Source organism: Chryseobacterium sp. GW823-FHT05E08 (assembly GCF_058795655.1).
Genome location: NZ_JBXAHY010000002.1, coordinates 115,344 through 230,686, shown reverse-complemented (window position 1 = coordinate 230,686; position 115,343 = coordinate 115,344). Strand labels below are relative to the sequence as shown.

Sequence of the window (115,343 nt, the reverse complement as noted above, 5' to 3'; positions counted from 1 at the left end):
ATTGATGAGGTTGAAAATATTCAGCAAGAACCAATTTCTGAGGAAGTTCAGCAAGAAAATCCTGTTGAAGAAATAGCAGAATTTAATCCTGAAACGATCATTAATGAAGATAAAGTAGATTCAGAAGTTGAGGAAGAAAAAATTGATAATGAAGCTGATATTAGCTTCCATGAAATAGAACCTTCTTTAACTGAAAGTGAGCTTAAAGAAGATGATTTAGTTGAAGAAATAGCAGGATTTACTCCTGAAACGATCATTAATGAAGAAAAGGTTGATTCAGAAGCAGAGGAAGAAAAAATTGATAATGAAGCTGATATTAGCTTCCATGAAATAGAACCTTCTTTAACTGAAAATGAACCTAAAGAAGACGATTTAGTTGAAGAAATTAAGCCGCTTGTTGTTGAAAATGAAGAGCTTAATGAAGTTGAAGCTAAAATAGAATTTACTCCCGAAGAAATCATCAATGAAGAAGAAATTACTTCAGAAAGTGAAACTGAAAAGGTAAATAATGATGCTGAATTAAGTTTCCACGGAACAGATTCTTTCCTTCCTGATGTTAAAATTCAATCTAATACTGTTGAAGAAACTATAAGCGAAGAAATTCCTCAGCCAAACATCAACAAGCATGAGGATGAAATGAGACGTCTGATTGAAGAGGTTGAGAAAAAAATGAAAACGGTAAAAGTTTCTTCTGAACATAAAGAAACTGAACCTGAAATTTCAGGACATGAAATAAGTTTTGCAGAAACTCAAAGTTTTAATGTTGAAGAACCTGCAAAAGAAATTATTGAAGAAAAAACTGAGGAAGAGAAACCTGAATTAGTTGAAAATAAATCTGACGAGCTTGAAACAGTTGAAGAAACTGTAAACGAAGAACTTCCAGAAGAAAAACCTGTCGCAGAAGAACCACAAGAAGCAAAATCTGCATGGAAACCAATGAGTTTCGAGTCTCACGTTCCGGATTCTTTACTTAATAAATCAACAGAAACTCCTCAGCCAAAAGTTGAAGAGGTAAAAGAAGAATCTCCGAAACAGGAAGAGATAATTCCACAAGTAGAAGAAACAGAAGTTCCGAAAGAAGTTGAAACGATCGAAGAAGCTGTTATAGAAGAAAAAATTAACGAGCCCCAAACTGTAGAAGAAGACGAGGAAGAGGAAGAAGCTCCGGCATTGAATGTTTCTTTCTTTAATTCAGATATTATTTCAAGCTGGGCAGTTGATGCAAATAAAGCTAAGGAAGAACAGCAAAAAGAAAAAGAGGAGACTACAGAGACTTCTGCTGAAACGGTAAGCACAAATCCAATAGACAGCAATATTCCCGGATTTATCAATACATGGCAAAGCTGGCTAAAAATCGACAGACCATCTGATGAAACAGAAGAAACTGTAGAACATGTTGAGCCGATAGAAGAAGCAGAACCTGTAGATAAAGTAAAAACTGAAATTAAAAATAAGGTTATTGAATCTTTCATAGAAAATAATCCTAAAATTTCTCAGCTAAAAGATGAAGTTAATTTCGTTGTGAAAGAAAAAACGGATGATATTTCACATCTAATGACAGAAACTTTGGCGACTCTGTATTTCGAACAAAAATTGTATACAAAAGCGATTAAAGCTTTCAATATATTAATAACCAAACATCCTGAAAAGAAAGAATATTTTGAAGGAAAAATCCAAGAAATAAAGGATATTCGAGGGAAAAACTAAGATTTAAAAAAAGAAAATATAAAAAATGCTGAGTCCAAAAGATTCAGCATTTTTGTTTTATGTATTATTGACGACATTTTTCTTATTTCTCAATTTTCGCCATGCTTTTCGTCCGTAAACGACAACGAGAATAACTAAAATTATAGCAAAAATCCCAGCCAAAATAGGCATTGCCATTGCTAAAACAGTCATAATTCCCGCTCCGGCAGTTTCCGTAGTTCCAACAACTGAATTTCCCAGTCCGCCTGTCGTTGCTGTAGAAGCAGCTCGAAGTCCTGCAAAGCCGGAACTTATGGTTGCCGCTGTTCCTCCTCCCGCAATCAAAGCCAACGCCCATTGCGGAAAAGTTCCCAAATCTGCAAACTGACTTGCAAACAAAACAGAACCAGCCACAGTTGCCATTGGAACAGAGATCGTATCCAATAAATGATCAATGAACGGAATATAATAAGCGAGGATCTCAGCTACCGTAGCAATTCCGGTTGTGATAAGCGTCGGAAGGCCGGAAAGCCATTCAAAACTCTCATTCGTCGGAATCCAATGAAGATATGAAGCCAGACTTACCGCAAACATCGGCAGAAAAACTCTAAAACCTGTCGCGGCCGCCAGTCCGATGCCGATAAACGCACTCAGAACATAAGGTAAAAAGGGAACATGATCTAACATTTTAATTTTCAGATTAATTGTTTCCCATAAAGTTACAAAAAGTATGCAAAGATTTTAATGAATTTTAATTCTCAGCGAATCAGATTTAAGCACAAGAAAGTATCACACAATCATCTGTGCAAATCTGAGTAATCTGTGGTAGAAAAATAAATAATTATAATCACAGATTTTCACAAATCTTTACAGATGTTTACGCTTTATTTATTCTGGAAAAATAGAAAGATTAAGATTTTTTCTGAGGCTGATTAGACTGACAAAGCTTAATAAACTGCGCTTCCACATCCTGAAATTTAGCGGGCATTTCAGGCGAAACCCAAAACATCATCGCAATCGTTTTTTCACCAAAAGCTTGCCTGAAAATATCTTTATTTAAACGGTAACATTCTCGTAATAATCTCTTTACGCGATTTCTGTGAACTGCTTTTTTGAAATATCTTTTAGAAACAGAAACTCCAATTTTTAAAGCTTCTACAGGTAAAGTAGGTTTATCTTTTAGAATAATAATTCTCAAATTTCCACAGGTTCTCCATTTACCTTTTTCAAAAAGTAAAGTGATCTCATTGTCTTTTTTGAGTTTTTCGGCTCCGGGATATTTGAAATTTGTCATTTACAGGGTGTAAATATAGTCTTATTTTGAATTTTTCTCATAGATTTCACAAATTCTCACAGAGAAAAATAAAACATAAACATCCGTGTTGATCTGTGAAATCTGTGAGAAAATAAATTTTTAATCTTTTTTCAATAAATGGTTAATAACTTCTGAAGCTGTATACAACCCAAAAATCGCAGGCATATAACTTATCGTTCCGTAGAAAGATCTTTTAAAATTAGTTCCGTCTGTCATTTTCAGGCTTTCTTCATCTTGAATATCGTTAGAAAAAACGCAACGAACGCCTTTATCAATCTTCTCTTTTTTTAATCTTTTTCTTACCTGTCTTGCAAGATGGCAATGCTCAGTTTTGCTGATGTCTCTTACCATTACTTTACTAGGATCGGTCTTTCCTCCGGCTCCCATCGAGCTTACAATCTTTATTTTTCTTCTTTTTGCAGCGATGATTAAACAAAGTTTTGGCGTTACACTGTCGATACAATCTAAAACATAATCAAATTTCGCAGAATCCAGAACTTCATCCATTCTTTCCGGATTTAGAAACTCATTGATTTTGGTTAAATTAAGTTGAGGATTAATATCTAAAAGTCTTTCTGCAACAACCTCTACTTTATGCTTTCCGATTGTTGAATGTAAAGCAGGTAACTGTCTGTTAATGTTTGTGATATCTACCGTGTCGCCATCTACGATCGTCATGGTTCCGACTCCCGCTCTTGCCAGAAATTCTGCTGCGAAAGAGCCAACTCCGCCTAATCCGACAACCAAAACAGTTGCTTTATTCAATCTTTCCAAACCTTCTTCTTTGATGAGAAGTTCCGTTCTCTCCAACCAGTTTTTATCCATTTTTTATTGTCTCTAAATTTTCTACAATTTGTTCGTTCAGTTTTTCTAAAGAAATTCCCTTTATCTCTGAAGTTTTTTGATATAAATCTTCAATATTAAAATCTTCATTATCAGTTTCTAAAAAGATTTTGTCTAAAGGGGTGATTTTCAAAATATTTTGCAAAGATAAATTATACAAAACCGCTTTTCCAAAACTCAAATAAAAATTATTTTTAAGCAGGTCTTCGGCGATGCTTTGTTTTTTATTAAAACCATGAATGATCATCGCCTGTTCAGCTCTTTTTTTGAAGGAAATCACTTCGTAAAATTTTCTTACACAATGAATAATTAAAGGCTTTTTTACTTCATTTGAAATTTTTATCTGTCTTAAAAAAACGTCTTCCTGAATTTTTTGATCAATTTCAACAAAAGAATCCAGCCCGCATTCTCCGATCGTAAAACAGTTTTCATTAATGTTTGATTGTAACCAATCGATTTGATTATCAATTGATTCAATATTAATGTCCTGAGGGTGAATCCCAATCGAATACAGCGAATCGGGCGGAATATTATTTAAGTCTAAATTATAAATTCCGTAAGTCACATTTTTCTTATGATGATGAAAATCAAAAAAATCCATGTACAAAAATACTAACTATTTAGAATTAATATAAAATTCTTAAACAAACGTTTATAAATATGTTAAAAATTTCTTAACTTTACTCAAACTACACTTCATGAAGAAAAAATTTACGGAAAAACAAATCCATATTTTAGACATCGCCGAAGAGCTGATTGCGAAAAAAGGATACGAAGGAACATCGGTAAGGGATATCTGTTCCAAAGCCAATATTAATGTCGCAATGATCTCTTATTATTTCGGTTCTAAAGAAAAAATGATGTCTTATCTCTATCAATACAGGGTTTTAAAGACAAGGGAAAATTTTTCAGAATTTGCGGACACGATCAAGGATGGGAAACCGGAGATGCAGATGAAAGAAATTATTAAATATATTGTTTCTCAGTTATTTAAATATAATTATTTCCACGGATTTGTCACTCAGGAACTTCGCCACACAGAAAATTTAAAAGATGAACTTCTCGATTTTTATCAACTATTCGTTAAAAAACTGGATGAAGTCATAAAAAAAGGAGTTACGTCGGGAGTTTTTACATTTACACCAAAACCCGAGGATGTTTTGACCACAATTATTGGTTCTACATTATTTGTAATTCGTAATAAAAACTTTTATGAGCTTTATGTTCCAAGTAAAAACGAAGAAGCTTACGGTAAAGAAGCCGAAAAAAAGGTAAGAATGAATCTTTTGATGAGCGTTTTTGCAATTTTGGGATACGCTGCAGACTAAAATTACGTTAAATATTCATAAAAAAAAATCTATTGACAAAAAAGTTATATTTTTGCAAATTAATAGATCGGTCATATAATCCGAAAACTGTTGAATTTTTTATATGAAAAAATATATTTTAGGTCTTTTTGCTGTAGCTGTGGTATCTTCATGTGTGAGTCAGCAAGATAAAGCGATGAAAAGTGCTGATAAAAACTACATCTTAAAGGTTGCAAATGAGAACTTTGCAAAAAAGAAGTGGAAAAATTCACTGGCTCTTTATGACAGGTTGGCTAATTTGGTTGCAGGTACGGATGATTTCCCTAATGTGGGTTTCAATACGGCGTATGCAAACTATTATGATAAAAACTATAAGTTGGCTGGGCATCAGTTCAAAAACTTTGCAGTAAGTTTTCCGAAGGATCCTAGAGCAGAAGAGGCGGCATATATGTCGGCTTTATGTTACTATGAAGGTTCAATGGATTATAATTTGGATCAGTCTAGTACAGAATTGGCGATTAATGAGTTACAGGATTTCTTAAATAATTATCCAAACTCTGAAAGATCTAAAAACATCACAACGCTTATTGATGAGCTGTCTTACAAGTTAGAATTCAAATCTTACGAAAACGCAAGACAATACTTCAATATGGGGGATTATAAAGCTGCAAACACGGCTTTAGAAAACGTATTGGAAGATTTCCCAAGTACAAAACTTCGTCCGAAAATCTATGATTATATGATGAAGTCACGTTACTTATTGGCTCAAAAATCGATCTATGATCTTAAAGACGAGCGTATTGAAAGTGCATTGTCATTTACAAAACTTGTTGAAAAAGAACTTCCGAATACAGAATATTCTAAAACTGCATTGGATCTTAGAGAGAAATTAGAGAAAGAAAAGAAAGATTTCGCAGTTGTAAAAAAACAAACGGAAGCTAGAATTGCAACATTAACGGCAAGACAGAAAAAAGAAGTAGAAAAGCTGGCTGAAAAGAATAAAACTGAAGATCAGATTAAAAATCAGATCGATGCTGAGAAGAAAGCAATGCAGATCCAGAGGGACAGTGCGAAGCTTCAGACACCTCCACCGGCAGCGACTTTCAAAATCCAAAGATAATTCGTAAATTTGCCACCTTATAAATAAATTAATTTTCTCAAAATGAGTGTAAAAGATACAAAAGCAGAAGTAAATACTATTACTTACGATAAAGACAAGATTGAAGATAAAGTAGGTTCAATCTATGAAGCTATTGTTATCATGGGAAAGAGAGCAGAGCAGATCAACGCAGAAATTCGTACAGAATTGCATAACAAATTAGACGAATTTGCTGTTCACAACTCTACATTGGAAGAAGTTTTCGAAAACAGAGAGCAAATTGAGATCTCTAAACATTACGAAAAACTTCCAAAACCAACTTCTATCGCGATCGAAGAATGGTTAAACGAAGATATTTACTTCAGAAAAACTGAAGAAAGAAAATAAAAACCGTTTGGTTTTTAATAGATGAAGGTCATAAAGGAACTATTTCTTTTATGACCTTTGTTGTTTAAATGGTTTGTGAGAAAAAATAAGTATTTTAGTGTTTTAAAAAATTAAAACTAAATGAGTATTTCCGGGAAAAAGATTCTTATTGCCGTTTCTGGAGGAATTGCAGCCTATAAAATTCATTTTCTGATAAGAGAGTTTATAAAGAAAAACGCAGAAGTTCAGGTAATTATGACTCCTGATGCTGAGCATTTTGTGACGAAGCTTAGCTTATCTACGTTGTCGAAAAAACCTGTATACACAGATTTCTATAACGAAAACGGAACATGGAACAGTCATGTGGAAATGGCGTTGTGGGCAGATGTAATGATCGTTGCTCCTTGTACAGCAAATACTTTGGCTAAAATGACGCACGGAATGTGTGATAATTTGGTCATTGCAACTTATATGTCAGCGAAATGTCCTGTTTTTATAGCTCCTGCAATGGATTTGGATATGTATGCACATCCTTCCACAAAGCAGAATTTAGAATTGGCTGAAGATTTCGGTCATTTTATTATTCCTGCGGAAAATGGTGAGTTGGCAAGTGGACTGATTGGGCAGGGAAGAATGGCGGAACCGGAAACGATTGCTAAAGCGGTTGAAGAATTTTTTAATTCAAATCATAAAAAAACTTTAGAAGGAAAAACTGTTTTAATTACAGCCGGACCAACTTATGAAGCTCTTGATCCTGTAAGATTTATAGGAAATCATTCTTCGGGTAAAATGGGGTTCTCTTTGGCTGAAGAAGCTTCAAAAAGAGGTGCAAAAGTTATTTTGATCTCAGGGCCGACTTCTCAGGTAATGAATGATAAAAGTGTTGACGTTCATAAAGTTACTTCGGCGAAAGAAATGTTGGCGAAAGTATTTGAATTTTATGAAACTATCGACATCGGTATTGCAAGTGCAGCCGTTGCGGACTATGCTCCAAAGGAAGTTGCGAAGGAAAAGATCAAAAAAAATGATGACAGTCTAACGATTGAATTAATTAAAAATCCGGATATCCTGAGAACAATGGGTGAAAAGAAAACCCATCAATTCCTGGTTGGTTTTGCATTAGAAACTCAGAATGAAGAAGAAAATGCCAAAGGAAAACTGGAAAAGAAAAATCTTGATATGATTGTTTTAAATTCTCTTCGTGACGAAGGCGCAGGATTTAAAAATGATACCAATAAAATAAAAATATTCACCAAAACGGAGAAAAAAGAGTTTGAACTAAAATCTAAGGACGATGTTGCAAAAGACATTCTTAATTTTGTTGAAGCTCAGATATTGAAATAATTTTAATAAATTTCCGTTCTCAATTTTTAATAGATAATGAAAAAATACATAAGTTTATTTTTACTGCTTTTCATATTTAATTTTAGCTTTTCTCAGGAGTTGCTGGCTACCGTTCAGGTAAATTATCAAGCATTGGGAGGAAGTAACCAGCAAGCGTATAAAGCTTTGGAAAAAAGTCTTAGAGATTTTATCAATAATACAAGCTGGACGGGGAAAAAGCTTCAGAATTTTGAAAAGGTAAAATGTAATTTTTATATAGTCCTAAGGGAAAGCCCTGGTAATAATAAATACAAAGGGGAAGTTTTAGTTCAAGCAGTGCGTCCGGTTTATAATACTAATTATGAATCTTCATTATTGAATATTCAGGATCAAAGATTTTCTTTTGAATATATTGAAAATGAGAATCTTATTTTTAATGAAAGACAGTTTTCCGGGAAAAATTTAATTGATGTAATTAGTTTTTATGTTTATACAATTTTGGGTTATGATGCAGACAGTTTCCAGTCTTCAGGCGGAACTCCATGGTTTCAAAAAGCACAGCAAATTGCCCAAAACGGAGAGTCCCAGAATACCTATGAAGGATGGAAGCAGATTAATGAGCCTAGAAACCGTTCTCAGCTGATCAAAGAAATTATGAGCCCTAATATGGTACAGTTGAGATCACTCTTTTATACCTATCACAGAGCAGGGTTAGATAATTTATTCAATCAGGATCAGATACCGGCAAAGAAAGTTATTTTTGATGGTTTGTTACAGTTGAAAACCTATGAAAGTAATTTTACTCAGAACTATTATCTAGATGTTTTTCTTACAACTAAGGGTAGTGAGATTTTTAATATTTTCAATTCTAATAATAATGGAGGAATTGCATTGAATGAACTGAAACAATTATTGATTCTCATGAATCCGAAAAAAACAGACGAATTTTGGAGCAAGTGGAAATAAAAAGCTTGCTGTTTTTCAGTCTTGAATTCTGAATTTTAAAGTTCTATATTTGCATTACCTAAAGTAACGCTACATCAATGCTTTCGAGAATTTACATTAAAAATTTTGCTTTAATTGATACGCTTGATGTATCATTACACAACGGTTTACAAGTGATAACCGGGGAAACTGGTGCCGGTAAATCTATTATTTTAGGTGCTCTTAGACTTATTTTAGGAGAGAGGGCGGACGTGAAATCCATTTCAAATGCAGCAGAAAAAAGCATTGTAGAAACGGAATTTGAATTAAATAATCAGTTCAAAAAATTCTTTATTGAAAATGATCTCGATTATGAGCATCAAACGATTATCCGCAGAGAAATTTCTCCTGCAGGAAAATCCAGAGCGTTTATTAATGACGTTCCGGTTACGTTGGATGTTTTAAGAGAGCTTTCTTCGCAACTTATTGATATTCATTCACAGTTTGAGACTTCAAACCTTTTTACCTCAGAATATCAGTTTAAAATCATTGATGGACTTTCAGAAAATAAAAAAATCGTTGAAGAATATCAGCATGAATTTTTAGAATTTCAAAGCTTAAAAACTCAGCTGAAAAAATTACAGACTCAACTTTCAGAAAGCAATAAAGAAAGTGATTACAAGCAGTTTTTATTGAATGAACTGGAAGAATTGAATCTAGATGATGTTGATTATGAAGAATTAAAAAATCTACTTTCTGTTCAGGAAAATGCAGGAATGATTTCTGAAAATCTGGCTCAGGTTTTATCTAGATTTCATCAGGAAGAAATTGGTATTTTATCTTTCTTTAATGAAGCTAAAAATAAATTATCAAAAATTTCTGAGGTTTCAAACAGCTTTTCTGAGCTTGACCAAAGATTAGAAATCTCTTTTGTAGAATTAAAAGACATCATTTCCGAACTGGAAAATGAGTCTGAAAAAATTGAAATCAATCCTGAAAATCTTGCCTCACTTTCTGAACTGAATAATAAATTGAATGCTCTATTTATTAAGCATAATGTTTCTGACGTTACTGAATTAAAAGAAATCAGAGATCAGTTAGCAGGAGAACAACAAGGTGCATCAGAATTAGAATCAAATATTATTGAAATTGAAGAAAATATTTCTAAAAAGGAAAAATCTCTTCAATCTCTTTCCGAAAAACTTTCTAAAAATAGAAAGAAAAGTATTCCTGTTTTCATTAAAAAAGCAGAAAGCTTACTTAAAAAACTAGGTCTTGAAAAAGCTAAAGTTGATATTGAGCTTCAGGATACTTCAGAATTTAACCAATTCGGGAAAGAAAATATTCAGTTGTTGTTTCAGGCGAATTCTGGGTTTCCTTTAAAACCCATTCAAACAGCTATTTCCGGCGGTGAAAGGTCACGGGTGATGTTGGCTGTCAAAAAAATTATTGCTGAAAGTGACGAGCTTCCAACGCTTATTTTAGACGAGATCGACAGTGGAGTTTCAGGAAAAGTAGCCGAAGAAATCGGAAATCTAATGCGTGAAATGTCTCAGGATATGCAGTTGATCGTTATTTCTCACTTGGCACAAGTTGCCGCAAAAGGAAATAATAATTACAAAGTGGTAAAACAGGATGTTTCCGGAAAAACGCAGTCTACAATTGTTCCTTTAAGTGATGACGAAAAATTGAACGAAATTGCCCAATTACTTTCCGGAAGTAAAATTACTGAGGCGGCCTTGGCGCAGGCAAAAGAGCTTATTGGATAATAATTAATTAGAACTTACTTCAACATTTAGTATTATAAATGTCATCCGGAGCTTAGCCTGTAGAGAGCTTGTCGAACTATCGAAGGCGCTATTATTTTTCTAATTCTTCAATTCTCTTTTTTAGAGCAATTATTTCAGCATCTTTTTGTTGGATTTCTTTTTTCAGCATTTCCATTAGTTCTCTTTGACTTTCTAGTAGAAAATCAGGAATATTACAGTAAAAAGTTCCTCCTATATTTCCAAATGAACTACTTGTTACAGTATTTTCAAAATAATTGTTTGTATTTTTAGTATCATCTTCTTTTATCTCTTCAACATTTGTCTCTAATAATTTTGAAATTCTGTCCCATTCTTCCTCAGAAATCTCTACTTCACCTTTTTCTTTTCGGCTATATTGAGTTTGGCTGATGTTAAGATATTCTGCCAGATCTTTCTGTGTGAAATCTTTTTCGTTTCTTCTTTTTATTAATTTTTCCTTTACCATAAAGCATTTTTTACAAATGTAGAAATTATTCGAATATAACCGAATACAGTCGAATAAAAAATATGATGTTTATATTTAAAAAATCTTTTTCTTTGCAGAAGTAATTTAAAAATTCACAAACAAATGAAAAAAAACAACTATCTGATGCTGTTAGCATTAGTCTTACTCCTTTTTAACTGTGGAACAGAATTAGAGACTACTCATCAGTCTGATGAAAGCAACCATTCAGAAAGGATTCATCAAAAAATCAATAGTAATGATTTCAAGAAAGAAACACAATTGCAATCAATCAGTGATTTCTCCCAAGTAAATCTTTTACTCAAGAATAATAAGGCAGATTCTGATTTTCTTAGGAGATTCAGAATAAGTGAATCTTCCATCTACAAAATGGATGTCAATAATGTAGAAACCTATTCTCTTCGTGCATATAATATTTTTGAAAGAGCTGATAATGTTTACAATTTAGTATATCGTAAAAAAGACGATAAAACAGAATTTTCTATTGTAAAGATATTATCTGATGAAATTATTCCGGTTTATGATTCTGAAAAAGGAATTTTAACCAAAGTTAGCAGCCATTCGACTTCAAAAACTTGTACAGATTTTTATTCAGTTGAGATCTGGCATTGTAAAGAAGGAGTATCTTGGTCTCAATGCGATAAATGTGATCAATGTCTTTATTACAGCTCGGGCTATACTTCATATGAATGTGGAGGCGCAGGCGGAGGAACAGGCGGAGGTGGCGGATCTAATCCAGGCGGAAATACAGATCCTGGAGGTGGAGGTGGAGGAACGGGAGTCTATGACCCAAGTGGATATACTTTTGATCCTAACATCCCTCCTACATTTGATAAAGACTACATAAGAGCAGTAAGAGCCTCTGCTTTTTTTAATCAGTTGGATTTTTATGGCGCTCAAGTTTGGCCGAGTCAGCATCCCGAAATTTACTGTGCAATACTGGAGTATTATCTAGATCAACTTCCAGCGCTAGCCGCACCACAGAATACGAATGCATTGAATTTCGCAAATTGGTCTGTGAATTTTTTTGTAGAAAATCCTACAGTTTCTTGGGAGCAATATGAAAAATGGTTTTTGAATCCCAATGTAGATAGTAGTATTTCTAACGAAGTAAGAAGTTATCTTTCAGAAACCAGTCTTATATTACCAATATTTACAGTAAATGATTTTCCTGGTAAAGATGAAGGGATGCCATTTGAGTGGTGGAAGGATAATGATTGGATGAAAAATAATATTAGGGTAAATGGCTTACAACCTAATGAACAACCTAATTCAACTGAGATAATGTTATTCGGATTATACCCTACTCAAGCAAGTTTTCATATAAAAAATTCAAACAATGCACTAAACACGGCTAACCAGTTAGTATCAAATGGAAAATACTCACACATACATAATGGAAAGGCTGATGCTTTTAGACATACTTTTTGGAATGCTTTAGATTCGGCAGATTTTGGAAAAAAAATAACTTTGCTTTTTACTAAGGCACATGAGGTCGGATCTTCAAATCATCCTCTTGAAACACAAATGGATTTGCACAACAATCAACAAGGAGCGGACTTAGGAGCAAATTATGGTATATTTACATCAGCTACTACAATTAAAGATGCAGTAATTAATATTATGGATTATACTTCAAATATTTGGTATTTGTTACCTCTTGCTAATCATGATGGGAATAATATTTTACCAAATACACAAATAAAACCTATCAATCAATAATATAAATATTATGAAAAAAATATTTTTTTTACTTCCTATTTTACTTATTATTTCATGTAAAGAATATAAAGAGATTGTTATTAAAGACGCTTCTAAAGATACTTTAATTGAAATTCAAAGTAATAGCGAAACTCCTGCTGCCTTAGTTTTTAATGTAAATGGTACTATAGATGATACATGTAAAATTATGGGTGTATCAATAAACAAAAACGACTTTGGAAAAGATATTTTTGTAGATGCATATAGTAAAAAATTATCATTAGATTATAAAGCATTTAAAGTGAAAAAAGGCAGTATTATAATTAAATACAAATATTAAATTACAATATGAGTATCAATTATTATGTGAGAAATAGAAATGTTTAAAAATCGGGTTTTATTTATTTGCCAACTTATATCTATAGTAATTTTGTGTTTTATTATAAAATATAGAATTTTAGCATTTGATGCAGTCGAACACGCAGATGATCTTCCGGATTATTATATCCCTTTAAAAGAAGCTATTGGCGAGTATGTTTATATACCCCATAAAATTCCGGAATTCGGAAGAGATGATTATAGATATCTTGATTTAAGAAAAGGAGATACTTTAAAATTAGAAATCAGGAGCGATTCTTCATTTACGTTTAATTATTTTTATCACGATAAAGCTATTAAAATAAAGAGTTTCACAGATAAATTTACGGTATCTCCTGTACATAAAGATATATTAATATTGAGAAAATATCCTGATGGATCAGATTATCACGGAGGCACCAGTGGATTTAAAAAAGGAGAAAAAACTTATTTCTATCTACGCTTACGTAGTCCCAACGATCCAACGGAATATGAATATAATTTGTATTATCAAAAAGTAAAATAATTTAATAACCGCTGAGCATCGTGCGGTTTATATAAAAAATGTTAATGAAAAAAATAATAATACTTACACTTCTATTTCTATTCTTTTTTAGTTGCAAGCCTTTGCAAAAACCAATACTAGGAACATGGAAACTGTCAAGTATAGTAAATAGTGAGGATATTTATGCTTCTCGCTCGTCATTAATTTCACAAAATGTTGAAAGTAATATGACTTTAACTATAAAAAATGATGGGACATTTATTTCAAATGGAAATTTATGTACAGGAGATTGGCTAAAAACTAAAGAAAATTATTCAAAAGGAAGATTTTATATGCCTCAATATATGAAAATAGAAAAAGCCTTTCGATTAGAGTCTACCGAATGCCCTGGAATAGGTGGTGATCATCGTCTTAAATTAAATAATGGAAAATTAGAATTATATTATCCTTCTGTTACAGGATATAGAATCCAAATATTTGAAAAAATGATAAATAAATAAAATATAAACCGTAGAAAACTCTGCGGTTTTATTTTTGATTTCTACATAGATTCCTTGAAAATCTGTAACATATTCTGCATTCCACTTACTAATGTAAAAAAGTAAGCTATGTTTGTAAAGTTCTTAAGGCTAGAAATAAAAAGTTTTTTTCGCGGTACTTCTGTTGGGGTAAATTTGGCCATGAAGATCTTACGGTTTATGGGGATTCTTTATTTTATGGCATGTTTGGTGGGAGGCGCTTTTGCTGCTTTCTACCTTGTTCAGGAGAAAATGAATGCTGATCCTTTAAAAGTAGTTTCAAAATTCATGATTATTGTCTGGGTGGTAGATTTAATTGTCAAATACATGTGGCAAGAGATGTCTACACAAAACATCAAACCTTTTCTTACACTGAATATTTCTAAGAAAACATTGGTCAATTACATGTTGATCAAAACATTTTTATCGGTTTTCAGTTGGATAAATTCTTTATTTTTCATCACGTTTTCTATTATTGCGCTATTCAACGGATACGGATTTGTAGAAGTTTTGTCGTGGTTTATTGGAGTTTCTTTACTTTTCTACCTTAATAATTTCATCAATATACTTTTCAATAATAAAGAAACGATTGCTATCGTAATTGGCTCTATATTCTTAGGATTAGGACTTTTGACGTATTATAATATCATCCCTCTTCTGTCTTATTCTGAAACCTTCTTCTATGGTTTTTATACAAAACCTTATTTAATTTTAATACCAATTGTTTTGTTTTCAGGACTTTGGTGGATTTGTTTTAAACATGTTTATCAGGAATTTTACTTGGATCAGGGATTAGAAGCAAAAAAAGCGATCGGAAGAACAGAAAATATTGCTTTTTTAAATAAATACGGCGTACTCGGAACGTTTATTAACAATGATATCAAGTTATTAAGACGTAATAAAGTGGCCAAAGGAATCATTTTAGGGAGTTTTCTGTTTATATTCTATGGATTGCTCATGTTCAGTTCCTCAGTCTATAAAACGCCTTACATGATGATGCTTATGGGACTTTTTGTGACGGGTGGTTTCCAGTTTTTATTTGGGCAGAGAGTTCCTGCTTTCGACAGCTCTTATTATCCTTTGATGATGACTTTAAATGTTCCTTATAAAGAATATTTGAAAGCAAAATGGTGGTTAATGAATATTGTTACAGGAGTTTCAATGATCATTGCTGTATTTTATGCTTATTGGGGTTGGGAAATCTACATTACTTTCTTCGCTGCTGGATTATATAATATTGGGGTTAATTCTCAGTTTACATTGTGGTCTGGAGCATTTAATAAAACTCAAATCGATCTTAATTCCAGAGAAAAAAGGATTGGACAAAAAAATAGTTTCAATATGAAAGCTTTGCTGTTACTAATTCCAAAAATGCTTTTACCGATGGCTGTTTTCGGAGTTTCAAAATATTTCTTCGGAATGACTGTCGGAGTGGTAAGCATTGCCATTTTAGGATTAATTGGATTTTTATTGAGAGAAAAAATATTCGATACCATCGTAAGACATTATAAAAAAGAGAAATACAGTACGTTAGACGCATTCAAAAACAAAGATTAATATGATTACTATAAATAATTTATCTAAAACATACGGAACTGCGACTGTTCTGAATATCGAAAATATTGAAATTCCCAACGGAGAAACTTTCGGTCTTGTCGGAAATAACGGAGCGGGAAAAACAACTTTATTCAGCTTAATGTTAGATCTGATTCAGGCTACAACAGGTTCTGTAAGCATTGACGGAATTAAAGTAAGCGAATCCGAAGCCTGGAAAAGCAAAGTTTCAGCTTTCGTGGATGATACTTTTTTAATTGGTTATCTGACTCCGGAAGAATATTTCTATTTCATTGGTGAATTGAGAGGGCAGAATAAAGCTTCTGTAGATGAGTTTTTAAAACAATTTCACGATTTGTTTAATGGAGAAATTTTAAATTCAGGAAAATACGTTCGTGATCTTTCAAAGGGAAATCAGAAGAAAGTTGGAATTGTAGGCGCAATTATCGGAAATCCTGAAATTATTATTCTGGATGAGCCTTTTGCTAATTTAGACCCTTCCACACAGATTAAACTGAAGAATTTAATTAAAGAATTATCAAAACAAGATGGGGTAACATTCCTTATTTCAAGTCATGATCTTTCGCATACAACAGAAGTTTGTAACAGAATTGTTGTTGTAAATAAAGGTCAGTTGGTGAAAGATATTCAAACCAATCCTGAAACTTTGAAAGAATTGGAGCAGTATTTTGCAGATCAGGTTTCCACTCCGGCTGAGGCTATTTAATTCAAATTTTTAAGTCTAATATTGATTGAATTCATGAGCATAGAATCACAAAACGTTACCGATTATCCCAATAGCAATACCATTTTTATGGTTTGGAAGCTGAATGATGATCCTAAGTTAAAAGATGTCTTTCAACAATTATGTGCATTAGTTTTAAACTTAAATAATTCTGTGTTTAACAGGTTTCCAGACAGCCGGGCTAGTTGTGTGATGGGAATTAGTTACGAAGCTTGGAAAAAATTAGACCTTCCAACACCAATGCCTAAGGAATTAGCCACTTTTGAAGAAATTAAGGGTATAAAACATACCGCTGTTTCTACTCCCGGAGATCTCCATTTTCATTTAAGAGCAGATAATAAAAGCATTATTTTTGATATGGCGATCGAGATTTCAAAATTGCTGAGTCCTTTTGCTGAAAGTATTCTTGAGATTAATGGATTTAAATATTGGGATGCCCGCTCGATCTTAGGTTTTGTTGACGGAACGGAAAATCCACACGGAGAAGACAGAGATCATTTCGCAAAAATTGGTGATGAAGATCAAGATTTTAAAGGCGGAAGTTATCTTTTTGTTCAAAAATATCTTCACAATATGGATGCCTGGAAAGGTCTTTCAACAGAAGAACAGGAAAAAGTGATCGGGAGATCAAAAGAAAATGACATTGAGATGTCAGACGATGTCAAGCCTTCAAACTCACACATCGCTTTGGCGAATATTGAAGGGGAAAATGGTGAAGAACTAAAAATCGTAAGAGATAATATGCCTTTTGGAAGTCCTTCAACAAATGAGTTCGGGACGTACTTTATTGCGTATTCAAGCACATTTGCAACGACTAAAAAAATGTTGACCAATATGTTTATCGGAGATCCGGTTGGCAACTACGACCGGATTTTGGATTTCAGCACAGCAGTTACGGGAACGCTTTTCTTTGTTCCGACGAGAAATATGTTGGATGAATTTTCAGGATAAAGAAATTAAATAATATATAAAAGGTCAGAACATGTTTCTGGCCTTTTTGTTTTTTATAATCATTTGGTTTGTAGATTATTGTATTTGCTTGTTGAATAGAGAAAAATATTAATTCAAAATCTTTTTTAATAAAAATATATTTTTGTGTAACCTTTTTAGGTTTTCGTTGTCTTTACAATAGAAACAGTTTTAAGAATGAAAATTTTGTTCGGAAATAAAAAAGAAGATTTACTGAGCCGTCTTAAGAAACAAGATCCGGCTGCTCAGAAGATTTTCTATGAGCAGAACGTTAAGAAGTTCCTGAGCGTGGGCAAAAGCTACATCACAGACCTGTATCAGGCGGAAGATTGTATCATCAAAGCTTTCTGTAAAATTTTTAAACATATTGAAAGTTTTCGTGGTGATGGTAATCTCGAAGGATGGGCAAGAAGAATTGTAGTGAATGAATGTCTTAATTTTATCAAAAGCCACAAAACGGTTTTTTACATAGACGATATCAACCCATCTTTTTTGGTAGAAGTTCTGGATGATGAAATTACCATTGATTTCGATGCCCAAGAACTTTTGAATCAGCTTCCGGATGCTTACAGAATGGTTTTCAACTTGTATGTTCTGGAGGGTTTCTCGCATCAGGAAATTTCCGAGACATTACAGATTTCTCTGGCGGTAAGCAAGACACAGCTGTTTCGAGCTAAAGAGAAGTTAAGAGTACTTTATCTTCAACAACAAAAAACAATGAGAAATGAGCACGCACAAAGATAATTTAGAACATCAGATAAAAAAACAGATAGAAGAAAGAGAAATTGCTCCTTCAAGAGATCTGTGGTCTGAAATTGAATTACAGAAAGAGCAGAAAAAATCTGGATCTTATATGACTTGGGTTTGGGCTGCGGCAAGTATTGTTCTGGCTTTTGGTTTGGGTTTCGTTCTTTTTTCAAATCATTCAGGGAAAGAAAAAATTCAACATACAGAAATTTCAGAAATAAAAAATATGCCCGCTCAGGAAAAATCTTTTGAAGATGTAAATAAAGATACAGAGCCGGCTTATGCAGATAAAAATACAGCTCCCGAAAATAAAGATATTTCAACTAAAATCATCGATGAAGTTCAACCTTCAAAAGTTTTAGCAGAAAAGAAATTGATACTTCCGCAAAAAGAAGGTACACAAATAATTGTTCCACAACTTCCTAAAATTAAAACTGAACAAATTATGGCTCAGGCAGATTCTTCAAAGATTCCTGCGAAAAGAAAAAAATATGTAGACCCTTCCACATTGCTTTTTTCTGTTGAGCATAAAGATGTGATTGAAAAAACTAAAGAAAGCAACGTGGCAAGCGTTGATCTGAACGGAAAATAAAACTCATTTTAACTATAAAAAATTAATAATATGATCAAGAAAATTATCATGATGGGATTCCTATGCGTATTATCCACATCAATGTATTCACAGAGAAAATCATTATCAGTAAACCTTCAGTCAAAAAATGATACCGAGGTAAGCCCTATTGTAAAGGAAAAAGTAGATGAATATGCCAAAAAAATAGATACTATCATTCAGGAAGAGAAAAAGCTGATGGAAGCAGAATTACTTACGCTCCAATCAAAAAACCTCGACAAAACAGAGTTTGATAAACAAAAATCACTCATTGCCGATCGTTTTTCTGAAAAAATTGATACAAGAATTGAAGAATTGGGCTTTGATCTTGACAATGTGATTCAAAAACAGGTAAGATATTCACTTCTTAACTCTGATGTTACTTCTAATGAAGAGTTAAAAGCACAATTGATGAAAAAATTCAGACCAACGAAAAGTCTTACAGGATATTTTTCTTACGGAATCATGAATCTTACGAATTCTAAAGTTGATAACGACTTAGATAAAAACTTAGGTTACGCCGGAAATTTTGAATTTGGACTAAAACTTAATTATCAGTTTGGAAGAACAAGCTCATGGGGATTGATTTCAGGAATTGGTTTTTCTTGGAGAACTTTAAATATTGATAACAATATGTTTTTCATGAAAGATCTTAATGCCAATCCTGTGCTGGCTCATTATGATAAAGGATTAAGCAAAAGTAAACTGAGAACGGGATATATCATGGTTCCGCTCGGGATTCAGTATAATTTTTCGAAGATCAAAAATGCAGGATTGGATGTTCAGTACAGAGATTATAATAAAGGTTTCAAATTGGGAGCGAATGTTTACGGTGGGGTAAAAATGGCTACCAATAATATTATAAAAGGAGATGGAATCAGTGACAGAGATAGAAGTAATTATCAGGTGAGTCCTTTTATTTATGGAGGACAATTCACGGTTTCTTACGATGATTTCAGCATTTTTGTGAAAAAAGATTTTGGTAATTTCTTCAAAAATGGAAATTTTGAAAATGATAAAGCTTTAGTTTTTGGGGTAGGACTTTGGTGGTAGAAAGACACGTAACCATTCATATATAAAAAAACGCTGGGAAAAATTTCTCAGCGTTTTTACAATATAATAATTAAATCTAATTTTTTATTTTAAACTTCCCACCATATCTTCCGGCTTTACCCACTCATCAAATTGTTCAGCAGTTAAAAATCCAAGATTTACCGCTTCTTCTTTCAACGTTGTTCCGTTTTTGTGAGCTGTTTTTGCAATTTTTGCTGCATTTTCATAACCGATGTGTGTATTCAAAGCAGTAACCAACATCAGAGATTTGTCAACCAATTCTTTAATTCTTTCATTGTTAGGTTCAATTCCAACAGCACAATGATCATTAAATGAAATACATGCATCAGCAATTAACTGTGCAGATTGCAAGAAATTATAAGCCATTACGGGTTTGAAAACATTCAATTCATAATTTCCCTGAGTCCCTGCGAATGAAATTGTTGTATCATTTCCTAAAACCTGTGCACAAACCATTGTTAATGCTTCATTTTGGGTAGGGTTTACTTTTCCAGGCATAATGGATGAACCCGGTTCATTTTCAGGAATATGAATTTCACCAATTCCTGAACGCGGGCCAGAAGCCATTAACCTGATATCCTGTGCAATTTTAAATAAAGAAACTGCCAGTTGTTTTAAAGCTCCGTGAGATTCAACAATAGCATCATGAGCCGCCAAAGCTTCAAATTTATTTTCAGCGGTTACGAAAGGAAGATTGGTGAATTTTGCGATATATTCCGCCACTTTTACATCATAACCTTGTGGTGTATTTAAACCTGTTCCTACTGCAGTTCCACCTAAAGCAAGCTCAGAAAGGTGAGGTAATGTGTTTTTTAATGCTTTTAAACCGTAATTTAACTGAGCCACATATCCTGAAAACTCTTGTCCTAAAGTTAACGGAGTAGCATCCATTAAATGCGTTCTTCCAATCTTTACAATATCTTTAAAAGCAGCAGATTTTTCCGATAAAGTATCTCTTAGTTTTTCAACCGCAGGAATTGTTACTTCAACAACCTTTTTATAAGCTGCAATGTGCATTGCTGTTGGATAAGTATCGTTGGATGATTGTGATTTATTCACGTCATCATTGGCATGAATTTCAGATTTATCACCTAGATTTCCTCCATTATTAACGTGAGCTCTGTTAGAAATAACCTCATTCACATTCATGTTAGATTGCGTTCCTGAGCCAGTTTGCCAGATTACTAACGGGAATTGATCGTTTAATTTTCCTTCTAAGATTTCTTCGCAAACTTTAGCGATCATATCTCTTTTTTCAGCAGGAAGAACTCCCAGATCAGTATTGGTGAAGGCAGCTGCTTTTTTTAAATAAGCAAAAGCTTCGATAATTTCGTGGGGCATTGAACCTTCAGGACCAATCTTAAAATTGTTTCTTGAACGTTCCGTCTGTGCTCCCCAAAATTTATCAGCAGGCACTTGAACCTCACCCATGGTGTCTTTTTCTATTCTGTAATTCATTGTGATTGAAATTTTTTAATTTTAATTTAACCACAAAAGACACAAAAGATTTAGTTTAAATTTTATAATAAAAATCTTTAAAGTTCACAAAAATGAGAATCATAGATTTTCAAAAACTAATGTGTTCTTTTAAAACACTATTTAATTAAACTTAAATTATACTAATATGTTTAAAAACTTTTGTGCCTTTTATGGCTAAAAATAAGTTTCTATAAAATTAATCATAAACTAAGAATCCCGCAATTTATAATCATTATAAATATCAATTCAAGTCACTGATTTTACTCATGTTTTTTTAGGTAAGCCGTATTTTTGCACCAAGAAAAAATTGAAATGGAATTTAGATATCAGGATCCGTACCCGATTCAAAAGGACGATACGGTTTATAAAAAGTTGACTTCAGAGTATGTGAAAGTTGAAAAACTAGGAGACAGAGAGATCTTAACAATCGATCCAAAAGGATTGGAGTTATTGGCTGAAGAAGCTATGGCAGATGTTTCTTTTATGCTTCGTTCGTCTCACTTAGAAAGTTTGAAAAGAATTATTGATGATCCTGAAGCTACTGATAATGACAGATTCGTTGCCTATAACTTATTACAGAATGCTGCTGTAGCAGTGGAAGGAGCATTGCCTTCTTGCCAGGATACAGGAACTGCTATCGTGATGGGTAAAAAAGGAGAGAACGTTTACACAGGCGTTGATGACGGTGAATATTTAAGTAAAGGAATTTACAATACATACCAAAAAAGAAACTTAAGATATTCTCAGGTAGTTCCTTTGAATATGTTTGATGAGAAAAATTCTGGTTCAAATCTTCCTGCACAAATTGATTTGTATGCTAAAAAAGGAGATTCTTATGAGTTTTTATTCTTAACAAAAGGTGGTGGTTCTGCTAACAAAACTTTCTTATATCAAAAAACAAAGTCTTTGTTGAACGAAAAATCTTTGGAAGCTTTTGTAAAAGAAAGAATTTCAGATTTAGGAACAGCTGCGTGTCCGCCTTACCACTTAGCTTTGGTTATTGGTGGAACTTCTGCTGAAGCGAATTTAGCTACGGTAAAGAAAGCATCTGCAAAATATTACGATAACCTTCCTACAGAAGGAAATGAAGCGGGTCAGGCTTTCAGAGATCTGGAATGGGAAGCTAAAGTTCAGAAAATCTGTCAGGAAAGTGCAATTGGTGCTCAGTTTGGTGGGAAATATTTAACTCACGATGTTCGAGTAATCAGACTTCCTCGTCACGCGGCTTCTTGCCCGGTTGGAATGGGAGTTTCTTGTTCGGCTGATAGAAATATTAAAGGAAAAATCAATAAAGATGGTATTTTCTTGGAGCAATTGGAAGAAGATCCGAAAAGATTCTTGCCTGCAACACCTCCACACTTAGAGGAAGCGGTTGAGATCAATTTGAATAAACCAATGCCTGAAATTTTAGCAGAGCTTTCAAAATATCCAATCAAAACAAGATTAAAATTAAATGGGACATTGATTGTTGCAAGAGATATTGCTCACGCAAAGATCAAAGAATTGTTGGATGCAGGAAAACCAATGCCTGAATATTTCAAAAATCACCCGATTTATTACGCGGGACCTGCAAAAACTCCGGAAGGAATGGCTTCAGGAAGTTTCGGGCCAACAACAGCGGGTAGAATGGATGTTTATGTAGACGAATTCCAAAGTCATGGCGGAAGCATGGTGATGCTTGCAAAAGGAAACAGAACAGCTGATGTTACTAACGCTTGTCATAAATACGGAGGATTCTATATTGGCTCAATTGGTGGACCTGCGGCAATCTTAGCAAAAGATAATATTTTGTCTGTTGAGGTGGTTGATTTCCCTGAATTAGGAATGGAAGCGGTGAGAAAAATTGAGGTGAAAGATTTCCCAGCATTCATCATTACCGATGATAAAGGAAATGATTTCTTCGCAAATCTTGCCCATTAAATAAGCAGACGTCAATGATATTAATTATAGAAATCCTGACCAAAGCTATAAGTCTAATTTCTAACATCTAATATCTAACTTCTCTCTAAATTAGTTTAAAATAAAAATAAATAATGAAAATAGGGCGCTGATCTTTTGTTTAAAAAAGAAAAAAGTTCTATTTTTGCCTAAAATATATAAGAAAAATGATGTTATCAGCATTTTGGCCGTTTTATCAGTTCCTTTGGACAATCTACTTTGTTACAATGTTCCTTGTAGGATTCTGGTGTATCTTTATGTTTTTTGGATTGGTAATCCCAATGTGGTTAAGTGAAGGTTTGATGGAATACTTCGGTAAAGTAAAACCTTTTGATCCGGAAGATATCAGAAGAAAAGAACTGAATGAGCAGAAGGGAGTAGAAGTGATCTTCAGCAACCCTAAAGGAAACGGACCTTTCTTACACGATAGTCACGGACATCATTAATTGATTGTCATTGCTTTTTCACATGAATTCTGAAAAAGTAATATCAAAGCAAAACAACATATATAAACCACTTAATTTATTAGGTGGTTTTTCTGTTTTTATCCGTTTCTTAAAGTTTCAGGAGAAACTCCGTATTTCTTTTTGAATGCTCTTGTAAAGTTTTGAACGTATTCGTAACCGCATTCAATGGCGATTTCTTTGATCATGATTTCTTTGTCGATGATCATTTTTTTAGCTTTAAGCATTCTTAATTCAGATAGATAATCTGTTACCGTGATGTGATATTGGGCTTTAAATTCTTTTCTTATTTTATTCTGATTAATTCCTATCAACTTTCCTATTTCTTCAACTTTTATATTCTTGTGAAAATTTTCATCAACGAATTTTTTAATAATTGATGGTGTTTTTGGTGAAGTTTCAATCGTGTTTTTTTCATTAAACTGTTCAAAAATTAAAATCAAAAGCTTAATAATCTTCGCTTCAATGAATAATTTCTGCATCACGCCTCTTTTAGAATAGCTTACAATTTCCCTTAAAATGATATGCATTTCTACAGTCATATTCGGAGGAGTTTCTTTGTGAAGAAAAATATAATTGTTTTCGATCATATTTTCCAAAATCTCTGCGCTTTCTCGATTAGATTCAGGATTAATCAGATTAAATATATATTGATAATTGATCTGAATTTGAAGATATTTTAAAACTTCCTGATTTTCTGTCCAAAGTTCAGCCGTACTTTCTTGGGGCGAATAATGAAGAATGTATTGATTTTTCTTGAATTTAAAGTGCGTACCACAATCCTGAGCTTCCAAATTAATATTCGGGCTCAATAAAAAAATAAGATTAAAACTCGATTTACCCTCGATCATATTCGATCTTGAAAACTTGTCAGGGTACGAGTCTTCCTGCATTACGATTTTAATGTCTTCGGATCTGAACAATAATCCATTTTTAGATTGATTCTTCATACGACAGGTTTTTACGGGCATGGTACAATTTAAAACGAAAGCCGGACATCAGATAACAAAAAGTTTGGAAATGATAACTCAAGGTTAAAGATGTCAACTAATTTTGCGCAAAATTAAATTAAATTTAGAATAAATAAAAATAATATTCATTATGTTCGGAAATTTATATTTTGCGATGAAAAAAATTGGGGTGGGGTTAAGATTGCTTACTATCGCAGGAAGTTACTCATACGCACAGCAATGGGAGAATGTTGGATCGGTGCAACCGATTTCGGCAGCAGGAACGAGCCACAATAATTTGGTGGTAGACAATTCGGGAAATTATTTTATTTCTTATTATGATTCATCAGTAACAAAAGGTTCTGTACAGAAATTCAACGGAACTTCTTGGTCTTATGCCGGAGGAAGTGCCGGAATTACATCAGGAATAGCGTTGTACAACTCTTTATCTGTGGATGGTTCAGGTAATATTTATTATACAAATCAGGGAACGGGATTAGAAGTTCGTCAGTTTAACGGAACTGCTTGGTCTCAATTACCAAGTGCAACAACAAGTACGGTTAATTATCATGCTTCAGCAGTATCTCCATCGAATGTATTATTCACTTTTGGTACTCATAATTCAGGAACGGTTCAGCGTTATGTAAACGGAGCTTGGGAGCAAGTAGGAAATACTGGATTCTCTAGTGGAGCTTCATTTGCAGAAATGGTGATCGGAACGAATAACAAAGTGTATACCTGCAACGTAGCAAGTGGAGTAAGAGTATATGAAAATACAACGACTGCAACCACTTCTGACAACTGGGTATTGACGGGCGGAAGTATTGTGGATGCTTCATCTTCAGGAGAAAGTTATACATCAGATATAGCAATTGATGCTAATAATAATCTTTACGTTGCTTATGTTTCAAACGCTGCAAACTCAAGAAAAGTGAATGTTAAGAAATTTGACGGAACTTCTTGGGTACAGTTAGGAAATGCCTATTTTTCTTCAGGAGGTGTTCAGCATGTTGCCATTGCAGTAACTTCTGCTGGCGAGCCTTACGTGGTAGCAAGCCGTTGGGAAAATGATGATTTGCTAAGAAATACAGTTTACAAATTAGATAATGCTACTCAAACTTGGGGAACTTTAGGAGGAAATTTCCTTTCTGACGGACAGGCAACTTACAATGATCTTGCGATCGATAAAGCAAATAATTATCTTGTTTTAGCCTATACAGATGGAGGTTTAAAAGTAAAAAGAATTTCTTTAGGCAGCGCAGCTCAGCTTTGTAATAATACAGATCCGGGAACTAATATTGGTGATTTAGGTTGTGTTACTTTTACCTATAAAGGACAGCCTGTAACGTATACAACGGTAAGAGGATCAGACGGAAAAATTTGGCTTCAGCAAAATTTAGGAAGTGCACAGGTGGCAACTTCTCAGGCTGATGCAGATTCTTATGGAGATCTTTTCCAATGGGGAAGATGGGATGATGGCCATCAGGCAAGAAACTCGGCTACTGTTACTGCTCCTTCAACTAATAATCCAAGTGCATTGGTGGGAGTTAATTCATTTATTATTGGTTCCAGTGCAAGCTCATGGTGGGGTGGAAACGCTTCAAGTGACCAATGGACAGCGAATAACGCTTCAGCAGTAAATCAGGCAATCGGAGCAGATCCTTGTAAAGCAATCGGGCAGGGCTGGAAAATGCCTTCTCAGGCAGATTGGACATCGGCTGTAAACGCAGCATCGATCAGCAATCCAACTTCAGCTTTTAACAGTAAATTAAAATTGCCGGCAGGTGGTTATAGAGGTAGTACAGATGGCGGATTTACCTTTGTAGGACAAAGAGGGTATTTCTGGAGTTCAGATGTAGCAAGCACAGGTGGAAAATATCTTTATGTAGGAACTACCATCGCCAATCCATCTTCTGGGGCTCCAAGAGGTCAGGGTGCTTCTGTAAGATGTATTAAAGATTTTACAGGCTTAAGTACTTCAGATATTAAACTTAATACACTAGGAATTTATCCCAACCCAACCAACGGAATTCTCTATATTAAAGCAGATTCAGCGATTGAAAATATAAATGTAATGAATGTTGTAGGGCAGAAAATTAATGTTAGATTCTCTAATGATCAGATCGATTTGCAGGGACTTCCAAAAGGAATTTACATTGTAGAATTGAAATTGAAGAACGGACAGACTTTCTCAAAAAAAATCAGCAAAAACTAAAGTCCATAGATATTTGATTGATGAACAAAAGGCTTTTTTAAGGCCTTTTGTTTTACATATTAGTTCATTATTAAATTGCAGAAACCCGTTGTGTATGATAAAAATGCACAGCGGGTTTTGCTTAAATAATTGGAATTAAGCTTTAAATAATATTAATTTCTACATTAATATTTCCTCTTGACATTTTTGAATACGGACATGTCTGGTGCGCTTCTTCGGTCAATAATTTTGCGGTTTTGGCATCTATTCCCGGAAGACTTACATTCAGGCGAGCCTGTAAAAAATAAGCATCATCACTCATACAAAGGTCAACTTCTGCATCTACAGCTGTCTCGGCAGAAAGTCTGATTTTTCTCCTTCTCGCTGCAATTCCAAGAGCTCCGATAAAACAAGCTGACCATCCCGCTGCAAAAAGCTGTTCCGGATTTGTTCCTGCTTCATTTCCACCCGGAGTTGACAATTTTATGTTGAGGTTTCCGTCAGAACTTTTAGAAAACCCTTCGCGACCACCTGTAGTGTGAGTTTTTCCTGTGTATAATACGTTTTCTGTTTGTAAAGTTTGATTGTTTTCCATTTTGAAAATATTTAATTGTTATTAATTAGTTTTAAAATTATAGGTCAAAATTAGTTGAGTTTAAAATTGTATGAAATCATAAAATAAGTGAAACAGACAATTTGAAGTGTAAAAAAGACATTCTAAAAAGTGAAGTTATTTTGAATAACCATCAACTTCAATAATTGCATCTGCAAAAGACTTCGGATCTTCCTGCGGAACATTGTGCCCGATTCCTTTTAAGATTTTATGTGAATATTTTCCTGTAAATTGATTTTCGTAAGCCTTTCCGTCAATCGCAGCACCGTCAAAATCACTGCTGATTGTAATGGTAGGAACGCTGATTTTAGGTCTTGACTGAAGTTTTTGCTCCAATTCATCATATTTTGTTTCTCCTTTTACTAAAGACAATCTCCAACGGTAATTATGAATAACAATCGCAACATGATCCGGATTGTTGAAAGATTGTGCCGTTTGATCGTATGTTTCTTTACTGAAATTCCATAATGGTGAAGCGGTTTTCCAAATTAATTTATTGAATTCATACGTATTGTCTTTATATCCTTTTTCACCACGCTCGGTTGAAAAATAATATTGATACCACCAACCCAATTCCGCATTTGGAGAAAGAGGTTTTTTATTCGCTTCAAGATTGGTAATTAAATATCCGCTCACGGAAACCAAACCTTTTATTCTTTCCGGATAAAGTACAGCCATCACGTCCGCAGTTCTCGCCCCCCAGTCAAATCCGCCAATAATCGCTTTGTCGATTTTTAAAGCATCCATTAAAGCAATAATATCATTCGCAACCGCTGTTTGTTGCCCATTTCTCATGGTTTTATCAGAAAGAAAACGAGTTGTCCCGAAACCTCTTAAATAGGGAGTAATTACTCTGTAACCTTTCGCTGTTAATAAAGGAACAACTTCTTCATAGCTATGAATGTCATATGGCCATCCGTGAAGCAAAATTACTGGAGTTCCATTGGGTGAGCCAGCTTCTGTATAACCAATATTCAGGACACCTGCGTTGATTTGCTTTAAAGTTCCCAGAGAACTTTTCGTTTCCTGTGCATTTAACCCTATAGTAAACAGTAAAATAAGGATAGCGCTGATCAAATATTTTTTAATGAAATAATGATGCTTAGGTATTGAAATGTGGAACATATTATTTAAATTTTTAATTAACATTGATTTGATTTTCTGTTATTTACGGAATGATTTAAAAGCAGCTCTCATTTCCTCAGAGAAAAGTTGAGGTTCTTCCCATGCTGCAAAATGACCACCTTTTTTCACCTCATTGAAGTAAATAAGATTTTTATAACTGCGCTCTGTCCAGCTTTTCGGAGCCTGATAAATCTCTCCCGGAAAAACGGTTACCGCAACAGGAATTTTAATTTCGGATGTTTTTTGCTCTACAACATTGAAATTATTGGTATTGTTTTCCCAATACAACTGCGCAGAAGAAGTAGCTGTATTGGTTAGCCAGTACAATGTAATATCATCCAACATTTCATCTTTGGTAAGAGATTTTTCGGCATTTCCTCCACTGTACGTCCATTCATTGAATTTATCTAAGAAAAAAGAAGCCAGTGCGGTTGGAGAATCTGTGAGTCCATAGCCAAGAGTTTGCGGACGGGTAACCATCATTCCTGCATAACCGCCGCCTTTTGTATACAATTTATTTAATGAAATAAAAGCTGCTTTTTCTTTATCTGATAATCCTGAGGGAGCAGAACCGCCTTCTTTTAAAATATTAGCAATTTCTGCCGGTACGGTTGCGGGCATATTCACATGTATTGCTAGCAGACCTTTTGGAGCCTGACGAGCCATCGCATCTGCAATCACAGAACCCCAATCTCCTCCTTGTGAAACATAATTTTTGTATCCGAGACGCTTCATCAAAATATCCCATGCATTTCCGATTTTTTCCGGTCCCCATCCTGTAGATTTTGGTTTTTCTGAAAATCCATAACCGGGCATTGACGGGATAACAAGATCAAAAGCATCTTCTGCTTTTCCGCCATAAGCGGTGGGATCTGTAAGTGGACCGACTATTTTTAAAAGTTCAAATACAGAACCCGGCCATCCGTGAGTGATAATTAAAGGAAGTGCATTTTTATGCTTTGATTTAATATGAACAAATTGAATATCAAGTCCGTCAATATTAGTTACAAATTGTGGAAGAGCGTTTAGTTTTGCTTCGGCTTTACGCCAGTCGTAGTCTGTTCCCCAATAATTAGCTAAATTTTTGATCTGATCTAATTTTACACCCTGAGACTGATCGATTACCGTTTCTTTATTCGGCCATCTCGTTGTATTGATACGTTGACGAAGTTCACTAAGAGCATTGTCTGAAACATGAATATGAAAAGGACGAATTTCCTCCGAATTTTTATTATTTCCTGTTGCAATCTGTTGTGCAAAACCTGATGTTGAAATAAATAGAAAAGCTGTTGCAGCTATTGTCTGAAAATTTCTTTTATGAGTCTGATTTATTTTCATTGCTATAATTGTTTTAAATTAAAATTATTTTGATTTCTTTAAAATTTCTGGAGCAAAAGTAAAGCGCAGATTTACTCAAAACTATGGCAAAGAATATGAACTGGACAAAGTCAGTTGTGAATTAGACAATCATTCAACTTAAAAAATATCGGATGCATAAAATACTCGTCAATGCATAATGTTTAAATCGTTAAAATGCATGTTTTTGGATCAAAATATAAATAATTCTCAAAAATTAAATTACATTCGTATCGTACTAACTAAAAAAAACAAACTTTTATGAGGAAATTTTATTCGAGTGTATTGTTGTTTATAACCGTCCTTATTTTTGGGCAGATAAGCTATACAGTTACACCAAATCCGTTCAATGAGACGGATCAGATTACATTAACGGTACCCGGAAGTCAGATCGATGAATCTGCATGGGGAGTTGCCAATAATGCTGTTTATATGTGGACGTGGTCTTTAGATACGAATTACAGTAATAGTCAGGATTGCCCTACCAATGGGAGTTGGGGAGATTCTAATGACTTAAATAAATTAAGCTATAATTCAACAGCAGATACGTATTCTATAACTTTTACTCCGACATCATTTTATAACAGAACAGGAATCGGAAGATTCGGGTTTTTGCTGAAAGATAAGACGGGAAGTCACCAGACGGTAGATAGTTTTGTAAATGTTGGTGTTTTAAATTTAAACTTAACCAATCCTTTAGCGAACAGTTTGACATCGGTTCCGGTGGGAAATTCTATTAATGTGACGGCTACAACCAATGTTAATTCAACATTTCAGTTGAAAGCCAATGGAACTGTTGTAAATTCTACTTCAACGCCTTCTACTTCATATTCTTACAGTTATACCGTAACTGCAGATGCAAATATGGAATTAATTGCAACAGATGCCAATTCAAACACAAAAAATGCAACGTTCATTTTTCAAACACCGAGAAATGTTGTTTCTGAAGCAATTCCGACATGGATAAAACAAGGAATCAACTATCATCCGACAGATAATACCAGAGTTGGACTTGCTTTGTATGCTCCGTTTAAAAATTTCGTTCATGTGATCGGAAGTTTCAATAACTGGGCTGTGAATGATGCTTATTTAATGAAAAGAGATACCACAAATCCTGATCTTTATTGGATCGAATTAACGGGTATCACGCCTTCTCAACTATATACTTTCCAATACAGAACCAACGATCTTAGAAAAGTAGCAGATCCTTTTTCTCCACAAATATTGTCTTCTTATGATGATCAGTGGATCTCGGCTACAACTTACCCGAATTTACCTCTGTTTCCTGCAGGACAGGGCTTTGAGGTTTCTATGTTTAAAACAGGACAGACTCCTTACAACTGGCAGACTACAAGTTACCAGAGACCCAACAAAGAGGATCTTGTTGTTTATGAATTGTTATTGAGAGACTTTACACAGGAAAAAAACTGGCAGTCATTAATCAATAAAATTACTTATCTAAAAAATTTAAAGATCAATGCGATTGAATTGATGCCAATTATGGAGTTTGAGGGCAATCTTTCTTGGGGATACAATACGTCATTCCATTATGCATTAGATAAAGCGTACGGAACACCGGAAAAATTCAAAGAATTTGTTGATTTGTGCCATTACAACGGGATTGCTGTGATTTTGGATGTAGCTTTAAATCATGCAACAGGACGTTCTCCGTTGGTAAGACTTTGGAATATTGATCCTGATGGAGACGGTTACGGTGATGTAGCTCCAAATAACCCATATTTTAATACAGTTCCGAAACATTCGTACAATGTTTTCAATGATTTTAACCATACAAGTCCGTCAACTAAATATTACGTTGAAAGAACGCTTCAACAATGGTTAACAGAATATCATATCGATGGTTTCCGTTGGGATCTTACAAAAGGTTTCACGCAAAGCTGTTCTGAAAATGATGAAACCTGTACCAATGCTTATCAGCAGGACAGGGTAGACATCATGAAATATTATGCTGATAAACAGTGGGCAATTGATCCAAATTCTTATATGATTTTCGAACATTTAGGAACTGATGCAGAAGAACAGCAATGGGCAAATTACAGAGTTGCAGAAGGAAAGGGTGTAATGCTTTGGAATAATCAAAATGGCGCGTACAATCAAAATACGATGGGCTACAAAGAAAACAGCAACTTTGACAGAATGAATCACACGCTTCATGGTTTCACCAATATGCACGCAGTTGGGTATGGAGAAAGCCATGATGAAGAAAGATTAATGTTTAAAAATATTTCTTACGGAGCTGTAAACGGAGCGTACGATGTTAAAAATCTAAACACAGCGTTGAATAGAATGAAAACTTTCGGAGCAACATTCTTCACAATTCCCGGCCCGAAAATGATCTGGCAATTTGGTGAATTGGGTTATGAATTCAGCATCAACAGATGTGGAGACGGATCTATCAACAATGGTTGCCGAACAGATGAGAAGCCAATTGCTTTTTCTTTAGGATATGACACTAATGCGAACAGAAAGGCAGTTTATGATACTTGGGCTCAGATCATTAATCTTAGAAGTTTGTATCCGGTATTTAAATCAAAAACATATTCTGTAGAATCAAATAATCTTACCAATGATCCTAATGGATTAATTACCAGAATTTACGTGTACGATAATACGGCAAGTACTGTTCAGAATGTTGTCGTTATAGCCAATTACGATACCTCTGCAAAAGATGTTGTGCCTTACTTCCCGTACGCAGGACAGTGGAAAAATTTACTGGATAACACAGTATCAGTAGTTTCTTCTACAACGGCTCCAATTAATCTTCAGCCGGGAGAATTTAGAATTTTCGGAAACTACACAGGAACTTTATCTACAATTGATGCTAACGCTGAAAATAAATTATCACTTCAAATTGCGGACAATCCTGTTAAAAACGGTTTAGCGAAATTAATTTATCATAAAGCCAAAAACGGCGAAATTATAATTTATGACATGAGCGGTAAAAAAATGGATTCCATTAAGCTTAAAAATGAGTCAGGAACTTATGAATTAAAAGCTAATTATCCTGCCGGAACCTATCTGGTTCATTTAAAATCTGAAACCGGAGTTGCTATCCAGAAGATGATTATTAAATAAGACAAACATAATGTATAATTAAACAAAGAGAGGTAATGAAAATTGCCTCTCTTTTTCATTTACACTAAAATTCACTTTTGACCCTTCACCTTTAAAAATTCACAATTTTTGCCAATTAAAATTATTAGTCTACCTTTGCAGTAGATTTATCAAGAAAGGTGGAGGGATTTGGCCCTGTGAAACCTTAGCAACCGGCACGTTTTCAATGTGTAAAGGTGCTAATTCCAACCCGATTGGGGGAAGATAAGTGAAGTCAATATTCTCAATATTCATTCCATTTCTTGACAATCTTTGTTGGCGGATTTTTGTCCGTCCGGGTTTATTATTAATTTTGCAAAAAACAAAAGATGAAGAAACTAAGCATATCTGTATTATTGCTTGGAGCGGTTTTCGTATCGGCTCAGGAACTTGAAAAAGAAAAACAAATCGAAGACGTAATAATCGTCGGAAACCGAAATGCTAAAAGAACAAAATTGGAAACACCTGTTCCGGTAGATGTTATCAATATTGAAAAAATACAAAAATCTGCACCTCAAACAACGGTTCAGGATCTATTAAATTATGTAATTCCCTCTTTTAATGCGGTGAGACAGTCTGCTTCTGATGGAACAGAACATATTGATCCTATGACATTAAGAGGAATGGGACCCGATCAGGTTCTAGTTTTAGTGAATGGAAAAAGAAGACACACAACATCATTAGTTAACTATCAAAATACAGTCGGAAACGGCTCTGTTGGGACAGATTTAAGCACAATTCCTGTGATTGCGATCGACAGAATTGAGGTTTTAAGAGACGGAGCAGCAGCACAATATGGTTCTGATGCCATTGCAGGCGTTATTAATATTATTCTTAAAAAAGATATAGGTGCTTCTGCAAGTTTAAACTACGGATTATCAGGTAGAAATGATGGTGAAACCTATCAGGGAGCAGTCAATTACGGAACTTCTTTAGGAAAAGATAAAAGTTATATCAATTTGTCGTTACAGCTAAGTCAAAGAGGAAAAACGACGAGAACACAGAATCATAAATTAGATATTTTTGGAGATAATTTTGCATATGAATTTGCTCCAAACCCAATTATTGCAGAACAAAATGATGATGCGGAGATTAGTAAAAGAGGCTTAACCAGAGATGATTTCAATTTCCAAATCGGTGATGCTCAAATAAAACAGGCTCAGTTATTTTTCAATGCAGAATATCCTTTTAATGACCATTTTAAACTCTATACTTTTGGAGGATTCAGTTTAAAAGAAGGTGAAGGTTTTGGTTTTAGAAGACTTCCGAGCGAAACTTCAAATATTGTTTCTTCAATTTATCCGAATGGTTTTCAGGCTAATCTGAAATCTCAGGTGTACGATCTTTCTTATGCTGTAGGAACGAAATACAATGTAAACGATTGGCTTTTTGATCTGAGTAATACTTTCGGAAGCAATACATTCAATTATAATGTTAACAACACTAATAATGCTTCTTTAGGTGCGAAATCTCCGACAAGTTTTTATGCAGGAGCGCATAGCTTTCTCCAAAATACCATTAACCTTGATGTTTCTAAGAACTTAAACAATTTCAATGTTGCTTTCGGAGGAGAATTCAGGTTTGAGCAATATCAAATCAAGGCCGGAGATGAGGCATCTTACGCAACCTATGATATTAATGGAAATATTGCAACGCCGGGATCTACAGTAGTTGGAAATGGTGGATCACAGTCTTTTATGGGCTTTTCTCCTGATAATGCATTGAAAAAATCAAGACATTCTACGGCTGTTTATGCAGATGTTTCTTATGATTTAGATAAAAAATTAAATATCGATGCTGCCGCAAGATTTGAAAATTATTCTGACTTCGGAAATACTTTGAATGGAAAATTGGCTGTGAGATATGAATTTGTAAAAAATTACGCGATTCGTGGAGCGGTGGGAACGGGTTTTAGAGCGCCATCTTTGCAACAACAATATTTTAATAACTCGTATGCAGATATTTCAACTTCCGGAATCGGAATTGTAAGAAAAGGAATATTCACGACAGACAGTAAAGCGGCTGAGGTTCTTGGTTTTGATAAATTAAAACAGGAAACTTCTGTCAATGCAAGTCTTGGGTTTACTTTAAAACCTGCCAAAGGACTTTTCATCACATTGGACGGATATTGGATTGGAGTAAAAGACAGAATTGTTATCACGAGCAACATCACGGACGAAAGATTGTCAGATCCTGAATTGGTCGGCGAAAATAATATCGCAGAAAGCGGAAGATTCTTCGCCAACGCAATTGATACCGAAACAAAAGGGGTTGATTTGGTTGTTTCTTACGACTGGAAATTAGCAGGTGGGAATTTAAACATCAATTTAGCAGGAAATTACACAGAAACAAAGATCACAGACTTTCATTTCCCTCAGAATTTAGGAACGCCTCAAAACGAATTTTTTGGACCGGATCAAATCAATATTATTGAAACCCTTTCTCCCAAAGCAAAAGCGACACTAGGTTTGAATTATGGGATTGGTAAATTCAATTTCTTAGTGAGAAATACGTATTTTGGTAAGGTCATCAGAGACGGTTATCCTTTCGGTGGTGTTCAGGAATTTGCTCCTAAAATTGTTACAGACGTAAGCGTTGGCTATGATATAACTAAAAATGTAAACCTTACGATTGGAGCCAACAATTTATTAGATGTTTTCCCTGATCTGCAGATCTACGAGAATTCTTATTACGGAGTTTTCAAATACGCGCCGGTTCAAATGGGAACATTGGGAAGTTATTTCTTCGGAAGAGTTAACTTTAATTTTTAATTGAATAAATTTAAGATCTAATTTTAACCACAAAAGCTTCTTGACACTTTAGAGCACTTTAGTTTAAAAAAGCTTATTACTTCGAAAATAAAAAGTTCACATAAGAAGAAAATCAAAGATTTTCAAAAACTAATGTGTTCTTCTTTGTAATAAAATTTTAACTTCAAATAACTTAAGTGCTTAATTCTTTTGTGGTTAAATTTTTAATTAGTTTAAACTGCCCAATTATTTAAATATAAAATCTAGCATATATATAAAAATGAGCACTACTTCACATCAAATAGGCTGGAAAACAGCAGTCGCCATCGTTGTATCCAATATGATTGGGACGGGGATTTTCACAACCTTAGGGTTTCAGCTGGTAGATGTTACTAATACCTACAGCATTTTTCTGCTTTGGATGATTGGTGGAGTTTTGGCTCTATTTGGAGCATTTTGTTATGCCGAATTGGGTTCTCATTTTAAAGGAAACGGAGGTGATTTCATTTATCTGAAAGAAATTTATCATCCGCTTTTGGGTTATTTAGTAAGCTGGATTTCTTTGATTATCGGGTTTTCTTCACCCGTTGCACTAGCGGCTTTGGCGATGTCGCAATATCTTTCTGCTTTTGATTTCACTTTTGGAACTTGGTTTTCGATTGTTGTCATCTTTTTGGTGGCGTTGTCTTTATCATTTAGTTTAAAAGCTTCGAGCAGATTTCACAATTTTTTTACATTTATTAAAGTCGCTTTTATCGTTGTCCTGATTATTTTGGGTGTTGTCCTTTCAGAACCTCAAATTGGAAATAGTCTAAGTTTCACCGACAGTTGGAAAGACGAAATGATGCTTCCCGCATTCGCAACCTCGTTGGTTTTTGTAACCTATTCTTACACAGGCTGGAACTCTGCATCTTACATTGCAGGAGAAATTAAAAATGTTCAAAAAAATCTTCCCAAAGCATTGATTGTAGGAACCGTTTTCGTGACGGTTTGCTATATTTTGATCAATTATATTATGCTGAAACATGCGCCGATCCATCAATTGGCAGGAAAAGAAGATGTAATGAGGGAGGCTGCCAATAATATGCTCGGTCATTCTTTTGGAAAAATAGTGAATGTCTTTATTGCTTTACAATTGGTCGCAACAATCAGTGGATATTTGTGGGTTGGTTCCAGATTAACACAGGCTTTTGCTAAAGAAAATAAGTTATGGAAATCTTTATCGGTTAATAATAAAAAAGGAATTCCGGTTCGAGCTATTTTTGCGCATGCGGTTATCGCCACTTTGATTATTCTGACAGGAAGTTTTAAAGAAATTTTTGTGTACACCTCATTTATTCTTCAACTGTTTGCAACGTTGGCTATTTCTACGGTTTTCTTTCTTAAAAAAAGTCAGCGAAAAATATTTAAATCTAATATTTTTTATGTCTTTCCAACTGTTTTCATGTTGTTCAGTGTCTATATTTTATATTTTACGTTTGTTCATAACCCTAAAGAAAGTCTCATCGGATTAGGAATTGTAGCGTTGGGAATTATTTTGTATTTGATTGATAAAAAGCTTTCTAAGAGTATTCCTGAATAAGGTTTAAAGGTTTAAATCGACCTAGGAAAATGGAGCGTTAAAAAAATAAAACCTGTGAACGTTAAGAAAATTCTACTGTTTGAGTGCGGGACAAATACTGAAATAAAACAACAAGAGTAAATCCGCACGAGTTTTAGAATTTTTAGAGAACAGAATTTATTTTTAGCGGAAGTTTCCAGTCTTGAACTTTTCGTTCTTTTGTTTCAAGACAAAAGGACTTAAATAAAAATCTAGATCTTATTTTAAAATCAAATCGATATAATATTAATTGATAGACAAAATAATACATATCAAATAGTTACAGTTTATCCAAAGACTATTGAGTATTGAATTAATAATTCTTATCTTTGCATCCACAAAATTTCTACAATGTCTAAGTCGTTAATTCCAAAACTAGAAGCTATAAAACAAAGATATAATGAGGTAGCAGACCTTATTATACAGCCTGATGTAATTTCAGATCAAAAAAAATATTCTTCATTAAATAAAGAATACAGCGATTTAGGAAAAATTGTAAGAGTTTACGATCAGTACAAAGGCGCTTTAGATAATATCGCAGAATCTGAGGAAATCATCGCTGATGGTTCAGACAGAGACTTGGTCGATATGGCTAAAGAAGAAAAAGTTGAAGCTCAGGGTAAACTTCCAGGTTTGGAAGAAGAACTGAAGGTGCTTTTAATTCCTAAAGATCCAACAGACGATAAAAACGTAATCGTAGAACTTCGTGCCGGAACCGGTGGAGATGAAGCTGCTATTTTCGTGGAAGACGTTTACAGAGCGTATGCAATGTTCTTTAAGACTAAAGGTTGGAAGCACGAAATAACAGATTCTAGCGAAGCTGCAAAAGGTTATAAAGAACTTATTTTAAAGATTGAAGGAGACGGTGTTTATGGAGTCATGAAGTTTGAATCCGGTGTTCACCGTGTACAGCGTGTTCCTGAAACAGAATCTCAAGGTAGAGTGCATACTTCAGCAATTACCGTTGCTGTTTTACCGGAAGCTGAGGAAATCGATTTTGAATTAAATCCTGCCGATATCGAAATGCAGACTTCACGTTCAGGTGGAGCGGGTGGACAAAACGTAAACAAGGTTGAAACTAAAGTACAGTTAACACATAAACCTTCAGGAATGGTGGTTGTTTGTCAGCAGGCACGTTCTCAGTTGGCTAACAGAGAATTGGCGATGGAAATGCTTCGTACCAAATTATATGATATCGAAGTACAGAAATCTGTCGGAGATATTGCTGCACAACGTAAATCTATGGTTTCTACAGGTGACCGTTCTGCAAAGATCAAAACCTACAACTATCCTCAAGGAAGGGTTACCGATCACAGAATCAACAAATCGATGTATAATCTTGATGCTTACATGAATGGTGATATATCTGAAATGATCGACGCCGTAATCATGGCAGAAAACGCCGAGAAGATGAAAGGTGAAGAAGAAAATTACTAATACGTAAATAAAATAAATCAAGCTCTTGTGAATCAAGAGCTTTTTTTGGCCATAAAAACTATGAAAATTTCAAAATAACTAATAAACACTATGGGACGAATTAAAGGTATGCTGTTTTTAATGCTAATTTTTTGTGTCAAAAACCTAAGCGCGCAATCAACTGTTTTAAAACCTGATAAAGTGTTCGGATTATACTTTGATACTTTTGTGAAGCATGACGAAAATGCTTTAAACAACCTCAATACTTATCTTAAAGGTTTTGTGGGCGAAGATGGGATCTATAAAAATAATACAGAAACTGCCTATCAGGAAGAAATAAAAGGGTTAACAAATCTTTTTCTTTCAGGATTTTCCGAAAATATTCGTGAAGAATGCAGCCAGGATGCTAAAAATTATTTTATTGCTTTGTTTGACAGGTACAAAACAGCCACCTTCACCATAAAAAATATGGAAACGATGAGAAATGACTATTCTCAAAGTCAGGATATTTCGGAAGTTTTTTATGATGTAACGATTAAAGTTCCTACCAAGGTTACCATCATAGATCTTAAAAAGATAAAAAAGATCAGTGCTAAGGAATTAAAAGGATATCTTAAAAGTTTAACGAGTGAATTGGTGAATGCAGATAAAGAAATTTCGCTTTCAGAGAAGTTTAATTTATATCAAATCTATAAAGGAAGTGACGTTTTTTACTGGAACGGAGGCCCTCAGGAACTCTTATGGAAGCTGAATAATTTCTATTTTAAAAATATTAATTCTGGGAAATAATCATTCAAATTATATTACAAAAGCAGTCGGTTTCGGCTGCTTTTTTTGTTGAGATAAATTTCCAAAACCTGTCACATGTATGTTTGTAACCTTCGACGGACTGCAGAAGTTAAAAACAACATTGCGGGAAACAAAATACATTTTACAAAGGTTACAAACAGACTTGTTTTAAACTTCTGTAGATCTTCGGAGGTGTCCTGCAACTTGCGGGAAACCTTCGCACAACGTATTTTGTTTCCCGCAAGTTGATTGAAACGAAACAACTTTTTTATTTAAACCAGATTGTGTATTTTTGAGAAAATCGTTCGAAATGAATTTTAAACCTATCTTATTAACGGCTGGAGTTTTGTTTTCAGCAACATTTTATTCTCAAAAAATGAATTATCCTAAAGCATTAAAAGGTAATCAGACAGATACTTATTTCGGAACTGCGGTGGCAGATCCTTTCAGAGATTTAGAAAATGATTCTGAAGCTACCAAAAAATGGGTCGATGAAGAGGTGAATTTTACTCAAAACTATCTTTCAAAAATCCCTTTCAGAGATCAGATCAAAAATCAATTGAAAGAGGTTTGGAATTACGAAAAAATTTCTGCGCCATTCAAAGAAGGTGATTACACATATTATTCTAAAAATGACGGTCTACAGGCTCAGTCAGTTTACTACCGAACAAATAATAAAACTAAGGCAACGGAAGTTTTCTTAGATCCGAATAAATTTTCAGAGAAAGGAACAACTTCTTTAGCTCAATTATCATTCAATAAAAAAGGAACTTTAGCGGGATATTCTATTTCTGAAGGCGGAAGCGACTGGAACAAGATTATCATCATTGATGCGATTACGAAAAAACAGATCGATGAGACTTTAGTTGATGTAAAATTCAGCGGAATTTCTTGGCTGGGCGATGACGGTTTCTATTATTCAAGCTATGATAAGCCGAAAGAAGGAACTGTACTTTCCGGAATGACGGATAAGCATAAAGTATTTTACCATAAATTAGGAACAAAACAGTCGGAAGATCAATTGATTTTTGGAGGTGAAAAAACGCCTAGAAGATATTTGGGAGCGTATGTGACGGAAGACCAAAGATATTTGGTTATTTCAGCAGCAAATGCAACCAACGGGAATGAATTATACATAAAAGATTTAAAAAATGGCGGGGATTTTGTTCAAATTAATAAAGGGTTTGACATCAATGCCAATATTGTTGATACGGACGGTGATGATATTTTTATTTCTACGGATAAAGATGCTCCCAACATGCGTTTGGTGAAAACAACTATTAAAAATCCAGCTCCTGAAACTTGGAAAAATGTAATTCCTGAAACAGAAAATGTTCTTGGAGTTAATTCTGCAGGCGGATATTTCTTCGCGACGTATATGATCGATGCCATTGATCAGGTGAAGCAATATGACAAAACAGGAAAACTGATCAGAGAAATCGCTCTTCCGGGAAAAGGAACTGTCGGTGGTTTTGGCGGAAAGAAAACGGAGAAAGAATTGTATTTCTCATTCGGAAATTATATCACGCCGGGAACCATTTATAAATTCAATGCAGATTCCGGAAAATCGGAAGTATACCAGAAGCCAAAAGTGAAATTTAATCCTGAAGATTATGTTTCAGAGCAAGTTTTCTATACTTCAAAAGATGGAACAAAAGTTCCAATGATGATTAATTATAAAAAAGGAACAAAATTAAATGGTAAAAATCCTACCATCCTTTATGCTTACGGAGGTTTCAATGTAAGTTTACAGCCAGGTTTCTCTGTTTCAAATGCAATCTGGATGGAAAATGGAGGTGTTTACGCTGTTCCAAACATCCGTGGAGGTGGAGAATACGGAAAAAAATGGCATGACGCAGGAACAAAGCTTCAAAAGAAAAATGTTTTTGATGATTTCATTGCGGCAGGAGAATATCTGCAAAGTAAAGGCTATACTTCTAAAGAATACATGGCTATTTCCGGAGGTTCAAACGGAGGATTGCTTGTAGGAGCTACAATGACAATTCGTCCAGACTTAGCAAGAGTTGCATTTCCGGCAGTTGGAGTATTAGATATGTTGAGGTACAATAAATTTACAGCCGGTGCAGGTTGGTCTTATGACTACGGAACGGCAGAAGACAGCAAAGAAATGTTTGAATATCTAAAATCATACTCACCTTTACATAATGTGAAAAAAGTTTGTTATCCGTCAACAATGGTAACAACGAGTGATCATGATGACAGGGTAGTCCCTGCCCATTCATTTAAATTCGGAGCAGAATTACAGGAAAAACAAAGCTGTGATAATCCTGTTTTATTAAGAATTGAAAAGAATGCAGGTCACGGTGCAGGAAGGTCTACAGAACAGATTATTGGTGAAAGTGCAGATAAATTGTCTTTCGCTTTGTATGAGATGGGAATTAAAACTTTAAAGTAAAAAGTAATAAGTCAGCCTATTATATTTGATAAAATCCGGATACACATCCGGATTTTTCTTTTGTTAAGTATCAGATAAACTTAAGGTTAATGTAAGTTTCATGTTTCATGCAAAAAAATTAACTTTACGGAGATAAAATTAGTGGAATGCGAAAGATAATTTCTGTAAAAAAACCGGACTTCAGTGTATTGCCTCAGGAAAGAGAAGTATATAGTTTCGAAAAAGATGGATTAGAATTAAAATCATCTTATACAAAAGACGATGTTAAAAATGAAGCTTTAACAGAGACTTCTCCGGGAATTGCACCTTATCTGAGAGGTCCTTATTCTACGATGTATGTTCAAAAACCTTGGACGGTTCGTCAGTACGCAGGTTTTTCTACGGCAGAAGAGTCTAATGCATTTTACAGAAGAAACTTAGCAGCAGGTCAAAAAGGACTTTCCGTAGCTTTCGATTTGGCGACGCACAGAGGGTATGATTCAGATCATGCAAGAGTTGTTGGTGATGTTGGGAAGGCAGGTGTTGCCATCGATTCTGTTGAAGATATGAAGATCTTGTTTAATGAAATTCCATTAGATCAGATTTCGGTTTCTATGACGATGAATGGAGCAGTATTGCCGATTTTATCTTTCTATATCGTTGCAGCTGAAGAACAGGGTGTAAAGCAAGAACTTCTTTCAGGAACCATTCAGAATGATATTTTGAAGGAGTTTATGGTGAGAAATACCTACATTTATCCACCTGCGCCTTCCATGAAAATTATCGCAGATATTTTCGAATATACGGCACAAAACATTCCGAAATTCAACTCAATTTCAATTTCAGGCTATCACATGCAGGAAGCTGGAGCTACTCCGGTTTTGGAGATGGCTTATACCTTAGCAGATGGACTGGAATATGTAAGAACAGGGATAAAAGCAGGAATGAATGTCGACGAGTTCGCGCCAAGATTATCTTTTTTCTGGGCAATCGGAATGAATCACTTCATGGAAATCGCTAAAATGCGTGCAGCAAGATATATCTGGGCTGAATTATTGAAGCAATTCAATCCTCAAAATCCAAAATCGTTAGCATTAAGAACCCATTCCCAAACTTCTGGTTGGTCTTTAACAGAGCAAGAACCTTTTAATAATATCACAAGAACGGCGATTGAAGCATTGTCTTCAGCGTTAGGAGGAACTCAGTCTTTACATACGAATGCTTTGGATGAAGCAATTGCTCTTCCAACAGATTATTCAGCTAAAATTGCCAGAAATACACAAATCATCCTTCAACAGGAAAGTGGAATTTGCGATGTCGTAGATCCGATGGGAGGAAGTAATTTAGTGGAAAGCTTAACCCAGCAAATGATCGAGGAAGCGATGAAATACATCGATGAGGTTGAGAAAGAAGGCGGAATGACAAAAGCCATCGAAGCGGGAATTCCAAAAATGAGAATTGAAGAAGCCGCAGCCAAAAAACAGGCTAAAATTGATAGTGGGGAAGAATTTATCATTGGTGTAAATTCGTTCAGATCATCATTAAAACAAACTCAAATTGAGATTTTAGATATTGATAATACGGAAGTTCGTAGAAAGCAGATCGAAAGATTAGAATCAATAAAAAAAGATAGAAATACCGAAGCGGTTGAACAGATTTTAAATGAAATCAGAGAATCTGCAAAAACAGGAAAAGGAAATCTTTTGGCATTGTGTATCGAGGCAGCTCGCAGAAGAGTAACGCTTGGCGAAATGAGCGATGCCATGGAAGAAAGTTTCGGCAGATATAAAGCGAATATTAGAACAATTTCTGGAGTATATGCCATGAATGCAGGAAAAAATGAATATTTCGGACAAGCCCTTGCTCTCACTCAAAAATTTGAAGAAGAAGAAGGACGTCGTCCAAGATTGATGGTCGCTAAAATGGGTCAGGACGGTCACGACAGAGGTGCAAAAGTTGTCGCAACAGCATTTGCCGACATGGGATTTGACGTTGATGTTGCTCCATTATTCCAAACTCCGGAAGAGGTGGCAAAACAGGCGGTGGAAAATGATATTCATATTTTAGGAGTATCTTCTCTGGCGGCCGGTCACAAAACTTTGGTTCCACAAGTTGTTGAAGAATTGAAAAAGCTTGGAGCTGATGATATCACGATCGTTGTTGGCGGAGTAATTCCGCAACAGGATTATGAATTTTTGTATGCCAACGGAGCCGATTTTATCTTTGGTCCTGGAACAAACCTTCCGAAGTGCGCTGTTGATATTTTAGAGAGATTTTTGAATTAAATTAACTTTTATAAAGTATAAGTTGCATAACATTTGTATTGTAGACCATAACCAAAACAAAACATTATGGCTTATACAGTAATTTCAGTATTTCCTTCAACTGTAAACACAGAGGAAATTAAAAAAGATTTAAGAGATCAGGGTTTTGATGATGCTAATGTTATTGTTTCAACATCCAAATTAGAAAATGAATCATCACACCATGATTATCAGGAAGATGTGAAAACAAGAAACTTTTGGGACTATGTTTTTGCTCAGGATGTAGAGTTATTGGATGCTTACAGCAAACATAGCGTAGGAAAAAATAATGTTGTTGTCTATGCTGATAATCTCGAAGAAGCTCACAAAGCGAAGGCAATTCTCAATGCAAAAGGCGCAGTTGAAGTTCATGAAAATGAACCTGAATCTCAAGCACCTGAGGGAATGGCTCAAGAAAAATACAATGGGATCATTGCAAAGGCAAAACATGATGTTTATTTCCTTGATCCTGAAAGAATTTACCGACCAAGCAGCAGAGGAATGGATGACACGATGGATGATCTTGGCTCAAAAGATTAAATGACCACCATATAAATGAATCTTAAAAACATATTAAAACCTACGAAGAGAAAAATCATTCTTTTCGTGGGTTTATTTTTTATAGGAATTTTTCTTTTTAATTCTTTTAAAAGGAGTCAAATAGAGGAAAAATCACCTGTTCCGGCTGATATAAATTTGGTTAAAGAACATTTAACCGCACTTACGAAAACGCCACAATTCAGAAACTATAAAAATCTGGATCAGCTCAATACAATTGCAGAATATATTCATCAAAACTTTAATAAATATAGCGATAGTACAAGCTTCCAAGAGTACAAAGTCGGAGAAGAAACCTATAAAAATGTGATCTGCTCTTTCGGGACTGAAAATAAAAAAAGAATCATTATTGGGGCTCATTATGATGTGTGTGGAGATCAACAGGGAGCAGATGATAATGCAACCGGAGTTACAGCATTGCTGGAACTGGCGAGAATGCTTAAAGGTCAAAAACTCAATTATAGGATAGATTTAGTTGCTTATACTTTAGAAGAACCACCGTATTTCAGAACAGAAAATATGGGAAGCTACATTCATGCAAAATATCTGAAAGACAACAATATCGATGTGTACGGAATGGCAAGTGTAGAAATGATCGGATATTTTAAAGATGAAAAAAATTCTCAGGATTATCCTTTGGGAATTCTTTCTTGGGTGTATGGAAATAAAGGAAATTATATTACTTTGGTTAGAAAAATTGGAGCAGGAAATTTTGTGAAAAATTTTATTGAAAAATTTAAAGATTCCAATCAAGTCAAAACGAAAACCTTTTCTGCTCCAAAATTTGTGACTGGAATCGATTATTCCGATCATTTAAACTATTGGAAGTTTGGCTATTCCGCGATGATGATTACTGATACTTCTTTTTTCAGAAATAAAAATTATCATCAACCAACAGACACATTGGAAACATTGGATTTAAAGAGAATGACAAAAGTAATTGATGGTATTTTCCTCAGCTTAATTCATTTGGAGTAAAGAAAAATGACTACCAAAAATTGATAGCCATTTGTTTATTTTATATTTTCCATGAACGGAGTAACCATCGATAAATCAGTTCTTTTACAAAGAAATAAACCAATATCGGGATAATAATAATCGCTGTCCAAAGCCATGGATTAATATAGATTGATAACAATCCGTTCGATACACTGGATTTCGCCAGAAAATACTGCCCGGAAGCTATTAAAATTAAACTTAAAGCTAAGACAATCATTAAGTTAATGCTGAAACGTCTGCTGATATCACTCACCATTTTTTTCGGTGAATATCCCAAACTGTTTTTAATAGAAACTTCTTCCTGTTTTTCTAAAAACTGAATTTTAATAAAGCTTACAATAATATAAAGGCACAAAGCAAAAATGAAAATACCTAATACGGCAATCGCTTTTAATACAAGGAAAAGTTTAGACTTTATCTTGGCAGAACGCAGGCTTTCCTGATTAGATTCATAATTGTTTTCCTTCATTTTTGAGATCAAACCTTCATCTCCCGAATCTTTCACCTGAACCAAAACTCTGTTGTAGATTTTAGGTTGATTCGCAAGTTGAGGTTTTTCTGCCAAATTCAAAGAATCAAGAAATTTTTTCGGAATCAAAACGGAATGGATTCGGTCTGAAAGTCCAACCATTCTTCCTTTATACGTCTTGTTTTGTTTGTTGACGACAATATTAATATTGATCTCAATTTTCTTGGCAAAATCTTCTGAAATTTGTGGAAGACCTTGATTTAAAGCAAATCCATAATTATAAAGATTAAGATATTCCCTTGAAATAATAATCGGAATGACGTCTCCTTTCACCTGAAATTCTTCATCTGTTAACGGAACATCAATTGCTTTTAAATCTAAACCTTCAAAATAAAGATCCGTATAAAAAGGAATAAAATCTCCGCCATTTGCAGAAGCTTTAAATTCATTCGCAGAAAATGGATAAACGGTCTTTATTTCAGACCATTTTTTCAGGTTTGTAATATCATTTTCATTAAAACCGAGAAGTTCTTTTCTTCCGATATTATCTGGCGTTAATTTTTTACTGAACGTCAGCCAGTAATTGCTGTCACTGCTTTTGCTTCCGAAAAGTCTGTTGGCATTTTCGTACAGTTGCAGACACGAAATCACAAGAATGAATGCAATAAACAATCCTGCGTACAATATGATTGAGTTAAAAATTTTCTTCATAAGCTTATAAATGAAGAATTTGGTAATCATGCTCAAAAGGGAATTCATTCAGTTCAAAAAATAAAACTGAACTTCCGCTTTTTCGAGACACTTCATTAATTAATGAAAAAGCAATCTTTTTGTTCTCCATATCCAAGTGACTGAAACATTCGTCGTAGATCAGAAAATCGGTTGGATTTACTAAACTTCTCACGATCGCGCTTCTTTGTCTTTCTCCATAAGAGCAGTTTTCTGCTTTCTTGTTTAATAAACTTTCTACGCCTAATTTTGATGCATATTCTTCCATAATCGGAATGAATTTTTTTCGATCCTGATTAAAAACACGCAGCAAAATATTCTCAGAAATGGTAAGATCTTTAATCAATCTCACGTCCTGAAATAATAAACTTAAACCGTCTTTTCTATTTTCTACAATTTTCTCAAGATGAAGGTTTTTTACAATCTGCTGATCGTATTTTATATTACCTTCATACTGAAAATGGGTTCCGAGAATAGCAGTCGCCAACGTAGATTTTCCACTCCCAGAGGGCGCAACAATCAGGAATTTCTTCCCTTTCTGGAAAGTGATGTTCTTTTTCCAGATCTGTGACTGTTCCAAATCTTTGGGAGTGAAATATTTAGGAGAAATATTTTCTAAAACAATATTATCCATTCATTATCAAATAATACAATGCGTTTTCGTCTTTTTTGTCTAAAGTAAATACCGTTTTAGAAACCATGTTTCCGGCGTCTTCTTTAGTTTCGTTCACCATATCAATGATCTTCACCGCAGGTTTTTCTTTCGTATTGTACTCTTTTCCATCAGACCAAGAATAAGCTGTAACACCTGATTTTTTGTCAAGTTTAGCATTCTTCCCGGCTTTTTTATTTTGGAGCTGATAAATTGCGTTGTTGTCTTCAGAGAAAATTACCTGATTATCAGTGATCATATACTTTTTGCTTTGACCAAGAGGACCAGCCAATAAAGAAGTAAGATCAGCCTTTTTCTTAGGATTAAAGCCTAATACAACTGCGTTATTTGATCTGTAATAATCCATAGAATCAGATGGAAGAGATTTGAAATCTACAAATGCATAATCTCCCGTGAAAGTAGAAGTAATGTCTTCCAAAGTTTTGTCGGTTGAAGATAAATAATGATTGATAGTAGCTTCAAAGCCAGCTTCTTTAATCAGATATTTCATAAAATCTAAACTGAAAAATCCGATAGAGAAAGATTTAGCATTATCAAGCTCTACATTTTTTACTAAATCGTAATTGATGTTGTTTTTACTGTAATATTTTTCAACAATTTTCTTCATATCTGCGTTGAAGAAAGTTTTGGTATCCATTTCAGATTTTCCTTTGTCAAAATTAAAATCGAAACCAATTCCTGAATCTTTTATTAATTTATTTACAGCAAGTGTTTCGATATAACCTTTTGATGCATAGCTCGCAATAGCGGCAAGATTTACCCATCCGCTAACGTCTTTATCACCAACCAAAGATTGATCTACCTGATCTTTTATCGCAGAATTTGAAGTTCCTTTACGGCTCCAGAAATCTGTGAAATATTTCTCATTAAGTTTAGAAGAAGTGTCAATTCCTGGCGTATTCATAGAGTCATAACCGCCTGCATAAGGACTATAGCTCTTATCGGTTGTTACGATGGCCATATCACCTTTTATGCTTCCGCTCAATTTACCGTCTACATAGATGTAATCTTTTTTGTCTACGGTTACTTTGCTTTTAGTAAGATCAGACATGCTTTTTTGGAATTTCGCCTTGTCATCAACCCAGAAAAAAGCTTTTACATCCGGATCGTAGGTTGATTTTCCCTGATCAACGATAAAATAAAGAGGTTTGTCAATATTAATCCCTGATTCTTTAGGTTTGCTGACCAATTGCAAGAAAAATTTCTCCTCCTCTTTCAGGTCTTTCTTTTCCTTTAGTATCTTTTCAACAGGAATTTTGTCCGAAATTGTTTTAAGATTTACTCTTGACAATCCTAATGTTGCATCTGTGGTATAATTCAGAATGTCACTGTTTTTGTTAGAATTACAGGAGAATAGGATCGCGACCGCGAAGACGTAAAATAACGTTCTCAATAAAGTGTTTTTCATAGTTTTTATTATAAGAAAACAAATATACTCTTTTGTGGGTAATGAGAATGAAATTTCATCTCAAAGAGACTTATTTACAGCTAAATATCAAAAAAATAAAAATAAAATCTTGATTTTCAAGAATTTTTATATATTTGCACCAGAAAATAAAGTTTAACCAATAAAAAAACAACGAAGCAATGTTCAAATTAGATCATAATTCTCCTTTCGGTTTGCCACTTATGGTGGTGAGGCTTCGTGGTTTGGTACACTCTTAGAATAACAGTACAATGATATATCAAAACCCGAAGTCGTAAGATTTCGGGTTTTTTATTGCGCAATAATTCAAACTTCAAGTTTTCCCGAAATCATTTTTAATACAATTTAGGAGCTATTTCCCGCTTTCCGCTATATCTTTTTTGCCTTTGCTTTTTTCAAGCCATCGCAAAAAAAGGATGTCGCTGCAATCGGGGCTAATGATAACGCTCTGCCAATAAACCTCATAGGTTTCAAAAACCTATGAGGTTTGAAGAACTCATCAACTAAAGTATTAGTTGGACAAGATTTAATGTGACGTATTGACGAAAAACCACCATACCTCACCTCTAATATCTATAATTAATGGAAAATGATAACCTTCTGTTTTCAAGATTAAGAAGTCTGAGAAGCAGAAAAAGAATAATAAAAAAAGATGTAGAAAAGCAGATCAGAAAAAAGTATAAACGTAGTAATGAGCTTTGGAAATTAAGAAGAAAAATTCCATTAGTTCCATTGGAAAAACCTTATCAGAAGGGATTTGTAAGATTCTTTGTTGTAAGAGACGATGTGAAAAGAACTAAAGATGGAGAATTTTTTGAAGGAATTCTTATGAAGATCAACACCTACATGTATTCTGAAACCCGAAAATTTTTAAAAAAGAAAAGAAAATTCGGAAGAAAAATATATGTACCAAGAGATCAGAAGCTAGGTCGTCTTTTACCCTACCAATGGAATGATCCAAAATTGGGATTAACAATCAGAGAAAAACAATACTTTCAGAAAAGAGAAGAATACAATCCGTTCAGAAAAAGATACAACGTTTATTACGAATTCATTGAGCCATGGAGATTTACCTTACAAGTAAAACCGTATATGATCACTCATTACAAACCTTTAAACTCTGATTTAGAAAAAGAAATAGATGAACTAGATTCTTATTTAAATCAACATAAAATTAAAGGAATTATTTGTAAAAAAATAAATGGGGGATTAGGCAAATTAAGATATGAAGATGAAAAAATTGATCTTATCGAAAGTAGAAAATACTTTCACTACAAAAAAATATCCGCAACAGAGTTTGCAGATTATTTTATGGACGAATGAGTCCAATAAATGTTTAAAACAAAAACAATGGGAAATTTAAAACTTAAAGGAAAAGATATATTAAAAATAGGCTATCCAAACAATCAAAGCGTAAATATCGCTCTGGAAGTCATGAAAAGAAATTTTGCAACGAAAAATATTCATCATGTGAAATCTCTATTAAAGGAAATTCTTACTAATCCGGAAGATTTCGAAAAAGATTTAACCTTCGGACAAATTGCAGAAGCCCTGCTTTCATCCAAGAAAACAGAAAAAAGAATGTTGAATGCCAACCGTACTTCTTTTCAGATTTTCGGAAACAATATTTCGGATGAAGCAAAAAATCAATTATACACAGGATTGAAACTTCCGATTGCATTACAAGGCGCTTTGATGCCCGATGCCCACAGCGGTTACGGACTTCCAATAGGTGGAGTTCTCGCAGTAGAAAATGCAGTAATTCCTTACGGAGTCGGGATGGATATTGGCTGCAGAATGAGCCTCAGTATTTTGGATACTCCTATTTCATATCTGGACGGAGCAAGAGATAAATATGAAAAAGCTCTTGCCGAACATACCAAATTCGGGATGTATGAAACGCATAAATCTCACGTTGATCACGAAATTTTCGACAGAGATACTTTCGATATGATCCCGATTTTGAAAAGATTAAAAGGAAAAGCCATCAAACAAATGGGTAGTTCCGGCGGTGGAAACCACTTTGTAGAATTCGGGGAAGTTGAAATCACAGAAGAAGATGAGCAAATCGGACTTCCAAAAGGAAAATATCTCGGAATTCTTTCTCACAGCGGTTCGCGTGGATTGGGTGCTGAGATTGCTCAATACTATTCAAGAGTTGCAACAGAACAATGTCCATTGCCAAAAGAAGCGCAAAACTTTGCCTGGCTGGATTTGAACACGCATCTCGGTTTAGAATATTGGACGGCGATGAACTTGGCGGGAGATTATGCTTCAGCCTGTCACGACGATATTCACAGAAGATTGGTGAAAGCGGTTGGAGGCAGAGTAAAAGCTAAAATCGAAAATCATCACAATTTTGCTTGGAAAGAAATTCACAACGGAAGAGAAATGATTGTCCATAGAAAAGGTGCAACTCCAGCCAATGAAAATGAATTGGGTATGATTCCCGGATCGATGACTGCAAAAGGTTTCATCGTTCGTGGAAAAGGAAATCCAGATTCGTTGAATTCGGCTTCCCATGGAGCGGGAAGAGCTTTTTCAAGAGGAGAATGCAGAAACCTTTTCACTCAAAATGACATCAAAAAAGAATTAAAACTCAAAAATGTCACTTTGATGGGTGGAAATACCGAAGAAGCACCAATGGCATACAAAGACATCAACGAAGTCATGAACGCCCAAAGCGAATTGGTAGATATCCTCGGAACTTTTCAGCCTAGAATTGTGAGAATGGATAGATAATTTTTGTTGCTGGTTGTTAGTTGGCGGTTGATTGTTTTGAACCGTTGACTATCAACATGCAATATGCAACGATCAACAAAAATCAACAAAAATGGGAGCACCACATAACATAAAAAGATACGGTGAAGTTTGGCCGGAATTTAGAATTCAACACGGACTGGAAATTTTAGAAAAATTAAAAAATAAAGTCATTTTATCAGGAGGATGGGGGTGGCATTTTATGTCTGAAATTGGGCATACAGAATATAAACACGTTCATGACCATAAGGATATTGATGTTTTTGTAAATAAGGAAAATGTAGCTGAAGTCGTTATGATTCTTCAGCAGGAAGGTTTTCAGAAAGTATGGACGCGTTACGATCATTTGCCAAGCGAAGAAAACTTCCGCAGGTATGAGAAAACAATCGAATTGGAAAACGAAAAGTTCCACAGAATAACAATTGATTTCTTTGAAAGAAACGATTTAGAAACTGTAGAAACTAATGGATTTACGGTGGTGAAACCTGATGTTTTACTTTCATTTTATAGAAATATTCATTCCAGTGATAAATGTTGGGCTGTCATGGCTGCAAAAGATTTATTGGAAAAAGGAATTGATCCTGTTGGTCATCCAAGATTAAGTGAAATGCCAAAATAACAATGGACAAATTAATACAAATAACCTCAGGAAGAGGACCTTTAGAATGCCAATGGGTAGTTGCCAAAGTTCTGAAGGTTTTCCTTGAGGAAGCAAAACATAATACGATAGACTACGAAATCATACACCGAGAAAATGGTGATGCAAATCTGACATTGAAATCCGTAACCCTACTTTTAAAAGCAAAAGATTTAAATGAATTTTTAAAAACTTGGCTAGGAAGCATTTGCTGGACAGGGAAAAAGTACATTCCGTAAACTGCACAAAAGAAGCAATTGGTTCATCGGTGTTTTTGAATTGGAAGGTTTGGAGAAAATAAATTTTAATGAAAAAGATATTCAATTCCAGACAACAAGAAGTCAGGGAAGTGGGGGACAAAACGTGAATAAAGTAAACACCGCAGTTCGTGCAACACATGTACCTACAGGACAAAGTGTTTTCGCACAAGATACGCGTTCACAATTGGAGAATAAAAAACTGTCTATCATAAGATTAAAGGAGAAAGTTTTGGAACAGAATATTATTCAGCTTCAAAAAAGAATGCAGGAAACATGGAACAATCATTTGCAGGTGCAAAGAGGAAGTCCGATTCGTACATTTTCCGGGACAGATTTTAAAAAGAATTATCAGGAAAAATCTTTCAAAAAACAAAGAAACGTCCTGAAAAATGAATTAAAAAACTACAAAAATGACCTTAACTAAAAGTAAATATTACTTCGAGGCTCTAGATAATTATCCTTACAGCTTACCAGATTGTCTGGAAGCACTGAATTATGCGCTGTCCTACGATCCAGAAGATGCAGACAGCCTATGTTTGATGGGAAGAATCTACAGCGAAATGTTAATCGATTACGAAAAAGCAAAGCTCTATTTTGAAGAAGCGATGCTGTGCGATGTGACGAACTTAAATGTTCCACAATATTATATCAAATGTCTTTTGGATAACGAAGATTTCCATGAAGCAGAAAAACTGATTCGATATTCTTTGAAAATTAAAGGGATTGATAAATCAGCCATTTGGCTTCATCGATCTTTGCTTTCCGAAAAAAGAGGAAGCTTAACAAATGCTTTGAAATTTTTAAATGAAGCCGAAAAGTATTGTTTCACATCCTGCAGTCTTGATTCAATAAAAGATCGCAAAAAATTTGTGAAATCTAAAATGCCGAAGAAAAAGCGAATTAAAAAAGAGAAGGAGACGAAATAAGTCTCCTTTTTTTGTAAATTTAATATATGAAACACTATATTTTTCTGTTCTTGCTAATAATTATTTCGTGTAAAAAGAATGATCCAAAGACTAGAATTACTCCAAAAGATGAAAATTTAGATTTGAGATATGAAGTTTTGAATCAATTGATCATTGACGAACAAAAAGGAGATAGTTTGATGCTGGCTAATGAGAATTTCGGACATGATTATGTTTACAATATTTCGTGTAAAAAGATTTATTTAGAGACAAAAATTACTAATACTGACGAACCACCCCCACCTCCTGGACTTGGAATTAATTTAGAATATGATTCGATTTTTTTACAAAAAGATTCTGCTTATTATAAGAAAGAAGAAAAAATATTATCTCATTTTAAATTTAATAAAAACAAGATAAAGATAAATCTACAGTACACGACTGATGAAGAACTTTATAAAATAAGAGAAATCAAGCCTAATGATTTCTGGACTGAATTAGATAAAAGATATAAGAATAAGTGTATAAAAACTTTTTCTGTGCCATTTTTCAATAAAGATAAAAATATTTGTATCATTCAAAACTCTATGTCTTGTGGACCACTATATGGAGGAGGGGCTATTGCCATTTATCAAAAAATTAATGGTAAATGGAAAATTATAAATTCATTTGATCATTGGGTAAGTTAAAATATGAAGATAAATTTCACAATAAAAGAATTGCTGTTAAAAGAAACATTCTCAATCGCTTACGGAAATTACGATAAAAGAGAAGCATTATTGATGGAATTGTCTCATCAAAACAGCAAAGGTTACGGAGAATGCGTTGCGATTGATTACTATCAAATCGATCTTCAAAGTTTTGTTTTAAAATTAAAGGAAATTCATTCTCACATTGAAGCTCAGAAAATTATTCATCCAAAAGAATTTTTCAAAATTTTATTCAGTTTAAATCTCCATCCGTTTTTACTTTCTGCGTTGGATTGCGCGTATTGGGATCTTTTCGGCAAACTGGAAAACAAAAGTTTTATTGAATTAAATCAGCTTCCTTCTGAAAATTTAGTTGAAAGCTCAATCACAATTTCTGTTGGAGATATCAATAAACAGATTCAAAAAATTGAGAAAAGCAGTTGGAACAAATTCAAAGTAAAATGTAAAGGTTTAAATAAAATTCATATTGAAAAACTTTTAGAATTAAATAGAAATATCGCCTTAGATTCCAATGCAAGTTTTACCGATGAAGACTGCGTTTGGCTTCAGGAAAATGCTGAGGTTCAGAATTTTTCCTATTTAGAACAGCCAAGACCAATTGATAAATATAGAGTATTGAACAAAAATGGTTTTGCGAATTGGATGGCAGATGAAGACTGTCAAAATTTAGATTCTTTGGACGAATTAATTCCTTATTATAAAAGTATCAATATCAAATTAATGAAATCTGGCGGTTTGACTCCTGCTTTAGAAATGATCAAAAAAGCCCGAGAATTAAACTATAAAATTATGATAGGTTGTATGACAGAATCTACCATCGGTATTTCTGCTGGTTGTGTTTTGGCAGGACTTGTGGATTATGCAGATTTAGATGGAGCTAATCTAATTTCAAATGATTATGCCACCGGAAATTTAGTAGAAAACGGTAAAATAGTTTTGTCTGGAAAACCGGGATTGGGAATCGAGTTAAAATAAAAAAAGCCTTCAAATGAAGACTTTATATTTATTTAATTTCTAAAAATTACTTTTTTACAGAAACAATATAATCGTAAACCCACTGATGTTGTTCATCTGTTAACTTCGCTTTTGGAGCCATAGAATTCATAATTCCAACCCATTGAACAGATGTGTGTGCTGTAGGATCTGGTAATTTATGACATCTTGTGCATGAGTTTTCAAAGATTGTTTTTCCTTGAGCGATCTGCTCTGCCGTAGAAGTTGAAGCCATCGGAGCGGTTGCTGTCGTTGCTTTTGGCGTACAAGATGCTAATAAAACAGCAGTGAATGATGCTATGGCGAATATTTTTTTCATGTTTAAACTATTTGATTGAAACAAATGTAGGAAATTCCCTTTTTCATTAATGATGCAACGCTTAATTTAGAAGAAATACAAATTAGGGAATGTGAATGGTGAATTCGTTTCACTCGTCAATGGTGAATTTTTAATGCTAAATCATAAAGTATAATTTAAGTAAGATTAAAAAATTCACAAGCAAAGCAAATTCACTATTGACCATTCACCGTTTAATCCTTATTTTTGAACTAATGAAATTTTCTACACAAGATCTTATAGAAGGAATACGGTCGGGCAATAAACGTTTGATCGCAAAAGCTATTACTTTGGTTGAAAGCAAAAAAGGCGAACACAGAATTCAGGCCGAGGATTTATTAAAGCAAATCATGCCTTTCACCGGAAAATCTGTTCGTGTAGGAATTACAGGCGTTCCTGGAGCTGGAAAATCAACTTTTATAGAAAATTTCGGAAGACTCGTGATTTCTCATGGTAAAAAAGTAGCTGTTTTGGCGATAGATCCAAGTTCAGCTATTAATAAAGGAAGTATTTTGGGTGATAAAACCCGAATGGAAGAGCTTTCCAAAGAAGAAAATGCATTTATCCGACCTTCCCCAAGTTCAGGTTTTTTGGGCGGTGTTGCCAACACAACTTTTGAAACGATGATGATCTGCGAAGCGGCGGGCTACGATTATATTTTAATTGAAACCGTTGGAGTGGGACAGTCTGAAGTTTTGGTTGCCGATATTACCGATGTGTTTTTATTTTTAAAAATTATTGGTGGTGGCGATGAACTTCAAGGGATAAAAAGAGGAATCATGGAAATGGTCGACTTAATTTTCATTAATAAAGTAGATCAAGATAATCTTCAAAAAGCAAAAAATACGAGGCTTGAATTAAAAAGGGCACTTGATTTTATTCCGCCTAAAGAAAGAGACTGGAAAATCCCTGTTTTGCTGGGTTCTGCGCTAAATAACGAAGGTTTAGGAGAAATTTATGCTAAAATTGATGAATTTATCGATTTAAAAAAGAAAACTGAACGTTTTGAAACCGTAAGAACTCAACAAGCCGAAAAGCGCTTTGAATATTGGGTTCAGGAATATATTTTAGCGATGATGAAGAAAAGTGATTCCGTAGAAGAGGCTTACCTTGACCATAAAAAAAATGCTTCGACAATGGTTTCAAATCCAAGTACCGAAGCAAAATTATTTGTTGAAAAATTTCTTTCTAAAGATTAATTAAGGTTGATCTTTCACCTCTTCATTTTTTGAAATAAATCCATCGTAAGAAATCGGCTGTCTGTCGTTGCTTCTCATTGAAGTAAATGCTTTTCCGTTTTTATAAACTTCTATGATGATTTCATCTACATTATTTACGTCATTAGGTTTGATCTTGATGACCCATTTTCCTTTTTTGTTCTGAGATTTATTCACGGTAAAATCTTTTGAAGTAAATCTGTAACTGTTATCTCCACTATAATTTGCTTTAAATGATCTTCCGAAATAAGGAAGTACAACATCCAAAACATTATTTTTTATTTCAACGGTGTAGTTTCCGTTTAGATCCAAAATTCTCGTTGCGGTAGAATTCGGCATAGAATTCATCACTCGGATAACATCATAGTTGGTAGGGTTGGCTCTTTCTGCATGGAAGGTAAACTCCTGAGAATTTACCAATGCATCGACTGTTTTGGAATCTGTATCCTGCGCAGAAAAACTCTGGAAGAAAAACAAAAATCCAAAAACGAATATGATTGAAATATACTTTTTCATGATAGTAAAATAATTATTAAATTTATATAGCAAAATGTATGCAAATATATTGTTAAAATATATTTTGGAATAGAAATTGTTAGGCTTGAATTAATAACACTCGAATATATGAAAATAACACATCTATTAGGAATCGGAGCTGTTGCTCTATCGGTTTCAGCTTGTACAACAAACCCTATTACGGGAAGGTCTTCTTTGCAGATCGCAAATAATTCAGAAATTTTAACAATGTCTGCTCAGGAATATAAAACGACATTGTCTAAAGGTAAAGTAATCAGCGGGACAACAGATGCTAAAAGAGTGGTAAGTGTAGGAAGCAGAATTAAAAGTGCTGCAGAAAGATATTACCAAACCATTGGTAGATCTGCAGATCTTGCGAATTACAGTTGGGAATTTAATCTTTTACAAAGCAGCGAACTAAATGCATGGTGTATGCCGGGCGGAAAAGTAGCCGTTTATACAGGGATTTTACCTATAACTAAAAATGATAACGGTCTTGCTGTTGTAATGGGACACGAGGTTTCTCATGCATTAGCTGGTCATGGAAATGAAAGAATTTCTCAGGCAATGGTAGCTCAATATGGAGGTTCTATTTTAGGTGGAACAATTTCTAACTCTCAATGGGCTGGAATCTTTGAAAAGGTTTATCCAATTGGTTCTCAGGTTGCTTTATTGAAGTATGGAAGAAATCAGGAATCTGAAGCGGATGAAATGGGACTATATCTAATGTCGATGGCAGGATATGACCCAAGAGAAGCCGTTCCTTTCTGGAATAGAATGGAATCTGCATCTACTGGAGGCAGACAGCCAGAGTTTTTATCAACTCACCCAAATCCTGAAACAAGAATTTCAGATATTAATAAAGATCTGCCAAAAGCTTTAGAATATTATAAGGCTGCGGGAGGAAAAATTTAATTAAGATAGAATTTTAATCTTGAATAAGGCCTTATTAAATTTTTAGTAAATTTGATAAGGCTTTTTAATTTAATCACTTAAACACAATATTATGAAGAGTTTATCAATTACAGGACTTATACTTTTGGCAGTCTCCACATTGCTATTTTATCTTACAACCGATTTTACTGTTGAAAAAATAGGACTTCCACACATTATGGGAGTGATGGCAGGAGTTGGTATTGGTTTAATAATTGGCGGAATGGTGGGATATGTAAGTAAAGGAAGTGCCATTAAAGCTGATCAAAAGAAAAAAGAATTCAAACAACTACAAAAAGATAAAGAAGATCTTGAAAAACAGGCTGCAGAAATTGCAAAACGTGAAGCGGAACTTCAGGCTCAAAATAATAATCCTCAAATTTAAAATTTGAGGATTATTTATAATTGTTATTTTCGAATCAATTAAAATTTATAACCTACACCAACCATAAATAAGTTGGGTCTGTTATCATATCTGATCTCTTCACCAGATACTTTATTGATGAAGTTTCTGCTATCCTTACCGAATGCACCTTCATATTTAGCGTTTACAATCAATTTCTTGATTTCAAGCTGAGCTCCGAATTGGTAACCAACCGTGAAATTATCTCTCGCATTTTCTGAGAAATCATTGTAAGTATCTTCTTTGCTCAAGTTATAGCTTGCAACAGGCCCGATAAATACACCCAACATATCTCCAACTACTTTGTGGCCTACAAGAACCGGTAAATCGATACGGTTGTTTTTAATATCAAAAGTTGTATTAGAAACAGGATCTGTAAATTCGTTTTTAAAAGTGGTGTAATATAATTCTGGCATTAGGAAAAATGACATTGGAAGACTTGCTTTCAATGAAAGTCCGATATTAAATCCTACATTATTTTTACCTGTATTTTCTATTGCAGCGCTTGCTGTGTTAGAAATGTTTTTCCAAGAAGGCGAACCCGTTGGAAAAATTAAATTTGCCTTACCTGCAAGCGAAATCTGTGCAGTTGCAAACATAGAAAACCCTATTAAGGCTATACTAAATACCTTTTTCATTATCGTCTAGTTTAGTTATTGTATTCTCAATAGTTTTATGATTTTCGAGTAAATACTCTCTCAATTCTTTAAATAGTTCTGATGAATAAACGAAGTCAATAAGGTTTTTATTGCCCGCTGTGATCAGCACGTCTTTATTTCCTTCCCATTCTTTGATCCCTAATCTCAGATAAACGATCTTTTCACCAATCGTCATTACAGAGTTCATATCGTGGGTGTTGATAATTGTCGTTGTGTTATATTCTTTGGTGATTTCAAGCAAAAGATCATCAATTACATTAGATGTATAAGGATCTAATCCTGAGTTGGGTTCGTCACAGAATAAATATTTCGGGTGATTTACAATTGCTCTTGCAATCGCAACCCTTTTTTGCATCCCTCCAGAAATTTCAGATGGAAATTTTCTGTTGGCTTTATCTAAATGTACCCTTCCGATTACCTCAAAAACCCTTCTTTTTTTCTCTCTGAAAGTTAAGTTCGTGAACATATCTAAAGGAAACATAATGTTTTCTTCTACAGTTAAAGAGTCAAATAAAGCACTTCCCTGGAACAAAGTTCCGATTTCAGAACGTAAATGCTGTTTTTCTTCTCTGTTCATCACATTAATGTCTCTTCCGTCAAAAAGGATTTCTCCTGATGAAGGCTGATAAACATTCAATAAACTTTTAAGGAAAACTGTTTTTCCGGAACCACTCTGTCCAATAATTAAGTTGACTTTTCCTTTATCAAAAGTGGTTGTAATACCTTTAAGTACTTCAACTTCTTCAAAACTTTTCTTAAGATTTTTTACCTCAATCATTAGCTTAATACTAATTGGGTTAATACTAATTCTGAAAGGATAATGAAAACCATCGTCCAAACCACGGCCTGCGTACTTGCTCTACCTACTTCCAATGAACCTCCTTTTACGTTATATCCGAAATAAGAAGGAACTGTTGCAATGATAAAAGCAAAAACAATTGTTTTTAAAAATGCATAGAAGATAAATAAATTAGGCATAAACATTTGTATACCAGTTATATAATCGGCTTTTGTCCAGTTTCCGGTTAAAACTCCTGCAAGATATCCTCCGCCAATACCAAAAACGATACTGATGGCAATAAGGAGTGGATTAAAAATAACGCAAGCAAGTATTTTAGGAAGTATCAAAAAGTTAGGTGAATTTACTCCCATAATATCTAATGCATCGATTTGTTCGGAAACTCTCATTGTCCCAATACTGGAAGCAATATATGAGCCAACTTTTCCTGCCAGAATCAGACTGATAATGGTAGGTGAAAATTCTAAAACCAATACAGCTTTCGTTGCATATCCTACAAATGCAGGTGGAATTGGGAAAGATGAAGAGTGGAAGTTATTATACATCTGAATGGCAACTACCGCCCCAACGAATATAGATGTGAAGATAACCAACCCAAAAGAGTTGACTCCTAAATCATTAATTTCCCTCATGAACAGCTTCCAGAAAACCCTCATTTTCTGAGGCTTCTGCACGGATTTACCCATGAGGATGATGTATTCTCCTATCGCTGAAAAAAACTTTTTTAACATTCTGCTAAATTAGACTTTTTTATTTAATTAGATTAAGGTTGAAGTTAAGTCTAAAGCTCTGTTTAATGTTAAAATTAAAACTATTTTAGCTCCATATTAGCCTTAACCTAAATCTTTATTTTGCATTTTTATCTCCTGTGATCACCAATAAAACGGTTTTTAAAATGATGACCATATCTAAGACAAAACTCCAGTTTCTAACGTAAAAGGCATCTGCCAGAATACGTTTATTCATTTCTACTTCTTTATCACCCGAATCACCGCGTAAGCCGTTTACCTGTGCAAGACCTGTAATTCCGGGACTTACCATGCTTCTTAAACTGTATCTTCCGATCTTCGGTTTATAATAATTATCTACAGCAAGCATGTGTGGTCTTGGCCCTACGATTGACATTTCACCTTTCAATACATTGATGAACTGTGGCATTTCGTCAAGACTTGTTTTTCTTAAAAATTTACCGATTTTCGTAATTCTGGAATCATTTTCCTCCGTTGTTTTAGTGGAAGATTCCTCATTCACTATCATGGTTCGGAATTTAATACAATTAAAAACCTCTTCATGAAAGCCATATCGTTTCTGCAAAAATAAGACCGGACCTTTAGAGGTACTCTTTATTAATATAGCAATGATGGGAAATAGCCACGAACAGATGAAAATTAATATAAAAAACGAAAAAGTAATATCAAAAATTCTTTTCAGTAAATGATTTGAATAATAATCTAAAGGATATCTTGCCTGATTTAAAACGGGCTGAGTTTGAATATACGCCAAATCATAAAGGAAAAAATCATTTTGTGTGATACTCGGAACCAATGAAATGTGAACTTTATTAGCTTCTGCCAATCGGAAAATTTCATCTTCCGTTTTTTCATCAAAAGAGTTTTCTGATGGGAAAAATAAAGTATGTATTCCATGATTTTTCCAAAATTCTACCAACTCAAAAGAATTGATTTCAGATTTATCGTATTCAAAAATTTTATAACCGTAATCTTTTCTTTCGCTGAATATATTTTTTAATATTTCTGTAGAACTGTTTTCATTGAGGAACATTATATTTCTGTAATTAATACCCAAACTACGGAAATACTTGATTCCGAAATAGATAAGGGATTTAGCGAGAAATATAAAGAAAAACAGATAAAAAGAAAGCCAGTAAATATCAGAATTAAAAAATACGTTGTAGCTTACCTTTCCTATCAATAGAACACCAAGAATAAACAGTAAAAAGTGAATTAAGAGCCGTTCAAGAAATAAAGTATACGTTAAGTTTCTCGGAATATTATAAATTTTTGTTCTGCCACTTAAAAGCATCCAGAACATAAATAATAAGGCCAGAGAAAAAATGTTTTGATACCAGGTTTCCTGATTGTACTTTAAATTTTCATTTCTGCTGACAAAAAAGAATACGAAAACAGACGCTATAACCAAAAGGTCTAGCAAGATAATTATCGATTTTAAATATCTAGAATATCGAATTCTTTGCATCTATCGGCTTTTATAACGGATACGAAGAGCTAAATTACGCTTTTTTTATGGTATATTAAGATATTTATGAGTCTGAACTGACGCCTGCCATTCCGGATGCTCTAAAATAAAATCTGTAATTTTAGGATACATCTCATCGCGCTTGCTCCATTCGCTTTGAAGATATAATCTACAGTTTGCTGAAACTTTTGCAGCCTGTTCTTCTGCAAATTTAAGATCATTGTTATTGAAAACGATTACTTTAAGTTCACTTGCCCTTTCATAAATTTCCTCCTTTGGAAGTCCTGTTTTCTTTGGTGAAAGCGTGATCCAGTCGATATGTCCGCTCATAGGATAGGCTCCCGAAGTTTCGATATGAATCGTGCATCCCAATTCTTTCAATTTAGATGTTAAAATATCAAGATTCCACATTAATGGCTCGCCACCTGTTAAAACAACTGTTTTACAATGTTTGGCAGCTGTTTCTGCAATTTCTTCTGCATTCATCAGCGGATGCAAGGTCGGATCCCAACTTTCTTTTACATCACACCAATGACACCCGACATCGCAACCACCCAATCTAATGAAGTATGATGCTTTTCCCGTGTGTGCTCCTTCTCCCTGAAGAGTGTAAAAATGCTCCATCACAGGGAGCATTTTACCTTCTTTTAATAAAATATCTTCTTCTTTATTCATTTTAAAATTAGTCGTTATAGACCGAAGTCTTATAAGCAATGATGGTATTTTTCATCAACATCGCTCTTGTCATAGGTCCAACTCCTCCCGGAACCGGCGTAATCCAGCTTGCTTTTTCTGCGCAGCTGTCAAAATCTACATCACCAGCCAAATAATATCCTTTTGGAGAATCATTATCTACTCTTGTGATCCCTACGTCAACAATTACCGCTCCGTCTTTGATCATTTCACCTTTTAAGAAGTGAGGATCACCTAAAGCTGTAATTACGATGTCTGCTTTTTTAGTATATTCTTCAATGTCTTTTGTATAAGAGTGTGTAAGCGTAACCGTTGAATTTCCAGGGAAATCTTTTCTTCCCATCAAAATACTCATTGGTCTTCCTACGATTTTACTTCTTCCGATGATGACACAGTCTTTTCCTTTTGTTTCGATATTGTATCTTTCTAATAAAGTTAAAATCCCGAATGGAGTAGCTGGTAAGAACGTATCCATTTCCAATGCCATTTTTCCGAAATTGGTAGGGTGGAAACCGTCAACATCTTTCCTTGGATCGATTGCGTTAATGATTTTCTCCTGATCAACCTGATCTGGTAAAGGCAACTGAACGATAAATCCGTCTACAGATTTATCTTTATTAAGTTCCTCGATTTTTTCCAATAATTCAGATTCAGAAACCGTACTTGGAAATTTAACTAAGCTAGATTGAAAACCAACTTCTTCACAGTCTTTCACTTTAGCATTTACATAAGCTTTGCTCGCGCCGTTGTTTCCAACAAGAATTGCTACCAAATGCGGGGCTCTTCTTTTGCTTGCAATGATTTTATCAACTTCAACCTTGATTTCTGCTTTTATTTCTTTGGATACTTTTAATCCGTCAAGAATTTGTGCCATTTTACTTTTTATTACTTTATTAGATTTTTAAGGATATTTCTCTGGATTCTGATGAGTGCAGAATACGGATAGTATGTAAATTATTTTTTCTTCTTCACTAATTTCATAAAATATGATATAAGGAAACTTCTTTACAGGAAGAGCTCTTACATTTTTAAATCTTTTTTGAAAATAAGGGCTGCTTACAATTCTGCTTATCGAAAGATCTAGCTGTTTATTAAAATTCTTTAGAACTTTCAATGAAATATTAGCATAATAATCTGTTGCTTCTTCAATATTTTCTTCTGCAATAGGTAAGAATTTAAAACTAAAGTCCATATTTAGATCTGATTCTTTTCAAAGATTCTTTTCCATCTACTGCTTTTGATTTATCTTGCCTCAAAGCGACTTCTATAGCTTCAACCATTTCATCGGTCATTTGAAAATCATCCTCATTTTTTTCAAAGCTGATCTTCATTTTTTTCAAAAAAGTTTCCACAAAGGTCTCTTCTTCCTTATTGCTTAGGTTAATGATAATCTGTGTCATATTTTTTATTTTTTATTAAAATTAATGAAAATCTACAACAGTTATTTGTTTGATTTATAATAATTAATCAACCCGTTTGTTGAGCTGTCGTGAGAGCTAATTGTCTCATTACTTTCAAGTTCCGGCAAGATTTTGTTTGCTAAAACTTTTCCTAATTCCACTCCAAATTGGTCAAAACTGAAAATATTCCAAATAGCTCCCTGAACAAATATTTTATGCTCGTACAATGCAATTAATTGTCCTAATGCAAATGGAGTTAATTCATTGAAAATAATTGAGTTAGTAGGGGTGTTTCCTTGGAAGACTTTATAATTTAACAAGAAATCAATTTCTTCATCAGATTTTCCTGCGTTTTTTAATTCTTCTTCAACTTCTTCTTCAGTTTTTCCGAAAGCAAGTGCCTCAGTCTGAGCGAAAAAGTTGGCTAATAATTTATCCTGATGATCCGAAACTTTGTTTGGACTTTTCGCATAAGCGATAAAATCTGCAGGAATTAATTCTGTTCCCTGGTGAATCAATTGATAAAAAGCATGTTGTCCGTTTGTTCCAGGCTCACCCCAAATGATTGGCCCTGTTTCGTATTCTACGAATTCACCATTTCTGTCAACACATTTTCCGTTACTTTCCATATCTCCCTGTTGAAGATATGCTGCAAATCTGTCTAAATATTGAGAGTAAGGAAGAATTGCATACGTTGTTGCCGCATAGAAATTACGATACCAAATTCCCATTAATCCCATCAAAACAGGAATGTTTTCAGCAAAATCTGCTGTCTGGAAATGTTGATCTGTGTCAGAAGCTCCTTTTAATAATTGTTCGAAGTTTTCATATCCAACTGAAAGAACGATACTTAAACCGATCGCACTCCAAAGTGAATATCTTCCGCCAACCCAATCCCAGAATTCGAAGATGTTTTCTTCTGCAATTCCGAAGTCTTTAACTGCCTGAACGTTAGTTGATAAAGCGACAAAGTGTTTTGCTACATCTTCCTGTTTTCCAGCTTTTAAGAACCAATCTTTTGCTGAATTGGCATTCGTCATTGTCTCCTGAGTCGTGAACGTTTTAGAAGCAATGATGAATAAAGTTGTTTCAGGATCTAAGTTCTTTACAACTTCTGCAATATGATTTCCATCTACGTTTGAAACGAAATGAACGTCTAATCTTGTTTTAAAATGTTTCAAAGCTGAAACCACCATCACAGGCCCCAAATCTGAACCTCCGATTCCGATATTCACAACATCAGTGATTTCTTTTCCGCTGAAACCTTTGTGTGATCCTGAAATAATGCTTTCAGAGAACGTTTTCATATGGTCAAGAACTCTTTTGATCTGTGGTTTGATATTTTCGCCGTCAACCAAAATTTCTTTATCAGAAAAATCCCTCAAAGCTGTATGTAAAACTGCTCTTCCTTCTGTTTCGTTGATTTTATCTCCCGAAAACATTTTAGAAATAGCATCTTTTAACTGACATTCTTCTGCTAAATTTAATAAAAGTTCTTTCGTTCTTGAATCAATTAAGTTTTTAGAATAATCAAAAAGAAAATTGTCTCTTTTTAATGAAAACTCTTCAAAACGGTTCGGATTGTATTGAAAAAGGCTTCTTAATTCGAAATCATTTCCTGCAAAGTGTTCGTCAAGAGCTTTCCAGCTGTTTGTTTGTGTAGGATTTATTTTTGATAACATATATTTCTTAGGGATTTAGATTATTAATTCTAGAAATTAATTTTTTGAATAAAAATTTCTAAAAAATTTGGTGTTGTTAAATTTCTAATTTGCAAATTTAAGGAAAAATAAAACCTCAGATAAATTTGAGCGTTATAAATAACAATTTTTTAAAAAACAAACCCCAGATCAAGTCTGAGGTTTTATGGTTGGTGTTTTTTTGAAAGATGAATTGTAAAATTATTTGTCTATTTCGTTCAGTATATTTTCGAGTTGTTGGGCACTTTTTCCGTAGAAATATTTTGTCCATAAAACAATGCTTGCTACAATCGCGATAGTTCCTATGAGAACGCTCAGTATCAAAACCTGCTGATAATGGCTTGACATATTTTCTAAAGACTCTCCTTTTTTCTCCAACATATTATAAAGCACCAGTCCTAATGTGATCATAAAATGGGGAAGAAGGAGAAAGCCGAAAGATTGGTATCTTTCCATGTTTAGTTTCAATTCATGATATATTTTCCAGAGGCTGTTTTGGGTATTTCCGGTATACAGTTCGGTCTGTTTATAAAATTTATAAAATCCGAAAAAGTAATAAGAAGATATTACCACCAGCATGACGTAAGAGGTATAATAAATAACATGTTGTGAAGCAGGGAAATCTAATTGTTGTGGAAAGAATCCGAGAAGGATGATGGCAATAATCTGAAATGGAAATTCCATTTTCATACTTTTTTGGATCTTTTCAATTGGATGTTTGCTCTTTTTTAAATGTTCTATATTATTGGGAATGTTGACGTTGTTGGCGTCTTCATTATTCCATTGTTCTTTTAATTGATCAAAATTCATAGCCTGATTTTTTTATGATTTGCTGTATTTTTTCTTTTGTTCTGTTCAATTTTACACGGGCATTGCCTTCACTAAGTCCTAAATTGTCCCCGATTTCTTTATGCGATATACCTTCCATAAAGTAAAATATAATAGCTTTTTCTAAAGGTTTAAGTTCTTGAACCGCAGCGTAAAAGACTTCCAATTGTTTGTCTTTTGCAGGATTGTAATCTTCGTTTTGGACTTCAAAGTGGTCGGGCACATCCGTGTGATTGTTTGTCCGCTTTTTCTCTTTTTTTAAATAAGTAATGGCGGTGTTAATGGCTACGCGGTACATCCAGGTTGAAAATTCACTATTCCCCTTGAAGTTCTGATACGATTTCCAAAGCTGAATAAGAATTTCCTGCTGCAGATCTTCTCGGTCTTCCAAAGAATCTGCATAGATGCGTGAGGCCTTATACAAAATGCCTTTGTGCTTGTTGACGAGATTTAAGAAAGCGGTTTCAGTTGGATTGCTCACGATGATTTCATGGTGTTGGTTATGGGTTAAAGGCTTGGTACAGGTTTCAAGGTATATCCTTTAGATTTTAAAAGCTGGATAACTCCGTTTTTACCCATAAGATGAGCACCTCCCACTGCAAAGAACGAACTTTCTTTTTTCATAATTTCCGGCATTTTTTCTGCCCAGTTATTATTTCTGTTCGTAAGCATGGCTTTTTCCTGTTTGGCATTCATTATTTTGTCATTCTTAAAGAGGGTGTAAAGGGATTTTACATCTTCATTTTTAAATGCAACGACCATTTTCTTAAGAAGGATTTCATATTCCTTTCCCATTTTTAGTTGCTCAATGACCGCTTTCAAATCATAAGCTTTATTGATGGATGTAAGCTGTTCTTCTACTTTTTCAAGCCCGTAGACTTTCTTTTTACTTTTAATAGCATTTTTAAGAAGTTCTATTTCATAAAATTTCATTTCAGTTTGAGGACAAGGTGTAGATTTCAATGCAATAAGTGAATACAAACCTTGCGAGCTTGAATTATCCATTTTCTTTAAATCTGTTCCATAATCGTTGAGGATCTTGTCTAATTCCTTTGCCTCCGCAGGAGTAAGCTGATCTGATAGTTTCTTATCCGTCTGATACATTTTCTGCATGGCTGTCATCTCAGCAGGATCTGTATAATTGATCTCCATGACAAAATTATCAGATTTTTCAAGAGCTTTCGTAACTTTCAATTTTATCTCAAAATCCGAACTACACATTGTATGAAACGTTCCTGCAATATAAGAAGGTTTTGTGAGTCCATTCCCTGAAACTTCCCAAAGTGTACTGTTTTCCGGGTTGCTGTTTTGCGCTTTTGCTGTTGTGAAGGTTGCTGATAATAATACTGCGAACCCAAGTTTTACTAAATTTTTCATATGATTAAGTTTTAATTATTTACTCTTTAAACAGTAGGTAAGGGCAGTATTATAATCGTTACAGTTTTTTTGAAAAAAATAAAAAACCTCCTGAAATGGATGTTTGTAAAATCTAAAATTATGTTGATAACCATAATGGTTAGGATAGTTTTAATTAAATCTGATCAGGTTTTTTTAAATATTTTCTTTTTCTCAACAAATAAATAATAGCTGCTGCGATCAATAAAATGGGCCAAATGGTAATTAATCTCACCGCAATTCTTTGAATTAAATAAAAACCTTCCACAAAAGCATTTTTTGCATCGTAAATAAAATTGAATTTATATTTATTATCAATGTTTTGTGTGTTGGTAACGGCGATTTCTGCAATTCTAAGTTTGGGTTCTTTAATATAGATGTCAACGGTGCTGTATTTCAAATTATCTGCAACGTCCATATTTGCCAATTGCTGTTGATTATTTTCAGACATATTATCGTCATCTAAGTTCACTTTGTCTTTATTGGCTTTTAATTGAGAAATATTTTCACTGCTTTTCTTTATTCTTTTTCCTTCCAATTCTGCGTATTTGATTCCGGCAGTTACATCTTCTGCATTGATAATTCTTGAGTTTAAGAACAATTTTTTATCATTAATTAAAGTCAAAAGTTCGCCCAATTTATCAGTCGGAACACGAACCTGCATTGTATTTTCAGTCTGAAATTTTTTAACCAACATCGCATCATTGCTTGAAGTATTATAAGTATCTTCTGAAACTACATTACTCTGTAAATTGCTTTTTGTAACAAATCCGCCAAGCTGCTGAATAGATTTTTCAATGGAAATTGTTGCTTCATAGACGTCTTTCACTTCCATATTAACCTCTGCGGTTTTGATGAATTGTTTGTCCTTCACTTTCATAGTTGCAACAGACGAAACGCTGTCTGAAACCACAACTGCTGCGGAATCTGCTGTACTTTCAAGTTCGTATTTACTTGCTGTGGCTTCTCCTTTTTTGCATGAATAAATTCCTAATAAAAGAACTGTTGCTAGTGATAATTTGATGTAAGTAGTTTTCATATGTAGATGTTTTAATGTTTTTGCTTATCCCAAAGTTGAGACTGAATCGTTTGTAATGTTTGAAAATCGCGAGTAAAAAATTTGTAAAGCGAGAAGTTGATTTAATGAATTAAAAATCAATATTTTGTAAAATAAATAAAGGAGAATGAACTATTTTTCGGATTGATTTTTGCATATTTTTTACAAATCAAAACCACACGATAACTATGTCTAATACTTTTTCCAAAATCAGAAACACGATAGAATTATTCAGATCAATAGATTTTGATCAGTTAAGTGCAATTTCTCAAAAGGTTGATCTCCCGAAATTGATGCAAAGCTTCTCAAAATTAGATGATAAACAATTGGGAGGATTGATGAAAATGCTCGATCCAAACAAGAAAAAGAAAGAACTTCCGCCAATTGATGGAGATTTCTACGATATTTATCATACGCTGACTCCCGAGCAGAGAGAAATTCAGCTTAAAGTTAGGGCTTTCATGGAAAAAGAAGTGAAGCCTTTGGTGAATCATTATTGGCTGAGAGACGAATTTCCTCATGAATTAATTCCAAAATTTCAAAAACTAAATATTTGCGGTGTAACCTACGAAGGTTATGGATGTCCCGGAATGCCATTTTTGATGGAAGGAGTTATTGCCATGGAAATGGCGAGAATTGATGCTTCTATTGCTACGTTTTTTGGAGTTCAGTCAGGCTTGGCAATGGGATCTATTTATATTTGTGGATCTGAAGAGCAAAAACAAAAATGGCTTCCTCAAATGCAGAAATTTGAAAAAATCGGAGCGTTTGGTTTAACTGAACCTGAAGTCGGTTCCGGAGCAGCTGGTGGACTAACCGTAACCTGCAAAAAAACTTCGGAAGGCTGGATTTTAAATGGTCAAAAAAAATGGATCGGGAATGCAACATTTGCAGATTTAATTATTATTTGGGCAAGAGATTTAGACGATGGTGAAGTGAAAGGTTTTATCGTTGAAAAAGACAATCCAGGTTATGCTGTTGAGAAAATTAAAGGAAAAATGGCACTGAGAATTGTTCAAAACGGATTAATTACGCTGACAAATTGTTTAGTAACCGAAGAAAATAGATTGCAAAATGCGAATTCATTTAAAGATACAGGAAAAGTGTTGAGAATGACAAGAGCAGGAGTGGCGTGGATGGCTACAGGTTGCGCGCGAGGAGCGTATGAAAGCGCTTTGGCCTATACAAGAACGAGAGAACAATTCGGAAAACCGATTGCTTCTTTTCAAATGATTCAAGGGCATTTGGTAGAAATGCTTTCTAATCTTACGGCAATGCAAACGATGGTTTTCAGGTTGTCTGAAATGCAGGATGAAGGTATTTTAAAGGATGAACACGCTTCTTTAGCCAAAGTTTTCTGTACGCTGAGAACAAGAGATATCGTTTCCAGAGCAAGAGAAGTTCTTGGCGGAAATGGTATTTTGCTTGAATATGATGTTGCTAGATTTGTCGCTGATGCAGAAGCAATTTATTCTTATGAAGGAACAAAAGAGATCAATTCACTGATTGTCGGAAGATCGATTACGGGTTTCAGTGCATTCGTTTAATTTCAATAGTCAATGGTGAATTTTGCTATGCAAGTGAATTTTTAAAATTGACAAGCAAAGCGAATTCACCATTGATTATTCACTGTTACTTTCAGCTTACTAAAGCTTTATATTTTTCTTTGTTATCAATAATGATCCAAAGATTGATTAAAAATAAAACGGCAGAAATTCCGATTCCCACTGAAGAAGGTGCTCTGCAAACGTTGTGTAAAAGTATTCCGACCATTACAGGTAAAATTACGATGGCACCTAAAGCTCTTGTTTTTGGAAAAATAAATAATAATCCTCCAATAACTTCTACGGCACCAACTAAAGGCATCAGCCATCCGATTTCTCCGAATGCTGCAAAAAGTTTTGTCTGATCAGCTGTAAGGGGTGGCATTGGCATGTGGTGTAAAAACTTGTCGAGACCGGCATTAATAAACATAAGTCCGAAAAGTAGACATAGAATAAATTTTACAATTTTCATAATTGATGATTTTTATCAAAAATAAATAAAAATGGAATCACTTGATAAAAAATGAAATGAATTTTAATCAAATATTTAATTATTCAATATTAATTCCCTGTTAATCATAAATTAATCCATTTCTTTTAGCGTAATATTCTTCGATATTTTATAGCTTTTCTTCTTTTTATTAGGCTTTTCTTCTTCACCTAATAATTTTCCCCAAGGTTTTAATCCATCGACTCTTTCAAATATAATTTTAATAATGGCAATTGCCGGAATGCAAAGAAACATCCCCGCAATACCCCAAAGATGTTCTCCCAGAAGAATTCCGAGAAAAGAAAACAACGCATTGATTTTCACTTTTGAGCCTACGACAAACGGTAAAATAATATTTCCGTCAACAATATGTACGGCAACATAACCTATTAAAACGTATATACAAGTAGATGGAGTAGAAGTTGCAAAAGCTATAAAACAAGAGATTAATAGTGAAATACATACTCCCAAATAAGGAATAACATTTAATAATCCGGTTAATACTCCCAAAAGAATAGCATATTTTACCCCTAAAATAGTAAGAAGGATTGAAGTAAGGATGGATACAATAAATACCTGCAGACAAAGCCCGATAATGTATTTCTTTGTCATAACACGTACTTCGTTCACCACTTCCTGCACGCTTGCTTTATGTTTTTCATTAAAAACTGTAACGATGAAATTGTTTAAAATTCTTCTATAATTTAATATAAAAATGAAGAAAAGAATAAAAAACACAATAAAGCCAAGTCCAGTTGAAAATATTCCGAAAGTAAAGCCTAAAATAACGCCCGATGATGATAAAAGTTTGCTTAAACCTTGATTGATATAATCTAACTGCTCATCAATTTTAACATGAAAAGTATCTGAAACCCAGTTTTGAAGACTATTAAAAACAGTATTAAACTGCATTCTTAAATGCGGAAGATCTTTGCTGAAACTTGATAATTGTGATCCGAAAAAGTAAATAAGCCCTGTTAAAATCGTTAACATGATCATTACAGAAGCCATTGTTGATACGGTTCTTGGAAATCTCAATTTTGTTTCCATTAAGTTCGCGATTGGCAAAAAGAGCATCGCCATCAAAAACGCTAAAAAGAAAGGAGCTAAAATGCTCTGACCTAATGCCAAAAGATATCCAAGTCCAATGATTGAAATAACAACCAAAGTAAGCTTAACAAGGAAAGGGAGTTTAAGAAAATTCATAATTCAAGATCTGTAGCATAAAAATACTAAAACCCTCCGACTTGATGGCCTTTTTTCACTTAATTAACTAAATTTCTATTTGAAAATGGCGAAAATAAAACACGTCCCAAAGATTTGAGACGTGTTTTTTATGTATTGAGAAGTTGATTGTGAAATTTTACTTTTCAAGTGCAATTTCTACCACTTCCTCCATTCTGTTTACGTAATGTACGTTCAGGTTTTTAAGATAATCTTTCTTGATTTCCTCAACATCTTTTCTGTTGGCTTCGCAAAGAATAACATCTTTAATTCCTGCTCTGGTTGCGGCAAGAAGTTTTTCTTTGATTCCGCCTACAGGAAGAACTTTTCCTCTAAGCGTAATTTCTCCTGTCATCGCAAGATGTGGTTTTACCTTTTTATTTTTAAAAGATGAAACCATTGAAGTCAACATTGCGATTCCAGCAGAAGGTCCATCTTTTGGAGTAGCTCCCTCAGGAACGTGAACGTGGATGTTTTTCTTCTCGATATCTTCCTGAGAAATTCCTAATTCATCGTGTTTTGCTTTAATATATTCCAAAGCAATGGTTGCGGATTCTTTCATTACCGTTCCCAAGTTACCCGTCATGGTTAAAGCACCTTTTCCATTGCTTAAAATGCTTTCAATGAATAATATATCACCTCCAACACTTGTCCAGGCAAGACCAGTTACAACTCCCGGAACGTCAGTTAGTTCAGATAAGCTTTTCGGTCTTGGAACACCTAATATTTCATCTACTTTTTCAAGAGAAATTTTAGAGTCATATTCTTTCACCAAAGCTGTTTGCAAAGCTACCCAACGGGCAATGGAAGCAAGTCTTTTCTCTAAAGATCTTACGCCGCTTTCAGAAGTATGTGCTTCAACAATATGTTTTAATTCAGGATTTCCAAGTTTGAAAGATTTTGCCGTCAAACCGTTTTCTTCCTGTTGTTTTTTAATTAAATGTCTCTTAGCGATCTCAATTTTCTCCTCCAAAGTATAACCTGCAATCTGGATGATCTCCATTCTATCCAACAACGGAGTTTGAATGGTTGATAATGAGTTGGCTGTTGCAATAAACATTACTTTAGACAAATCGTAACCCATTTCTAAGAAATTATCGTAGAAAGCTTTATTTTGCTCAGGATCAAGAACTTCAAGAAGTGCCGAGCTTGGATCTCCATGAATTCCTTTTCCAACTTTATCAATCTCGTCTAGAACAATCACAGGATTTGATGTTCCTGCTTTTTTGATGGATTGAAGAATTCTTCCCGCCATCGCTCCGATGTACGTTTTTCTGTGTCCACGGATTTCGCTTTCGTCATGAAGTCCACCCAAAGAAACACGAACGTATTTTCTTCCCAAAGCATCAGCAACAGACTTTCCTAGTGAAGTTTTACCAACTCCGGGAGGCCCTACCAATAATAAAATTGGAGATTTCATGTTGTTTTTCAATTTTAAAACAGCCATGTGCTCTAAAATTCTTTTCTTGATATCCTCAAGTCCGAAATGAGCTTTATCTAAGATCTTTTCAGCTTTTTCAATATCAAAAGTATCTTTGGTAAAGGTATCCCAAGGCAAGTCTGTAAAGAAATCTAAATAATTTCTCTGAACATTATAATCCGGCGAATTTGGGTTTTGTCTTTGTAATCGGTTGATTTCCTTTTGGAAATGCTCTTCAACTTCGGCATTCCATTTCTTCGTGCTTGCTTTTGCAATCAAATCTTCAACATCACTTTCCGGTCCACCGCCCAACTCTTCCTGAATTGTTCTAATTTGTTGATTTAGAAAGTATTCCTTCTGTTGTTTGTCAAGATCTTTTGATGTTTTTTGATGAATCTGATTTCTTAATTCTAATTTTCTGAAATCTTCATGCATCATTTCATAACACTTGTTGGCTCTTTCCATTAAGTTTTTCTCTTCAAGCAGACTTTGCTTTGCACTTGATGGAAAATTAGCGTTGGTGCAGATGAAATTTAAAAGATCATCATTATTATTGATGTTTTTTATGGCGAAGTTGGCTGCATTAGGAATATTCGGGTCAAGCTCGATTATTTTTAATGCTAAATCTTTAACATTTTCTAATAAAGCTTCATATTCTTCCTTATTCTTGGCTTTTCCGTCCTTTAATTTTGAAATTTCAGCCTTGAAATAGGGTTGAGTTTCAAGAATTTTTTTAATCTTAAATCTGTGGAAACCCTTAGTAATAGCCGTAATATTACCTTCAGGAAGTTTTATTATTTTAATAATTTTTGCTAAAGTTCCTGTGTGATACAGATCTTTTTCTGTAGGTTGCTCAATATCTGAATTTTTCTGACTTACAATGCCAATGAAATCTCCGTTTATTTGTGCTTCTTCAAGAAGTTGTATTGATGCTTTTCTTCCTGCAGTAATAGGAATTACCACATTAGGGAACATCACCATATTTCTTACAGGAAGGATAGGGAATATCTTTTGTTCTGAATTTTTTTCAGTCTCCGCAAGATCAGAAAGATTGATTTCCTCGGCTACAATATCAAATCCGTCACTTATCATTTCCTCTAAACTTATATCTTCAAATTCTGTCATAGTTAATCGAATGACAAATTGTCATTTCCGTTTTAAATCGTTAAAGTAGATTTTCATAATATGCTTTGAAAATGCGCGACATATTATATTGTTCTAAAATGCACAATACCTATGCCATTTGTTTTTTGCTAAAAAATACGGTCAAAATTTCCTTTTTTGAATAAATAAAATTTTAAAAACTAAAATAAAGAACTAGGATTTCCGTAATTTCTTAAAAATGTGTATTTTCGCAAACTGATAAAAAACTATAATTTATAAAATGGCAATTTTAGGACAGATTAGGAGTAAGCCTTGGCTTTTGATGGGAGTAATTGCACTGGCGCTTTTGGCGTTCCTGGTGAATCCCGATAGTATTGATAAGGTTTTTGGTAAAAATCCTGATGTTTTAGGAAAAGTAAATGGTGAAAAAATTACCCGTGAGGAGTATAATGATCAGCTTTTCGTTCTACAACAGCAGGCTGAGCAGCAAAATCAACCGAAAAATGGTCTTGAAGAACAGGCTTGGCAGTTATTGGTGCAATCCAAACTGATTAAGCAGCAATTCGAGAAAATGGGGTTTGAAATGACGGAAGATTACTTCTGGAATCAGATCCAGTATGATCAAATGTTTGCTCAACAAAAACAGTTCTTTGACGAAAAAGGAAACTTTAAGACTCAGGAGCTTAAAAAACAGATCGAAGAAATGAAGGCTTCAAGTCCGGAAGGTTACAACCAGTGGTTGAAAACCAGAAAATCTGTTGAATACAGACTAATGGCGAGACAGGTCTTTGCAAATATTTCTACAGGTGTTACAACAGGTAAGAAAGAAGCGGAAGAATTAATGAGACAAAGAGATCAGTTAGCTGATATCGATTTTGTGAAAGTTGATTACACTGCTTATCTTCAAAAAACTAAAATCAACGTTAAGACTGAAGATCTTGCGAACTATATTAAGCAACACCCTGTGATGTTTAAAACAGAAGCGAGCAGAAATATCGGTGTAGTTTATTTCCCTTCTCAGCCAAGTGCAGCTGATGATGCAGCAGCTCAGAAAGAGATCACGAAATTGTTCTCTGGAGGTACTGATGCAAGTGGAGGAAAAGAAAACTTCCAGAATACAACAAACGATTCTATGTTTGTAACGGCTAATTCTGATATGCCTTTTAACAATCAGTATTTAAAGCCAAACCAATTGCCACAAGCTATGCAAGCGCAGATTGCTACTGCAGCGGTTGGACAGATTTTTGGACCTTACAAAGAGCAAAACTTCTATGTAGTTTCTAAATTAGTTGGTAAAAAGACTTCGGATTCTACATTGTCTAGACATATTCTTATTGCATTCAAAGGAAGTCCTGCAGGAGAAGGCGTTACAAGGTCTAAAGAACAAGCTAAGAAATTAGCAGATTCTATCGGAGCTATCGTAAAAGCAACTCCGGCTAAATTCACTGAATTTCTTAAGTTATCTAACGATCCAAACTCTGCTGCTCAAGGTGGTAGCCTAGGATGGACAACTCCTGAAACTCCTTTTGTTCCTGAATTCTTGACGTATTTGGCGAACAATCCTAAAGGTGCAACTGGTGTTGTAGAAACTCAATTCGGATATCATATCATCAATATTGAAGATAAGAAAGCGGGATCAATGGGTTATAAAGTAGCTAACTTAGTGAAAGCTATCAAGCCTTCTGATGCTACTGAAGCTGATACAGATAAGAAAGCAAGAAGATTTATCCAACAAGTTCAAGGGAAATCTTTCAACGATTTTGTAAATATTGCTAAAAAATCAAACTATCAATTCTCAAATCCTAAACAGGCTAAGAGATTTGACGGACAGATTCAAGGTCTAGGAACAGACAAAGATGCTGAAATCCTAGGTTGGGCTTTTGATAAGAAAAGAGAGAAAGGTGATACAGAATTCTTTACTGTAGAAGGAACGGGAGATAAAATTATAGTTTACCTAAACGGAAAACAAGAAAAAGGTCTTGCAGATCCTGAATCTGTAAGAGATCAAATTGAAACAATCGTTAAAAATAAATTAGCTGCAAAACAAATTTCTGATAAAATTGCTGCTGCTAAAGCGACAAGTTTAGATCAAATTGCTAAATTATTTGCAACCACAAAACAATCTGCACAGGTTAATTTATTAAACCCATCAGTTGCAGGTTCTATGGAGCCTAAAGTAGCTGGTGCTGCATTTGGTGTTGCAAAAGGTAAAGTTTCTAATCCGGTTGAAGGTGGAACGGGAGTTTATGTTTTAATCAAAAAGAACGAAACGACTAACAAACAACCTGGAGATCTTAAGCAGTTCACAGAGTCTGTTACTCAGAGAAACTCAGGAATGTTCGGTCAGGCTTGGTTAAAGAGCTTACAAGACAATTCTGATATCGATGACTACAGAATCGAGATCTGGAATAAAGTAGGAGCTCAACAACAATAAGAAATTTAATTTCATTCATATAAAATGCGGCAAAGTTTTTGCCGCATTTTTTGTATTTAACGCAGAGCAATAAAAGAAAACATTAATTTAAAATGTGTTATATTTGCTCATAGAAAAAATTTAGCAAGTGAAGTTCAGTAAAGAATTAAAAGCTGGTGTAATAGCAATTTTAGCCATTGTTGGCTTTGTGATATTATTCCAATTTATGAAAGGCAGAAGCCTTTTTACTACCGATAATATATTTTACGCAAAATATGATAACGTTGAGGGATTAGCACAATCTTCCCCTGTTTCGATCAATGGATTGAAAGTTGGGCAGGTTGACAAAATTGTTCCTCAAAGAACAAAAGATGGAAAGATTCATTTTATCGTAAAAGTTACTGTTGATAATAATTTTGAATTCTCAAAACAATCAACTCTTGAAATTTTTGAACCTGGATTAATGTCTGGTAAAGAAATGAGAGTTAATTTGTCGTATGGTGGAGCCTCTGCAAAAGATGGCGATACTTTACAGGGAGCCTTCAAATTGGGTACTTTGGGAAGTCTTTCTTCTCAGGTAGGGCCTGTTAAAGATCAATTACAAACTGTTTTATACAGAGTAGACTCTTTAATGTCTAGTGCCAACCAGGTTGTCAACGCACAAAACAGAGAAGAGATCAGATTATTGCTTGCGAATCTTAACAAAACTGTTGGAGCGTTACAAACTACGGCAGGAAGTGTAAATACTTTGGTTGGTAATAATGATCCGAAACTTCAAAAAGTATTGGATGACGCAAGTGTAACCATGCAGACAGGTAAAGTGACTTTAGATAAATACGGAAACTTAGCAGAAAGCATTGATACTAAAAAATTGAATGCGACTATTGCCAATCTAGATGCTACTGTTGGTAAACTAAATGATGTTGTTGCGGGAATCAATAATGGACAAGGAAGTTTAGGGAAACTGATGAAGGATGAGCAGCTTTACAACAATCTGAACTCAGCATCTACCAACCTGAACTCGTTAATTGAAGATATGAAAGCCAATCCTAAGAGATACATTAATTTCTCAGTTTTTGGTAAGAACAATAAAGACTAATATACCTTATGCAATATATCGATAATATTATTTTTCTGATTTTATTAGTTGCAGGGTTTGGACTATTTGCAAAAAGTCTGCAAAAGATATATAGAAATATCAGACTAGGAAGAGAGATCAACCGAAGTGATAATAAACCGGAACGCTGGGAAACCATGGCACGAGTTGCGATGGGACAAAGCAAAATGTCAGCACGTCCTGTTGCAGGAATTTTACACCTTTTCGTGTACGTTGGTTTTGTTATCATTAATATTGAATTAATAGAAATCATCGTTGACGGAATTTTCGGGACACATAGATTCTTAGCAACAATTTTTGGAGATACTTTTTACGGTTTCTTTACCGCAACATTAGAAATTTTAGCCCTTTTAGTGGTAATCGGAGTTGTTACTTTCTTTATTCGTAGAAATTTTTACGGAGTGAAAAGACTAACGATGAAAGAACTTTTCGGATGGCCAAAGAATGATGCCAACTGGATTTTGATCATTGAATTTGCCTTGATGATGGCTTTCTTTAAAATGAATGCCTCAGATCTTATTCTACAAACAAGAGGTGTGGAAGGGTTTCATCATCTTGGATCTTTCCCGATCAGTGAAATGATTTTTGTTCCGTTTTTGGAAATTTTCAGTTTCGACAACGGATTTTTGATATTCACAGAAAAGGCAGCTTGGTGGTTTCACTTTGTGGGAATCCTTTTCTTCATGAATTATCTTTACTATTCAAAGCATTTACACATAATTTTAGCATTCCCAAGTACTTGGTTTGCCAATTTAGATAAGAAAGGAAAATTCAACAATTTAGATTCTGTAACTAAAGAAATTAAATTGATGATGGATCCAAATGCAGATCCTTACGCTGCTCCGGCAGAAGGTGCGGAAGCTGATGTTCCGTCTAAATTTGGTGCTGAAGATATTTTTGATTTAAATCAGGTTCAGTTATTAAATGCATATTCTTGTACAGAATGCGGAAGGTGTACTTCTGTTTGTCCTGCAAATATTACAGGTAAAAAACTTTCTCCGAGATTGATCTTGATGAAAACAAGAGACAGATTGGAAGAAGTCGGAAGAAATATCGATAAAAATGGATCATTCGTTGATGATGGTAAAAAGTTGCTGAATGATTATGTTACTAAAGAAGAACTTTGGGCATGTACTACTTGTAACGCTTGTACAGAAGCCTGTCCTATATTGTTAGATCCGCTTTCTATCATTTTTGAAATGAGAAGATTCTTGGTAATGGAACAGTCCGCTGCTCCACAGGAATTAAATCTAATGATGACGAATGTGGAAAACAACGCTGCACCTTGGCAATACAATCAGGCTGACCGTTTGAATTGGGCGAATGATTAAATTTCAGGTTAAAAATTTTAGATCAATAAATAATTGAACTTTAAAATTTTAAATACACTTTACATTAATATAAAATACATTTTACAATAAATGGATTTACATATAAAAACAATGGCAGAATACGCTGCCGAAGGAAAATCACCTGAAGTTTTATTTTGGGTTGGCTGTGCAGGAAGTTTTGACGACCGTGCAAAAAAAATTACGAAAGCATTTTGCAAAATACTTAATAAAATAGGTGTTGAATTTGCTGTTCTCGGACAGGAAGAAAGCTGTACTGGAGACCCTGCAAAACGTGCCGGAAACGAATTCGTTTTCCAGATGATGGCTTTAACGAATATTGAAGTTCTGAATGCTTATGATGTAAAAAAAATCGTAACGGCTTGTCCACACTGTTTCAATACACTTAAAAACGAATATCCGAGCTTAGGAGGGAATTTTGAAGTGATACATCATACTCAATTCCTTAGAAAGCTAATGGAAGAAGGTAGATTGAAAATTGAAGGTGGAGCTTTCAGAGGTAAGAAAATCACTTTCCACGATCCTTGTTATTTAGGAAGAGCAAATAACGAGTACGAAGCTCCAAGAATGTTGCTTGAAAAGTTAGATGCCGAGCTTGTGGAAATGAAGCGTTGCAAGACAAATGGTCTATGTTGTGGAGCAGGAGGTGCACAGATGTTTAAAGAGCCTGAAAAAGGCAAAAAGGACATTAATATCGAAAGAACAGAGGAAGCTCTAGCTTTGGAACCTAAAGTAATTGCTACAGGTTGCCCATTCTGTAACACAATGATGACGGATGGAGTAAAGCACTTTAACAAGAATGAAGAAGTTGTTGTGAAAGATATTGTTGAGCTTTTGGCTGAAGCGGAAGATTTATAAGAAAATAATTATTTTATATAGTATTAAAACTCAGGAGTGATCTTGAGTTTTTTGTTTTTAATTCAAAATGGAGTACTTTATTAATAATATGAAGGTGTATGTGAAATTTTTTTATTGATTTTTTTAACGAAAGAGATTTTATTTTTATTGATATCTTACCTAAATAGAATGATGTGTAACATGTTGAATTAAAATATTTTAAAAATAAATCCTTATTTGTGGAAAATAATATTAGCTTTGCAAAAATATTTAAAAAACACAATTATGAAAAAATCATTATTGATTGGGATTATTTTAGTTACCAATTTATTACTTTCTCAACAGGCAACATATACTATGACAAGTGATGTTCCTATTTCAATGACTTCTATAGGAACGGACACGTATAATAATACTATTTTTTATCATAATTTAGATAGAGGCTTGACAATTGATCTGGCTAAAAAAACAAATGATATTGCTGCAACCCCTATTGATTTTAATATTAATGCAAGAGGTGGGCTCAATCCTTTTCTTACGATAAAAGGAAATACTGGAGATATGGGAATAGGTACTAATGATCCTCAGCATAAACTAGATGTTGTTGGAAATGCTCAATTTCAAGATATAATAAGTGGAGGAACAAATGCTTGGATGTTCCATACACCTGATGATGGAAGAAAAACATTATATATTGCTTATAGAAGTCCTCAAGGTTGGGATTGGGGTAAATCTTTTCTTATTAATGGGGAAAGTGGAGATGCAGCTATTCAAGGAAAATTAGAGGCTAAAGAAGTTAAGGTTACTTCAACACCTACAGCAGATTTTGTATTTGCCGACGATTATAAGTTACCAAAATTAGAAGACGTTGAAAAGCATATTAAGGAAAGAAAACATCTTCCAGAGATAGCATCAGCAAAACAAATGGAAAAGGAGGGGGTAAATATAGGTGAATTCCAGATTAAATTGTTGCAAAAGATTGAAGAGCTTACTTTGTACTCTATTGAACAGAATAAACAACTTCAGGAAGATAGAAAGAATTTAAAATCTCAATCCGAAGAAATTAAAGAATTAAAAAAACTGGTTCAACAATTTCTTTCTACAAAATAACACAAATACTAAAAATGAAAACAAAATTACTTTCTATAATTTCATTGTTTATAGGCTTCTTAGGTTTTTCTCAAACCGAAGTTTATTTTAAATATGATGAAGCAGGAAACCAACGATATAGAGGGCCGAATGTTAATGGTAAAAACACGGAGGAGTCGAAAAAAGCAGAATCTAAAGTAATACCTTTGGTTCAATCTCAAACAGTAATTGATGAAAAAGCTTTCTTGAAGCAGATTAGGTTATATCCTGTTCCTGTCAATGATTTTCTTACAATAGATTGGACTGAAGAGGTAGATAGTTTAATTGAATCTGTTTCTCTTTACCAACATAGTACAGTTCACTGGAAATTCCAGCAACAAAATATTCCAAACCTTAACAGACAATTGAAGATTAATATGTCTGGCTACGAGTGGGGAGTGTATGTTGTACGCTTTACCTTAAAAGACGGAAGAATTTTCAGTAAGAACATTACAAAACGATAGGATTCATTCCTATTTATAATTCATTAATTTAAGCACAAAGAATATGAAAATTTTCTATTCATTCATTATATCTTGTATCTCAGTATTAGGATATTCACAAACGATATTATATCAATCCGAAAGTACTTCGAGAACTGTTCAGGATCCACAGAGTGTAATTTTAACCCAAGGATTTCATGCTAAGTCGGATGTATCTAATCCTTTTATTGCTAAAATAGGACCTTCGACAGAAAATCCGGGTGGTGGGCCTATAGATTCCGGAGCTGGTATAGGTAACCCATCTGGGACTACAGTACCGCAGGGAAAATATTTTCATGATACCAAAGGAAGTATAGAGGTTACTGGAGCAGGGCAATTACAGTTTACTTTACCGCTCTCTCTCTACCGTTAGGAGTTAAAAATGTTGCACCTAATATTAGTTTAATTTATTTAAGCAATTCTGGAAATGGAATTGCAGGTTATAGTTGGGCGCTTTCAGGAGTAACGACGATTTCAAGAACGGGCAAAGTTATTGAGAAAGATGGAGAGCTAAACGGGATAAAGCTAGATTATTCAGATTATTATAGTTTTAATGGACAAAGGTTAATTTTAAAGTCTGGTGAATATGGTAAAGACGGAGCTGAATATGTAACTGAAAAATATTCTAATGTTAAAATTAAATCTGTTGGTGCAACTACAGGTCAGCTATGGCAAGGTCCTGAATATTGGCAGGTTACTTTTGAAGACGGTTCTCAGGCTTGGTATGGAGGTGTAGCTTCTGGAAACAGTACTTCTAGAACTCCTTTAGAATATAATATTGTTAAATGGAAAGATGGCCAAGGGAACCATATTAACTATAATTATACACAGACAGCTTCTAGTAATATTGCTGTAATATCAAGCATAGAATGGGGTGGAAATGAAGTATTAGGTAAGGCACATTATAATAGTATTGTTTTCAATTATAATACTATTACGACAAGGAGCTTAAAAGAAGTTTCTTATGTGAATGGAGTTGCTATGCTTCAGGATAAATTATTGAATGATATAGTTATAAAAACTAATGGAAATCAATTTAAAAGATATGGCATTGAATATAGCAGTAATGGAACAAGCTATCAATTTGCTAATAAAATTACAGAATATAATTCGGAAGATAAGCCAACTACTCCAGTTACATTTACATATCCAAATCTAGTTTCATCAGAAGTAGATTATTCAGGTGTTTTACCTTATAATAGCGATTCTTTTGATGATATAAAGTTTACAGGGGATTTTAATGGAGATTCTTATCTAGATTTCGTTATGAATAATGGTCTTGTTAAGCTTGGTGCTTTTAATGATTCTTTTACAGAAGTTTCTACCAATAAAACTTTTAATGCTGAAGCTAAAATTGTCAATACTTTATTAGACGAAGAGGGGCAAGTATATAATGGAAATGGAATTGTTCAATATGAAGATGGTAAAATTGTAGGATATATTTTTAGAAATAATACTTTTGTAAAAGTCTTTGAAAAATTACTTCCAGAAACATGTACATCATGTACACATCAGGTTAACATGATGAATGAGGGAGATATAAATGGTGATGGAATATCTGATATATTTCTTGCGACAACGAGTGGAGGGTTTTCATATAAATATATTATAGACCTAAAAAATTCAAATAATCCTGTTTCTACTTATTCTACTAATTTTGGTTTTAATGAAAGTGCATACACAAATCAAAAATATTTGGATATTGATGGCGACGGAAAGATAGAAATTATCGATGTCTCAAATACAGCTTATACCGTATTTGAATTTATAAAAACATCACCTACTCAATATTTGAAAAAGATCAAATATTCGAGTAACTTGGCAGAAACAAAAGATCCTGATTTCCCGATATTATTTGGAGACTTCAATGGAGATGGAAATTTAGATTTTACAATTCCCACTACAGCTAGTCAGGATGCAGATAATTGGAGATTTTATATTGGAACAGAAAATGGATTTCAAAATACCTTAAAACAAAATTTTCTTAAATATAGAAATCCATCTCAACCAGCAAATTTATCATTGTTTGATCATCATTTTTATTCTATTTCGGATATTAATAAAGATGGAAAGTCTGATATTGTTTTCATCTATTCTAAGAATAAAGTTGGAGCTATAGATAATAGTGGAAATGCAATGTGGAGAAGTGTGCAGTATGAGGTTAAAACACTTCAAGGAAATGGAGGCACAGATTTTATATCGGGTTTAAGCAGTACAAGTCCTTCTTATTTAGTACCAGGAGCAGATTATGGGTTATTTCAACCATTAACAAACCCTATTAAATCTAACAATAATTACTACGATATTTTTGTATTTAAGAAAACAAGAGTACATAAATACAAAGCTCAAACTTCTTTGTCTGAATTATCAAGAATAAGTTCAATAACTCAAGGGGAAATTACTACTTCAGTTAACTATTTGGAAGTAATAGCTAATAATGCAGCTCAACCTAATTTTTATCAAAAAGTAAAAAAAGAAATTTATCCTTATTTTTCTTTAAGCAGGGTTGATCAATCTTTTGCAGTATCACAGCTTCTACAGGCAGGCAGAAAACAAGATTTTAGATATAGAGGAATGACAGGGCATTTGCAAGGTAAAGGAGTAATTGGTTATCTTCAATTGGCTCGCTCTTCATGGTATGCTGATGGCTTTGAAAACACTAAGATTTGGTCGGGAGCTGAAATTGATCCCGTTAACGATGGTATTCCGGTAAAAGAATGGTCAATTAGGACCAATGATGAATCTAAAATTTTTCCAACAGATATTTCTGAGAACAATACACAGCTTTTGAGCTTTAAATCGACTAATTATCAGATTGATAGATTATTGAATGGACAGGTGGTTACTACAGTTGCAGATACAGATAGAGCAAAGATTATTACAGTAACGCTTCCAAAAAACACCAGAACCAAAGATTTTTTAACAGGAGCACTTATAACAGGGGATATTACCTATGGAAGATACTATCTTCCTACACAAAGTATATCTAATGTTAACAATGGATATGCCATAACTACTTCAACATTTGGATATATTCATAATCCTATAGGTATAGGCTCGGATTATTATATTGGTCGTCCGAATACTAAAAGTGATGTAATACAAGCATATGGTGATACTAAATCTGCCAAAGAAGAATATTCTTATGACAATAATTTATTAAAGACTTTAAAAACATGGAACAGGGATAATACGGGGTACTTAGAAGAAACTTATGATTATGACGGATTCGGAAATATAATCCAGAAAACGATCAGTAACAATCTTGATTCCCAAACCCAAAATACAGCAGCCGAATATGATACGAAAGGAAGGTTTGTCATTAAAAAAACAGATAATTTAGGACTACAAACCAATATAACGTATAATGATTCGGGACAAATGTTAACCCAAACGGATCTTTTAGGGAATATTCTTATCAATACTTATGATGCATGGGGTAAGCTCATGACATCTAAAACTAATTTAGGAGGAACTGCGACTTACACCTATGAAAAAGATATTAACACTAATATCATTATCACACAGTATGATCCTGATGGGGATGTGTCAAAAAAATACACCAACAAATTAGGACAGAATTATAAAACATCTACTAAATCCTTCGGACAAGGACAATTTGTATCTCAGGAAGTTCAATATGATATTTTAGGAAGGAAAACGAAAGAGAGTGAACATTATTTTGAAGGTGGAAACGTAAGCAAATGGAATGTTATAGCCTATAATGACACTTTTTACCCAGCAAAGATTACAGCAACCGCATTAGCATCATTGAATAGTACAGGAGAAATATCTTCATTCCTTGGCAAACAAATAGAAACTGTTGTTTCTGGAAATACTACTTCTGTAAGAGAAATTAACGGATATGCAAGGATAAATAGTAAAACTACTGATGCAATAGGGAATGTAACTTCAACAAGCGATAAAGGAGGGACAATTCAATTTACGTATAATGCAGCGGGAGAACAAATAAAGGCGCAATACGCCGAAAATATTGTCACTACAAAATATGACTCTTGGGGTAGGAAGTCTGAGTTTAATGATCCTTCTAATGGATTATACAAATATGAGTATGACGGATTCGGACAAGCTAAGAAAATTATCAGCCCGAAAGGAACCAAGGAATACACTTATAATAACCTGGGTCAGCTTATTTCTCATACAGAAATCTCCACGACAGATGGAGGGCAGGCAACTAATAAAACAATTTCTTATTCATATGACAATAAAGGAAGGGTAATTTCAAAAGGCGGAACTTCTAAAGGGAAATTGTATAGTTCAACCGTGATTTATGATCCTCAAGGAAGAGTATTGTCTTCGTCAGAAAGTAGTAATGGAAAATATTTTATTCAAAAAGGTATTACCTATGATGATAAAGCAAGGGTGATTTCATATGAAAAACAATTGTATTCTTCAGGTACACTTACCAAAGTACAGGTAGAAAATATATACAGTGCATGGAATGGTGAATTATATCAGGTAAAAGATAAAGGTACGGGAAAAGTTCTATGGGAGCTTCAAGAAGTTAATACAAAAGGTAAAGTACTTCATGCCAAATTAGGTGCAGCTAATGTTACTAATGCTTATGATGATAGTGGTTTCTTAACTAGCGTTAATCATTCTTCTCAGGTGAAGCCAAGCATTTTGCAGCTTACTTATAATTTTGACGGAATTAAAAATGAATTAAAAAGTAGAGTGACTGGGGGTGATTTTAATATTTCAGAACTTTTCGATTATGATGATAATAACAGACTGATAAGTTGGACAGACCCTGTAACCGGTTCTAAGCCGCTAAACCGAAACGTTTACGATGTTAAAGGAAGAATCATGGAAAATGATCAGGTGGGAACTATGAAATATGAAAATTCTACCAAGATCTACCAACCTACAGGAATGACACTAAATGCTGCAGGAACTCAGAACTATAATAATGATCTCATTCAAAGCATTGCTTATAATGAAAATAATGATCCTGTTTTTATTGATGGAGAAAAAGGAGATGTTGCTTTTCAATACGGCTTAACCAGTATGAGACAAAGGGTAACTTACGGAGGGAATTTTAATATCGATGGAGATGGCAAATTCACTAAATTTTATAGTGAAGACGGTAGCTTTGAAATTGTAAAAGATAATACTACAGGGAAAGAAAAACATATTTTGTATATCGGAGGAACTCCTTATGAAAGCAATGTGATTTATCTTAAAAATTATGATGAAGCCAATGGATCTTATAAATTTTTACATAAAGATTATATAGGAAGTATTTTAGCAATCAGCGATGAAGCCGGAAATAAACTAGAACAAAGACATTTTGATGCATGGGGTAATTTTACACACCTTCAAATAGGAAATGGACAAATTATTACAGATAAAAATATAATTGAAACTACTTCGTTATTAGTAGAGAGAGGATACACAAGTCATGAGCATTTTGCGGAAGTTAGCATCATCCACATGAACGGAAGATTGTATGATCCGCTGTTAAGAAGATTCTTAAATGCTGATGAAAATATACAGGATCCTACCAATACCCAGAATTACAATAAATATGGGTATGTGATGAATAACCCGCTGATGTTTAATGACCCGAGTGGGGAGTTTCTTTTCTTTCTTGCACCGGTTATAGGATGGTTGGTAGCAAATGCAGCTGTAATTGGAACAGGGGCATTGATAGGAACATTAATAAGTGTTGGAATGTATACTCTTCAGGCAACATTGAATAACAATTGGTCATTAGGAGGTTTTGGAAAAGCCATTTTAATGGGAGCTGTTACCGGTGCCGTCTCAGCAGGTGCAGGACAAATATTTAGTGCTGCCGGTTTTTGGGCAACAGTTGGTAATGGAGCAATAGCAGGTGGTGCATCGGGTGGTGTCGCTGCATTAATTAATGGGGATAATTTTTTGAAAGGACTGGTTACAGGAGCGGTGATTGGTGGTGCTGTTGCGGGGGTAAGTTTTACAATAAACTATTATGTGAAGGGCTATAATAAATCAAAATTTACAACAACAGATGATATACAAGTGAATACTGATTCTACTGTAGAACCGGATCTGCTAGCAATGAATAAAAATATTAAAGATGCTAGAACTACTTTACCAGATGTTGATACATTTAAGATTGAGAGTGAAGGTATTGGATTAAGTAATTCTAAAGGACTTATGATGAACGATAATGGGAATTTCAATGTTTTAGGGAGAACAGATTTTCATTTTGGTTCAGGAAAATCAAGTATTTTATATTCTACAAAAGCGGCTTCAAATCTAAAGCTATTAGGAAGGATTATGTCACATGAAACATCTCATGCTTGGTCTTATGCAATAGGTTTGCCAAATATGGATATAGGAGTAGATAGCAGATTTGATAATGCTTTAGATAGTATTGAACATCTTGCGATTAGGAACCTTGAACACATATATGCGCAAAAGAATGGAATATTAGAATTTGGAAATCTTGTTCCAAAAGATATGATTAAATTTCAAATTAATGCACTAAATCCTTCTCAAAAGATGCTCTACAATTTTTTATATAATAAATTTTCACCTATTTTTAATGTAACATATAAATTTCCTTAAAATGAAATGCTTTTTGAATTTATTGTTTGTCTTAGTATTTATTAGTTGTACCACAATTAATAAATATAGTCCGGACTTTGTATTTACGTCAAATTATTATGAAAAAAAAAAAAATAATCAAAGTGAATTTTTTTATGATAGTGAAACTGGAATTTTTAGAAATAATAGGCCTGAAAAAATAATGGTTAAATTAGATAATAAAGAGAAACAAGAGATTTATAATTTTTACAAAAAACTTGAATTAAAAAGCAATTCCTGTTGGATTCAATTTGATGACAAAACGAGCTCTAGATCTAATTTCATTTTAAAAGTTCCAAATTTTAAAATGAATAGTTGCGATAGTATAAATAAAGAAGAGGTTGATAAGCATATTAGTCTATATGTCAAAATTCGGAAAATTTTAAAATCAAAAAAAGAGTATCAAAAGGCTTTTCCTGAAGAGTTTGAAGTTTATTAATAAAATTATTATAACCATAGGATTTTTTGTGTAATAGTTATGAAGTTGTTATTATGAAAATTATACTCATACTACTTTTGATTTCAGGTAACTTACTATCTTCCCAAAATATCGAATTTAAATATCGTGTTGAGGTATGTTATGAATCAAAATTATTAGAAGAATATATATATGATAGTAAATCGAGTATTTATGAAGAGGTGAATTATGATAGAAATAGCTTTATTGACACTACAAATATTTATAAAGAAAGTTTTAAAGCATATATTCCCTTGGATTCTATTCAAAGAAAAAAAATTATTTCTAAGTTTTACAATTTGAAGATTAATAAAAATATTCTTTTTGATGCTAATTTTCAACAAACTGATTATCGTAAAACTTCATTATTCTTTTATAAAGATGGGAAATTAATAAATAATGATAATGAATACTTGATACAAAAAAATAATGTAGGAAATTTCACGAATCTAGTCGATGAAATATTATCATTTATAAAATTAAGTGCAGAATATAAAAAAGTTTTCTACTGGTATGGTGAGAAACGTTAAATGTAATAAATACAAATAACGGTTATATTGAACAAATAAACATATAACAGGGATCCTTATGATTGTCCTCCACTGTACAAATTTTGTTGTTTTTAACCATCACATAGAAAGAACCGTTAAAATATTATAACGGTTCTTTTATATGCCATAAAAATAAAATGAACATTTAAGAAAATACGAATCAACAAAAGAAATCCTTGAGTTTTTTGTTTTTAATTCAAAATTGTATCTTGCAAAAACATAGAAAACCAATATGAGAAGTATTCTGGCTTCATTTTTAGATTTATTTTAAGCTTTAATTTTTTCAGGCAGAAATATTTTGCATTCCATAAATATATTTTTAAGCCTTATCATCTTTTTCGAAATGTAAAAAAGACAATCGTTTATAGAGATTATATTAAACTCAATATTAATCTTGATGATTGGATTCAACAACAAATTTACTTCTTGGGAGAATATGAAAAAGATGAAATTGATTATTTATATAAAACGTTAAAAGAAGGCGATACATTTGTTGATATTGGAGGAAATATTGGCTTATTTTCACTTAATGCATCTAAAATTGTTAGAGAAAAAGGCAATATTTATTCATTTGAAGCTTTTCTACCGAATTATGAGCAATTTAAAAATCATATTAAAATAAATGACTTTAAAAATATTACTTTAGAGCATCTGGCAATTTCTGATCAGAAGGGATTTATCGAGATTCTTTATAACGAAACTTATGATAATGTTGGAATGGCATCTTCTTACCTTCAGGAATACACTTCAAAAGAAAAAGTTGAAAGTGTTAGCCTAGATGATTATGTAAGAGAAAATGGAATTTCGCATATAGATTTAATTAAAATAGACATCGAAGGTGCCGAATATTCTGCTTTAAAAGGAATGGAAAAGGTATTAACCGACATCAGACCGAAAATCATAATAGAAATAAACAATATCGCCCTCAAAAGCTCCAACCGCAGCGAAAAAGAATTAATCCAATTACTTACAGAAAAAGGCTACACCAAAATAAAAATACTCAGCCAAAACGAAAATTCTTATAATGCTGTTTTTAAGTTTATTTAATAATTCAGATATATTGCAATAAGTCACAACTCTTAGTAATTGAAGAAAAAATCGTAATTTTATACTTTAAAAATCATCTAAAATGAAGATTGAAGAATCAAGTATCGTAGAAGCTAACGACTACAGAGTCATTATATATCCTGCATCAAGACCTTTCACAACGAAGGAAGCAAAGACAGTTACTGAAAAATTGTATGATTTTCTGGCAACTTGGGCTGCACATGGGAAACCGCTTTCATCATCTTTTAAGATCGAGAAAAATCAGTTTATCGTGGTTTGTGTGGATGAAGAGAAGGAAATGGCTTCCGGATGTAGTATCGATGCGCTAGGCAAGATCATGAGAGAGATTGATGAAGAATATCAATTAGGTTTATTCGACAGAATGAAGGCGAGTTTCGTAGAAAATGGTGAAATTAAAACCTTAAAATTGATCGATTTTAAAACAAAATTGAGAAACGGAGAATTATCAAGAGACATCGAGGTTTTCGATTTTTCAAAAAACACGTATCTTGATTTCCTAGGCCATTTTCTTTTACCAATCGATAAAAGCTGGGCTGCTTCTATAAAATAATCTCCCTTGAAAATACTTTTTATTTCCTCATGGTTTCCGAACAAACTGGAGCCTACAAACGGTAATTTTGTGCAGCGCCATGCGGAAGCGACTGCATTGTTACATGATGTGGAAATATTACATACAATTGGAGATATCAGCCAAAAAGAGGAATTTATTTTTGATGATAAAATAATAAATGGAATTAGAACATTGATTATTTATTACAAAAATTCCAACAATCCGGCTCTGAATTTTTTCAGGAGAATGAAATCCTACAAAATGGGATTTGCCAAGATGCAAAAGCCAGACTTAGTTCATGCCAGCGTTCTTCATAACAATATGCTTTTTGCAGTGTATTTGAAGAAAAAATATAAAATTCCATTTGTTGTTACAGAGCATTGGACAGCTTTACAGGAGCAAAATCTTGACAAAACTTCCAATAATATTAAACGAATTGCCAAATTTATCGCTAAAAATGCGGGTTATATTTTGCCGGTAAGTTATAATTTAAAAGATAGCTTAAAGCAATTAGGAATTACGACTCCAATGAAAATAATTTCAAATGTTGTTGATACTGAGCTTTTTACTGTTAAACCTAAAACTGAGCAATCAGAAATCAAATTTCTTCATGTATCAAGCTTAATTCCTCGTAAAAGACCGAAAGATATCATTAATGCTGTCAATTTATTACATCAAAATGGATTTCAAGTCAGTTTGGAAATTGGGGGCGACGGTGAGACAAAATCTTTGATTAGTTTGGTTAAGGATTTACGTGCTGAAAATTATATAAAAGTTTTTGATGCAATAAGTTACGCCGAGGTTGCCGGAAAAATGCAGAACTCAGATTATTTCATTCTATTCAGTGAAAATGAGACTCAAGGTTGTGTAATTTTGGAATCTTATGCGTGTGGAAAACCTGTAATCTCAACAAAAGTTGGCGGTGCTGCAGAATTTATTATTGATGGTCTGGGAGTAGGAATTGAAAAAAACAATACAGATCAGCTTTATAATGTTTTAGAAAAAATCTGTAAAAAGGAATATTCTTTTAAAAATGAAGCTAAAATCAGACAATTCTGTGTAAACGGCTATTCAAGAGAGTCAATTGCAAAACAATTTACAGAAATCTATAATGAAGTTATTGCTAAAAACAAACTATCGTGAAAAGTCTGAAAGATTTTTTAAGAAGTTTTTTTAATAATAGTGGACATTACGTTTTCTTATCTTTTCTGATAGCCAAAATCTGTGGTTTCATCGGTTCTTTATTGATTATCAGATTACTTCCTGAAAATGAATTCGGAGTATTGAGTATCGTTCTATCGGTTTTGACGATTTTTTTACCATTTACAGGTTTTGGAAGCGGTCAGAGTTTAATGAGATTCGGTTCTATTTCTTCTGATGAAGACGAAAAACTCAAAATATCATCTTATTTTTTTTTCAAAGGAATTTTATTTGAAATTATATTAATTATCCTGTTTTTGGGAGCTTCAATATTTTATTTCAATAAGTATGAAGATATTTTGATCATTTTTATTTTTTGTGCAATAAGGCTTGGAGGATATTATTTTGTCAATCATATTCAGGCTTTTTACCGAATTACAGGGAAAAATCAAACGTTTGCAAGAATTAATAATGTTGTCAATATTGGAGGATTATTATTAATTTTTATCTGTACCTACTTTTTTAAATTCTACGGATATCTTATTGCGATTGCGATAACACCATATTTAGCTTTGTTATGGCTTAAAAAAGATATTTATTTATCCCGAAAATTTATCCCGGAGAATTATAAAGAAATGTGGCGTTATGGAGCATTTACCGCTGCAACCTCACTTATTTCTGAGACGTTGTTTTCTTTAGACATTCTGCTGCTTGGATTTTTAATGAACGAAACTGCCGTTGCCAATTACAGAGTGGCGATTTTAATACCTTCAAATATTACATTTTTAGCGGTAAGCTTTTTACAGAGCGATTTTCCGATACTTTCAAAAAATTATAAGAATAAGGAATTTCTCCGTTCATATATTGTCAATTTTCACAAAATATTTTTACCGATTTGTGCCGGAATATTTGTTTTCTTTTTCTTTTTTGATGAATATATTTTGCAGTTTTTTTTCGGAAAAACCTATGTTGAGAACGGAACATTGTTAATGATCTTATTGATAGGTTTTAATGTTGGAATGTTGACCAGAAATCTTTACGGAAATTTATTGCCTGCAGTCGGAAAAATAGAAATCAATACATGGATTAGCATTGCTTCACTTCTTATTTTATACGGGATATCATCTCTTTTAATTCCGACATATGGAGTTGTTGGGATGGGAATTGCGATGACTTCTACCTTACTTATTTCAGGATTTTCTTACATGGTTTTTTTCTTATTATACCTGCGGAAACTTTCTTAATTATAAATCTTTGTTATCTTTGTTGGAATGAAAAATGTTATTTTCGGAATATTGGTCGTATTTTTTGCACTTCTAAGCTGTAGAGGTGACGAAGATGATATTCAAAAAATAGATCAGATATTAAATATTTACATGAAAAATAGTTCTGGGAGGGACTTATTTCATAAAAAGAAAGACAGCACTTTCTATACCTATTCGCTGAATGATGATCTTGCGGATACAGATATTGCTTCCGTAACCAGTTCATTAAAAGCGACTTCCGATTCTCTTTTTTATATTGAATATATTGCAGGCGCAAAAAGAATAGGACTGGACACTTTGGATCCAGATAATAAAACCTATCATTCGGTTATTACTGTTTCGCTAAGAAAAGCGATAAATAATGTACCAATAGATACGATTCAGGAAAAATTGGAGATTCAGTACCGCCGAACTCCCACAGTTTTTGAAGTATCCAAAGTATATTATAATGACACCTTAAGGTTTACAAAACAACCTGGAGGGCCAAACGTAGTTACAATCGTAAAATAATTTTTAAATTTGCACAACTGTTAGATAATTTATGTCTAACATTCTAATAACTAACATCTAAATACAATGTTACAAGTCAATTTTTTGCGCGACAATAAAGAACGCGTTTTAGAAGGTCTGAAAAAAAGACAATTCAAAAATCTTGAGTTGGTAGATGATGCTATTGCTACTGACGACGAAAGAAAAAAAATCCAATTTGAATTAGATTCTCAACTTTCCGAAATCAACAAGATCTCCAAGGAGATTGGACTGTTGATGAAAGAAGGTAAAAAAGAAGAAGCAGAATCTGCAAAATCTAAAACAGCACAATACAAAGAGTCGAGCTCAGAATTGAAATCTCAGTTAGAAATCAAAGAAAAAGCTTTATTAGATATTTTATACCAGCTTCCGAACATTCCGAATGAATTAGTAAAAAGTGGAGCATCTGCGGACGATAACGAAATTATTTATCAGTCTCATGATGTAGAAGGTCTTGGTGAAGGAGCAATTCCTCACTGGGAACTGGCTAAAAAATATAATTTGATTGATTTTGAATTAGGAGTAAAAATTGCTGGTGCCGGTTTCCCTGTTTATTTAGGAAAAGGAGCGAGATTGCAGAGAGCTTTGGTTCAATATTTCTTAGATAAAAATGTTGAGAAAGGATATATGGAAGTAAACCCTCCTCACGTTGTGAACGAAGCTTCAGGATATGGAACAGGTCAGTTGCCGGATAAGGAAGGGCAGATGTATTATATTCAAGCAGATGATTTATATTTAATTCCAACGGCGGAGGTTCCGGTTACGAATTTATATCGTGATGTTTTGTTGGAGGAAAAAGATCTTCCGATTAAAAATACGGCATTTTCTCAATGTTACAGAAGAGAAGCGGGAAGTTATGGAGCTCACGTAAGAGGGTTAAACCGTCTTCACCAATTCGAAAAAGTAGAAATTGTAAGACTTGAAAAACCTGAAAATTCTTACGCTGTTTTGGAAGAAATGGTTGAGCATATCAAAGAGATCTTAACTGATCTTGAACTTCCTTACAGAGTTTTGAGACTTTGTGGTGGAGATACAGGTTTTGCTTCTGCAATGACTTACGATTTCGAAGTTTGGAGTGCTGCTCAGGAAATGTGGTTAGAAGTAAGTTCAGTTTCTAACTTTGAAACTTTCCAGGCAAATCGTTTGAAGTGCCGTTACAAAACGGATGGTAAATCTCAATTGGTTCATACTTTAAACGGTTCTGCAATGGCTTTACCAAGAATTATGGCTGCTTTGCTTGAGAATAACCAGACAGAAGATGGAATTAAGCTTCCTAAAAAGGTTGCTGAATATGCAAGATTTGATGTAATTAATTAAGCTGAAAAAAGTTTAAACTAAAATAAAAAACCACCGAAATTTTCGGTGGTTTTGTTTTATTCGGTAACGATGATTATTTTTTTGTCTGCATTTTTAAGTGTTGCATCTTTATCAAACATCGATTTTATATCATATTCTATTTTCACAGAATGGTCGTCAACTTGTTTTAGCCAATCGTGTTTTCCGGTTATGGATTTTATTTTGCCTTCAAATTTTAATGCAGTTTCAATTTTTTTGAAAAACATCATCATCATTCCTTCGGTTTTTCCATCGTCTCCGGCTTCAGATTGTCCGTCGGGAGATTGTTTTGATAAGGCTTCCTTAAGGCTTTTTAGATTGAAATTATTAGTATCAATCGTCAGCGTTTTACCGTCCCAAAGGTTATAAATATTTTGCTCTAAAGGAAGTGTTTCCTGTTTTGTGAAGTTATTTAAAGCTTTATAATCAGTTTGAGTAAAATGATCTAATTTTAATGAAAAACCAACTGGATCATTATTTTCTTTGGAAGATTTCATGAAAATTTTCTTCATGATTCTTAAAGAATCGGGATCTTTTGTAGTCTTTCCCTCCTTTTTTTCCAATTCATAAATGCTGTTCCAAGTTGTAGGAAGTTTATCCATATCTCCAAACTCTTTTTTGTTTTGTAGAGAATCGGGAGTCATGGCTTTCATTTCTTTCATGAATTCCTTCATATCAATATCAGTCAGCATGGTTGATGCTGCGTCTTTGTGATAAACAATTTCAGAATTAATCACGCAGGATTGCAGCACAAAAAGGCTGATTAAAAGTAAAAGTAGAGTTTTTTTCATGGTTTTAGTTATGGTTAATGACAATTGACTGTACTGTGCTGATGAGTGTTGTGATCTCCCGGTAAATGGCAATCTCCTTGATTATCTTTAGAAATGGTCATTGCCTCAGCTCTTGGAGAAATGTAAGGAATTCCGAGTTCCAGACCTCTTACGATAAATAATCCTCCTAAAACGATCATCACTACAGGAATTACTTTTAAAACTTTTACTCTAAAAGCCTGATTCATCAAGTTTCCGACAAGAACTACCGCAAACATGAATGGAAGTGTTCCGAATCCAAATAAAGCCATATATGCAGCTCCCTGCCATATTCCTCCGCTTGCTAAACTTGCCGTTAAAGCCATGTAAACCATTCCGCAAGGTAAAAATCCGTTAAGAATACCTGTTGTAAATCTTGAACGGTAATCTGCTTTTTGAAGAAGCCTTCCTAAATTGGATTTAACTTTAAATAAAAATTTAGAAAAGAAAGGAATTTTCGAAGCAAAATCTTTTCCTCCAAAAGAAAATACTGCCATTATAATCAATAAGATTCCGACAGCTATTGTTAAATATTTTTGAAAACCCGCCATCTCAAAACCTTGTCCAATAATTCCTAAAACCGCTCCCAAAAGTGCATAAGTAGAAATTCTTCCGAATTGATACGTTAGATTTTGAAGATAATAATTGGTAGCCTGTTTTTTTGTCAATCCCATCGATAAGGCAATAGGTCCGCACATTCCGATACAGTGAAATCCGGAAGCAAAACCCAAGCCGATAGCCGATAAAATAAGTGCTATTTCCATATCACATCATAATCCATTCTGTAGTCTGTTTTATCTTTCGTCCACATCAATCTCAGCGTATAATTTCCTGGTTTTAATACTTTTCCCGGAATTAGAATAGATTGATTTGCATCCAGCTGTTCAGATTTTTTGATATCTAAATTCTGGTCATCGGTTCTGTTTAAAACAAATTTTACCGTTGTATTAGAATTATCATATCCTTTAGGAAAGATTACTTTAATTCCGTTTGTATCTTGTTTGTATGTAGGTTTTTCCTGTAAGTCGTCTGCTTTTTTCTTAGCATCAATTACATCTTGGTATTTTAATTCTTCTTCATAATAATTATCGGTTACCATTTCAGAGTTTTTCTGCCCGTTCGGGAAAAGAAATAACATCGATAAAATAAAAACTATGAATGCAAATAATGCAATTACAACACCGTGTCCCCAACTAAAGTTTTTCATTATGTAAATTTTATTATTTTCTAAAGGTCATCTAAAATTAAGTTCCATTTTGGGTTTTATATTTCCAAATCAGGACAATTTCATTGCTAAAATTTAAAACTGTAATTTAAATGGTCCTTCAAAATAGGTTTGATAAGAATCGATCAATTTTCCTTTCATATCATACACTCCGATCGAGATGTTTTGTTTTGAAAGTTTCATATCATCCTCAGGGAAGCTGATATTGATGGTTCCTTTTGACATTTTATCTCTGTCTACAGTAATTTTGCTTGATGCGCTGTAGATGATTTCACCATGTTTTGGCTCGATTACTTTTATCGTTACAACCTTCTTTTCGTTTGTTTTGTTTAAGAAAGTATAATTGTAGGTGTTGGTAATTTTTCCGTCTCTTACAAAGAATGTGCTTCCTGCAGGTTTGATGAACTTAGCTTCCATTTCTCCACGGTTGTAAAGTAAAAATCCTAAGAACCCGACCAATAAAGCAAGAACGACCGCAAAACCTTTCATTCTTCCTGTGAACTTAAATTCAGTTCCTTGCTCAATTTCGTTTTCAGAAGCATATCTGATCAATCCTTTTGGAAGACCTACTTTCTCCATTACTTCATCGCAAGCATCGATACATGCAGTACAGTTGATACATTCCAACTGCTGTCCGTCTCTGATGTCGATTCCTGTAGGACAAACCACTACACATTGATGACAGTCGATACAATCTCCTTTTCCTGCAGCTTTTCTGTCTTCAGCTTTTCTCCATTTTGATCTATTTTCCCCACGATTAAAATCATAGAAAACATTGATGGTATCTTTATCAATTAAAACTCCCTGCAACCTTCCGTATGGACAAACCAATGTACAAACCTGCTCTCTGAACCACGCAAATACAAAGTAAAATGCTGCAGTAAACAGAACCATGACAATAAAATTGGTAGGATGTGCAAATGGCCCTTCTGAAATAATTTTAAATATCTCCTGATATCCAACAATATACATCAGCATAAAGTGAGTGATGATCAAGGATATGATCATATAAACTGTCCATTTTAAGCTTCTTTTCCAGATCTTTTCGCTGTTCCACTCTTGTCTGTCCAGTCTCATTTGGCTGTTTCGGTCACCTTCAATAAGATATTCAATTTTACGGAAAATCGATTCCATAAAAATTGTCTGAGGGCAAATCCACCCGCAGAAAATTCTTCCGAACGCAATCGTAAAAATGATGATAAATATTAAAGAGGCTATGGCACCTAAAGTAAGAATGAAAAAGTCTTGTGGATAGAAAGGCTGTCCAATGATGTAAAACTCCCTATCAATAACGTTGAACAAAAAGAATGGGTTGCCATTGATCTTGATGAATGGCACTGCAAAATAAATAACCAATAGGGTATAGCTTACAATATCTCTATAGTTGGTAAATTTACCTTTAGGCTTTCTCGGAAATACCCATTTTCTTTTTCCGGATCGCTCCATTGTCCCTATAGAATCTCTGTAAGTCTCAGGGTCCAGAACCTGTCCCTGTCCGCCACGTACTTCTGTTTCTTCTATTTCTGACATTTTTGTAATGTGTTTAAAAAAAGAAAAACATAATTCGTTACTATTTTTTAATCTAATAACAAATTATGTTTTTTCATATGTTTTAAAATTTAATTTTAAATTATTCTTTTTCCCAATGAGCTTCTGTTCCCTGAGGAGCGGCTCCACCCTGAGCTGGTGTCACTGGCGGTTGCTCTTGATTGATGTGATATACATACGCTGCAATCTTTTCAATCTCAGCTCCGGAAACTTCACCGTTTTTACCGAATGCTCTCATCGCAGGGTTAGTAGGAGAACCATTCCAGTCCATATGGAAAACGTTTTTGAATAATGTTTTCTCTGGCTGGTTGATCCAGTAGTTATCCGTCAAGTTTGGACCGATACCACCACTACCATCTTCCTTGTGACATGATGCACAGTTGGTTTTGAAAAGTTCTTTACCATCTGCAATATTATCAGCAGAATATTTTGCTGTTTCAATAGTTACAGGAGGCTGACTTTTTTCGTATTCTGCAATACTTGCAATCTGCTCTTTATATTCTTTCTCGTACTCACTTAATGGGTGAGCGAAATCTGTGAAAGAGAATGCGCATATATAAACAATACAAAAAGCAGTCCCAAAATAGAATAAACCTACCCACCATTTTGGTAATTGGTTATCCAATTCCATGATTCCGTCGAAACCGTGGTCAATAAGGATATCTTTTTCTTCTGTAGCAGATTGTTTTTTGAATGCACTTTCATACATTCTCTTTAAGAAAGGAACTTTCTTTTCTGCTAAATATGCTGCTTTTTCTTCTGCAGATAATTTTTTGAATTTATTATTTTCAATTAAATCTCCGATCGAACTGTGGATATAAGCCAAAATAGCACCTATCACAACAGTACCCCAGAAATATGGTGAAGCTAAAAACGTGTAGCTCTGTACAAACAAATAATAAAAAACTATTAGAAGTCCAATTATTATTAAAATGTTTACAACAACCGGTGTCCTTTGTTTCATAATAAATAGTTTAATTTTTTAAATTAAAATCGTCTCCATCATCCCCCAGTGGAGCTTCTTCTTCTTCCTTATAATATTTTTTAGGTCTGCTAAAAACATATATGATTAAGGCTACGAAGAACATCATAAAGAATATCAGTGCCAATGTTTGATACAAGCCTGCATTTTCGGTATTGGATAATATATCTTTAAAGTTCTGAGGAATCATTTTTGAAGCTTTTAATGTTTAGTTATTACTTGCTGTTTTTATTTCCGTTGTTTTGATATCTGTTCCTAATCTTTGTAGGTAAGAGATAAGAGCTACAATCTCTTTTTTCTCTAATTCTCCTTTAGGTCTCTTAGCATAAGCTTCTTTTAAGTCGGCTGCTTCAGAGAAGATATCTTTTACAATTTTCGAAGCCTGGTTGTCTGCCCATGCATTAGCAGAATCTATCTGAGGTTTTGTATATGGTACATCGAAAGTATTTTTCATTAGTAACATTTTATCAACCATTTTAGATCTGTCTAAGTTTGTTGCAATTAACCAAGGGTAACGAGGCATGATAGAACCTGCAGATGTAGATCTTGGGTTATACATGTGTTTGTAGTGCCAAGAACTTGGGTTTTTACCTCCTTCTCTATGTAAATCTGGTCCTGTTCTTTTTGATCCCCATAAGAATGGTCTGTCATATACGAACTCTCCAGCTTTTGAATACTGTCCGTTTTTACCGTTGAATCTTGTGATCTCATCTCTGAATGGTCTTACCATCTGAGAGTGACAAGCATTACATCCTTCACGGATATAAAGATCTCTACCTTCCAATTCAAGTGGTGAATATGGTTTTACTGCTGAAATCGTTGGTACACTTTTCTTAAGAGATAGTGTTGGGATGATTTCCACAGAACTTCCGATAGATATTGTTAAGAAAGATAAGATTCCTAATAATACTGGAGTTCTTTCTAACCAAAGGTGAGTACCTTCTCCTTCTTTTCTGTTTTTTCCGATGTTTGCCAAAGCAGGTGCTTCTGCAGGAACTTCTTTTTGGAATGATCCTTTTCTTACAGTAGCTACAACGTTAACGATCATTAAGATGGCTCCAGAGATGTAGAATAATCCTCCTACGAATCTCATTTTGAAGTAAGGAATGATCGCTGTTACTGTATCCAACCAGTTTTTATACATCAAAGTTCCGTCCGGATTAAATTGTTTCCACATTAATCCTTGAGTAAATCCTGAGATATACATTGGTACAGCATAGAAAATGATTCCTAATGTACCTAACCAGAAGTGCCAGTTAGCTAATTTTACTGAGTATATTTTTGTTCTCCACAAGATTGGTACTAAATAATAGATAACCCCGAATGCCATGAAACCATTCCATCCAAGAGCTCCTAAGTGTACGTGACCGATAACCCAGTCTGTAAAGTGACCAATTTTGTTGATGTTTTTTGTTGCTAAAAGCGGTCCTTCAAATGTTGCCATACCATAACAAGTAACTGCAACTACGAAGAATTTCAAGATAGGATTTTCTCTTACCTTATCCCAAGCTCCTCTTAATGTAAGAAGCCCGTTCAGCATTCCTCCCCAAGATGGTGCAATAAGCATGATTGAGAAACCTGTTCCCACTGCCTGAGCCCAAGCCGGAAGTGCTGTATACTGAAGGTGGTGAGGACCAGCCCAGATATATACGAAAATTAATGACCAGAAGTGAATAATAGACAGTTTGTATGAGAAAACCGGTCTGTCAGCAGCTTTTGGTAAGAAGTAATACATCAAACCTAAAACCGGAGTTGTCAATACGAATGCTACTGCATTGTGACCATACCACCATTGTACGATAGCATCTTTTACCCCAGCATATGCTGAATAAGATTTCCAACCTGTGAAAGATAATGGAACTTCTAAGTTGTTAAAAATGTGAAGCATTGCCACTGCGATCCAAGTACCGATATAGAACCAGATGGCTACATAAAGGTGTCTTACTCTTCTCTTCGCAATTGTTAAGAACATGTTTGCTCCGAAAATGATCCATGAGAATGCAATTAATATGTCAATTGGCCATTCATGTTCTGCGTACTCTTTAGAGGTATTGATCCCCATAAAGAAAGTAACGAACGTAGCAACAATCATAAATTGCCAAGTCCAGAAATGTAACCAAGACAATGTATCGCTGTACATTCTTGTTTTTAATAGTCTTTGTAATGAGTAATAAATACCGGTATAAACGATATTACATACGAATGCAAAGATTACGGTGTTGGTGTGCAACATCCTGATTCTACCAAAACCAAACGCCCCATGTGTGTTTATTAAGCCTTGGATGTTACCACTCTTCAAACTCTGAATCGTAGTATCATCTGTTCCGAATAAAAATTCAGGAAGTTCCGGGTAGAAAAGCATTAACGCTGCCGTAAGCCCAAACAAGAACCCAATAAGCCCAAAAACTATGGTCGCGTAAAGGAATGCCCGAACAATACTGTTGTCATAACTAAACTTTTGTGTCTCCATATCAACTATTCACTTTTTTCTTCAATTTTATTATTTTCTCCTATTTCTTTCTTGTTGGGTTTATTGCCATCATCTTCTTTTTCCTTGATTTCGCCTGAGTCAAAGAGGATTCGCACTGCCGGAGACTCATCATCTTCGAACTGTCCTTTCCTTGCATTGACTATAAAAACGACCAAGAAAATTGCAGCCAAAGAAACACTGCAGAGGATCATTAAATATAGAATATCCATTTGACAACAAAATTAACCTATTTTCAGGGCTCAAATTTAGTGAAAAATAATGATATTAATCACGAAATAGCCACACTTGCTAATTTAAAATCAGTCTAAATAAGGGCTTTTAAGCGTGTTTTTTGAAATACTTTCTTCCAAGTATCCATGTTGAAACGGTTGTAAATGTAACTACAGTGATAGAGCTTGCAGGCATTATCAGTGCTGCAAAAAGCGGATGCATGTGACCTGTAACGGCATAGCTTAATCCAACAATATTGTATAGAAAACTAATTATGAATGTCATTTTTACAATAGTGATCGAGCCTTTACAAACGTTTAAGTAGTTGTCAAGAGTAACGACTTTATCTCCGTTCATAATAACATCTGAAGACGGAGTAAAGCTATTGGTGTCATCGGCAATTGCGATTCCTACATTGCTTTGTTTAAGGGCTCCGGCATCATTTAAGCCGTCTCCAAGCATGGCAACTTTTAAGTTTTTGTCTTGAAGATTTTTGATATAATTAAGTTTGTCTTCCGGACTTTGATTGAAAGCCATGGACTGACAATTTGGAATTAATTCTTTTAACTGATTTTCTTCTGAAGAGTTGTCTCCACTCAGAATATAAATTTTATAGTTCGTTAGTTTTTTAAATAAGTCTTTAAGTTTGGCACGATACTCATTTTTAAAGATAAATTTTCCTAAAAACACATCATTTTTACTGATGTAAACTGCAGTTTCAAGATTTTTAGACTCTTGATTATTGTATCGCGCAGAACCAATTTTATAAATATTCCCTCTTACATTAGCTTCGTAACCTTTTCCTGAGATCTCCTGAAAACCTTCAACAGGGAAATATTCATCCTTAGATTCAATGAATTCATATAAAGATTTTGAAAGCGGATGGTTTGAGTTTTTTAATAAAGTTTTGATATTTAATAAATCAAATTCCTGAATTTCAGGACCATCATATTTAATATTTGATTTTTTTCTGTGCGTGATTGTTCCAGTTTTATCAAAAACAATCGTATTGATCTTCGCAATTTTTTCGATCGTTAAAGTATCTTTTACATAGAATTTATTTCTACCTAAAATCCTCATAATGTGCCCGAAAGTAAACGGAGCGGACAAAGCAAGTGCACACGGACAAGCAATAATCAAAATTGCGGAAACAACTTGGAACATTGTATTTAAATCAATAAAATACCAATACGTTCCTGCAACTAAAGCGATACCTAAAATAATGAATGTGAAATATTTACTAACGTTGTTTGTCAGCGTGTCAAGTCCTGTTTCGTGCTTTTTAAAAGCTTCTTTATTCCAAAGTTGAGTTAAATAACTTTGATCAACATTTTTGATAACTTCTAATTCCAAAGAAGATCCAACTTGTTTTCCTCCCGCGAAAATTTTATCTCCGGGTTGTTTGCTGATACTTTCGCTTTCTCCGGTAATAAAACTGTTGTCAATATTTCCTTCTCCGTTGATCAAAATTCCGTCAACAGGAATGATTTCCTGATTTCTAACTAAAATTCTATCACCAACTTTTATTTCAGACAATAAAATATTATCCTGTTTTCCTTCAAAATCAACTTTCGTTACGGCAATCGGATAGAAAGATTTGTAATCTCTATCATAGGAAAGGGCACTGTACGTCCTTTTTTGGAAGATTTTACCGAGCAGCATGAAGAATAAAAGTCCACAAAGCGTATCGAAATATCCTGGGCCATAATCTGTTACCACTTCATAAATACTTCTTCCGTATAGAACAAAAATTCCTAAAACAATCGGAACGTCAATGTTGACGATCTTATTTTTTAATCCATACCAAGCAGATTTATAATAGTCTGATGCAGAGTAAAATACAACTGGTGTTGCTAAAAGGAATATCAAGGTTCTGAATAAACCTTTATAATGCTCCATCCAATAATCTTCGCCTCCAATATATTCAGGAAAGGCGAGGAACATTCCGTTACCAAAAGCAAAGGCAGCAATGGCAAATTTTACCAATAAAGATTTGTCAAGATGATCTTCGTTTTTATCAGCCGTTTCAAGGCTGATAACCGGTTTGTATCCAAGATTGGTTAAAAACTTAGCTAGTTCGCTTAATTTTAGATCGTTATGGTTGAATGAAACCTGCAAGGTCTTCCTTGTAAAATTAACCTGAGAATATTTAATATTTTCATTTAATGTATGAAGACTTTCCAATAGCCAAATACAAGAAGAACAATGTATTACAGGAACTTTGAATGTGATCAAACTGGTATTTCCTTCCGAAAAATCTGTTACTTTATCAAAGATTTCCGGAGTATCTAAATAATCAAATTGGGAAGAATTCTCATCACTTGGACGAATTCCCGCCGTTTTATTTAATTCGTAAAAATTACTTAAATTATTGGTATTCAGAATTTCGTAGACAGATTTACAACCGTTGCAACAGAAGATCCTTTCATCAAAAAGAATTCTTTCCTTTTCTATACCTTGTCCGCAATGAAAACAGTTCTCGCTCACCTCCATAAATTATTGACTTACAAAATTATAACATTTTTTTTTGTTTATCGTTTTAAAATGTGCTATTTTTGTGATAAATGTCATATAAAATGTCGCAGGAACAACAGATTGCAATTGAAGAGAGGTTCGCCAGAGTTTTTAATGATAAATCATTCAAGGAAAGACTTACTAGTGTAGATTTTGAGAAGTATATCAACGCCAAAAAGAGGTTGAGTTTTCAAAAGCACGATACCATTTTCGAAGACGGAGAAACTCCAAAAGGAGTGTACTTTTTAGAAAAAGGTGCCGCTAAGCTATCCAAATCGGGAGCTTTCGGGAAAGACCAGATTTTGAGATTTATTAAAGAAGGCGATATCATCGGCTACCGATCTTTGCTTTGTGGAGAAAATTTTCAAGCCAAAGCAGAAGCAATGACAGATATTGAGTGTATTTTTCTTCCTGCCGAAGTTTTTATGTATCTTCTGGAGGTAGATCCTCAATTGTCTTTCGTAATGCTTCAAAAAATTTCTTACGAATTAGGAGAATCTTCTAATACCATTACTTTCTTAGCGCAGAAAACGGTAAGAGAGAGATTGGCTGAAATTCTGATTCTATTGGAACAGAAATTAGGTGTTGATCCTGAAGGGTTTATTAAGATTTCTTTGACGAGAGAAGAAATAGCAAACATTATTGGAACCGCTACTGAAAGCGCGATCCGTCTCATCTCTGAATTTAAAGGAGACAGTCTCATCGAAGTAGATGGAAGAAATATCAAAATTCTGAATCACGATAAATTAATGAAACTAGGACACGTAGTTTTATAAATCATACCAAAAAACTTAAGTCGGCGAAAGCCGACTTTTTAACTTTTAAAAAATAGATAAATTATGTCTGTTCACTCTGAAATTAAAAAAGTTACGACTGAAACCTTGCGTAAAATGAAATTCGACAAGGAGAAAATAACGATGCTTACTGCATATGATTTTACCACTGCTAAAATGGTAGATGCAGGCGGAATTGATGCTGTTTTGATAGGAGATTCTGCGGCAAATGTAATGGCGGGTTTTGAAACGACGTTGCCGATTACTTTAGATCAGATGATTTATCATGCTCAAAGTGTTGTTCGTGGAACAAACAGAGCGTTGGTGGTGGCAGATTTACCTTTCGGAACCTATCAGAGTAACCCTGAAAAAGCATTGGAATCTGCGGTGAGAATGATGAAAGAGGGTGGTGCTCATGCGGTGAAAATTGAAGGAGGAAAAGAGATTTCAAAATCTATCAAAAAAATTATCAACGCAGGGATTCCTGTGATGGGACATTTAGGGTTGACGCCTCAGTCAATTTATAAATTCGGAACCTATAAAGTAAGAGCTAAAGATGAAGCAGAAGCAGAGAAGTTAATTGCTGATGCGCAACTTTTAGAGGAATTAGGATGTTTTGCTATTGTTTTAGAGAAAATCCCGGCTGATTTGGCTAAGAAAGTAAGCGAAAGCATTACAATTCCAACAATCGGAATCGGAGCTGGACCAGATTGTGACGGACAAGTTTTGGTATATCACGATATGGTTGGAATGAACCAGGGTTTTAGTCCAAAATTCTTAAGAAGATACCTTGATCTTTACACTGAAATTACAGGAGCGGTTGCTCAATATGTAAAAGACGTAAAAAACGTGGATTTCCCTAACGAAACAGAAAGTTATTAATGAATCAAAATCTTCAAACTGCTCAGGGAGCGATTTCAATTTTGGCCGTTGTTTGTCTTGCAATCGGATGGTTCAATTTATTTTCTCCTGAAGTTAACGCAATTCTTTCCAAAAGAATATTTTATATCGTTGTTGGTATAAGCTTTATTTTGCAGGCTCCATTATTGGTGAACAGAAATTTTGTTTATCCGATGTATATTGCCGCAGCACTTTGTATCATTGGTGCTTTTCTACCTTACGATTCTAGAGTTTCTGGAATGAAGACTTTGGGACTTTTAGCTGGAGTTATTATTTCGTTTTCCAACAGACCAAATTTCCGCAAATAATACATGGAGGAGCAGATTGTATATGAAGACAACCATCTTTTGGTTATTAATAAAAAAGTCGGACAGCTTGTACAGGGCGACAAAACCGGCGATGAATCTTTATTAGACTCAATCAAAAATTTTATAAAAATAAGAGATGCTAAACCGGGAAATGTTTTTCTCGGTTTGGTTCATCGTATCGACAGACCGACTTCGGGTTTGGTAATTTATGCTAAAACTTCCAAAGCGCTTTCCCGTTTAACGCAAATGGTTAAAAACAGGGAAGTCAAAAAAACGTATTGGGCGGTTGTTGCTAAAGAAATGATTCCACAAAGTCAGCGTTTGGTTCATTATTTACAGAAAAACGAAAAAAATAATAAAGCCATTGTCTTCACAAAAGTAACGGACGGAGCAAAAGAAGCAATTCTTACTTACAATGTTATTAAAAAGTTAGATAATTATCTTTTGCTTGAAATTGATCTTGAAACAGGAAGACATCATCAAATCAGAGCTCAATTATCTAAAAATGGAGTTCCTATTAAAGGCGATCTAAAATATGGCGCACCTCGCTCCAATCCTGATGGCGGAATAAATCTTCACGCCAGAAAACTAGAATTTATTCATCCTGTTACCAAAGAAAATATTGAAATTATAGCTCCTGTTCCGCAGAATGATGCGATTTGGAGAGCATGTGAGGAGTAAATTTCAAACATAGAAAGGAAATTAGAAGATGGAAGCTGGAATTGATTCGGTTTCCATTTTTTATTTAAATTCAAAAAATGTTTTCTTAGTGTTAAAACTTCCTACTTCCACCATCCCGCTTCCATCTTCATTAAAAATTTTGCGTATTTCAAAAAAATAACTACCTTCGTCCTATACTTTAGGGGTGTCTGTTGACAAACAGACTGAGACTTTACCCTTTGAACCTGATCTGGATCATACCAGCGTAGGGAAAAGTGAGATGACTTTTTGTTGTGCTTTCTATGCACAATTATGGCCATTCCTAAAGTGAAATGTTTAATTAAAACTTTGGAATGGAACTCACAATCAACCACACCCGAAAAACTTTTGCTGAACTTCCCGAAAATCTGGAAGCGCTTTTAGCTATGGAAATTCCTGGAAAAAAGAAAGGTATTGCCGTAGCTCTCAACAATCGTATCATTCCGCAGTCCGCCTGGCTGGAAACATTTCTCAAAGACAACGATTCTATTTTAATCATTACTGCTACTCAAGGCGGTTAATTCTCATAAATACCCAATTATTTTATGGCTCATAAAATCACACGTTCGCCGTTTCCGAACTCAAAGAAAATTTACGTTGAAGGGAAAATTCACCCGATTAATGTAGCAATGCGAGAAATACACTTAAGTCCTACGAAACTAACCAACGGGACTTTAGAAGAAAATCCTCCGGTTACTATTTACGATACCTCCGGACCTTATACCGATGAAAGTTCTGAAATTAATATTGAAAAAGGTCTTCCGAGAATCAGAGAACAATGGATTTTGGATCGTGAAGATGTTGATGTTTTGGATAATATCACTTCAGAATACGGGAAAAAACGTTTGGCTGATCCAAAATTGACTGACTTACGATTTTCTTACAATCACAAACCAAAAGTTGCCAAAGAAGGAAAAGAAGTTACCCAATTGTATTATGCAAGACAGGGAATTATTACTCCGGAAATGGAATATATCGCTATCAGAGAAAATCAGCGCATCGAGCAATTGGAAACTGTTTCAAAAGATATGGCTTTTCAACATCCGGGAAATAGCTTTGGAGCAAGAACGCCGAAAAGCAAAATTACTCCAGAGTTTGTAAGAGAAGAAATTGCGGCAGGAAGAGCAATAATTCCCAACAATATCAATCACCCAGAAAGTGAACCGATGATTATCGGAAGAAATTTCTTGGTTAAAATTAATGCTAATATTGGAAACAGTGCCGTTTCATCGAGTATTGACGAAGAAGTTGAAAAGGCGGTTTGGGCCTGTAGATGGGGCGCTGATACGATTATGGATTTATCTACAGGAAAAAACATTCACGAAACGAGAGAGTGGATCATCAGAAATAGTCCGGTTCCGATTGGTACGGTTCCAATTTATCAGGCATTAGAAAAAGTAAAAGGAGTTCCTGAAGATCTGACTTGGGAAATTTTTAAAGATACTTTAATAGAGCAGGCAGAGCAGGGTGTTTCTTACTTTACGATTCATGCTGGCGTTTTGTTGAGATATATTCATTTAACAGCCAACCGAGTAACAGGAATTGTTTCCAGAGGCGGTTCCATCATGGCAAAATGGTGTCTGTATCATCACAAAGAAAGCTTTTTATACACTCATTTTGAAGAGATTTGTGAAATCATGAAAAAATATGATGTTGCATTTTCTTTAGGCGACGGTCTTCGTCCGGGTTCAATTGCAGATGCAAACGATGAAGCTCAATTTGCAGAATTAGAAACGTTGGGTGAACTCACAAAAATCGCGTGGAGACATAATGTTCAGGTGATGATTGAAGGTCCAGGGCACGTTCCGATGCACATGATCAAAGAAAATATGGAGAAGCAGCTGGAAGTATGTGATGAAGCTCCATTTTATACATTAGGCCCTTTGACGACAGATATTGCACCAGGTTATGACCACATTACTTCAGGAATTGGAGCGGCAATGATTGGCTGGTTTGGTTGCGCGATGTTATGTTATGTGACACCGAAAGAACATTTAGGACTTCCGAATAGAGAAGATGTAAAAGTTGGGGTGATCACTTATAAATTAGCTGCTCATGCTGCCGATTTGGCGAAAGGGCATCCAGGAGCACAATACAGAGATAATGCTTTAAGCAAAGCGAGGTTTGAATTCAGATGGGAAGATCAGTTTAATCTTTCGCTAGATCCTGAAACAGCAAGATCGTATCATGATGAAACATTGCCTGCAGACGGTGCAAAGATTGCCCATTTCTGTTCAATGTGCGGGCCTAAATTCTGCTCAATGAAAATCACACAGGAAATTCGTGAGTCTGCAGAAAAAGGAATGTTCGACAAATCCCAGGAATTTATCGAAAAAGGGAAAGAAATTTATATATGATCATTGTTATCACTCCCGAAGAAATGATGAAGAATGAAACTGAATTGATTAATGAATTATTTCAGGAGGGATTGGATTTACTTCACATCAGAAAACCTTTCATTAATTCAGAAGAAATGACGCATTTTATTAATCAGATAAATTCAGGATTTCATAGTAAGTTGGTTTTGCACAGTCATTATGATTTGGCGAAGAATTTTACTATTTCAAGATTCCATTTTAGAGAAATTGACAGGCAAAATGGTTTGTTTAAATCTTTTACAGATAAAATAATTTCAACGTCTGTTCATGATATTGAAATATTTAATGAATTAGGTGAAGAATGGGAATGCGCTTTTATCAGTCCGATTTTTCCAAGTATTTCTAAAAAAGGATATGGTAAAAACTCAACGATTTTGAATGATATTAAAAAACGAGATAATCCAAATGTAAAACTGATTGCTTTGGGAGGAATTAATGAAAAAAATATCAATAAAGTTTTTGAAAGTGGAGTAGACGGAGTGGCTTTATTAGGTGCAATCTGGGAAAGTGATGAACCTTTAAATGTTTTCAAAAAATGCAGACAGAACGTCCTTTCGTAATGAGCATTGCAGGCTACGACCCAAGTGGTGGAGCCGGTTTGTTGGCAGATACTAAAACATTTGAACAATTGAAAGTTCAGGGTTTAGGAGTTTGTACAGCAATGACTTTACAGACGGAATCTCAATGCCTAAGCATGAACTGTCAGCCTTTGGAAGAAATTTTATCTGCAATTGAGGTTTTAATGAAAAACTATGATGTTCAGGTTGTTAAAATCGGAGTCGTTAAAGATGCGTGGATGCTTGCGGAAATAGTAACAACAATTAAATCTATTAATCCTAAAGCAAAAATAGTCTGGGATCCGGTTTTGAAAAGTACGTCTGAGTTTTCTTTTTTTGATTTGAGTACAATTCCTGAGTTGGAAAATGTGTTAAAACAAATTGATTTAATTACACCAAACTATAATGAATATAAGCTTTTACAGGAATTTAATCTTTTTAAAAATACGGAAAATTCATGTTCAATTTTAATAAAAGGAGGTCATCGAGAGGATAAGTTAGGCACCGATATTTTATTGGAGAATGGAAAAGAAATTTCAATTCATCCAATTGATGAAACTTCAGTTTTTTATCCAAAACATGGATCAGGCTGCGTGCTTTCTTCGGCTATTGCAAGCTATTTGGCTTTAGGGAGTAATTTGGAAGAAGCCTGCAAAAAAGGAAAATTATACATCGAAAAATTTTTAACAAGCAATCCCACTTTGCTAGGATTTCATTCTTAGTGTTTGATATTTAAAATTTGCGGTCTTTGCTAAGTAGAACGCCTTTGCGAACTTAAAAACAGTTAGTAGCTAAAAAAACCTTAGTGCTCTTTGCGTTAAAATTAATATAGAAAAATGGAAAAATTACAATACATATCTCAAGGATTTACTATAGAAGATCAGGAGCTAAACATTCGGAAAGCTCTTGATAAAGGAGTAAAATGGATTCAAGTTCGTTGGAAAAATGCTCCGGAAAATGAATTCATCAAACTTTGTGAAATTTCAAAAAAACTATGCTCAGACAATCAAACGGTTTGTATCATCAACGATCATGTCCAGATTGCAAAAGAGATTGATGCAGACGGCGTTCACTTAGGTTTGAACGATCAATCCATCGAAATAGCAAGACAGGTTTTAGGAAAAAATAAAATCATAGGTGGAACTGCCAACACGCTTTCAGATGTTTTACAAAGAATGGATGGACCGTGTGATTATATTGGTTTGGGGCCGTTAAGATTTACCTCAACGAAAGAAAAACTTAGCCCTATTTTAGGTTTTAAAGGCTATGAAAAAATAATTCAGGACTTAAAAACTCTGTCATTGGAAATTCCAAAAATCTTTGCGATTGGCGGGGTTATCCTCAATGACATTGAATTACTACAGCAAATCGGAATATATGGTGTTGCCGTTTCAGGTTTAATTACCAACGAAACCGCTACAGTACATGAAATTAAACTCGCATTACATGAATAATCAACAATTAATAATAGCAGACAGAGTCTTCGAATCGAGATTGTTTTTAGGAACAGGAAAATTCGGAAGTCTTGAAGAAATGGCAGAATCAATTATCGCCTCAGAAACCAATATGGTAACGATGGCTTTGAAACGAATAGATTCTCAATCCTCGGAAGATGATTTGTTAGGTTCATTAAGATCTACAAAAGCCCACCTTTTACCTAATACCTCAGGAGCAAGAACAGCCAAAGAAGCTGTATTAGCTGCACAATTGGCAAGAGAAGCATTGGAAACGAATTGGGTTAAATTGGAAATTCATCCTGACCCAAAATATTTGCTGCCCGATCCTATTGAAACGTTGTATGCAACGGAAGAATTGGCAAAATTAGGATTTATCGTGATGCCATACATTCATGCCGATCCAGTTTTGTGCAAACGTTTGGAAGATGCAGGGACGGCTGTTGTGATGCCTTTGGGAGCGCCGATTGGAACCAATAAAGGCTTGAGAACATTGGATTTTTTAGAAATAATTATCAGTCAGAGTAACGTTCCGGTAGTAGTGGATGCAGGAATTGGCGCACCTTCCGACGCGGCAAAAGCAATGGAAATGGGAGCTGATGCAGTTTTAGTGAATACAGCGATTGCTGTGGCAAGAAATCCAATAAATATGGCGTTGGCTTTTAAAGAAGGCGTAATTGCAGGAAGACGAGCTTATGAATCAGGATTGGGAGCGATTGGAAATCATGCCGAAGCATCAAGTCCGTTGACGTCTTTTTTGTTTGATTGAAACTAAGAATATAAAAGTCCCAAAGGGACGATTCAGTAAAGAATAGGATGAAGTCCTATTACAAATAATAAATAATGATTATTTGGATTAAAACCGAATATTATGAACAGCTTTAAAGATATTTTTGAAAATTATCACTGGGATGATATTAAAGCCAAATTAGAAAAAGTAACCTTATCTGATGTTGAAAACAGCCTGCAAAAGAGTACGAAAACAACAGAAGATTTTCTGAATTTTCTTTCTCCTGTTGCAGCTCAGAAATTAGAACTGATGGCTCAGATGACACAGAAAATCACACAGAAACGTTTTGGAAAGACGATTCAGCTGTATGCGCCATTGTATTTGAGTAATGAATGTCAGAATATCTGCACCTATTGTGGTTTTAGCTTAGATAATTCGCTTAAAAGAAAGACGCTTTCCAGTACGGAGCTTATTATTGAAGCGATGGCATTAAAGGCAATGGAGGTCAATCATGTATTGCTGGTAAGCGGAGAAGCAAATAAAACCGTGGGACTTTCCTATTTTTTGACGGCGGTTCGTTTGTTGAAGCCTCATTTTGCCAATATTTCCATTGAAGTTCAGCCATTGTCGGAGGAAGAATATCAACAGCTTCACGATGAAGGCGTGAATGCAGTTTTGGTATATCAGGAAACCTATCATCAGCAAGTTTATAAAGAATATCATCCAAAAGGGAAGAAGTCAAATTTCAACTTCCGTTTAGAAACACCAGATAGAATAGGGAAGGCAGGAATCCATAAAATGGGTCTTGGCGTTTTATTAGGTTTGGAAGATTGGCGGGTTGACAGTTTTTTCAACGCACTTCACATCGATTATTTACAGAAGCAGTATTGGAAAAGTAAGTTTTCAGTTTCATTTCCTAGATTACGACCTGCGGAAGGGATTATTGAACCCAATTTTATCATGGAAGATAAAGATTTACTTCAATTAATCTGTGCTTACAGAATTTGGAATGAAGAGTTGGAGATATCCATTTCCACCAGAGAAAATGAAAAGTTCAGAAATAATATCATTTCATTAGGAGCAACGGCAATGAGCGCAGGATCAAAGACCAATCCTGGAGGATATGTAGTAGACCGGGAATCGTTGGAACAGTTTGAAACCAGCGACGAAAGAAGCATGAATGAAATAAGAAGCATTATTAAACAAGCGGGTTATGATCCTGTGATGAAAGATTGGGATGCTGTGTACAGTGGAATTTAATTATAAAATTGTTTTAAGCTCAAGCTGCGAAGACTTAAGAACAGCTATCATTTGCTGAATGAAATGTCCTTGCGAACAAAAATATCCACAACTATTTTAAAAACTAACCTTGCGTCCTCTGCGTTAAAAAAAATCAATTATAAATGAAAAGCGAAGATATTTTTGCAAGATACAGCCGACAGATCTTCATTGAAGAAATAGGATTGGAGGGACAAAGAAAAATAATGAACTCCAAAGTG

107 protein-coding genes, 2 pseudogenes and 2 riboswitches (2 of these 111 cut by a window edge) are annotated in these 115,343 nt (G+C 34.2%); of the genes and pseudogenes, 69 read left to right on the top strand and 40 right to left on the bottom strand.

All coding sequences use genetic code 11. The annotated features are described in order from the left end of the window. Positions 1 to 1,707 carry the 3' portion of a DUF8458 domain-containing protein gene (locus AC1Q7L_RS06965; RefSeq protein WP_492304852.1) on the top strand. The gene continues 603 nt to the left of window position 1, outside the view, so only the last 1,707 of its 2,310 coding nucleotides appear in the window; its start codon lies beyond the left edge, outside the window; the stop codon is at positions 1,705 to 1,707. Between the two features lie 57 nt (positions 1,708 to 1,764). On the opposite strand, the gene AC1Q7L_RS06960 is transcribed toward AC1Q7L_RS06965, so the two are convergent. The 4 genes from AC1Q7L_RS06960 to AC1Q7L_RS06945 form a co-directional block, all read right to left on the bottom strand. Continuing rightward, positions 1,765 to 2,373: a DUF4126 domain-containing protein gene (locus AC1Q7L_RS06960; protein WP_492304851.1), complete on the bottom strand. Its 609-nt coding sequence runs from the start codon at positions 2,371 to 2,373 to the stop codon at positions 1,765 to 1,767. Between the two features lie 223 nt (positions 2,374 to 2,596). Then, complete coding sequence (gene rnpA / locus AC1Q7L_RS06955) at positions 2,597 to 2,980, bottom strand: ribonuclease P protein component (RefSeq protein ID WP_492304850.1); 384 nt, start codon at positions 2,978 to 2,980, stop codon at positions 2,597 to 2,599. Positions 2,981 to 3,100: 120 nt separating this feature from the next. Beyond that, a complete protein-coding gene (locus tag AC1Q7L_RS06950) occupies positions 3,101 to 3,826 on the bottom strand; it encodes a tRNA threonylcarbamoyladenosine dehydratase (RefSeq protein ID WP_410691943.1) in 726 nt (241 codons plus the stop codon). Further along, entirely contained in the window at positions 3,819 to 4,445 is a 627-nt protein-coding gene (locus tag AC1Q7L_RS06945; protein WP_492304849.1) for a TatD family hydrolase, read from the bottom strand. Before AC1Q7L_RS06945 ends, AC1Q7L_RS06950 begins: the two co-directional genes overlap by 8 nt. Before the next feature lie 97 nt (positions 4,446 to 4,542). On the opposite strand from AC1Q7L_RS06945, the gene AC1Q7L_RS06940 reads away from it, so the two are divergent. From AC1Q7L_RS06940 to AC1Q7L_RS06915, 6 genes are all read left to right on the top strand, one after another. Beyond that, positions 4,543 to 5,172, top strand: coding sequence for a TetR/AcrR family transcriptional regulator (locus tag AC1Q7L_RS06940; RefSeq protein ID WP_072409035.1), 630 nt, complete (start codon positions 4,543 to 4,545; stop codon positions 5,170 to 5,172). Positions 5,173 to 5,275: 103 nt separating this feature from the next. Continuing rightward, positions 5,276 to 6,271 carry an outer membrane protein assembly factor BamD gene (locus tag AC1Q7L_RS06935; protein ID WP_410691946.1) on the top strand — a complete coding sequence of 332 codons (996 nt, stop codon included), beginning with the start codon at positions 5,276 to 5,278 and terminating at the stop codon, positions 6,269 to 6,271. Positions 6,272 to 6,313: 42 nt separating this feature from the next. Continuing rightward, positions 6,314 to 6,637: a DNA-directed RNA polymerase subunit omega gene (locus tag AC1Q7L_RS06930; protein ID WP_027378789.1), complete on the top strand. Its 324-nt coding sequence runs from the start codon at positions 6,314 to 6,316 to the stop codon at positions 6,635 to 6,637. Between the two features lie 120 nt (positions 6,638 to 6,757). Beyond that, positions 6,758 to 7,960, top strand: a complete 1,203-nt coding sequence (gene coaBC / locus AC1Q7L_RS06925) for a bifunctional phosphopantothenoylcysteine decarboxylase/phosphopantothenate--cysteine ligase CoaBC (RefSeq protein WP_492304848.1) — start codon at positions 6,758 to 6,760, stop codon at positions 7,958 to 7,960. Positions 7,961 to 7,996: 36 nt separating this feature from the next. Then, the gene (porD, locus tag AC1Q7L_RS06920) at positions 7,997 to 8,905 is read left to right on the top strand and encodes a type IX secretion system protein PorD (RefSeq protein WP_492304847.1); all 909 of its coding nucleotides are present in this window, start codon (positions 7,997 to 7,999) and stop codon (positions 8,903 to 8,905) included. A gap of 77 nt (positions 8,906 to 8,982) precedes the next feature. After that, positions 8,983 to 10,632, top strand: coding sequence for a DNA repair protein RecN (locus AC1Q7L_RS06915; RefSeq protein WP_492304846.1), 1,650 nt, complete (start codon positions 8,983 to 8,985; stop codon positions 10,630 to 10,632). A 91-nt stretch (positions 10,633 to 10,723) separates the two neighbouring features. Here AC1Q7L_RS06915 and AC1Q7L_RS06910 read toward each other — a convergent pair whose 3' ends face one another. Beyond that, entirely contained in the window at positions 10,724 to 11,116 is a 393-nt protein-coding gene (locus AC1Q7L_RS06910; RefSeq protein ID WP_492304845.1) for a helix-turn-helix transcriptional regulator, read from the bottom strand. A 123-nt stretch (positions 11,117 to 11,239) separates the two neighbouring features. On the opposite strand from AC1Q7L_RS06910, the gene AC1Q7L_RS06905 reads away from it, so the two are divergent. From AC1Q7L_RS06905 to AC1Q7L_RS06860, 10 genes are all read left to right on the top strand, one after another. Then, entirely contained in the window at positions 11,240 to 12,856 is a 1,617-nt protein-coding gene (locus AC1Q7L_RS06905; protein WP_492304844.1) for a DUF6973 domain-containing protein, read from the top strand. A gap of 10 nt (positions 12,857 to 12,866) precedes the next feature. Then, positions 12,867 to 13,175: a hypothetical protein gene (locus AC1Q7L_RS06900; RefSeq protein ID WP_492304843.1), complete on the top strand. Its 309-nt coding sequence runs from the start codon at positions 12,867 to 12,869 to the stop codon at positions 13,173 to 13,175. 90 nt (positions 13,176 to 13,265) lie between these two features. Continuing rightward, positions 13,266 to 13,718 (top strand): hypothetical protein, encoded by a 453-nt coding sequence (locus tag AC1Q7L_RS06895; RefSeq protein WP_492304842.1) that lies wholly within the window; start codon positions 13,266 to 13,268, stop codon positions 13,716 to 13,718. 44 nt (positions 13,719 to 13,762) lie between these two features. Further along, positions 13,763 to 14,197 (top strand): hypothetical protein, encoded by a 435-nt coding sequence (locus tag AC1Q7L_RS06890; RefSeq protein WP_492304841.1) that lies wholly within the window; start codon positions 13,763 to 13,765, stop codon positions 14,195 to 14,197. 108 nt (positions 14,198 to 14,305) lie between these two features. Continuing rightward, positions 14,306 to 15,772 carry a DUF5687 family protein gene (locus tag AC1Q7L_RS06885; RefSeq protein WP_492304840.1) on the top strand — a complete coding sequence of 489 codons (1,467 nt, stop codon included), beginning with the start codon at positions 14,306 to 14,308 and terminating at the stop codon, positions 15,770 to 15,772. 1 nt (position 15,773) lies between these two features. Next, positions 15,774 to 16,496 (top strand): ABC transporter ATP-binding protein, encoded by a 723-nt coding sequence (locus AC1Q7L_RS06880; protein ID WP_492304839.1) that lies wholly within the window; start codon positions 15,774 to 15,776, stop codon positions 16,494 to 16,496. Between the two features lie 33 nt (positions 16,497 to 16,529). Continuing rightward, complete coding sequence (locus AC1Q7L_RS06875) at positions 16,530 to 17,465, top strand: Dyp-type peroxidase (RefSeq protein WP_492304838.1); 936 nt, start codon at positions 16,530 to 16,532, stop codon at positions 17,463 to 17,465. Positions 17,466 to 17,660: 195 nt separating this feature from the next. Continuing rightward, positions 17,661 to 18,227: an RNA polymerase sigma factor gene (locus tag AC1Q7L_RS06870; RefSeq protein WP_492304837.1), complete on the top strand. Its 567-nt coding sequence runs from the start codon at positions 17,661 to 17,663 to the stop codon at positions 18,225 to 18,227. Beyond that, positions 18,208 to 18,822 carry a hypothetical protein gene (locus tag AC1Q7L_RS06865; protein WP_492304836.1) on the top strand — a complete coding sequence of 205 codons (615 nt, stop codon included), beginning with the start codon at positions 18,208 to 18,210 and terminating at the stop codon, positions 18,820 to 18,822. Before AC1Q7L_RS06870 ends, AC1Q7L_RS06865 begins: the two co-directional genes overlap by 20 nt. A 30-nt stretch (positions 18,823 to 18,852) precedes the next feature. Further along, positions 18,853 to 19,893: an outer membrane beta-barrel protein gene (locus AC1Q7L_RS06860; RefSeq protein WP_492304835.1), complete on the top strand. Its 1,041-nt coding sequence runs from the start codon at positions 18,853 to 18,855 to the stop codon at positions 19,891 to 19,893. 84 nt (positions 19,894 to 19,977) lie between these two features. On the opposite strand, the gene fumC is transcribed toward AC1Q7L_RS06860, so the two are convergent. Continuing rightward, positions 19,978 to 21,372, bottom strand: a complete 1,395-nt coding sequence (gene fumC / locus AC1Q7L_RS06855) for a class II fumarate hydratase (RefSeq protein WP_492304834.1) — start codon at positions 21,370 to 21,372, stop codon at positions 19,978 to 19,980. Between the two features lie 333 nt (positions 21,373 to 21,705). Between fumC and AC1Q7L_RS06850 the strand changes: the two genes are divergently transcribed. After that, positions 21,706 to 23,313 carry a fumarate hydratase gene (locus AC1Q7L_RS06850; protein ID WP_492304833.1) on the top strand — a complete coding sequence of 536 codons (1,608 nt, stop codon included), beginning with the start codon at positions 21,706 to 21,708 and terminating at the stop codon, positions 23,311 to 23,313. Positions 23,314 to 23,498: 185 nt separating this feature from the next. Beyond that, positions 23,499 to 23,777 (top strand): hypothetical protein, encoded by a 279-nt coding sequence (locus tag AC1Q7L_RS06845; protein WP_072409013.1) that lies wholly within the window; start codon positions 23,499 to 23,501, stop codon positions 23,775 to 23,777. Positions 23,778 to 23,875: 98 nt separating this feature from the next. On the opposite strand, the gene AC1Q7L_RS06840 is transcribed toward AC1Q7L_RS06845, so the two are convergent. Beyond that, positions 23,876 to 24,745, bottom strand: coding sequence for a helix-turn-helix transcriptional regulator (locus AC1Q7L_RS06840; protein ID WP_410691962.1), 870 nt, complete (start codon positions 24,743 to 24,745; stop codon positions 23,876 to 23,878). 151 nt (positions 24,746 to 24,896) lie between these two features. Between AC1Q7L_RS06840 and AC1Q7L_RS06835 the strand changes: the two genes are divergently transcribed. Continuing rightward, positions 24,897 to 26,960, top strand: coding sequence for a T9SS type A sorting domain-containing protein (locus AC1Q7L_RS06835; protein ID WP_492304832.1), 2,064 nt, complete (start codon positions 24,897 to 24,899; stop codon positions 26,958 to 26,960). Positions 26,961 to 27,102: 142 nt separating this feature from the next. Here the strand turns inward: AC1Q7L_RS06835 and AC1Q7L_RS06830 are convergent, their stop codons facing one another. The 3 genes from AC1Q7L_RS06830 to AC1Q7L_RS06820 form a co-directional block, all read right to left on the bottom strand. Continuing rightward, positions 27,103 to 27,534: an organic hydroperoxide resistance protein gene (locus tag AC1Q7L_RS06830; RefSeq protein ID WP_492304831.1), complete on the bottom strand. Its 432-nt coding sequence runs from the start codon at positions 27,532 to 27,534 to the stop codon at positions 27,103 to 27,105. 135 nt (positions 27,535 to 27,669) lie between these two features. Further along, the gene (locus AC1Q7L_RS06825) at positions 27,670 to 28,677 is read right to left on the bottom strand and encodes an alpha/beta fold hydrolase (protein ID WP_492304830.1); all 1,008 of its coding nucleotides are present in this window, start codon (positions 28,675 to 28,677) and stop codon (positions 27,670 to 27,672) included. 39 nt (positions 28,678 to 28,716) lie between these two features. Continuing rightward, positions 28,717 to 30,015 carry an epoxide hydrolase family protein gene (locus tag AC1Q7L_RS06820; protein WP_492304829.1) on the bottom strand — a complete coding sequence of 433 codons (1,299 nt, stop codon included), beginning with the start codon at positions 30,013 to 30,015 and terminating at the stop codon, positions 28,717 to 28,719. A gap of 279 nt (positions 30,016 to 30,294) precedes the next feature. On the opposite strand from AC1Q7L_RS06820, the gene AC1Q7L_RS06815 reads away from it, so the two are divergent. The 9 genes from AC1Q7L_RS06815 to AC1Q7L_RS06775 all read left to right on the top strand — a co-directional run bounded on the left by AC1Q7L_RS06815 (position 30,295) and on the right by AC1Q7L_RS06775 (position 45,936). Then, entirely contained in the window at positions 30,295 to 33,129 is a 2,835-nt protein-coding gene (locus tag AC1Q7L_RS06815) for an alpha-amylase family glycosyl hydrolase (protein WP_492304828.1), read from the top strand. Between the two features lie 143 nt (positions 33,130 to 33,272). Then, positions 33,273 to 33,379, top strand: a riboswitch (SAM riboswitch). 97 nt (positions 33,380 to 33,476) lie between these two features. After that, positions 33,477 to 35,918, top strand: a complete 2,442-nt coding sequence (locus AC1Q7L_RS06810) for a TonB-dependent receptor plug domain-containing protein (RefSeq protein ID WP_492304827.1) — start codon at positions 33,477 to 33,479, stop codon at positions 35,916 to 35,918. Between the two features lie 259 nt (positions 35,919 to 36,177). Continuing rightward, positions 36,178 to 37,479 (top strand): APC family permease, encoded by a 1,302-nt coding sequence (locus AC1Q7L_RS06805; RefSeq protein ID WP_492304826.1) that lies wholly within the window; start codon positions 36,178 to 36,180, stop codon positions 37,477 to 37,479. Between the two features lie 369 nt (positions 37,480 to 37,848). Continuing rightward, positions 37,849 to 38,934, top strand: a complete 1,086-nt coding sequence (gene prfA, locus AC1Q7L_RS06800; RefSeq protein WP_066754320.1) for a peptide chain release factor 1 — start codon at positions 37,849 to 37,851, stop codon at positions 38,932 to 38,934. 90 nt (positions 38,935 to 39,024) lie between these two features. After that, complete coding sequence (locus AC1Q7L_RS06795) at positions 39,025 to 39,702, top strand: hypothetical protein (protein WP_492304825.1); 678 nt, start codon at positions 39,025 to 39,027, stop codon at positions 39,700 to 39,702. A gap of 310 nt (positions 39,703 to 40,012) precedes the next feature. After that, the gene (locus AC1Q7L_RS06790; protein WP_492304824.1) at positions 40,013 to 42,118 is read left to right on the top strand and encodes a prolyl oligopeptidase family serine peptidase; all 2,106 of its coding nucleotides are present in this window, start codon (positions 40,013 to 40,015) and stop codon (positions 42,116 to 42,118) included. A gap of 146 nt (positions 42,119 to 42,264) precedes the next feature. After that, complete coding sequence (gene scpA, locus AC1Q7L_RS06785; protein ID WP_492304823.1) at positions 42,265 to 44,382, top strand: methylmalonyl-CoA mutase; 2,118 nt, start codon at positions 42,265 to 42,267, stop codon at positions 44,380 to 44,382. Between the two features lie 66 nt (positions 44,383 to 44,448). After that, positions 44,449 to 44,940 (top strand): hypothetical protein, encoded by a 492-nt coding sequence (locus AC1Q7L_RS06780; protein ID WP_492304822.1) that lies wholly within the window; start codon positions 44,449 to 44,451, stop codon positions 44,938 to 44,940. Positions 44,941 to 44,955: 15 nt separating this feature from the next. Beyond that, complete coding sequence (locus AC1Q7L_RS06775; protein ID WP_492304821.1) at positions 44,956 to 45,936, top strand: M28 family peptidase; 981 nt, start codon at positions 44,956 to 44,958, stop codon at positions 45,934 to 45,936. Positions 45,937 to 45,976: 40 nt separating this feature from the next. On the opposite strand, the gene AC1Q7L_RS06770 is transcribed toward AC1Q7L_RS06775, so the two are convergent. Genes AC1Q7L_RS06770 through AC1Q7L_RS06760 form a run of 3 tightly spaced genes read right to left on the bottom strand, consistent with a single transcriptional unit; the run spans position 45,977 to position 49,236 of the window. Continuing rightward, a complete protein-coding gene (locus tag AC1Q7L_RS06770; RefSeq protein WP_492304820.1) occupies positions 45,977 to 47,137 on the bottom strand; it encodes an FtsX-like permease family protein in 1,161 nt (386 codons plus the stop codon). A 4-nt stretch (positions 47,138 to 47,141) separates the two neighbouring features. Further along, on the bottom strand, positions 47,142 to 47,789 hold the full coding sequence (locus AC1Q7L_RS06765; RefSeq protein WP_492304819.1) for an ATP-binding cassette domain-containing protein: 648 nt from the start codon (positions 47,787 to 47,789) through the stop codon (positions 47,142 to 47,144). Then, positions 47,782 to 49,236: a hypothetical protein gene (locus AC1Q7L_RS06760; protein WP_492304818.1), complete on the bottom strand. Its 1,455-nt coding sequence runs from the start codon at positions 49,234 to 49,236 to the stop codon at positions 47,782 to 47,784. Before AC1Q7L_RS06760 ends, AC1Q7L_RS06765 begins: the two co-directional genes overlap by 8 nt. A gap of 600 nt (positions 49,237 to 49,836) precedes the next feature. Between AC1Q7L_RS06760 and AC1Q7L_RS06755 the strand changes: the two genes are divergently transcribed. The 7 genes and pseudogenes from AC1Q7L_RS06755 to AC1Q7L_RS06725 all read left to right on the top strand — a co-directional run bounded on the left by AC1Q7L_RS06755 (position 49,837) and on the right by AC1Q7L_RS06725 (position 55,501). After that, a complete protein-coding gene (locus tag AC1Q7L_RS06755) occupies positions 49,837 to 50,577 on the top strand; it encodes a hypothetical protein (RefSeq protein ID WP_492304817.1) in 741 nt (246 codons plus the stop codon). A 27-nt stretch (positions 50,578 to 50,604) separates the two neighbouring features. Beyond that, positions 50,605 to 51,996, top strand: a complete 1,392-nt coding sequence (locus tag AC1Q7L_RS06750) for an RtcB family protein (RefSeq protein WP_492304816.1) — start codon at positions 50,605 to 50,607, stop codon at positions 51,994 to 51,996. 91 nt (positions 51,997 to 52,087) lie between these two features. Then, entirely contained in the window at positions 52,088 to 52,633 is a 546-nt protein-coding gene (locus AC1Q7L_RS06745; RefSeq protein ID WP_492304815.1) for a nucleotidyltransferase domain-containing protein, read from the top strand. Positions 52,634 to 52,635: 2 nt separating this feature from the next. Beyond that, positions 52,636 to 53,335 (top strand): annotated as a pseudogene (gene prfH, locus AC1Q7L_RS06740) (peptide chain release factor H). Beyond that, positions 53,322 to 53,837: a tetratricopeptide repeat protein gene (locus AC1Q7L_RS06735; protein WP_492304814.1), complete on the top strand. Its 516-nt coding sequence runs from the start codon at positions 53,322 to 53,324 to the stop codon at positions 53,835 to 53,837. The pseudogene prfH and the gene AC1Q7L_RS06735 overlap by 14 nt, the downstream one beginning before the upstream one ends. 26 nt (positions 53,838 to 53,863) lie before the next feature. Next, the gene (locus AC1Q7L_RS06730) at positions 53,864 to 54,505 is read left to right on the top strand and encodes a hypothetical protein (RefSeq protein ID WP_492304813.1); all 642 of its coding nucleotides are present in this window, start codon (positions 53,864 to 53,866) and stop codon (positions 54,503 to 54,505) included. Positions 54,506 to 54,508: 3 nt separating this feature from the next. Further along, a complete protein-coding gene (locus AC1Q7L_RS06725; protein ID WP_492304812.1) occupies positions 54,509 to 55,501 on the top strand; it encodes an enolase C-terminal domain-like protein in 993 nt (330 codons plus the stop codon). Positions 55,502 to 55,547: 46 nt separating this feature from the next. Here the strand turns inward: AC1Q7L_RS06725 and AC1Q7L_RS06720 are convergent, their stop codons facing one another. Continuing rightward, the gene (locus tag AC1Q7L_RS06720; RefSeq protein ID WP_066754345.1) at positions 55,548 to 55,838 is read right to left on the bottom strand and encodes a c-type cytochrome; all 291 of its coding nucleotides are present in this window, start codon (positions 55,836 to 55,838) and stop codon (positions 55,548 to 55,550) included. A gap of 233 nt (positions 55,839 to 56,071) precedes the next feature. Here AC1Q7L_RS06720 and meaB point away from each other — a divergent pair, with 233 nt between their 5' ends. Then, positions 56,072 to 57,055 carry a methylmalonyl Co-A mutase-associated GTPase MeaB gene (meaB, locus tag AC1Q7L_RS06715; protein ID WP_492304811.1) on the top strand — a complete coding sequence of 328 codons (984 nt, stop codon included), beginning with the start codon at positions 56,072 to 56,074 and terminating at the stop codon, positions 57,053 to 57,055. Here the strand turns inward: meaB and AC1Q7L_RS06710 are convergent, their stop codons facing one another. Continuing rightward, positions 57,056 to 57,589: a DUF4251 domain-containing protein gene (locus AC1Q7L_RS06710; RefSeq protein ID WP_410691995.1), complete on the bottom strand. Its 534-nt coding sequence runs from the start codon at positions 57,587 to 57,589 to the stop codon at positions 57,056 to 57,058. It abuts the gene before it with no gap. A gap of 108 nt (positions 57,590 to 57,697) precedes the next feature. Between AC1Q7L_RS06710 and AC1Q7L_RS06705 the strand changes: the two genes are divergently transcribed. Further along, positions 57,698 to 58,504, top strand: coding sequence for a M48 family metallopeptidase (locus tag AC1Q7L_RS06705; protein ID WP_492304810.1), 807 nt, complete (start codon positions 57,698 to 57,700; stop codon positions 58,502 to 58,504). Positions 58,505 to 58,595: 91 nt separating this feature from the next. Beyond that, positions 58,596 to 58,907, top strand: coding sequence for a hypothetical protein (locus AC1Q7L_RS06700; RefSeq protein ID WP_492304809.1), 312 nt, complete (start codon positions 58,596 to 58,598; stop codon positions 58,905 to 58,907). A gap of 38 nt (positions 58,908 to 58,945) precedes the next feature. Here AC1Q7L_RS06700 and AC1Q7L_RS06695 read toward each other — a convergent pair whose 3' ends face one another. From AC1Q7L_RS06695 to AC1Q7L_RS06635, 13 genes are all read right to left on the bottom strand, one after another. Beyond that, positions 58,946 to 59,563 carry an outer membrane beta-barrel protein gene (locus AC1Q7L_RS06695; protein ID WP_123981429.1) on the bottom strand — a complete coding sequence of 206 codons (618 nt, stop codon included), beginning with the start codon at positions 59,561 to 59,563 and terminating at the stop codon, positions 58,946 to 58,948. Next, entirely contained in the window at positions 59,547 to 60,362 is an 816-nt protein-coding gene (locus AC1Q7L_RS06690; protein ID WP_410691997.1) for an ABC transporter ATP-binding protein, read from the bottom strand. The genes AC1Q7L_RS06695 and AC1Q7L_RS06690 overlap by 17 nt, the downstream gene beginning before the upstream one ends. Continuing rightward, on the bottom strand, positions 60,362 to 61,114 hold the full coding sequence (locus AC1Q7L_RS06685) for an MlaE family ABC transporter permease (RefSeq protein WP_066754358.1): 753 nt from the start codon (positions 61,112 to 61,114) through the stop codon (positions 60,362 to 60,364). The genes AC1Q7L_RS06690 and AC1Q7L_RS06685 overlap by 1 nt, the downstream gene beginning before the upstream one ends. A 115-nt stretch (positions 61,115 to 61,229) precedes the next feature. Then, a complete protein-coding gene (locus AC1Q7L_RS06680) occupies positions 61,230 to 62,600 on the bottom strand; it encodes an exopolysaccharide biosynthesis polyprenyl glycosylphosphotransferase (RefSeq protein ID WP_492304808.1) in 1,371 nt (456 codons plus the stop codon). Positions 62,601 to 62,645: 45 nt separating this feature from the next. Next, complete coding sequence (locus AC1Q7L_RS06675) at positions 62,646 to 63,275, bottom strand: 7-carboxy-7-deazaguanine synthase QueE (protein ID WP_492304807.1); 630 nt, start codon at positions 63,273 to 63,275, stop codon at positions 62,646 to 62,648. A gap of 7 nt (positions 63,276 to 63,282) precedes the next feature. Continuing rightward, on the bottom strand, positions 63,283 to 64,167 hold the full coding sequence (locus tag AC1Q7L_RS06670) for a bifunctional 5,10-methylenetetrahydrofolate dehydrogenase/5,10-methenyltetrahydrofolate cyclohydrolase (protein WP_066754366.1): 885 nt from the start codon (positions 64,165 to 64,167) through the stop codon (positions 63,283 to 63,285). Between the two features lie 27 nt (positions 64,168 to 64,194). After that, positions 64,195 to 64,485 (bottom strand): type II toxin-antitoxin system RelE/ParE family toxin, encoded by a 291-nt coding sequence (locus tag AC1Q7L_RS06665; RefSeq protein ID WP_492304806.1) that lies wholly within the window; start codon positions 64,483 to 64,485, stop codon positions 64,195 to 64,197. After that, positions 64,475 to 64,693: a hypothetical protein gene (locus tag AC1Q7L_RS06660; protein ID WP_492304805.1), complete on the bottom strand. Its 219-nt coding sequence runs from the start codon at positions 64,691 to 64,693 to the stop codon at positions 64,475 to 64,477. Before AC1Q7L_RS06660 ends, AC1Q7L_RS06665 begins: the two co-directional genes overlap by 11 nt. 41 nt (positions 64,694 to 64,734) lie before the next feature. After that, a complete protein-coding gene (pgi, locus tag AC1Q7L_RS06655) occupies positions 64,735 to 66,375 on the bottom strand; it encodes a glucose-6-phosphate isomerase (RefSeq protein WP_492304804.1) in 1,641 nt (546 codons plus the stop codon). A 219-nt stretch (positions 66,376 to 66,594) separates the two neighbouring features. Next, a complete protein-coding gene (locus AC1Q7L_RS06650) occupies positions 66,595 to 67,203 on the bottom strand; it encodes a hypothetical protein (protein WP_492304803.1) in 609 nt (202 codons plus the stop codon). Beyond that, positions 67,193 to 67,702, bottom strand: coding sequence for an RNA polymerase sigma factor (locus AC1Q7L_RS06645; RefSeq protein WP_492304802.1), 510 nt, complete (start codon positions 67,700 to 67,702; stop codon positions 67,193 to 67,195). Before AC1Q7L_RS06645 ends, AC1Q7L_RS06650 begins: the two co-directional genes overlap by 11 nt. 26 nt (positions 67,703 to 67,728) lie before the next feature. Beyond that, positions 67,729 to 68,598, bottom strand: coding sequence for a TraB/GumN family protein (locus tag AC1Q7L_RS06640; RefSeq protein ID WP_492304801.1), 870 nt, complete (start codon positions 68,596 to 68,598; stop codon positions 67,729 to 67,731). Between the two features lie 154 nt (positions 68,599 to 68,752). Next, positions 68,753 to 69,655, bottom strand: coding sequence for a DUF4349 domain-containing protein (locus tag AC1Q7L_RS06635; protein WP_492304800.1), 903 nt, complete (start codon positions 69,653 to 69,655; stop codon positions 68,753 to 68,755). Between the two features lie 206 nt (positions 69,656 to 69,861). Here AC1Q7L_RS06635 and AC1Q7L_RS06630 point away from each other — a divergent pair, with 206 nt between their 5' ends. Then, positions 69,862 to 71,220 carry an acyl-CoA dehydrogenase family protein gene (locus AC1Q7L_RS06630; protein ID WP_492304799.1) on the top strand — a complete coding sequence of 453 codons (1,359 nt, stop codon included), beginning with the start codon at positions 69,862 to 69,864 and terminating at the stop codon, positions 71,218 to 71,220. Positions 71,221 to 71,311: 91 nt separating this feature from the next. On the opposite strand, the gene AC1Q7L_RS06625 is transcribed toward AC1Q7L_RS06630, so the two are convergent. The 3 genes from AC1Q7L_RS06625 to lon form a co-directional block, all read right to left on the bottom strand. After that, complete coding sequence (locus tag AC1Q7L_RS06625) at positions 71,312 to 71,689, bottom strand: MauE/DoxX family redox-associated membrane protein (protein ID WP_492304798.1); 378 nt, start codon at positions 71,687 to 71,689, stop codon at positions 71,312 to 71,314. A gap of 111 nt (positions 71,690 to 71,800) precedes the next feature. Then, positions 71,801 to 72,913, bottom strand: coding sequence for an AI-2E family transporter (locus AC1Q7L_RS06620; protein WP_492304797.1), 1,113 nt, complete (start codon positions 72,911 to 72,913; stop codon positions 71,801 to 71,803). 157 nt (positions 72,914 to 73,070) lie between these two features. Continuing rightward, positions 73,071 to 75,476 (bottom strand): endopeptidase La, encoded by a 2,406-nt coding sequence (gene lon, locus AC1Q7L_RS06615; protein WP_410692010.1) that lies wholly within the window; start codon positions 75,474 to 75,476, stop codon positions 73,071 to 73,073. Between the two features lie 259 nt (positions 75,477 to 75,735). On the opposite strand from lon, the gene AC1Q7L_RS06610 reads away from it, so the two are divergent. From AC1Q7L_RS06610 to serS, 17 genes and pseudogenes are all read left to right on the top strand, one after another. After that, positions 75,736 to 77,889, top strand: a complete 2,154-nt coding sequence (locus AC1Q7L_RS06610; RefSeq protein ID WP_410692011.1) for a peptidylprolyl isomerase — start codon at positions 75,736 to 75,738, stop codon at positions 77,887 to 77,889. A gap of 127 nt (positions 77,890 to 78,016) precedes the next feature. Continuing rightward, positions 78,017 to 78,967 (top strand): MlaD family protein, encoded by a 951-nt coding sequence (locus AC1Q7L_RS06605; RefSeq protein WP_066754391.1) that lies wholly within the window; start codon positions 78,017 to 78,019, stop codon positions 78,965 to 78,967. 8 nt (positions 78,968 to 78,975) lie between these two features. Then, positions 78,976 to 80,316 (top strand): 4Fe-4S dicluster domain-containing protein, encoded by a 1,341-nt coding sequence (locus AC1Q7L_RS06600; protein WP_410692012.1) that lies wholly within the window; start codon positions 78,976 to 78,978, stop codon positions 80,314 to 80,316. Positions 80,317 to 80,406: 90 nt separating this feature from the next. Continuing rightward, positions 80,407 to 81,192: a (Fe-S)-binding protein gene (locus AC1Q7L_RS06595; RefSeq protein ID WP_492304796.1), complete on the top strand. Its 786-nt coding sequence runs from the start codon at positions 80,407 to 80,409 to the stop codon at positions 81,190 to 81,192. Positions 81,193 to 81,456: 264 nt separating this feature from the next. Next, the gene (locus AC1Q7L_RS06590) at positions 81,457 to 82,281 is read left to right on the top strand and encodes a hypothetical protein (RefSeq protein ID WP_492304795.1); all 825 of its coding nucleotides are present in this window, start codon (positions 81,457 to 81,459) and stop codon (positions 82,279 to 82,281) included. A gap of 14 nt (positions 82,282 to 82,295) precedes the next feature. Next, positions 82,296 to 82,763, top strand: a complete 468-nt coding sequence (locus AC1Q7L_RS06585) for a T9SS type A sorting domain-containing protein (protein WP_492304794.1) — start codon at positions 82,296 to 82,298, stop codon at positions 82,761 to 82,763. Between the two features lie 43 nt (positions 82,764 to 82,806). Further along, entirely contained in the window at positions 82,807 to 83,154 is a 348-nt protein-coding gene (locus tag AC1Q7L_RS06580) for a hypothetical protein (protein ID WP_492304793.1), read from the top strand. Then, positions 83,118 to 83,702, top strand: a pseudogene (locus AC1Q7L_RS06575) (SpvB/TcaC N-terminal domain-containing protein); the annotation flags it as partial. The gene AC1Q7L_RS06580 and the pseudogene AC1Q7L_RS06575, both read left to right, overlap by 37 nt. Before the next feature lie 45 nt (positions 83,703 to 83,747). Beyond that, positions 83,748 to 89,354, top strand: coding sequence for an RHS repeat domain-containing protein (locus AC1Q7L_RS06570; protein ID WP_492304792.1), 5,607 nt, complete (start codon positions 83,748 to 83,750; stop codon positions 89,352 to 89,354). A gap of 1 nt (position 89,355) precedes the next feature. Further along, entirely contained in the window at positions 89,356 to 89,811 is a 456-nt protein-coding gene (locus tag AC1Q7L_RS06565) for a hypothetical protein (protein ID WP_492304791.1), read from the top strand. Between the two features lie 53 nt (positions 89,812 to 89,864). Next, positions 89,865 to 90,359: a hypothetical protein gene (locus AC1Q7L_RS06560; protein ID WP_492304790.1), complete on the top strand. Its 495-nt coding sequence runs from the start codon at positions 89,865 to 89,867 to the stop codon at positions 90,357 to 90,359. Between the two features lie 447 nt (positions 90,360 to 90,806). Next, a complete protein-coding gene (locus AC1Q7L_RS06555) occupies positions 90,807 to 91,427 on the top strand; it encodes an FkbM family methyltransferase (RefSeq protein ID WP_492304789.1) in 621 nt (206 codons plus the stop codon). 82 nt (positions 91,428 to 91,509) lie between these two features. Then, positions 91,510 to 91,998: a hypothetical protein gene (locus AC1Q7L_RS06550; protein ID WP_410692017.1), complete on the top strand. Its 489-nt coding sequence runs from the start codon at positions 91,510 to 91,512 to the stop codon at positions 91,996 to 91,998. A 6-nt stretch (positions 91,999 to 92,004) separates the two neighbouring features. Continuing rightward, positions 92,005 to 93,141 (top strand): glycosyltransferase family 4 protein, encoded by a 1,137-nt coding sequence (locus tag AC1Q7L_RS06545; protein WP_492304788.1) that lies wholly within the window; start codon positions 92,005 to 92,007, stop codon positions 93,139 to 93,141. After that, on the top strand, positions 93,138 to 94,382 hold the full coding sequence (locus AC1Q7L_RS06540) for an oligosaccharide flippase family protein (protein WP_492304787.1): 1,245 nt from the start codon (positions 93,138 to 93,140) through the stop codon (positions 94,380 to 94,382). The genes AC1Q7L_RS06545 and AC1Q7L_RS06540 overlap by 4 nt, the downstream gene beginning before the upstream one ends. A 27-nt stretch (positions 94,383 to 94,409) precedes the next feature. Then, positions 94,410 to 94,913, top strand: a complete 504-nt coding sequence (locus AC1Q7L_RS06535) for a hypothetical protein (RefSeq protein ID WP_492304786.1) — start codon at positions 94,410 to 94,412, stop codon at positions 94,911 to 94,913. 66 nt (positions 94,914 to 94,979) lie between these two features. Continuing rightward, complete coding sequence (gene serS, locus AC1Q7L_RS06530) at positions 94,980 to 96,248, top strand: serine--tRNA ligase (protein WP_492304785.1); 1,269 nt, start codon at positions 94,980 to 94,982, stop codon at positions 96,246 to 96,248. A 56-nt stretch (positions 96,249 to 96,304) separates the two neighbouring features. Here serS and AC1Q7L_RS06525 read toward each other — a convergent pair whose 3' ends face one another. From AC1Q7L_RS06525 to AC1Q7L_RS06485, 9 genes are all read right to left on the bottom strand, one after another. After that, positions 96,305 to 97,057, bottom strand: coding sequence for a hypothetical protein (locus tag AC1Q7L_RS06525; protein ID WP_492304784.1), 753 nt, complete (start codon positions 97,055 to 97,057; stop codon positions 96,305 to 96,307). A gap of 14 nt (positions 97,058 to 97,071) precedes the next feature. Further along, entirely contained in the window at positions 97,072 to 97,839 is a 768-nt protein-coding gene (locus AC1Q7L_RS06520) for a sulfite exporter TauE/SafE family protein (RefSeq protein ID WP_492304783.1), read from the bottom strand. Beyond that, a complete protein-coding gene (locus AC1Q7L_RS06515; RefSeq protein ID WP_066754418.1) occupies positions 97,830 to 98,282 on the bottom strand; it encodes a FixH family protein in 453 nt (150 codons plus the stop codon). The genes AC1Q7L_RS06520 and AC1Q7L_RS06515 overlap by 10 nt, the downstream gene beginning before the upstream one ends. Before the next feature lie 93 nt (positions 98,283 to 98,375). Beyond that, entirely contained in the window at positions 98,376 to 99,830 is a 1,455-nt protein-coding gene (gene ccoG / locus AC1Q7L_RS06510) for a cytochrome c oxidase accessory protein CcoG (RefSeq protein ID WP_492304782.1), read from the bottom strand. Between the two features lie 100 nt (positions 99,831 to 99,930). Continuing rightward, the gene (locus AC1Q7L_RS06505; RefSeq protein ID WP_492304781.1) at positions 99,931 to 100,812 is read right to left on the bottom strand and encodes a cbb3-type cytochrome c oxidase N-terminal domain-containing protein; all 882 of its coding nucleotides are present in this window, start codon (positions 100,810 to 100,812) and stop codon (positions 99,931 to 99,933) included. 10 nt (positions 100,813 to 100,822) lie between these two features. Continuing rightward, complete coding sequence (locus AC1Q7L_RS06500) at positions 100,823 to 101,020, bottom strand: cbb3-type cytochrome c oxidase subunit 3 (RefSeq protein WP_066754426.1); 198 nt, start codon at positions 101,018 to 101,020, stop codon at positions 100,823 to 100,825. 18 nt (positions 101,021 to 101,038) lie between these two features. Next, positions 101,039 to 103,300, bottom strand: coding sequence for a cytochrome-c oxidase, cbb3-type subunit I (gene ccoN / locus AC1Q7L_RS06495; protein WP_492304780.1), 2,262 nt, complete (start codon positions 103,298 to 103,300; stop codon positions 101,039 to 101,041). A 5-nt stretch (positions 103,301 to 103,305) separates the two neighbouring features. Further along, positions 103,306 to 103,530 (bottom strand): cbb3-type cytochrome oxidase assembly protein CcoS, encoded by a 225-nt coding sequence (ccoS, locus tag AC1Q7L_RS06490; protein ID WP_066754428.1) that lies wholly within the window; start codon positions 103,528 to 103,530, stop codon positions 103,306 to 103,308. A gap of 109 nt (positions 103,531 to 103,639) precedes the next feature. Next, on the bottom strand, positions 103,640 to 106,018 hold the full coding sequence (locus tag AC1Q7L_RS06485) for a heavy metal translocating P-type ATPase (protein WP_492304779.1): 2,379 nt from the start codon (positions 106,016 to 106,018) through the stop codon (positions 103,640 to 103,642). A gap of 89 nt (positions 106,019 to 106,107) precedes the next feature. Here AC1Q7L_RS06485 and AC1Q7L_RS06480 point away from each other — a divergent pair, with 89 nt between their 5' ends. The 12 genes from AC1Q7L_RS06480 to AC1Q7L_RS06425 all read left to right on the top strand — a co-directional run. After that, positions 106,108 to 106,821 (top strand): Crp/Fnr family transcriptional regulator, encoded by a 714-nt coding sequence (locus AC1Q7L_RS06480; protein ID WP_410692029.1) that lies wholly within the window; start codon positions 106,108 to 106,110, stop codon positions 106,819 to 106,821. A 63-nt stretch (positions 106,822 to 106,884) separates the two neighbouring features. Further along, positions 106,885 to 107,700, top strand: coding sequence for a 3-methyl-2-oxobutanoate hydroxymethyltransferase (gene panB, locus AC1Q7L_RS06475; RefSeq protein WP_066754431.1), 816 nt, complete (start codon positions 106,885 to 106,887; stop codon positions 107,698 to 107,700). Next, on the top strand, positions 107,700 to 108,026 hold the full coding sequence (locus tag AC1Q7L_RS06470; protein ID WP_492304778.1) for a hypothetical protein: 327 nt from the start codon (positions 107,700 to 107,702) through the stop codon (positions 108,024 to 108,026). Before panB ends, AC1Q7L_RS06470 begins: the two co-directional genes overlap by 1 nt. A gap of 3 nt (positions 108,027 to 108,029) precedes the next feature. After that, positions 108,030 to 108,707 (top strand): RluA family pseudouridine synthase, encoded by a 678-nt coding sequence (locus AC1Q7L_RS06465; RefSeq protein ID WP_492304777.1) that lies wholly within the window; start codon positions 108,030 to 108,032, stop codon positions 108,705 to 108,707. A gap of 170 nt (positions 108,708 to 108,877) precedes the next feature. Continuing rightward, positions 108,878 to 108,975, top strand: a riboswitch (TPP riboswitch). A gap of 64 nt (positions 108,976 to 109,039) precedes the next feature. Continuing rightward, positions 109,040 to 109,246 (top strand): sulfur carrier protein ThiS, encoded by a 207-nt coding sequence (gene thiS, locus AC1Q7L_RS06460; RefSeq protein WP_054512752.1) that lies wholly within the window; start codon positions 109,040 to 109,042, stop codon positions 109,244 to 109,246. Positions 109,247 to 109,270: 24 nt separating this feature from the next. Then, a complete protein-coding gene (gene thiC, locus AC1Q7L_RS06455; RefSeq protein WP_492304776.1) occupies positions 109,271 to 111,082 on the top strand; it encodes a phosphomethylpyrimidine synthase ThiC in 1,812 nt (603 codons plus the stop codon). Beyond that, complete coding sequence (locus AC1Q7L_RS06450; RefSeq protein WP_492304775.1) at positions 111,079 to 111,663, top strand: thiamine phosphate synthase; 585 nt, start codon at positions 111,079 to 111,081, stop codon at positions 111,661 to 111,663. Before thiC ends, AC1Q7L_RS06450 begins: the two co-directional genes overlap by 4 nt. Then, complete coding sequence (locus AC1Q7L_RS06445; protein ID WP_492304774.1) at positions 111,639 to 112,382, top strand: hydroxymethylpyrimidine/phosphomethylpyrimidine kinase; 744 nt, start codon at positions 111,639 to 111,641, stop codon at positions 112,380 to 112,382. The genes AC1Q7L_RS06450 and AC1Q7L_RS06445 overlap by 25 nt, the downstream gene beginning before the upstream one ends. A gap of 114 nt (positions 112,383 to 112,496) precedes the next feature. Beyond that, positions 112,497 to 113,114, top strand: coding sequence for a thiamine phosphate synthase (locus AC1Q7L_RS06440; RefSeq protein ID WP_492304773.1), 618 nt, complete (start codon positions 112,497 to 112,499; stop codon positions 113,112 to 113,114). After that, a complete protein-coding gene (locus AC1Q7L_RS06435) occupies positions 113,107 to 113,883 on the top strand; it encodes a thiazole synthase (RefSeq protein WP_492304772.1) in 777 nt (258 codons plus the stop codon). The genes AC1Q7L_RS06440 and AC1Q7L_RS06435 overlap by 8 nt, the downstream gene beginning before the upstream one ends. A gap of 102 nt (positions 113,884 to 113,985) precedes the next feature. Further along, entirely contained in the window at positions 113,986 to 115,104 is a 1,119-nt protein-coding gene (thiH, locus tag AC1Q7L_RS06430; RefSeq protein WP_492304771.1) for a 2-iminoacetate synthase ThiH, read from the top strand. Between the two features lie 143 nt (positions 115,105 to 115,247). Continuing rightward, on the top strand, positions 115,248 to 115,343 hold the beginning of the coding sequence (locus tag AC1Q7L_RS06425; protein WP_492304770.1) for a HesA/MoeB/ThiF family protein. 615 nt of this gene lie beyond the right edge of the window; only the first 96 of its 711 coding nucleotides appear in the window; the start codon lies at positions 115,248 to 115,250; its stop codon lies beyond the right edge, outside the window.

Bases quoted from the DNA above. Each gene is read 5' to 3' on its own strand.
- AC1Q7L_RS06750 (WP_492304816.1), top strand. From the start codon at position 50,605: ATGGGAAATTTAAAACTTAAAGGAAAAGATATATTAAAAATAGGCTAT.
- AC1Q7L_RS06710 (WP_410691995.1), bottom strand. From the start codon at position 57,589: ATGAAAAAGTATATTTCAATCATATTCGTTTTTGGATTTTTGTTTTTC.
- AC1Q7L_RS06730 (WP_492304813.1), top strand. From the start codon at position 53,864: ATGAAACACTATATTTTTCTGTTCTTGCTAATAATTATTTCGTGTAAA.
- AC1Q7L_RS06685 (WP_066754358.1), bottom strand. From the start codon at position 61,114: ATGTTAAAAAAGTTTTTTTCAGCGATAGGAGAATACATCATCCTCATG.
- scpA (WP_492304823.1), top strand. From the start codon at position 42,265: ATGCGAAAGATAATTTCTGTAAAAAAACCGGACTTCAGTGTATTGCCT.
- AC1Q7L_RS06880 (WP_492304839.1), top strand. From the start codon at position 15,774: ATGATTACTATAAATAATTTATCTAAAACATACGGAACTGCGACTGTT.
- porD (WP_492304847.1), top strand. From the start codon at position 7,997: ATGAAAAAATACATAAGTTTATTTTTACTGCTTTTCATATTTAATTTT.
- AC1Q7L_RS06905 (WP_492304844.1), top strand. From the start codon at position 11,240: ATGAAAAAAAACAACTATCTGATGCTGTTAGCATTAGTCTTACTCCTT.
- AC1Q7L_RS06850 (WP_492304833.1), top strand. From the start codon at position 21,706: ATGGAATTTAGATATCAGGATCCGTACCCGATTCAAAAGGACGATACG.
- AC1Q7L_RS06935 (WP_410691946.1), top strand. From the start codon at position 5,276: ATGAAAAAATATATTTTAGGTCTTTTTGCTGTAGCTGTGGTATCTTCA.
- AC1Q7L_RS06875 (WP_492304838.1), top strand. From the start codon at position 16,530: ATGAGCATAGAATCACAAAACGTTACCGATTATCCCAATAGCAATACC.
- AC1Q7L_RS06945 (WP_492304849.1), bottom strand. From the start codon at position 4,445: ATGGATTTTTTTGATTTTCATCATCATAAGAAAAATGTGACTTACGGA.
- AC1Q7L_RS06650 (WP_492304803.1), bottom strand. From the start codon at position 67,203: ATGAATTTTGATCAATTAAAAGAACAATGGAATAATGAAGACGCCAAC.
- AC1Q7L_RS06435 (WP_492304772.1), top strand. From the start codon at position 113,107: ATGAATAATCAACAATTAATAATAGCAGACAGAGTCTTCGAATCGAGA.
- AC1Q7L_RS06760 (WP_492304818.1), bottom strand. From the start codon at position 49,236: ATGAAAAACACTTTATTGAGAACGTTATTTTACGTCTTCGCGGTCGCG.
- AC1Q7L_RS06675 (WP_492304807.1), bottom strand. From the start codon at position 63,275: ATGAATAAAGAAGAAGATATTTTATTAAAAGAAGGTAAAATGCTCCCT.
- AC1Q7L_RS06835 (WP_492304832.1), top strand. From the start codon at position 24,897: ATGTTCGGAAATTTATATTTTGCGATGAAAAAAATTGGGGTGGGGTTA.
- coaBC (WP_492304848.1), top strand. From the start codon at position 6,758: ATGAGTATTTCCGGGAAAAAGATTCTTATTGCCGTTTCTGGAGGAATT.
- ccoN (WP_492304780.1), bottom strand. From the start codon at position 103,300: ATGGAGACACAAAAGTTTAGTTATGACAACAGTATTGTTCGGGCATTC.
- AC1Q7L_RS06565 (WP_492304791.1), top strand. From the start codon at position 89,356: ATGAAATGCTTTTTGAATTTATTGTTTGTCTTAGTATTTATTAGTTGT.
- AC1Q7L_RS06700 (WP_492304809.1), top strand. From the start codon at position 58,596: ATGAAGAGTTTATCAATTACAGGACTTATACTTTTGGCAGTCTCCACA.
- AC1Q7L_RS06770 (WP_492304820.1), bottom strand. From the start codon at position 47,137: ATGAAGAAAATTTTTAACTCAATCATATTGTACGCAGGATTGTTTATT.
- AC1Q7L_RS06765 (WP_492304819.1), bottom strand. From the start codon at position 47,789: ATGGATAATATTGTTTTAGAAAATATTTCTCCTAAATATTTCACTCCC.
- AC1Q7L_RS06815 (WP_492304828.1), top strand. From the start codon at position 30,295: ATGAGGAAATTTTATTCGAGTGTATTGTTGTTTATAACCGTCCTTATT.
- AC1Q7L_RS06585 (WP_492304794.1), top strand. From the start codon at position 82,296: ATGAAAACAAAATTACTTTCTATAATTTCATTGTTTATAGGCTTCTTA.
- AC1Q7L_RS06450 (WP_492304775.1), top strand. From the start codon at position 111,079: ATGATCATTGTTATCACTCCCGAAGAAATGATGAAGAATGAAACTGAA.
- AC1Q7L_RS06480 (WP_410692029.1), top strand. From the start codon at position 106,108: ATGTCGCAGGAACAACAGATTGCAATTGAAGAGAGGTTCGCCAGAGTT.
- AC1Q7L_RS06535 (WP_492304786.1), top strand. From the start codon at position 94,410: ATGAAAAATGTTATTTTCGGAATATTGGTCGTATTTTTTGCACTTCTA.
- AC1Q7L_RS06780 (WP_492304822.1), top strand. From the start codon at position 44,449: ATGGCTTATACAGTAATTTCAGTATTTCCTTCAACTGTAAACACAGAG.
- AC1Q7L_RS06885 (WP_492304840.1), top strand. From the start codon at position 14,306: ATGTTTGTAAAGTTCTTAAGGCTAGAAATAAAAAGTTTTTTTCGCGGT.
- pgi (WP_492304804.1), bottom strand. From the start codon at position 66,375: ATGTTATCAAAAATAAATCCTACACAAACAAACAGCTGGAAAGCTCTT.
- thiS (WP_054512752.1), top strand. From the start codon at position 109,040: ATGGAACTCACAATCAACCACACCCGAAAAACTTTTGCTGAACTTCCC.
- AC1Q7L_RS06870 (WP_492304837.1), top strand. From the start codon at position 17,661: ATGAAAATTTTGTTCGGAAATAAAAAAGAAGATTTACTGAGCCGTCTT.
- AC1Q7L_RS06865 (WP_492304836.1), top strand. From the start codon at position 18,208: ATGAGCACGCACAAAGATAATTTAGAACATCAGATAAAAAAACAGATA.
- AC1Q7L_RS06930 (WP_027378789.1), top strand. From the start codon at position 6,314: ATGAGTGTAAAAGATACAAAAGCAGAAGTAAATACTATTACTTACGAT.
- AC1Q7L_RS06600 (WP_410692012.1), top strand. From the start codon at position 78,976: ATGCAATATATCGATAATATTATTTTTCTGATTTTATTAGTTGCAGGG.
- AC1Q7L_RS06625 (WP_492304798.1), bottom strand. From the start codon at position 71,689: ATGAAAATTGTAAAATTTATTCTATGTCTACTTTTCGGACTTATGTTT.
- AC1Q7L_RS06465 (WP_492304777.1), top strand. From the start codon at position 108,030: ATGGAGGAGCAGATTGTATATGAAGACAACCATCTTTTGGTTATTAAT.
- AC1Q7L_RS06735 (WP_492304814.1), top strand. From the start codon at position 53,322: ATGACCTTAACTAAAAGTAAATATTACTTCGAGGCTCTAGATAATTAT.
- AC1Q7L_RS06900 (WP_492304843.1), top strand. From the start codon at position 12,867: ATGAAAAAAATATTTTTTTTACTTCCTATTTTACTTATTATTTCATGT.
- AC1Q7L_RS06845 (WP_072409013.1), top strand. From the start codon at position 23,499: ATGATGTTATCAGCATTTTGGCCGTTTTATCAGTTCCTTTGGACAATC.
- AC1Q7L_RS06505 (WP_492304781.1), bottom strand. From the start codon at position 100,812: ATGAAACAAAGGACACCGGTTGTTGTAAACATTTTAATAATAATTGGA.
- AC1Q7L_RS06560 (WP_492304790.1), top strand. From the start codon at position 89,865: ATGAAAATTATACTCATACTACTTTTGATTTCAGGTAACTTACTATCT.
- AC1Q7L_RS06910 (WP_492304845.1), bottom strand. From the start codon at position 11,116: ATGGTAAAGGAAAAATTAATAAAAAGAAGAAACGAAAAAGATTTCACA.
- prfA (WP_066754320.1), top strand. From the start codon at position 37,849: ATGTCTAAGTCGTTAATTCCAAAACTAGAAGCTATAAAACAAAGATAT.
- AC1Q7L_RS06525 (WP_492304784.1), bottom strand. From the start codon at position 97,057: ATGAAAAAAACTCTACTTTTACTTTTAATCAGCCTTTTTGTGCTGCAA.
- AC1Q7L_RS06440 (WP_492304773.1), top strand. From the start codon at position 112,497: ATGGAAAAATTACAATACATATCTCAAGGATTTACTATAGAAGATCAG.
- panB (WP_066754431.1), top strand. From the start codon at position 106,885: ATGTCTGTTCACTCTGAAATTAAAAAAGTTACGACTGAAACCTTGCGT.
- AC1Q7L_RS06635 (WP_492304800.1), bottom strand. From the start codon at position 69,655: ATGAAAACTACTTACATCAAATTATCACTAGCAACAGTTCTTTTATTA.
- AC1Q7L_RS06950 (WP_410691943.1), bottom strand. From the start codon at position 3,826: ATGGATAAAAACTGGTTGGAGAGAACGGAACTTCTCATCAAAGAAGAA.
- AC1Q7L_RS06755 (WP_492304817.1), top strand. From the start codon at position 49,837: ATGGAAAATGATAACCTTCTGTTTTCAAGATTAAGAAGTCTGAGAAGC.
- AC1Q7L_RS06805 (WP_492304826.1), top strand. From the start codon at position 36,178: ATGAGCACTACTTCACATCAAATAGGCTGGAAAACAGCAGTCGCCATC.
- AC1Q7L_RS06860 (WP_492304835.1), top strand. From the start codon at position 18,853: ATGATCAAGAAAATTATCATGATGGGATTCCTATGCGTATTATCCACA.
- AC1Q7L_RS06790 (WP_492304824.1), top strand. From the start codon at position 40,013: ATGAATTTTAAACCTATCTTATTAACGGCTGGAGTTTTGTTTTCAGCA.
- AC1Q7L_RS06670 (WP_066754366.1), bottom strand. From the start codon at position 64,167: ATGGCACAAATTCTTGACGGATTAAAAGTATCCAAAGAAATAAAAGCA.
- AC1Q7L_RS06610 (WP_410692011.1), top strand. From the start codon at position 75,736: ATGGCAATTTTAGGACAGATTAGGAGTAAGCCTTGGCTTTTGATGGGA.
- AC1Q7L_RS06690 (WP_410691997.1), bottom strand. From the start codon at position 60,362: ATGATTGAGGTAAAAAATCTTAAGAAAAGTTTTGAAGAAGTTGAAGTA.
- AC1Q7L_RS06705 (WP_492304810.1), top strand. From the start codon at position 57,698: ATGAAAATAACACATCTATTAGGAATCGGAGCTGTTGCTCTATCGGTT.
- AC1Q7L_RS06660 (WP_492304805.1), bottom strand. From the start codon at position 64,693: ATGACACAGATTATCATTAACCTAAGCAATAAGGAAGAAGAGACCTTT.
- AC1Q7L_RS06640 (WP_492304801.1), bottom strand. From the start codon at position 68,598: ATGAAAAATTTAGTAAAACTTGGGTTCGCAGTATTATTATCAGCAACC.
- AC1Q7L_RS06725 (WP_492304812.1), top strand. From the start codon at position 54,509: ATGAAGATAAATTTCACAATAAAAGAATTGCTGTTAAAAGAAACATTC.
- AC1Q7L_RS06810 (WP_492304827.1), top strand. From the start codon at position 33,477: ATGAAGAAACTAAGCATATCTGTATTATTGCTTGGAGCGGTTTTCGTA.
- AC1Q7L_RS06515 (WP_066754418.1), bottom strand. From the start codon at position 98,282: ATGAAAAACTTTAGTTGGGGACACGGTGTTGTAATTGCATTATTTGCA.
- AC1Q7L_RS06820 (WP_492304829.1), bottom strand. From the start codon at position 30,015: ATGAAAATAAATCAGACTCATAAAAGAAATTTTCAGACAATAGCTGCA.
- rnpA (WP_492304850.1), bottom strand. From the start codon at position 2,980: ATGACAAATTTCAAATATCCCGGAGCCGAAAAACTCAAAAAAGACAAT.
- ccoG (WP_492304782.1), bottom strand. From the start codon at position 99,830: ATGTCAGAAATAGAAGAAACAGAAGTACGTGGCGGACAGGGACAGGTT.
- AC1Q7L_RS06830 (WP_492304831.1), bottom strand. From the start codon at position 27,534: ATGGAAAACAATCAAACTTTACAAACAGAAAACGTATTATACACAGGA.
- AC1Q7L_RS06620 (WP_492304797.1), bottom strand. From the start codon at position 72,913: ATGAATTTTCTTAAACTCCCTTTCCTTGTTAAGCTTACTTTGGTTGTT.
- AC1Q7L_RS06890 (WP_492304841.1), top strand. From the start codon at position 13,763: ATGAAAAAAATAATAATACTTACACTTCTATTTCTATTCTTTTTTAGT.
- AC1Q7L_RS06550 (WP_410692017.1), top strand. From the start codon at position 91,510: ATGAAGATTGAAGAATCAAGTATCGTAGAAGCTAACGACTACAGAGTC.
- thiH (WP_492304771.1), top strand. From the start codon at position 113,986: ATGAACAGCTTTAAAGATATTTTTGAAAATTATCACTGGGATGATATT.
- AC1Q7L_RS06595 (WP_492304796.1), top strand. From the start codon at position 80,407: ATGGATTTACATATAAAAACAATGGCAGAATACGCTGCCGAAGGAAAA.
- AC1Q7L_RS06470 (WP_492304778.1), top strand. From the start codon at position 107,700: ATGAATCAAAATCTTCAAACTGCTCAGGGAGCGATTTCAATTTTGGCC.
- AC1Q7L_RS06915 (WP_492304846.1), top strand. From the start codon at position 8,983: ATGCTTTCGAGAATTTACATTAAAAATTTTGCTTTAATTGATACGCTT.
- ccoS (WP_066754428.1), bottom strand. From the start codon at position 103,530: ATGGATATTCTATATTTAATGATCCTCTGCAGTGTTTCTTTGGCTGCA.
- AC1Q7L_RS06665 (WP_492304806.1), bottom strand. From the start codon at position 64,485: ATGGACTTTAGTTTTAAATTCTTACCTATTGCAGAAGAAAATATTGAA.
- AC1Q7L_RS06590 (WP_492304795.1), top strand. From the start codon at position 81,457: ATGAAAAAATCATTATTGATTGGGATTATTTTAGTTACCAATTTATTA.
- AC1Q7L_RS06580 (WP_492304793.1), top strand. From the start codon at position 82,807: ATGAAAATTTTCTATTCATTCATTATATCTTGTATCTCAGTATTAGGA.
- meaB (WP_492304811.1), top strand. From the start codon at position 56,072: ATGAAATTTTCTACACAAGATCTTATAGAAGGAATACGGTCGGGCAAT.
- AC1Q7L_RS06940 (WP_072409035.1), top strand. From the start codon at position 4,543: ATGAAGAAAAAATTTACGGAAAAACAAATCCATATTTTAGACATCGCC.
- AC1Q7L_RS06445 (WP_492304774.1), top strand. From the start codon at position 111,639: ATGCAGACAGAACGTCCTTTCGTAATGAGCATTGCAGGCTACGACCCA.
- AC1Q7L_RS06520 (WP_492304783.1), bottom strand. From the start codon at position 97,839: ATGGAAATAGCACTTATTTTATCGGCTATCGGCTTGGGTTTTGCTTCC.
- lon (WP_410692010.1), bottom strand. From the start codon at position 75,476: ATGACAGAATTTGAAGATATAAGTTTAGAGGAAATGATAAGTGACGGA.
- AC1Q7L_RS06960 (WP_492304851.1), bottom strand. From the start codon at position 2,373: ATGTTAGATCATGTTCCCTTTTTACCTTATGTTCTGAGTGCGTTTATC.
- AC1Q7L_RS06720 (WP_066754345.1), bottom strand. From the start codon at position 55,838: ATGAAAAAAATATTCGCCATAGCATCATTCACTGCTGTTTTATTAGCA.
- AC1Q7L_RS06680 (WP_492304808.1), bottom strand. From the start codon at position 62,600: ATGCAAAGAATTCGATATTCTAGATATTTAAAATCGATAATTATCTTG.
- fumC (WP_492304834.1), bottom strand. From the start codon at position 21,372: ATGAATTACAGAATAGAAAAAGACACCATGGGTGAGGTTCAAGTGCCT.
- AC1Q7L_RS06775 (WP_492304821.1), top strand. From the start codon at position 44,956: ATGAATCTTAAAAACATATTAAAACCTACGAAGAGAAAAATCATTCTT.
- AC1Q7L_RS06795 (WP_492304825.1), top strand. From the start codon at position 39,025: ATGGGACGAATTAAAGGTATGCTGTTTTTAATGCTAATTTTTTGTGTC.
- AC1Q7L_RS06825 (WP_492304830.1), bottom strand. From the start codon at position 28,677: ATGTTCCACATTTCAATACCTAAGCATCATTATTTCATTAAAAAATAT.
- thiC (WP_492304776.1), top strand. From the start codon at position 109,271: ATGGCTCATAAAATCACACGTTCGCCGTTTCCGAACTCAAAGAAAATT.
- AC1Q7L_RS06500 (WP_066754426.1), bottom strand. From the start codon at position 101,020: ATGATTCCTCAGAACTTTAAAGATATATTATCCAATACCGAAAATGCA.
- AC1Q7L_RS06745 (WP_492304815.1), top strand. From the start codon at position 52,088: ATGGGAGCACCACATAACATAAAAAGATACGGTGAAGTTTGGCCGGAA.
- AC1Q7L_RS06840 (WP_410691962.1), bottom strand. From the start codon at position 24,745: ATGAAGAATCAATCTAAAAATGGATTATTGTTCAGATCCGAAGACATT.
- AC1Q7L_RS06695 (WP_123981429.1), bottom strand. From the start codon at position 59,563: ATGAAAAAGGTATTTAGTATAGCCTTAATAGGGTTTTCTATGTTTGCA.
- AC1Q7L_RS06630 (WP_492304799.1), top strand. From the start codon at position 69,862: ATGTCTAATACTTTTTCCAAAATCAGAAACACGATAGAATTATTCAGA.
- serS (WP_492304785.1), top strand. From the start codon at position 94,980: ATGTTACAAGTCAATTTTTTGCGCGACAATAAAGAACGCGTTTTAGAA.